General features: G+C 68.9%; 101 protein-coding genes, 2 tRNA genes, 1 pseudogene and 1 riboswitch (1 of these 105 running past the window's edge). Of the genes and pseudogenes, 43 read left to right on the top strand and 61 right to left on the bottom strand.

Annotated elements, in window-relative coordinates; all coding sequences use genetic code 11:
- Positions 1-406 precede the first annotated feature (406 nt).
- Positions 407-479: transfer RNA gene (locus KCH48_RS13120), tRNA-Ala, on the bottom strand.
- A 182-nt stretch (positions 480-661) separates the two neighbouring features.
- Between KCH48_RS13120 and KCH48_RS13125 the strand changes: the two genes are divergently transcribed.
- Positions 662-1,210, top strand: coding sequence for a DNA-binding protein (locus tag KCH48_RS13125; protein WP_210573411.1), 549 nt, complete (start codon positions 662-664; stop codon positions 1,208-1,210).
- Between the two features lie 193 nt (positions 1,211-1,403).
- On the top strand, positions 1,404-2,990 hold the full coding sequence (locus KCH48_RS13130; RefSeq protein WP_210573413.1) for a serine/threonine-protein kinase: 1,587 nt from the start codon (positions 1,404-1,406) through the stop codon (positions 2,988-2,990).
- Positions 2,991-3,015: 25 nt separating this feature from the next.
- On the opposite strand, the gene KCH48_RS13135 is transcribed toward KCH48_RS13130, so the two are convergent.
- Together KCH48_RS13135 and KCH48_RS13140 are read right to left on the bottom strand one after the other, a co-directional pair.
- Positions 3,016-4,311 carry a hypothetical protein gene (locus KCH48_RS13135; protein WP_307840876.1) on the bottom strand — a complete coding sequence of 432 codons (1,296 nt, stop codon included), beginning with the start codon at positions 4,309-4,311 and terminating at the stop codon, positions 3,016-3,018.
- Between the two features lie 292 nt (positions 4,312-4,603).
- Positions 4,604-4,732: a DLW-39 family protein gene (locus KCH48_RS13140; protein ID WP_003999697.1), complete on the bottom strand. Its 129-nt coding sequence runs from the start codon at positions 4,730-4,732 to the stop codon at positions 4,604-4,606.
- 327 nt (positions 4,733-5,059) lie between these two features.
- Here KCH48_RS13140 and KCH48_RS13145 point away from each other — a divergent pair, with 327 nt between their 5' ends.
- A complete protein-coding gene (locus tag KCH48_RS13145; protein ID WP_210573417.1) occupies positions 5,060-5,395 on the top strand; it encodes a DUF6344 domain-containing protein in 336 nt (111 codons plus the stop codon).
- A gap of 208 nt (positions 5,396-5,603) precedes the next feature.
- On the opposite strand, the gene KCH48_RS13150 is transcribed toward KCH48_RS13145, so the two are convergent.
- From KCH48_RS13150 to dnaA, 9 genes are all read right to left on the bottom strand, one after another.
- A tRNA-Ile gene (locus tag KCH48_RS13150) sits at positions 5,604-5,677 on the bottom strand.
- A 124-nt stretch (positions 5,678-5,801) separates the two neighbouring features.
- Positions 5,802-6,590, bottom strand: a complete 789-nt coding sequence (locus KCH48_RS13155) for a DUF3566 domain-containing protein (RefSeq protein WP_210573419.1) — start codon at positions 6,588-6,590, stop codon at positions 5,802-5,804.
- Positions 6,591-6,607: 17 nt separating this feature from the next.
- Entirely contained in the window at positions 6,608-9,202 is a 2,595-nt protein-coding gene (gene gyrA / locus KCH48_RS13160) for a DNA gyrase subunit A (RefSeq protein WP_210573421.1), read from the bottom strand.
- A 42-nt stretch (positions 9,203-9,244) separates the two neighbouring features.
- Positions 9,245-11,305: a DNA topoisomerase (ATP-hydrolyzing) subunit B gene (gene gyrB / locus KCH48_RS13165; RefSeq protein WP_210573423.1), complete on the bottom strand. Its 2,061-nt coding sequence runs from the start codon at positions 11,303-11,305 to the stop codon at positions 9,245-9,247.
- Between the two features lie 387 nt (positions 11,306-11,692).
- Positions 11,693-12,235, bottom strand: a complete 543-nt coding sequence (locus tag KCH48_RS13170) for a DUF721 domain-containing protein (protein ID WP_210573425.1) — start codon at positions 12,233-12,235, stop codon at positions 11,693-11,695.
- Positions 12,232-13,353 carry a DNA replication/repair protein RecF gene (gene recF, locus KCH48_RS13175; protein ID WP_210573427.1) on the bottom strand — a complete coding sequence of 374 codons (1,122 nt, stop codon included), beginning with the start codon at positions 13,351-13,353 and terminating at the stop codon, positions 12,232-12,234. The genes KCH48_RS13170 and recF overlap by 4 nt, the downstream gene beginning before the upstream one ends.
- Before the next feature lie 52 nt (positions 13,354-13,405).
- Complete coding sequence (gene gnd, locus KCH48_RS13180) at positions 13,406-14,281, bottom strand: phosphogluconate dehydrogenase (NAD(+)-dependent, decarboxylating) (protein WP_210573429.1); 876 nt, start codon at positions 14,279-14,281, stop codon at positions 13,406-13,408.
- Positions 14,282-14,421: 140 nt separating this feature from the next.
- Positions 14,422-15,552 carry a DNA polymerase III subunit beta gene (dnaN, locus tag KCH48_RS13185; protein WP_210573431.1) on the bottom strand — a complete coding sequence of 377 codons (1,131 nt, stop codon included), beginning with the start codon at positions 15,550-15,552 and terminating at the stop codon, positions 14,422-14,424.
- Between the two features lie 859 nt (positions 15,553-16,411).
- Positions 16,412-18,322: a chromosomal replication initiator protein DnaA gene (gene dnaA, locus KCH48_RS13190; protein WP_210573432.1), complete on the bottom strand. Its 1,911-nt coding sequence runs from the start codon at positions 18,320-18,322 to the stop codon at positions 16,412-16,414.
- 363 nt (positions 18,323-18,685) lie between these two features.
- Here dnaA and rpmH point away from each other — a divergent pair, with 363 nt between their 5' ends.
- The 9 genes from rpmH to KCH48_RS13235 all read left to right on the top strand — a co-directional run bounded on the left by rpmH (position 18,686) and on the right by KCH48_RS13235 (position 25,664).
- Positions 18,686-18,823, top strand: a complete 138-nt coding sequence (gene rpmH, locus KCH48_RS13195) for a 50S ribosomal protein L34 (protein WP_003949374.1) — start codon at positions 18,686-18,688, stop codon at positions 18,821-18,823.
- Between the two features lie 21 nt (positions 18,824-18,844).
- The gene (gene rnpA / locus KCH48_RS13200; RefSeq protein ID WP_210573434.1) at positions 18,845-19,216 is read left to right on the top strand and encodes a ribonuclease P protein component; all 372 of its coding nucleotides are present in this window, start codon (positions 18,845-18,847) and stop codon (positions 19,214-19,216) included.
- Positions 19,213-19,566, top strand: a complete 354-nt coding sequence (gene yidD, locus KCH48_RS13205; RefSeq protein WP_210573436.1) for a membrane protein insertion efficiency factor YidD — start codon at positions 19,213-19,215, stop codon at positions 19,564-19,566. The genes rnpA and yidD overlap by 4 nt, the downstream gene beginning before the upstream one ends.
- Before the next feature lie 3 nt (positions 19,567-19,569).
- Positions 19,570-20,841, top strand: coding sequence for a membrane protein insertase YidC (yidC, locus tag KCH48_RS13210; protein WP_210573438.1), 1,272 nt, complete (start codon positions 19,570-19,572; stop codon positions 20,839-20,841).
- Between the two features lie 15 nt (positions 20,842-20,856).
- Positions 20,857-21,369, top strand: coding sequence for a R3H domain-containing nucleic acid-binding protein (locus KCH48_RS13215; protein ID WP_210573454.1), 513 nt, complete (start codon positions 20,857-20,859; stop codon positions 21,367-21,369).
- A 126-nt stretch (positions 21,370-21,495) separates the two neighbouring features.
- A complete protein-coding gene (gene rsmG / locus KCH48_RS13220) occupies positions 21,496-22,212 on the top strand; it encodes a 16S rRNA (guanine(527)-N(7))-methyltransferase RsmG (protein WP_210573457.1) in 717 nt (238 codons plus the stop codon).
- A 337-nt stretch (positions 22,213-22,549) separates the two neighbouring features.
- Positions 22,550-23,623, top strand: coding sequence for a ParA family protein (locus KCH48_RS13225; RefSeq protein WP_210573829.1), 1,074 nt, complete (start codon positions 22,550-22,552; stop codon positions 23,621-23,623).
- Positions 23,620-24,720, top strand: coding sequence for a ParB/RepB/Spo0J family partition protein (locus KCH48_RS13230; protein ID WP_210573459.1), 1,101 nt, complete (start codon positions 23,620-23,622; stop codon positions 24,718-24,720). Before KCH48_RS13225 ends, KCH48_RS13230 begins: the two co-directional genes overlap by 4 nt.
- Positions 24,721-25,046: 326 nt before the next feature.
- The gene (locus KCH48_RS13235; protein WP_210573461.1) at positions 25,047-25,664 is read left to right on the top strand and encodes a GNAT family N-acetyltransferase; all 618 of its coding nucleotides are present in this window, start codon (positions 25,047-25,049) and stop codon (positions 25,662-25,664) included.
- Positions 25,665-25,736: 72 nt separating this feature from the next.
- Here the strand turns inward: KCH48_RS13235 and trxA are convergent, their stop codons facing one another.
- From trxA to KCH48_RS13270, 7 genes are all read right to left on the bottom strand, one after another.
- Positions 25,737-26,069, bottom strand: coding sequence for a thioredoxin (gene trxA / locus KCH48_RS13240; protein WP_123998972.1), 333 nt, complete (start codon positions 26,067-26,069; stop codon positions 25,737-25,739).
- A 41-nt stretch (positions 26,070-26,110) separates the two neighbouring features.
- Positions 26,111-27,079, bottom strand: coding sequence for a thioredoxin-disulfide reductase (gene trxB / locus KCH48_RS13245; protein WP_210573463.1), 969 nt, complete (start codon positions 27,077-27,079; stop codon positions 26,111-26,113).
- 168 nt (positions 27,080-27,247) lie between these two features.
- On the bottom strand, positions 27,248-28,147 hold the full coding sequence (locus KCH48_RS13250) for an anti-sigma factor (RefSeq protein WP_210573465.1): 900 nt from the start codon (positions 28,145-28,147) through the stop codon (positions 27,248-27,250).
- Complete coding sequence (gene sigM, locus KCH48_RS13255; protein WP_210573467.1) at positions 28,144-28,869, bottom strand: RNA polymerase sigma factor SigM; 726 nt, start codon at positions 28,867-28,869, stop codon at positions 28,144-28,146. Before sigM ends, KCH48_RS13250 begins: the two co-directional genes overlap by 4 nt.
- 31 nt (positions 28,870-28,900) lie before the next feature.
- A complete protein-coding gene (locus KCH48_RS13260; protein ID WP_210573469.1) occupies positions 28,901-30,619 on the bottom strand; it encodes a protein kinase family protein in 1,719 nt (572 codons plus the stop codon).
- Positions 30,620-30,757: 138 nt separating this feature from the next.
- On the bottom strand, positions 30,758-32,998 hold the full coding sequence (murJ, locus tag KCH48_RS13265; RefSeq protein ID WP_210573477.1) for a murein biosynthesis integral membrane protein MurJ: 2,241 nt from the start codon (positions 32,996-32,998) through the stop codon (positions 30,758-30,760).
- 44 nt (positions 32,999-33,042) lie between these two features.
- Positions 33,043-35,433 (bottom strand): DUF6049 family protein, encoded by a 2,391-nt coding sequence (locus tag KCH48_RS13270; RefSeq protein WP_210573479.1) that lies wholly within the window; start codon positions 35,431-35,433, stop codon positions 33,043-33,045.
- A 285-nt stretch (positions 35,434-35,718) separates the two neighbouring features.
- Between KCH48_RS13270 and KCH48_RS13275 the strand changes: the two genes are divergently transcribed.
- Entirely contained in the window at positions 35,719-37,185 is a 1,467-nt protein-coding gene (locus KCH48_RS13275; protein WP_210573485.1) for a CCA tRNA nucleotidyltransferase, read from the top strand.
- A gap of 102 nt (positions 37,186-37,287) precedes the next feature.
- Here the strand turns inward: KCH48_RS13275 and KCH48_RS13280 are convergent, their stop codons facing one another.
- The 4 genes from KCH48_RS13280 to KCH48_RS13295 all read right to left on the bottom strand — a co-directional run bounded on the left by KCH48_RS13280 (position 37,288) and on the right by KCH48_RS13295 (position 41,100).
- The gene (locus tag KCH48_RS13280) at positions 37,288-37,830 is read right to left on the bottom strand and encodes a hypothetical protein (protein WP_210573487.1); all 543 of its coding nucleotides are present in this window, start codon (positions 37,828-37,830) and stop codon (positions 37,288-37,290) included.
- Positions 37,831-37,951: 121 nt separating this feature from the next.
- The gene (locus KCH48_RS13285; protein WP_210573489.1) at positions 37,952-39,214 is read right to left on the bottom strand and encodes an MFS transporter; all 1,263 of its coding nucleotides are present in this window, start codon (positions 39,212-39,214) and stop codon (positions 37,952-37,954) included.
- Between the two features lie 78 nt (positions 39,215-39,292).
- Positions 39,293-40,375: an inositol-3-phosphate synthase gene (locus tag KCH48_RS13290; protein WP_210573491.1), complete on the bottom strand. Its 1,083-nt coding sequence runs from the start codon at positions 40,373-40,375 to the stop codon at positions 39,293-39,295.
- A gap of 44 nt (positions 40,376-40,419) precedes the next feature.
- Positions 40,420-41,100: a PadR family transcriptional regulator gene (locus tag KCH48_RS13295; RefSeq protein ID WP_210573500.1), complete on the bottom strand. Its 681-nt coding sequence runs from the start codon at positions 41,098-41,100 to the stop codon at positions 40,420-40,422.
- Between the two features lie 384 nt (positions 41,101-41,484).
- On the opposite strand from KCH48_RS13295, the gene KCH48_RS13300 reads away from it, so the two are divergent.
- Together KCH48_RS13300 and KCH48_RS13305 are read left to right on the top strand one after the other, a co-directional pair.
- Positions 41,485-44,172: a transglycosylase domain-containing protein gene (locus KCH48_RS13300; protein ID WP_210573502.1), complete on the top strand. Its 2,688-nt coding sequence runs from the start codon at positions 41,485-41,487 to the stop codon at positions 44,170-44,172.
- A 121-nt stretch (positions 44,173-44,293) separates the two neighbouring features.
- Positions 44,294-45,796, top strand: a complete 1,503-nt coding sequence (locus tag KCH48_RS13305) for a glycosyltransferase family 87 protein (RefSeq protein ID WP_210573510.1) — start codon at positions 44,294-44,296, stop codon at positions 45,794-45,796.
- 108 nt (positions 45,797-45,904) lie between these two features.
- On the opposite strand, the gene KCH48_RS13310 is transcribed toward KCH48_RS13305, so the two are convergent.
- The 3 genes from KCH48_RS13310 to KCH48_RS13320 all read right to left on the bottom strand — a co-directional run bounded on the left by KCH48_RS13310 (position 45,905) and on the right by KCH48_RS13320 (position 48,602).
- Positions 45,905-46,936 carry an alanine racemase gene (locus KCH48_RS13310; RefSeq protein WP_210573512.1) on the bottom strand — a complete coding sequence of 344 codons (1,032 nt, stop codon included), beginning with the start codon at positions 46,934-46,936 and terminating at the stop codon, positions 45,905-45,907.
- Between the two features lie 65 nt (positions 46,937-47,001).
- Complete coding sequence (gene femX, locus KCH48_RS13315; protein ID WP_210573515.1) at positions 47,002-48,123, bottom strand: peptidoglycan bridge formation glycyltransferase FemX; 1,122 nt, start codon at positions 48,121-48,123, stop codon at positions 47,002-47,004.
- A gap of 167 nt (positions 48,124-48,290) precedes the next feature.
- Positions 48,291-48,602 (bottom strand): hypothetical protein, encoded by a 312-nt coding sequence (locus KCH48_RS13320; protein WP_210573517.1) that lies wholly within the window; start codon positions 48,600-48,602, stop codon positions 48,291-48,293.
- Between the two features lie 263 nt (positions 48,603-48,865).
- Between KCH48_RS13320 and rpsF the strand changes: the two genes are divergently transcribed.
- The 4 genes from rpsF to rplI all read left to right on the top strand — a co-directional run bounded on the left by rpsF (position 48,866) and on the right by rplI (position 50,609).
- A complete protein-coding gene (gene rpsF / locus KCH48_RS13325; RefSeq protein ID WP_016644628.1) occupies positions 48,866-49,156 on the top strand; it encodes a 30S ribosomal protein S6 in 291 nt (96 codons plus the stop codon).
- 78 nt (positions 49,157-49,234) lie between these two features.
- On the top strand, positions 49,235-49,834 hold the full coding sequence (locus KCH48_RS13330; protein WP_210573519.1) for a single-stranded DNA-binding protein: 600 nt from the start codon (positions 49,235-49,237) through the stop codon (positions 49,832-49,834).
- A gap of 73 nt (positions 49,835-49,907) precedes the next feature.
- Complete coding sequence (gene rpsR / locus KCH48_RS13335) at positions 49,908-50,144, top strand: 30S ribosomal protein S18 (RefSeq protein WP_003949403.1); 237 nt, start codon at positions 49,908-49,910, stop codon at positions 50,142-50,144.
- 18 nt (positions 50,145-50,162) lie between these two features.
- A complete protein-coding gene (rplI, locus tag KCH48_RS13340; RefSeq protein WP_210573521.1) occupies positions 50,163-50,609 on the top strand; it encodes a 50S ribosomal protein L9 in 447 nt (148 codons plus the stop codon).
- A gap of 149 nt (positions 50,610-50,758) precedes the next feature.
- Here rplI and KCH48_RS13345 read toward each other — a convergent pair whose 3' ends face one another.
- Complete coding sequence (locus KCH48_RS13345; RefSeq protein WP_374104676.1) at positions 50,759-52,105, bottom strand: MATE family efflux transporter; 1,347 nt, start codon at positions 52,103-52,105, stop codon at positions 50,759-50,761.
- A gap of 451 nt (positions 52,106-52,556) precedes the next feature.
- Between KCH48_RS13345 and dnaB the strand changes: the two genes are divergently transcribed.
- Both dnaB and KCH48_RS13355 read left to right on the top strand, forming a co-directional pair.
- Complete coding sequence (gene dnaB / locus KCH48_RS13350; protein WP_210573525.1) at positions 52,557-54,032, top strand: replicative DNA helicase; 1,476 nt, start codon at positions 52,557-52,559, stop codon at positions 54,030-54,032.
- A gap of 70 nt (positions 54,033-54,102) precedes the next feature.
- Positions 54,103-55,488, top strand: coding sequence for a serine hydrolase (locus KCH48_RS13355; protein WP_210573527.1), 1,386 nt, complete (start codon positions 54,103-54,105; stop codon positions 55,486-55,488).
- Between the two features lie 60 nt (positions 55,489-55,548).
- Here the strand turns inward: KCH48_RS13355 and KCH48_RS13360 are convergent, their stop codons facing one another.
- Both KCH48_RS13360 and KCH48_RS13365 read right to left on the bottom strand, forming a co-directional pair.
- Positions 55,549-56,022, bottom strand: coding sequence for a GNAT family N-acetyltransferase (locus tag KCH48_RS13360; protein WP_210573529.1), 474 nt, complete (start codon positions 56,020-56,022; stop codon positions 55,549-55,551).
- A gap of 9 nt (positions 56,023-56,031) precedes the next feature.
- Entirely contained in the window at positions 56,032-56,490 is a 459-nt protein-coding gene (locus tag KCH48_RS13365; RefSeq protein ID WP_210573531.1) for a MarR family winged helix-turn-helix transcriptional regulator, read from the bottom strand.
- Between the two features lie 143 nt (positions 56,491-56,633).
- Between KCH48_RS13365 and KCH48_RS13370 the strand changes: the two genes are divergently transcribed.
- On the top strand, positions 56,634-57,842 hold the full coding sequence (locus KCH48_RS13370; protein ID WP_210573537.1) for an MFS transporter: 1,209 nt from the start codon (positions 56,634-56,636) through the stop codon (positions 57,840-57,842).
- A gap of 64 nt (positions 57,843-57,906) precedes the next feature.
- On the opposite strand, the gene KCH48_RS13375 is transcribed toward KCH48_RS13370, so the two are convergent.
- Positions 57,907-58,773, bottom strand: coding sequence for a GNAT family N-acetyltransferase (locus KCH48_RS13375; RefSeq protein ID WP_210573539.1), 867 nt, complete (start codon positions 58,771-58,773; stop codon positions 57,907-57,909).
- A gap of 220 nt (positions 58,774-58,993) precedes the next feature.
- On the opposite strand from KCH48_RS13375, the gene KCH48_RS13380 reads away from it, so the two are divergent.
- Complete coding sequence (locus KCH48_RS13380; RefSeq protein ID WP_210573541.1) at positions 58,994-59,626, top strand: HAD family phosphatase; 633 nt, start codon at positions 58,994-58,996, stop codon at positions 59,624-59,626.
- Positions 59,627-60,044: 418 nt separating this feature from the next.
- Positions 60,045-61,538 (top strand): globin domain-containing protein, encoded by a 1,494-nt coding sequence (locus tag KCH48_RS13385; protein WP_246885212.1) that lies wholly within the window; start codon positions 60,045-60,047, stop codon positions 61,536-61,538.
- A gap of 15 nt (positions 61,539-61,553) precedes the next feature.
- Here KCH48_RS13385 and KCH48_RS13390 read toward each other — a convergent pair whose 3' ends face one another.
- From KCH48_RS13390 to KCH48_RS13410, 5 genes are all read right to left on the bottom strand, one after another.
- Positions 61,554-62,036, bottom strand: coding sequence for an NUDIX domain-containing protein (locus tag KCH48_RS13390; RefSeq protein ID WP_210573545.1), 483 nt, complete (start codon positions 62,034-62,036; stop codon positions 61,554-61,556).
- Between the two features lie 88 nt (positions 62,037-62,124).
- The gene (locus KCH48_RS13395) at positions 62,125-63,030 is read right to left on the bottom strand and encodes a LysR family transcriptional regulator (RefSeq protein ID WP_210573547.1); all 906 of its coding nucleotides are present in this window, start codon (positions 63,028-63,030) and stop codon (positions 62,125-62,127) included.
- A gap of 230 nt (positions 63,031-63,260) precedes the next feature.
- The gene (locus KCH48_RS13400) at positions 63,261-64,415 is read right to left on the bottom strand and encodes a cystathionine gamma-lyase (protein ID WP_210573549.1); all 1,155 of its coding nucleotides are present in this window, start codon (positions 64,413-64,415) and stop codon (positions 63,261-63,263) included.
- Positions 64,412-64,903: a low molecular weight protein-tyrosine-phosphatase gene (locus KCH48_RS13405; RefSeq protein WP_210573551.1), complete on the bottom strand. Its 492-nt coding sequence runs from the start codon at positions 64,901-64,903 to the stop codon at positions 64,412-64,414. The genes KCH48_RS13400 and KCH48_RS13405 overlap by 4 nt, the downstream gene beginning before the upstream one ends.
- A gap of 7 nt (positions 64,904-64,910) precedes the next feature.
- Positions 64,911-65,291: a phage holin family protein gene (locus KCH48_RS13410; protein ID WP_210573553.1), complete on the bottom strand. Its 381-nt coding sequence runs from the start codon at positions 65,289-65,291 to the stop codon at positions 64,911-64,913.
- A gap of 60 nt (positions 65,292-65,351) precedes the next feature.
- Between KCH48_RS13410 and KCH48_RS13415 the strand changes: the two genes are divergently transcribed.
- The 4 genes from KCH48_RS13415 (at position 65,352) to KCH48_RS13430 (ending at position 67,693) form a co-directional block, all read left to right on the top strand.
- Complete coding sequence (locus KCH48_RS13415; protein ID WP_095756014.1) at positions 65,352-65,669, top strand: cupin domain-containing protein; 318 nt, start codon at positions 65,352-65,354, stop codon at positions 65,667-65,669.
- A 179-nt stretch (positions 65,670-65,848) separates the two neighbouring features.
- Entirely contained in the window at positions 65,849-66,061 is a 213-nt protein-coding gene (locus tag KCH48_RS13420; RefSeq protein WP_030189024.1) for a DUF5326 family protein, read from the top strand.
- 199 nt (positions 66,062-66,260) lie between these two features.
- Entirely contained in the window at positions 66,261-67,157 is an 897-nt protein-coding gene (locus tag KCH48_RS13425) for an IclR family transcriptional regulator (RefSeq protein WP_246885213.1), read from the top strand.
- Between the two features lie 98 nt (positions 67,158-67,255).
- A complete protein-coding gene (locus tag KCH48_RS13430) occupies positions 67,256-67,693 on the top strand; it encodes an SsgA family sporulation/cell division regulator (RefSeq protein ID WP_210573555.1) in 438 nt (145 codons plus the stop codon).
- A gap of 139 nt (positions 67,694-67,832) precedes the next feature.
- Here the strand turns inward: KCH48_RS13430 and KCH48_RS13435 are convergent, their stop codons facing one another.
- A complete protein-coding gene (locus tag KCH48_RS13435; protein ID WP_210573558.1) occupies positions 67,833-69,401 on the bottom strand; it encodes a YibE/F family protein in 1,569 nt (522 codons plus the stop codon).
- Positions 69,402-69,472: 71 nt separating this feature from the next.
- A riboswitch (TPP riboswitch) is annotated at positions 69,473-69,662 on the top strand.
- Between KCH48_RS13435 and thiC the strand changes: the two genes are divergently transcribed.
- Positions 69,655-71,463, top strand: a complete 1,809-nt coding sequence (gene thiC / locus KCH48_RS13440) for a phosphomethylpyrimidine synthase ThiC (RefSeq protein WP_246885214.1) — start codon at positions 69,655-69,657, stop codon at positions 71,461-71,463. Its footprint overlaps the riboswitch before it by 8 nt.
- Positions 71,464-71,560: 97 nt before the next feature.
- Here the strand turns inward: thiC and KCH48_RS13445 are convergent, their stop codons facing one another.
- From KCH48_RS13445 to KCH48_RS13455, 3 genes are all read right to left on the bottom strand, one after another.
- A complete protein-coding gene (locus KCH48_RS13445; RefSeq protein WP_210573559.1) occupies positions 71,561-72,430 on the bottom strand; it encodes a hypothetical protein in 870 nt (289 codons plus the stop codon).
- A gap of 193 nt (positions 72,431-72,623) precedes the next feature.
- A complete protein-coding gene (locus KCH48_RS13450; protein ID WP_246885268.1) occupies positions 72,624-73,721 on the bottom strand; it encodes a metallophosphoesterase in 1,098 nt (365 codons plus the stop codon).
- Between the two features lie 185 nt (positions 73,722-73,906).
- Positions 73,907-75,019, bottom strand: a complete 1,113-nt coding sequence (locus KCH48_RS13455; RefSeq protein ID WP_210573569.1) for a LacI family DNA-binding transcriptional regulator — start codon at positions 75,017-75,019, stop codon at positions 73,907-73,909.
- A 442-nt stretch (positions 75,020-75,461) separates the two neighbouring features.
- On the opposite strand from KCH48_RS13455, the gene hisC reads away from it, so the two are divergent.
- The gene (gene hisC / locus KCH48_RS13460; protein WP_210573571.1) at positions 75,462-76,541 is read left to right on the top strand and encodes a histidinol-phosphate transaminase; all 1,080 of its coding nucleotides are present in this window, start codon (positions 75,462-75,464) and stop codon (positions 76,539-76,541) included.
- 45 nt (positions 76,542-76,586) lie between these two features.
- Here the strand turns inward: hisC and KCH48_RS13465 are convergent, their stop codons facing one another.
- A complete protein-coding gene (locus tag KCH48_RS13465; protein ID WP_246885216.1) occupies positions 76,587-77,819 on the bottom strand; it encodes an MFS transporter in 1,233 nt (410 codons plus the stop codon).
- 325 nt (positions 77,820-78,144) lie between these two features.
- On the opposite strand from KCH48_RS13465, the gene KCH48_RS13470 reads away from it, so the two are divergent.
- The 4 genes from KCH48_RS13470 (at position 78,145) to KCH48_RS13485 (ending at position 85,474) form a co-directional block, all read left to right on the top strand.
- Positions 78,145-79,653, top strand: a complete 1,509-nt coding sequence (locus KCH48_RS13470) for a cytochrome ubiquinol oxidase subunit I (RefSeq protein ID WP_210573575.1) — start codon at positions 78,145-78,147, stop codon at positions 79,651-79,653.
- 20 nt (positions 79,654-79,673) lie between these two features.
- A complete protein-coding gene (gene cydB, locus KCH48_RS13475) occupies positions 79,674-80,693 on the top strand; it encodes a cytochrome d ubiquinol oxidase subunit II (RefSeq protein ID WP_210573577.1) in 1,020 nt (339 codons plus the stop codon).
- Between the two features lie 69 nt (positions 80,694-80,762).
- Positions 80,763-84,260: a thiol reductant ABC exporter subunit CydD gene (gene cydD, locus KCH48_RS13480; RefSeq protein ID WP_210573588.1), complete on the top strand. Its 3,498-nt coding sequence runs from the start codon at positions 80,763-80,765 to the stop codon at positions 84,258-84,260.
- 161 nt (positions 84,261-84,421) lie between these two features.
- Positions 84,422-85,474, top strand: coding sequence for a M23 family metallopeptidase (locus KCH48_RS13485; RefSeq protein ID WP_210573591.1), 1,053 nt, complete (start codon positions 84,422-84,424; stop codon positions 85,472-85,474).
- Between the two features lie 68 nt (positions 85,475-85,542).
- Here KCH48_RS13485 and KCH48_RS13490 read toward each other — a convergent pair whose 3' ends face one another.
- The 8 genes and pseudogenes from KCH48_RS13490 to KCH48_RS13525 form a co-directional block, all read right to left on the bottom strand.
- Positions 85,543-86,430, bottom strand: a complete 888-nt coding sequence (locus KCH48_RS13490) for an HAD-IIB family hydrolase (protein ID WP_210573599.1) — start codon at positions 86,428-86,430, stop codon at positions 85,543-85,545.
- 112 nt (positions 86,431-86,542) lie between these two features.
- Positions 86,543-87,445 carry an LLM class flavin-dependent oxidoreductase gene (locus KCH48_RS13495; protein WP_210573606.1) on the bottom strand — a complete coding sequence of 301 codons (903 nt, stop codon included), beginning with the start codon at positions 87,443-87,445 and terminating at the stop codon, positions 86,543-86,545.
- Positions 87,446-87,486: 41 nt separating this feature from the next.
- Positions 87,487-87,944: pseudogene (locus KCH48_RS13500) on the bottom strand (hypothetical protein).
- 13 nt (positions 87,945-87,957) lie between these two features.
- Positions 87,958-88,506 (bottom strand): RNA 2'-phosphotransferase, encoded by a 549-nt coding sequence (locus KCH48_RS13505; RefSeq protein WP_210573613.1) that lies wholly within the window; start codon positions 88,504-88,506, stop codon positions 87,958-87,960.
- Between the two features lie 122 nt (positions 88,507-88,628).
- Positions 88,629-89,615, bottom strand: a complete 987-nt coding sequence (locus tag KCH48_RS13510) for a MerR family transcriptional regulator (protein WP_210573614.1) — start codon at positions 89,613-89,615, stop codon at positions 88,629-88,631.
- The gene (locus KCH48_RS13515) at positions 89,612-90,490 is read right to left on the bottom strand and encodes a metal-dependent hydrolase (RefSeq protein WP_210573616.1); all 879 of its coding nucleotides are present in this window, start codon (positions 90,488-90,490) and stop codon (positions 89,612-89,614) included. Before KCH48_RS13515 ends, KCH48_RS13510 begins: the two co-directional genes overlap by 4 nt.
- Positions 90,487-92,244 (bottom strand): SDR family oxidoreductase, encoded by a 1,758-nt coding sequence (locus tag KCH48_RS13520; protein WP_210573618.1) that lies wholly within the window; start codon positions 92,242-92,244, stop codon positions 90,487-90,489. Before KCH48_RS13520 ends, KCH48_RS13515 begins: the two co-directional genes overlap by 4 nt.
- The gene (locus KCH48_RS13525; protein ID WP_210573620.1) at positions 92,241-93,083 is read right to left on the bottom strand and encodes a M24 family metallopeptidase; all 843 of its coding nucleotides are present in this window, start codon (positions 93,081-93,083) and stop codon (positions 92,241-92,243) included. Before KCH48_RS13525 ends, KCH48_RS13520 begins: the two co-directional genes overlap by 4 nt.
- A 210-nt stretch (positions 93,084-93,293) precedes the next feature.
- On the opposite strand from KCH48_RS13525, the gene KCH48_RS13530 reads away from it, so the two are divergent.
- The 5 genes from KCH48_RS13530 (at position 93,294) to KCH48_RS13550 (ending at position 97,197) form a co-directional block, all read left to right on the top strand.
- Positions 93,294-94,283 carry an ABC transporter ATP-binding protein gene (locus KCH48_RS13530; RefSeq protein ID WP_210573835.1) on the top strand — a complete coding sequence of 330 codons (990 nt, stop codon included), beginning with the start codon at positions 93,294-93,296 and terminating at the stop codon, positions 94,281-94,283.
- Positions 94,273-95,181 carry an ABC transporter permease gene (locus KCH48_RS13535; RefSeq protein ID WP_210573622.1) on the top strand — a complete coding sequence of 303 codons (909 nt, stop codon included), beginning with the start codon at positions 94,273-94,275 and terminating at the stop codon, positions 95,179-95,181. Before KCH48_RS13530 ends, KCH48_RS13535 begins: the two co-directional genes overlap by 11 nt.
- Positions 95,178-96,089 (top strand): ABC transporter ATP-binding protein, encoded by a 912-nt coding sequence (locus KCH48_RS13540; protein WP_210573624.1) that lies wholly within the window; start codon positions 95,178-95,180, stop codon positions 96,087-96,089. Before KCH48_RS13535 ends, KCH48_RS13540 begins: the two co-directional genes overlap by 4 nt.
- An 11-nt stretch (positions 96,090-96,100) precedes the next feature.
- The gene (locus KCH48_RS13545; RefSeq protein WP_210573626.1) at positions 96,101-96,820 is read left to right on the top strand and encodes an ABC transporter permease subunit; all 720 of its coding nucleotides are present in this window, start codon (positions 96,101-96,103) and stop codon (positions 96,818-96,820) included.
- 137 nt (positions 96,821-96,957) lie between these two features.
- Positions 96,958-97,197 carry a hypothetical protein gene (locus tag KCH48_RS13550; RefSeq protein WP_210573628.1) on the top strand — a complete coding sequence of 80 codons (240 nt, stop codon included), beginning with the start codon at positions 96,958-96,960 and terminating at the stop codon, positions 97,195-97,197.
- Positions 97,198-97,681: 484 nt separating this feature from the next.
- On the opposite strand, the gene KCH48_RS13555 is transcribed toward KCH48_RS13550, so the two are convergent.
- From KCH48_RS13555 to KCH48_RS13595, 9 genes are all read right to left on the bottom strand, one after another.
- Positions 97,682-98,485 carry an HAD family hydrolase gene (locus tag KCH48_RS13555; RefSeq protein ID WP_210573630.1) on the bottom strand — a complete coding sequence of 268 codons (804 nt, stop codon included), beginning with the start codon at positions 98,483-98,485 and terminating at the stop codon, positions 97,682-97,684.
- The gene (gene serS, locus KCH48_RS13560; RefSeq protein WP_210573632.1) at positions 98,482-99,759 is read right to left on the bottom strand and encodes a serine--tRNA ligase; all 1,278 of its coding nucleotides are present in this window, start codon (positions 99,757-99,759) and stop codon (positions 98,482-98,484) included. The genes KCH48_RS13555 and serS overlap by 4 nt, the downstream gene beginning before the upstream one ends.
- A 619-nt stretch (positions 99,760-100,378) precedes the next feature.
- A complete protein-coding gene (gene pheA, locus KCH48_RS13565; protein WP_210573634.1) occupies positions 100,379-101,311 on the bottom strand; it encodes a prephenate dehydratase in 933 nt (310 codons plus the stop codon).
- Positions 101,312-101,381: 70 nt separating this feature from the next.
- The gene (gene efeB / locus KCH48_RS13570; RefSeq protein ID WP_210573636.1) at positions 101,382-102,668 is read right to left on the bottom strand and encodes an iron uptake transporter deferrochelatase/peroxidase subunit; all 1,287 of its coding nucleotides are present in this window, start codon (positions 102,666-102,668) and stop codon (positions 101,382-101,384) included.
- A gap of 9 nt (positions 102,669-102,677) precedes the next feature.
- Complete coding sequence (locus tag KCH48_RS13575; protein WP_210573638.1) at positions 102,678-104,573, bottom strand: copper resistance protein CopC; 1,896 nt, start codon at positions 104,571-104,573, stop codon at positions 102,678-102,680.
- Positions 104,574-104,587: 14 nt separating this feature from the next.
- Entirely contained in the window at positions 104,588-105,043 is a 456-nt protein-coding gene (locus tag KCH48_RS13580; protein ID WP_210573647.1) for a copper chaperone PCu(A)C, read from the bottom strand.
- Entirely contained in the window at positions 105,040-105,690 is a 651-nt protein-coding gene (locus KCH48_RS13585; protein WP_210573649.1) for an SCO family protein, read from the bottom strand. Before KCH48_RS13585 ends, KCH48_RS13580 begins: the two co-directional genes overlap by 4 nt.
- 102 nt (positions 105,691-105,792) lie before the next feature.
- The gene (locus KCH48_RS13590) at positions 105,793-106,530 is read right to left on the bottom strand and encodes a YcnI family protein (protein ID WP_210573651.1); all 738 of its coding nucleotides are present in this window, start codon (positions 106,528-106,530) and stop codon (positions 105,793-105,795) included.
- A 195-nt stretch (positions 106,531-106,725) separates the two neighbouring features.
- On the bottom strand, positions 106,726-107,538 hold the full coding sequence (locus KCH48_RS13595) for a hypothetical protein (RefSeq protein ID WP_210573653.1): 813 nt from the start codon (positions 107,536-107,538) through the stop codon (positions 106,726-106,728).
- Between the two features lie 237 nt (positions 107,539-107,775).
- On the opposite strand from KCH48_RS13595, the gene KCH48_RS13600 reads away from it, so the two are divergent.
- Positions 107,776-108,222: an ATP-binding protein gene (locus tag KCH48_RS13600; RefSeq protein WP_210573655.1), complete on the top strand. Its 447-nt coding sequence runs from the start codon at positions 107,776-107,778 to the stop codon at positions 108,220-108,222.
- A gap of 13 nt (positions 108,223-108,235) precedes the next feature.
- On the opposite strand, the gene KCH48_RS13605 is transcribed toward KCH48_RS13600, so the two are convergent.
- Positions 108,236-109,228, bottom strand: coding sequence for a triacylglycerol lipase (locus KCH48_RS13605; RefSeq protein WP_210573657.1), 993 nt, complete (start codon positions 109,226-109,228; stop codon positions 108,236-108,238).
- A 172-nt stretch (positions 109,229-109,400) separates the two neighbouring features.
- Between KCH48_RS13605 and KCH48_RS13610 the strand changes: the two genes are divergently transcribed.
- The 3 genes from KCH48_RS13610 (at position 109,401) to KCH48_RS13620 (ending at position 111,818) form a co-directional block, all read left to right on the top strand.
- Entirely contained in the window at positions 109,401-109,961 is a 561-nt protein-coding gene (locus KCH48_RS13610) for a GNAT family N-acetyltransferase (RefSeq protein ID WP_210573660.1), read from the top strand.
- A gap of 82 nt (positions 109,962-110,043) precedes the next feature.
- A complete protein-coding gene (locus tag KCH48_RS13615) occupies positions 110,044-110,973 on the top strand; it encodes an intradiol ring-cleavage dioxygenase (protein WP_210573662.1) in 930 nt (309 codons plus the stop codon).
- 8 nt (positions 110,974-110,981) lie between these two features.
- Entirely contained in the window at positions 110,982-111,818 is an 837-nt protein-coding gene (locus KCH48_RS13620; RefSeq protein WP_210573671.1) for a triphosphoribosyl-dephospho-CoA synthase, read from the top strand.
- On the opposite strand, the gene KCH48_RS13625 is transcribed toward KCH48_RS13620, so the two are convergent.
- From KCH48_RS13625 to KCH48_RS13635, 3 genes are all read right to left on the bottom strand, one after another.
- On the bottom strand, positions 111,790-113,019 hold the full coding sequence (locus KCH48_RS13625; protein ID WP_210573673.1) for an MFS transporter: 1,230 nt from the start codon (positions 113,017-113,019) through the stop codon (positions 111,790-111,792). The genes KCH48_RS13620 and KCH48_RS13625 overlap by 29 nt on opposite strands.
- 69 nt (positions 113,020-113,088) lie before the next feature.
- Positions 113,089-114,459: a PLP-dependent aminotransferase family protein gene (locus KCH48_RS13630; RefSeq protein WP_210573680.1), complete on the bottom strand. Its 1,371-nt coding sequence runs from the start codon at positions 114,457-114,459 to the stop codon at positions 113,089-113,091.
- Positions 114,460-114,512: 53 nt separating this feature from the next.
- On the bottom strand, positions 114,513-115,343 hold the 3' portion of the coding sequence (locus tag KCH48_RS13635) for an aminopeptidase P family protein (protein WP_210573682.1). Its footprint extends 633 nt past the window's final position; 831 of the gene's 1,464 nt are visible here — the last part of the coding sequence; its start codon lies off the right edge, out of view; the stop codon is at positions 114,513-114,515.

Here is a 115,343-nt window from a genome sequence, read left to right on the forward strand (position 1 = left end):
CGCCAACTGTGCGGTGGGGCGGGAGACTTGAGGGTCTCCCGCCCCACTGTGATGTTTCACGTGGAACATGCGTCGAGCCCGGGCACGTGTTTACACACGCCGCTCCCGATGACGTTTGCAACGGCCCGGTTGTGCAGGTTCGGCACAGACTTCCTTAACGGAACGTATTCCTCTGGCTACCTGGAACCGTTCCCACCAGCTCACACGGCCTGCACGCCGGAGCGCGCTCCCTCATACGCCGTCGGTCACGGTCGGCGACCACTGTGCCGCCCTCGCCGGCCCCATCTGTTTGCGCAAAGAACTGCAACGCCATCGGACCGCCCCACGTGACGCACGTCACCCCTGGAAACGGGCCCAACAAAAGAACCGGCCAGGCGCCGCTGAGGCACCTGGCCGGTCCGAGGTGTGGAGCCTAGGGGAGTCGAACCCCTGACATCTGCCATGCAAAGACAGCGCTCTACCAACTGAGCTAAGGCCCCGGAAGATGAGCGTCCGACCGGAAGAACCACATACCGGCGGGCGCCGCAGACCAGAGTACCGGGTCGCCCCCCGTATCTCGCAAAAAGATTGGGGGTCCCGATGGACCGCCACTCTCCGTAAGATGCTCGGCGTGGTTCGCGACAGCGAACCGCCGTTTTGGGGAAAGCGATGGGGAGACGCAATGGACGCCGCACAGCAGGAAGCCACCGCAAGAGCGCGGGAACTGCAGCGGAACTGGTACGGGGAGCCGTTGGGGGCGCTCTTCCGTAAGCTGATAGACGATCTTGGTCTCAACCAGGCTCGTCTCGCGGGGGTACTGGGCCTGTCCGCACCGATGCTGTCGCAGCTGATGAGCGGCCAGCGGGCGAAGATCGGCAATCCCGCCGTGGTCCAGCGGGTGCAGCTGTTGCAGGATCTGGCGGGGCAGGTCGCGGACGGCAGCGTGAGTGCGGCCGAGGCGACCGAGCGCATGGAAGAGATCAAGAAGTCGCAGGGGGGCTCGGTGCTCAGCAACACCACGACCACGACCAGCAGTTCGGGGGCGCCCACGGTCAAGCGGGTGGTCCGCGAGATCCAGTCGCTGCTGCGCTCGGTGGCAGCGGCGGGAGACATCATCGAGGCGGCGGACACCCTCGCCCCGACCCACCCGGAACTGGCAGAGTTCCTCCGGGTGTACGGCGCGGGCCGCACCTCTGACGCGGTCGCGCACTACCAGTCCCACCAGAGCTGAACCGGCGCCCCGGTCACCGAAGGGGGTTCGGTAGCCGGGTCGACGGCCGAGGAGTCAGCGCAAGGGTTCGTGGAACACGGGGGGCCGCGATCCACGGGGGTATCGCTCATCGCACAGGGGGCGGCAGGAGTCGTGTCGCTCATCGAGGGGGAAGCAAGGGGGACAGGCTGAGGGGGAGGAGCGACGCACAGCCATGGGTGAGGTCTTCGCCGGCCGGTATGAACTGGCCGACCCGATCGGACGCGGCGGCGTGGGCGCTGTGTGGCGTGCCTGGGATCACCGCAGGCGCCGCTATGTCGCCGCCAAGGTGCTGCAACAGAGCGACGCGCACTCGCTGTTGCGCTTCGTGCGGGAGCAGGCGTTGCGGATCGATCACCCTCATGTGCTCGCGCCGGCCAGCTGGGCCGCTGACGACGACAAGGTCCTGTTCACCATGGATCTGGTCGCCGGCGGTTCGCTGGTCCATCTGATCGGGGACTACGGTCCCCTGCCGGCGCCCTTCGTCTGCACCCTGCTCGACCAGCTCCTGTCGGGGCTGGCCGCGGTGCACGCGGAGAACGTCGTGCACCGCGACATCAAGCCCGCCAACGTCCTGTTGGAGGCCACCGGCACGGGCAGGCCGCGGCTGCGGCTGTCCGACTTCGGTATCGCCATGCGCCTGGGCGAGCCGCGGTTGACGGAGACCAATCTCGTGGTGGGCACGCCCGGTTATCTGGCGCCCGAGCAGATGATGGGCGCGGAGCCGGACTTCGCCGCGGACCTGTTCGCCGTAGGGCTGGTGGCGCTGTATCTGCTGGAGGGTGCCAAGCCGGATGCCAAGGCCCTCATCCAGTACTTCGCGGAGCACGGGACTCCGGGGGCGCCGAAGGGCATTCCCGAGCCGCTGTGGCAGGTCGTGGCCACGCTGCTGCAGCCGGATCCACAGGCGCGCTTCCGCACGGCCACGGGGGCGCGCAAGGCCCTCGCCTCGGCCGCGGAGCTCCTTCCGGAGGGCGGCCCGGACGACGAACTGATCGAGATCTTCGACCAAATCGGCCCGCTTCCCCCGGGGTTCGGCCCCGAAGGCCCACTCAAGCCGGCAAGGGGAGTGGAGCCGGCCAGGGGCGGGCCGGGCTCGGCTGCCGAGCGGGGCGAAACGGGCTACGTGCCGGACGGCTCTGATACGGACTCCGGGCCGCACAGCTCCGGCACGGGTTCTGGTCCGACCGACGCGGACGCAGCCGTCGTACGGGGTGATCTGCGGCAGGAGACCGATGCGCGGCAGCCGACGGGGTCGCAGCCGCCCAGCATGTCGGACACCGGCAGCTTCCATCTGCCGCCCCCTCAGCCCACCGGCGCCTCCCCTCGGCCGCAGCAGGTGGATGCCCAAGCCCAGCGGCGCCCCCAGCACCAGCCACAAGCGCAAGCTCAGCCGCAGCCACAACTGCACCAGCACCCGCATTCGCAGCCCTCGCCACCCCAGGGCAGCCACCACAGCCCCGCCCCCTTCTCCCCCTACGACTCCACGCATGTCCTGTCCTCCCCCCAGCCGCCCACGCCGCCGCGCCACTCCCCTCAGGCCCTGACACCGGCATCGCATCACCGCGCCGATGCCTCTACTGCTTCGTACACCGCTCAGGACCCGCAGGTTCCACCTTCCGCGCAGGCAATTTCGCAGCCGCGCCACCGGGCAGCGCGCCGACCCCGCCGTCCCGGCCCGCCGGCGAAGGTGGCCGTCCCGCTGCTGCTGCTCGCGCTGGCCTGTTACGCGGTGGGGTTCTGGGCGCTGACCCGCATCTGAGCCCCGGCCCGCAGGCACAGCCGCTCTACCAGGCCCCGGCCCGCCTCCGCGCCACGAGCGTCCACACCCCGAGCACCGCCACCAGCACCGTGCCCGCGCCGATCCCGCCCACGGCGATCACCGTCATCGCGGCGTCGCCGCTCCCGGATACCCCGGAGCCGCCCCCGATGACGGCCTCCTGGCCCTGGGCCGTGACGTCGAAAAGGCTTGGTGGCTCGGCTTTCCCCGCATAACCGGGCTCGGCCTCGGCCGCACCGCTGACACGGATCCGCAGGGTCAGTCCGAAGGGCCCGTCGCCGAACTGTTCGGCCACCTGCTCCGCGAGATGGACGACGAGGTAGTACGAGCCCGCGAACCGCATGCCGCTGACCGGGTCGGAGCGACCGGCATAGCGGTTGACGTAGGCGACCGGCGGCAGCGGATCGATCGACTCCGCCTTCTGGCTGCCGTTGTAGTGCAGGCTGACGTCGTCGACATGGGCGCGGACGGGGTTGTAGAGGGACATGTCCAGGGCGGCGGCCACGAGGCTGCCGTCGCCGCTCGTACTGCCCAACTCGGCGGTGGCGTAGAGCTGCTGTCCCCAGTCGACCGGCACCTTGTAGAAGAGGGTCTGCCCGGGCCGCAGGTCGTCGCGCCAGACGCCTTGACCGATGGATGCGGCCCGGGTGAATCCACCGCCGCCGTCGCGGTCCTCGGCCTCGCTCAGCAGCGGTGAGGGCGAGGCGGAGTTCCAGTCCTTGGGTGCTTCGGTCTCGGTCGCATCGGTCTGCCTCAGCCGTGGTTCCGAGACGGGAGCCAGCTCCAGGTCCCAGGCGTCGGGTGAGGAACCGCTCCGGTCGACGCGCTCGATGACCACGTAGTAGGTGCCCACGCCTTCGCAGGAGGAGGCGCTCGTGGCGGCCTCACGCTCTGCCCAGGCGGCGATCGGGTGCGGGCTGCGACTTCCGAAGGTGGCGGTGTCGTACGAACAGGAGCGGCCGTTGGCGTCCTGCACCGACACCTTGAGACTGTCGGTGGGGGTCACTGTGGTGCCCGCGCGCGGGACGGCGGTCACGGAGACGTACACGTCCGACGTGGCGTCGAGTTCGAGGCGGTAGAAGAGCTTGCCGCCCTGGGGGAGGGAACTGCGGTACGTCGTGGCCACGTCCAGCCGGTCGGCCTCCGTGGTGACTGCCGCCCCCTCGACGGACCGGGCGTCCTCGTCGAAGGCGTACGAGCCGGGCGCCCCGAAGGCATTGGAGCCGGGCGTCGCCCCTGCGGCGAGCGCCGCGCCCCCCGGCAGAACCGTCACCGCGCACAGGACGGCTGCCACGACAGCCACGCGCGCGTACCGCGGCGGACAGGGTCGACGACCGGGCCATCCCCTCGCACGCCCCCACGTCGTACGCCGCCGCCCCATGACACGCCACCCCTCGTCGTCGCCGGACCCGGGACCGTGGCCCATCCTGCCCCGCTCGGGGGTATGTCATCCGCGCAATCCGTACGAGCGGCCGAAACGCCCGCCTCGAAGGCACCTGGTGGCACATCGCATCCCCTCACACATCCGGGGATGTCCCGCAACACAAAACCCCGACCGCTCGGCGGCCGGGGTTTTCAGAATCCGATGTCGATACTCACGAACCCGTGGGCACGGAGTCAGTCGCCTCCGTCCACAGATCCTGCTCGGCGCGATCCGCCTGGATCTGGCGGTACACGAGGAGCCCGCCGATGGCGGCCAGTGCGACCAGGAGAAGCTTCTTCACCGCGCGACCTCGTCTTTCCTTGACGTAGGGGACCTCTGCCGCCCGACTATACACACCGACCGATATCGATCGGTGACCTGCGTCCGCAGCCAACTCCCGTCCGGAACACCGCAGTAGAAGCGGATGACATCGCTCCGATCGGAGGGTGATCACACCGACACGGACGGCGACTTTATGACCCTCCTTGCGCTTTTCATCCCCTCTGCACCCATTCGTGTGGTGTTGATCGGAACATCGATGCGCAAGGGGCGTCGGTCCACCACTTCGCGGCCCACATAAACATCATGAGGAAAGTACGCAAATCGCCCAACCCGAAAGTGAGGGGCCATGGCCAGGAACAAGGTCATGAAGCTGTGGACCGCCATCGTCACCGCCTTCCTCGCGCTGTGCACGGCGCTCGGATTCGCCACCACGACCGCGAACGCGGCCGTACCGCAGTCCGAGGCCACGAGCAACAGCGTCACGCACGTGACGGCGCCGCCGATCCCCTGGGCCTGGTCCCGCTCGCTGCCCCCCACCATGAAGCAACGCATCCGCGCCGAGGCCCACGGAAAGTCCCCCAGCTGCCGGCACCGACCGCAGACGGACACGGTCGCGGACGCGGCACTCGAAGCCGCCGCCCTCTGCGACCCGGCCGAGCCCCTCACGCCCCTCCAGCGCTGACCCGCGGCGCGCTTCTTCCTCCCCCATCCCGCAACGGCGAACTTGCGTACAGCACCGCCCGGACCAAGGCCCGGCCGCTCGACTCGAGCGGCCGGGCCTTTCTTACGAACACGTCACGGGGCAGTAGCGGGATACCAAGATCTACACATGCAGAAGCCCGGTAGATCCTGGAGATCTACCGGGCTTCTCACCTGGCGCTGTGCCGCTGTGGGGCTAACAGGATTTGAACCTGTGGCCTCATCCTTATCAGGGATGCGCTCTAACCAACTGAGCTATAGCCCCGCCGCGCTCTGCGGTGTACGTCCCGCGCGCTGACCCCTGAAGATTAGCGCACGACGTGGGCAGTCCCAAAATCGATAGTCAGAGGACCGTCGACCGAGGTTTGAAGCGGCGTTGCCGGTTAATGTCACTCGTCCTCGGCGAGCGTCAGCTCGACGCCGCCCACGAAGCCCGCCGACAGGTTGTAGATGAACGCGCCGAGGGTCGCCAGGGCCGTCGCGAGGACGACGTCGATGACCGCGATGATCGACGTGAACATCAGGACGTTCGGGAGGGACAGGAAGGACTGGAGGTCGAAGCCGTTCGACTCGTTCGAGCCGGTGGCCTCGGAGATCGTGCCGCCGACGGTCGAGAAGACGCCCATCGCGTCCATGACCATCCACAGCACCGCCGACGCGACGATCGTGCAGATACCCAGGGCGATGGAGAGCAGGAAGCTCACCTTCATGACCGACCAGGGGTCGGCCTTCGCCACGCGCAGCCGGGCCTTGCGGGTGCGGGGCGTCGTACGCGCGCCCGTTCGGGGTCGGCGTACGGCACCGGCGGGCGCCGCCGCCGGCGGGTAGGCCTGCGGCGGGTGGTACGGGCCGGCGGGCTGCTGTGGCTGGCGCTCTCCCGGCAGCGGAGAGGCCGACGGCTGCTGCGCCGCCTGGGCGGCTTGCCGGTCCGACGGCCGGGGCTGGGAGCCCGGAGCGGCCGAGCCCGCCCCAGCCGCGTGCTGCTGGGTCTGCGAGCCACGGGTGTCCGTCACAGTTCCCCCCTGGGATCCATGAGTGTCAGGCGAGTGCGAGTCGGTCGGGGACGACTTGATCGCTTGCAGATTGGTCGTGTGCGAGTCCGTCACACGCGCGGCGGAGCCACTGCCGCCGCCGTCCGTGTCCGTACCGGTCGGTCCGGCGCCCGTGGCTCCGCTCACGATGACTCACTCCTCGCTTACTCGTCCGAGGGCGCCTCGCCCTCGTCCGTGCCGGTGGTCGCGACACCCTCAGCGGTCTCGTCCACGGCCACGTCGCCGTCGACTTCCTCTGCCTCGCGCCCCGCCTCGGCGTTGCGTGCGATACCGACGACGGCATCGCGCTTGCCCAGGTTGATCAGTTGGACGCCCATGGTGTCACGGCCTGTCTCCCTGATCTCGTTGACTCGCGTACGAATCACACCGCCGGACAGCGTGATGGCGAGGATCTCGTCGGTCTCCTCGACCACCAGCGCACCGACGAGCGATCCGCGGTCCTCCACGATCTTGGCGGCCTTGATGCCCAGGCCGCCGCGTCCCTGGACGCGGTACTCGTCGACAGCGGTCCGCTTCGCGTACCCGCCGTCGGTGGCAGTGAACACGAACGTACCGGGTCGAACAACATTCATCGAGAGCAGCTCGTCGCCCTCGCGGAAACTCATGCCCTTGACACCCGAGGTGGCACGGCCCATGGGACGCAGGGCGTCGTCCGTGGCAGTGAACCTGATCGATTGCGCCTTCTTGCTGATCAGAAGCAGATCGTCATCGGGCGATACGAGTTCGGCTCCGATCAGTTCGTCATCGGAACCGTCCGCTGTCTCACGGAGGTTGATCGCGATGACGCCACCGGAACGCGGCGAATCGTAATCCTTCAGAGGCGTCTTCTTGACCAGACCGCCCTTGGTGGCGAGCACCAGGTGGGGCGCCGCCTCGTAGTCGCGGATCGCGAGAATCTCTGCGATCGCCTCGTCCGGCTGGAAGGCGAGCAGGTTGGCCACGTGCTGGCCGCGCGCGTCACGGCCGGCGTCCGGCAGCTCGTACGCCTTCGCCCGGTAGACGCGGCCCTTGTTGGTGAAGAACAGCAGCCAGTGGTGGGTGGTGGACACGAAGAAGTGGTCGACGATGTCGTCTTCCTTGAGCTTCGCGCCGCGCACGCCCTTGCCGCCGCGCTTCTGGGCGCGGTAGTCGACGGTCTTGGTGCGCTTGACGTAACCGCCACGTGTGACGGTCACCACGATGTCCTCTTCGGCGATGAGGTCCTCGATGGACATGTCGCCGTCGTAGGGCACCAGCATGGTCTTGCGGTCGTCGCCGTACTTCTCGACGATCGCGGTCAGCTCCGCGCTGACGATGCCGCGCTGGCGGACCGGCGAGGCGAGGATCTCGTTGTACTCATTGATCTTCGCCTGGAGTTCGTCGTGCTCCTGGACGATCTTCTGGCGCTCCAGCGCGGCGAGGCGGCGCAGCTGCATCTCGAGGATGGCGTTGGCCTGGATCTCGTCGATCTCCAGGAGCTGCATCAGGCCGCCGCGCGCGATCTCGACGGTGTCGCTGCGCCGGATCAGCGCGATGACCTCGTCGATGGCGTCCAGGGCCTTGAGGAGGCCGCGGAGGATGTGGGCGCGCTCCTCGGCCTTGCGCAGGCGGAAGCGCGTCCGGCGGACGATGACCTCGATCTGGTGTGTCACCCAGTGGCGGATGAACGCGTCCAGGGAGAGGGTGCGGGGCACGCCGTCGACCAGGGCCAGCATGTTGGCGCCGAAGTTGGTCTGCAGGTCGGTGTGCTTGTAGAGGTTGTTCAGGACGACCTTGGCGACCGCGTCCCGCTTCAGCACGATGACCAGTCGCTGGCCCGTGCGTGACGAGGTCTCGTCACGGACGTCCGCGATACCGCCGACCTTGCCGTCCTTCACCAGGTCGGCGATCTTCTGCGCCAGGTTGTCGGGATTGACCTGGTACGGCAGCTCCGTCACCACCAGGCACTGGCGGCCCTGGATCTCCTCCACCTCGACGACCGCGCGCATCGTGATCGAGCCACGGCCCGTGCGGTACGCCTCCTCGATGCCCTTGCGGCCGACGACGAGCGCGCCGGTCGGGAAGTCCGGGCCCTTGATGCGCTCGATGAGGGCGTCCAGGAGCTCCTCGTGCGAGGCCTCGGGGTTCTCCAGGTACCACTGGGCGCCGGACGCGACCTCGCGCAGGTTGTGCGGCGGGATGTTGGTCGCCATGCCGACCGCGATACCGGCCGAGCCGTTGATCAGCAGGTTCGGGAACCGGGCGGGCAGGACGGTCGGCTCCTGGGAGCGGCCGTCGTAGTTGTCCGTGAAGTCGACGGTCTCCTCGTCGATGTCGCGGACCATCTCCATCGACAGCGGCGCCATCTTGCACTCGGTGTACCGCATGGCGGCCGCGGGGTCGTTGCCCGGAGAGCCGAAGTTGCCGTTGGAGTCGACGAGCGGCATGCGCATCGACCACGGCTGGGCGAGGCGGACCAGGGCGTCGTAGATCGAGGAGTCGCCGTGGGGGTGGTAGTTGCCCATGACGTCGCCGACGACGCGGGCGCACTTGTAGAAGCCGCGCTCGGGGCGGTAGCCGCCGTCGTACATGGCGTACAGGACGCGGCGGTGAACGGGCTTGAGCCCGTCCCGGACGTCCGGCAGCGCACGGGAGACGATGACGGACATCGCGTAGTCGAGGTACGAGCGCTGCATCTCCGTCTCGAGCCCGACGGGCTCGACACGCTGGGCGATGTCGCCGCCTTCTTCAGGCGTGAAGGGAGTGTTCTCGTCGGCCATTGCTGGTGAAGATCCTTCCTGGTGCGGTCAGCTGAGACCGACTCAGATGTCGAGGAAGCGGACGTCCTTGGCGTTGCGCTGGATGAACGCGCGGCGTGCCTCGACGTCCTCGCCCATGAGGACCGAGAACAGGTCGTCGGCCTGCGCGGCGTCGTCGAGGGTGACCTGGCCGAGGACGCGGTGCTCCTGGTCCATCGTGGTGATGCGCAGCTCCTCGGCGTTCATCTCGCCGAGACCCTTGAAGCGCTGGATCGAGTCCTCGCGGATGCGCTTGCCGCGCTGGCGGCCCATCTCGATCAGCGCGTCGCGCTCGCGGTCCGAGTATGCGTACTCGAGGTCGTCCCGGCCCCACTTGATCTTGTACAGCGGGGGACGGGAGAGGTACACGTGCCCGGCCTCGACCAGCGGCCGCATGAAGCGGAACAGGAAGGTGAGCAGCAGGGTGCTGATGTGCTGGCCGTCGACGTCGGCGTCCGCCATCAGGATGATCTTGTGATAGCGCAGCCTCTCGATGTCGAAGTCCTCGTGGACTCCGGTGCCGAAGGCCGAGATCAGCGCCTGGATCTCCTGGTTCTGCAGGATCTTGTCGATCCTGGCCTTCTCCACGTTCAGGATCTTGCCGCGGATCGGGAGGATCGCCTGGTACTCCGGGTTGCGGCCGGACTTGGCCGAGCCGCCGGCGGAGTCACCCTCGACGATGAAGATCTCGCACTTGGTGGGGTCGTTCGACTGGCAGTCGGAGAGCTTGCCCGGCAGGGACGCCGACTCCAGCAGGCCCTTGCGGCGGGTCAGGTCGCGCGCCTTGCGGGCGGCCACGCGCGCGGTGGCGGCCTGGATGCCCTTGCGGACGATGTCCGCGGCCTCGTTCGGGTTGCGGTCCAGCCAGTCGTTGAGGTGCTCGTAGACCGCCTTCTGGACGAAGGTCTTCGCCTCCGTGTTCCCCAGCTTGGTCTTGGTCTGGCCCTCGAACTGCGGCTCGCTCAGCTTCACCGAGATGATCGCGGTCAGACCCTCGCGGATGTCGTCGCCCGTGAGGTTGTCGTCCTTCTCACGGAGCAGCTTCTTGTCGCGCGCGTACTTGTTGATCAGGTTCGTCAGCGCCGAGCGGAATCCCTCTTCGTGGGTGCCGCCCTCGTGGGTGTGGATGATGTTGGCGAAGGAGTACACGCCCTCGCTGTAGCCGCTGTTCCACTGCATGGCGACTTCGAGGGAGAGGGCCTTGTCCTTGTCCTCGGCCTCGAGGTCGATCACCGTCGGGTGCACCGCCTCTCCCTTGCGGGAGTTGAGGTACTTCACGAAGTCGACGATGCCGCCCTCGTAGTGGTACGTGACCTTCTTGACCTCGGCGGTCTCGTCCGCGCCGGCCTCGTCGGCCCCGGAGGTCGCCTTCGCCGACTCGCGCTCATCAGTGAGTTTGATGGTCAAACCCTTGTTGAGGAACGCCATCTCCTGGAAGCGCCGCGAGAGCGTCTCGAAGGAGTACTCCGTGGTCTCGAAGATGTCGGCGTCGGCCCAGAAGGTGACCGACGTGCCGGTCTCGTCCGTGGCCTCGTGCTTGACCAAGGGCGCCGTGGGGACGCCCATCTTGTAGTCCTGCGTGTGGCGGTACCCGTCGGTCTTGACCTCTACGGCGACCTTCGAGGACAGCGCGTTCACGACGGAGACACCCACGCCGTGCAGACCACCGGAGACCGCGTAGCCGCCGCCGCCGAACTTGCCGCCCGCGTGCAGCACGGTCAGCACGACCTCGAGGGCAGGCTTGCCCTCCGAGGCCACGATGCCCACCGGGATGCCACGGCCGTTGTCGACCACGCGGACGCCGCCGTCGGCCAGGATCGTGACGTCGATGGTGTCCGCGTGGCCGGCCAGCGCCTCGTCGACGGAGTTGTCGACCACCTCGTACACGAGGTGGTGCAGTCCGCGCTCACCGGTCGAGCCGATGTACATACCGGGTCGCTTGCGGACCGCGTCCAGACCCTCGAGGACGGTGATGGCGCTGGCGTCGTACGAGGCGGTGACCTCGCCGTTCGACGAAATCACCGCGCCGTTGGCGCCGGCGTCGGTGGACGGGATGTTCTCGTTGGGGTTGCCGGAATCGGCCACGAAGCGCCCTTTCTGGCACAGCACGAGCCAGGCTCGCCGGCAGGTTGCCGGAGCGGCTGCGGCATGTTGCGTTGGTAAGCCTTGATCAGCGTTGCTCAGCTTTTCCCGGACGGTCCCCACGGATGGGGCGGGATTAGCTTCCAGTCTACCGGTAGCGCCGACAGTGATGGGGGTTTGCCGGTACCTGAGTCCTCATGTGGCGCCCTGAATCGGTCTCCGCCGGGTCCCCATATACGGAGCGGGGCTCCAAGAGGCTCACAGCGGCACTCAGCGCTTTCGGCTGTCAACCCATGGCTACTTCGGAGTCAGGTCGCGATTCGCAACCGCGTCCACCGGTACTTCGCGGACGTCGACGCGCGTTGATCGCTTGCCTGGACGTGATGTCCGTCACCCATAGGTGTCGCCGGGGCCCGTGCTGCCCGGAGCACGCAGCGGACCGTAACGGCGGGGCGGACCACCAGGGCCGTTCACCTTGATCAACCGCACCGTGCCATGGCCCAGATCCTCGTTCAGCCGGGCGACCAGCGTGGGGGCGAGCAGACGCAGGTTCGTCGCCCAGGCCGTGGAGTCGCAGCGCACGATCAGCACATGCTCGTCCTCGTCGTACCGCTCCGGCACACAGTGCTTGGCGACGTCCTCGCCGACGATCTGCGGCCAGCGGCCCATCACCCCGCCCACCGCGGCCGGGGCCTCCCAACCCCGCTCGGTGATCAGGCGGTTGATCGCGGCGCCGAGCGCCATGGGGTCGCGTCCATCGGCACCCGCGCCGGAGCGCAGGCCACCGCGACGCGCCTGCTTCTTCTGCTGCACGGCATCGCCACGCGCGCGTGCCTGTTCCTTCGCCGCGCGCAACGCCACGCGCGCGAGGTCCACCCCGGACGGCTCGGGTGCCCCCTGCTCGGCTGCCTTCTTGGGATCGTCGGTCGTCATGCGCGCTCCACCGTCCCGTCCGACACCGTGTACCGCGTCCCCGTCAGCACGTGCGGTACGTCGTCGTCCACCGCGGCCGTCACCAGCACCTGCTCACCGGGTGCCACCAGTTCGGCCAGCCGCTCGCGCCGCCGGGTGTCCAACTCGGCGAACACATCGTCGAGGATCAGCACCGGCTCATTGCCCTCGGCCCTGAGCAGGTCGTACGACGCCAGCCGCAACGCCAGCGCAAACGACCAGGACTCACCGTGGGACGCGTATCCCTTGGCCGGCATCTGACCCAGTTTGAGATTCAAATCGTCTCGATGAGGCCCTACGAGGGTGACGCCCCGCTCGATCTCCTGCTTGCGCGCATCGGCGAGCGCCATCATCACCTGCGCGTAGAGGTCCTCGCGCGTGTGCGCCTCACCCGGCGCCGACGGCTTGTACTCCAGGGCCACCGGCCCGCCACCGGGCGCCAGTTGCTCGTACGCCTTGTCGGCCAGCGGCTGGATCGCGGCTATCAGATCCAGGCGCTGAGCAAGCAACTCGGCGCCCGCGCCCGCAAGGTGCTGATCCCAGACGTCGAGGGTCGACAGATCCATCGAACGACCGCCGTGCCGACGAGCCAACGCAGCACTTTTCAACAGGGTGTTCCGCTGCTTGAGGACCCGCTCGTAGTCCGAGCGCACACCGGCCATACGCGGAGACCGGGCGGTGATCAGCTCGTCGAGAAAGCGGCGCCGCTCCCCGGGATCGCCCTTGACCAGAGCGAGGTCCTCGGGCGCGAACAGCACAGTCCGTACGATGCCCAGCACATCACGGGGTCTGACCTGCGAGGACCTGTTGATGCGAGCGCGGTTCGCCCTGCCCGGGTTCAGCTCCAGCTCGACCAGCTGCTGCCGCTCGCCCTGCTTGACCTGCGCGCGGATGACCGCACGGTCGGCGCCCATCCGGACGAGAGGGGCGTCGGAGGCGACACGGTGACTGCCCAGAGTGGCGAGGTAGCCGATCGCCTCGACGAGGTTCGTCTTGCCCTGCCCATTGGGGCCGACGAAGGCGGTGACGCCCGGGTCGAGCGGAACTTCGACCCGGGCGTACGAGCGGAAGTCGGCCAGCGACAGATGCGTGACGTGCATGGTCGTTCGCCGACCTCCCCCAGTGTCGTGGACCGCTCAGCGGCCCTGTGGATTACTTCGTCTCGACCGCGTGGCCACCGAACTGGTTCCGCAGCGCCGCGATCATCTTCATCTGCGGAGAGTCCTCCTGCCGCGAGGCGAACCGCGCGAACAGGGACGCCGTGATCGCCGGCAGCGGCACGGCGTGGTCGATGGCGGCTTCCACAGTCCAGCGGCCTTCCCCGGAGTCCTGTGCATAACCGCGCAGCTTCTGAAGGTGCTCGTCCTCGTCGAGGGCGTTCACCGCGAGGTCGAGCAGCCAGGAGCGGATGACCGTGCCCTCCTGCCAGGAACGGAACACCTCCCGGACGTCGGTCACGGAGTCGACCTTCTCCAGGAGCTCCCAGCCCTCGGCGTAGGCCTGCATCATGGCGTACTCGATGCCGTTGTGGACCATCTTCGCGAAGTGGCCGGCACCGACCTTGCCGGCGTGCACCGCACCGGAGTCGCCCTCGGGCTTGAGGGCGTCGAAGACCGGCTGCACCTTGGCGACATTCTCCGCGTCGCCGCCGTACATCAGCGCATAGCCGTTCTCCAGGCCCCAGACGCCGCCGGAGACACCGCAGTCGACGAAGCCGACGCCCTTGGCGGCCAGCTCCTCCGCGTGCCTCTCGTCGTCCGTCCAGCGCGAGTTGCCGCCGTCCACGACGACATCACCGGGCTCCAGCAGTTCGGCCAGCTCGTCGATGGTCGACTGGGTGGGCGCACCGGCCGGGACCATCACCCATACGACGCGCGGGCCCGCGAGCTTGCCCACAAGCTCTTCCAGGCTGTGGACATCGGCCAGATCCGGGTTGCGGTCGTATCCGATGACGGTGTGGCCTGCGCGGCGGATCCGCTCGCGCATGTTGCCGCCCATCTTGCCGAGGCCGACGAGACCGAGCTCCATCAGTTGTTCCTTAGGTTGCTGTGTGGCGTGTGAGGCACCTTCGTACCCATGTCCGAGCCTAAACCCGGACTCTCACGCACACCTGTGGGCATACGCGCTCAAACGTATGCCCCGACCTGCGGTGTTCTCGTCGGCCGCGGTCAGCCGCTGAGGCGGACCGGCATGATCAGGTACTTGTAGGCCTCGTCCGCCTCGGCGTCCAGCGCCGGCTTGCCGCTGAGCAGCGCGGGCTTGGTGGACGTCGTGAAGGACAGCTGCGCGACCGGGGAGTCGATGGCGCTCAGGCCGTCCAGCAGGAAGGTCGGGTTGAAGGCGATCGACACGTCATCGCCCTCCAGCTGCGCGTCCACCCGCTCCACAGCCTGTGCGTCGTCGCTGGAACCGGCCTCCAGGATCAGCACGCCCTGCTCGAAGCTCAGCCGCACAGGAGTGTTGCGCTCGGCGACCAGGGCCACGCGCTTGACGGCCTCCACGAAGGGGGCGGTCTCGATCACGGCGACCGAGTTGAACTCTGTCGGGAACAGCGAGCGGTACTTCGGGAGGTCGCCCTCCAGCAACCGCGTCGTCGTACGTCGGCCGGCGCCCTCGAAACCGATCAGGCCCTCGCCCGCGCCCGAGCCGGACAGCGCCAGGATCACGCTGTCGCCGCTGGTCAGCGCCTTGGCGGTGTCCAGGAGCGTCTTGGCGGGGACCAGGGCGACCGCGGACGCCTCCGGGTTCTCCGGCTTCCACAGGAACTCACGGACCGCGAAGCGGTAGCGGTCGGTGGAGGCCAGGGTGACCCGGTCGCCCTCGATCTCGATGCGCACACCGGTGAGGACGGGAAGCGTGTCGTCACGGCCTGCGGCGATGGCCACCTGGGAGGCGGCGGAGGCGAAGACCTCGCCGGGGACGGTGCCGGTCGCCGACGGCATCTGCGGCAGCGCCGGGTACTCCTCCACAGGCAGTGTGTGGAGTGTGAACCGGGAGGAGCCGCAGACCACCGTCGCCCGTACACCGTCTGTGGAAATCTCCACCGGGCGGTTGGGCAGGGCGCGGGAGATGTCGGCGAGCAGCCTGCCGGAGACGAGGACCGTGCCCTCCTCCTCGACCTCGGCCTCCACCGACACGCGTGCGGAGACCTCGTAGTCGAAGCTGGACAGGCTCAGCTGGCCGTCCTCGGCCTTCAGCAGCAGGCCGGCGAGGACAGGCGCCGGCGGACGGGCCGGGAGGCTGCGCGCCGCCCAGGCCACTGCCTCCGCGAGTACGTCGCGTTCCACCCGGATCTTCACTGTTGCCGCCTCCTGCTGTTGCCGGCGCTTCTCGGCCTGCCTGGCTTCGTCGTCTGTCTCGGTGTGCTCGGTCCCTGTGAGGGGAACGACACCGGGGAACAGTCTGACGCACGGCACTGACAGTAGGTGCCTCTCGGGGTCAAGTCGTGACGAGGGGCAGTCGGGCGCCGAAGAGCGAGTTGTGCACAGGACCCACTTCGAAGCGAATTCCGCTCTCTCTCTAGTTGGGAGTAGTAGTAGGGCCTGTGGATACCGTGGATAACCCTGTTTTCCCAGGTCAGCGGCAAGATTTTGTCCACGGACCCTGTGGGTGACACCGGTGGACAACTAGGCGAATCTGTGGAGAACGGAAAGTTCTGCACACCCCATGCACAGCCTGGGGTGACTTCTCCCCAGGGCTGTCCCCAGCTTTACCCAGCTTTCCCACAGACCAACCCGGCAGCTTGATGTGACGCCTTTCACTCGTCCCGGTGAGGAGGCGCGTCGCGTTGCCGAACAGTGGACAGCGGTGTGGAGAAGCGGGCCATCCTTGGGGACAACTGGCCCCAGCCTGTGGGTTGCCGGTGGACAACTTCGTGCACACCCTGTGGATCTTTTCGCTGTCCACAGTCTGTGGAGATCGTTCGTCCACCGATCCACAACCACGTGAGCTGGCTTGATGGTCTGTCAGCGGAGTCTGCTGTGGACAGGATCTGGACAACTCCCCAGTCCCCAGGGTGTGGACGGCAGAAACTCACCGAATCTGTGGAGAGTGGCCGTAACCCGGCACGTAATCGAACACCAGGTGGCTGCGGCATAACGAAGGGCGCCCTCCGGATCTCCTCCGAAGGGCGCCCTCGGTGCCGTGACCTTGTGGTCGTCAGCCGTTTTTGATGCGGTTCGTCAGCTCGGTCACCTGGTTGTAGATGGAGCGCCGCTCGGCCATCAGATTGCGGATCTTGCGGTCGGCGTGCATCACCGTCGTGTGGTCGCGGCCGCCGAACAGCGCGCCGATCTTCGGCAGCGACAGGTCCGTGAGCTCGCGGCACAGGTACATGGCGATCTGGCGGGCTGTGACGAGCTGGCGGCCGCGCGAGCTGCCGCACAGATCCTCGACCGTGAGCCCGAAGTAGTCGGCGGTCGCGCTCATGATGGCCGTCGAGGTGATCTCCGGCGTCGAGTCCTCACCGCCGGGGATGAGGTCCTTGAGGACGATCTCGGTCAGGCCCAGGTCCACCGGCTGCCGGTTGAGCGACGCGAACGCCGTCACCCGGATCAGCGCGCCCTCTAGCTCGCGGATGTTGCGCGAGATCCGGGAGGCGATGAACTCGAGCACCTCCGGCGGGGCGTTGAGCTGCTCCTGCACCGCCTTCTTGCGGAGGATGGCGATACGGGTCTCCAGCTCGGGCGGCTGGACGTCGGTGATCAGGCCCCACTCGAAACGGTTCCGCAGCCGGTCCTCCAGGGTCACCAGCTGCTTCGGCGGCCGGTCGCTGGAGAGCACGATCTGCTTGTTGGCGTTGTGGAGGGTGTTGAAGGTGTGGAAGAACTCCTCCTGCGTCGACTCCTTGTCCGCGAGGAACTGGATGTCGTCGACGAGCAGGATGTCCATCTCGCGGTACCGCTTGCGGAAGCTGTCGCCCTTGCCGTCGCGGATGGAGTTGATGAACTCGTTGGTGAACTCCTCCGAGCTCACGTACCGCACGCGCGTGCCCGGGTAGAGGCTGCGCGCGTAGTGCCCGATCGCGTGCAGCAGGTGCGTCTTGCCGAGCCCCGACTCCCCATAGATGAAGAGGGGGTTGTACGCCTTCGCCGGCGCCTCGGCGACGGCCACTGCGGCCGCGTGCGCGAAGCGGTTGGAGGCGCCGATGACGAACGTGTCGAAGAGGTACTTCGGGTTCAGGCGTGCGGTCGGCTCGCCGGGGCCGGTCGCCGGCGCGGGCTGCGCGGCCAGTGGGCCGGGGGCGCCGGTCGTGGGGAGCGTGGGTCCGACCGGTCCGCCGCGATGCACATGCCCGGACCCGGACGGCGGCTCGGGCCGCTCCCGGCGGGCGTCACGCTGGTCGTAGTCGGAGCGGGACTGCTCGTAGTCGGAGCGCTGCGTGTCGTAGGAGGGGCGCTCCATGGACTGCGGACGGTAGTCCTGGGAGGGCTGGTGGTACGAGTCCTGGGACGGCGGGGAGTACGAGTCCTGTGAGCCGTAGGAGTCCTGGGACCGGTACGAGTCCTGTGACGGTGACGCGTACGGGTCGCGCTCCGGGAAACCGAGCCGCTGCTGCTGCCAGCCGTAGTCGTCCTGGGATCCGCGGGGCCAGGCGCCGGGTTCGGGGCGCTGGTATTCCGAGGGGTACGCGGGGCGGGCCGTCGGGAGCTGGTCCGTGCGGGGCGGGGGCAGCTGGTCGCTCGGGGTGCCGGAGCGGTCGTCGGCGCGGTGGCGGCCGTAGCCCTCGTACTGGGAGGAGGGGAGTTCCGGTTCTTCGTAACGGGGGCGCGCGGGCGGGGCCGGGGGTTCGCCGACGGAGTCGTCGACGGTGATCGCGATGCGGATCGGGCGGCCGCATTCGCGGCTCAGCGTCTCGCTGACGATCGGTGCGAGACGGCCCTCCAGTACGCCCTTCGCGAATTCGTTCGGTACGGCGAGCAGGGCGGTGTCCGCGACCAGTGCCAGGGGCTGGCAGCGGCGGATCCAGCGCTCGTCCTTCGCTTCGACGCCCTGCCCGCGGCCCTCCCCGAGGAGTTGCTCCAGTACTCGTGGCCACACTGCGGCAAGATCGGCAGGTACGTCAGCCACAGGGCACGCTCTCTCGTGGGTCCCACGAACGTGTGGTTGTGGGACGGATTGGGATTCACATCGGATGGGACGGGCGAATCGGAGTCCAGCCAAGGTAGTCAGGGCGACGGGTGCGGTTCAAGTTGTTGTCCCCAGGCTGTGGATAGTGTCTCCTGTGAGCCCTTGGTTTGACCGGATGGCGTAGCCCCGCGTACCGTGACCAGGTCGAGTTGTCGATGGCTGCTGCCGCCTGCCTCCGATGGGCACAGATCGCTGAAGGTGATCGGGAAGCGGTGCACTCGGGCGTGATGCGAGCTACTCGTGGGCGCACGGTGACAGCCAGGACGGCACCCGCCACCACCGATTGATTTCTGGAGCCCCCGAGTGAGCAAGCGCACCTTCCAGCCGAACAACCGTCGTCGCGCGAAGACCCACGGCTTCCGGCTGCGTATGCGCACCCGTGCCGGCCGCGCGATTCTCGCGTCCCGCCGTGGCAAGGGTCGCGCCCGTCTGTCCGCCTGATCCCGGTCAGGTCATGACGTCGTGCTGCCCACCGAGAACCGGCTGAGGCGGCGCGAGGACTTCGCGACCGCGGTACGACGAGGACGCAGGGCCGGACGCCCGACTCTCGTCGTCCACCTTCGAAGCGGTGCCACGGACCCGCACGCGCCTGGGGAGAGCGCTCCCCCGACGCGTGCGGGTTTCGTCGTGAGCAAGGCGGTGGGCGGCGCGGTCGTCCGGAACAAGGTGAAGCGCAGACTCCGTCATCTGATGCGGGAGCGAGTCGCCCTGTTGCCCCCCGGTAGCCTGGTAGTCGTACGAGCGTTGCCCGGCGCGGGCGACGCCGACCATGGACAACTGGCCCAAGACCTGGATGCCGCTCTGCGGCGGCTGCTGGGAGGGGGCGCACGATGAAGTACCCGCTACTGGCTCTGATCAAGCTCTACCAGTGGACGATCAGTCCGCTGCTCGGGCCGGTCTGCAAGTACTACCCGTCGTGCTCCCACTACGGCTATACGGCCATCGACCGGCACGGTGCGATCAAGGGAACGGCACTTACCGCCTGGCGCATCCTGCGGTGCAATCCGTGGTCGCTGGGCGGTGTGGACCATGTCCCGCCGCGCAAGCGCCCGCGGTGGCACGAAATGCTGCGTGACGCCTGGCGCACACGCAGGGGCGGGAACTCCGCCGCCGTAACGGCCACCGAGGGGCAGACTCCTTCGAGCCCGGCCGCAGAGACCCCGTCCCATGCCCAAGGAGCATGATTAGTGGACACGATTGCCAGCTTCTTCAGCTTCATCACGACACCTGTCTCCTGGGTCATCGTCCAGTTCCACACGGTGTACGGCGCCATCTTCGGCGATGACACCGGGTGGGCCTGGGGCCTGTCCATCGTGTCCTTGGTGATTCTGATCCGTATCTGCCTGATCCCGCTCTTCGTGAAGCAGATCAAGGCGACCCGGGCGATGCAGACGCTGCAGCCCGAGATGAAGAAGATCCAGGAGCGCTACAAGAACGACAAACAGCGTCAGTCCGAAGAGATGATGAAGCTGTACAAGGAGACGGGTACCAACCCGCTCTCCTCGTGCCTTCCCATCCTGGCGCAGTCGCCGTTCTTCTTCGCTCTGTACCACGTGCTCAACAGCATCGCGAACAACGACACCATCGGTTCCATCAACCAGAACCTGCTGGACAGCGCGCAGAAGGCGCACATCTTCGGCGCTCCGTTGGCCGCGAAGTTCACCGACAGCGCCTCGGACGTCGCCGCCCTCGACGCCTCGCTGACCACTGTCCGCATCATCACCGCGGTCATGATCGTCATGATGTCGGCGTCGCAGTTCTACACGCAGCGCCAGCTGATGACGAAGAACGTCGACACCACGGTGAAGACGCCGTTCATGCAGCAGCAGAAGATGCTGATGTACATCTTCCCGGTCATGTTCGCCGTCTTCGGCATCAACTTCCCGGTCGGTGTCCTCCTCTACTGGCTGACCACCAACGTGTGGACCATGGGCCAGCAGATGTACGTGATCCGCAACAACCCGACTCCGGGTTCCAAGGCGCAGGCCGCGTACCTGGAGCGCCTGTACAAGCACGTCACGCACCACGGCAAGACGCGTGGCCGCGGTGAGAAGGCCATCGTCAAGGCCATCGTGGCCAAGGGCCGTGACCGCAACGAGTACGAGCGGAAGTTCATCAACGGCCTGAGCAAGGCGGGCCTCGCGGCTCAGGCGGACGGCACCGTGGTGAAGGGCGAGACCGCGACCGTCGTGCAGACGGAGGACGGTACGCCGACGACCGCCACCCCCAGGCGCCAGCAGCCGAAGCGGCAGTCCAAGTCCCAGCGGCAGGCCGGCGCAGCAAAGCCGGCCGGTGAGTCCTCCGAGCCGAAGACGTCACTGAGCAAGTCCGATGAGCCCGAGGACGCCAAGCCCGCCGCGAAGAAGGCCGCGCAGAAGCCCGGTGGCGGTGGCCGCAGCAAGGCCCAGTCCGGGCAGCGCAAGGGTCCGCAGCGGCCCAAGTCCCCGACCAAGAAGTAAGAAGGAGTCCATCCCGTGACGGAAGGCACCACCTCCGCCGCTGCCGAGGGCGCAGACACCCTGACCCGCCTGGAGCAGGAGGGCGAGATCGCGGCGGACTACCTTGAGGGTCTGCTGGACATCGCCGATCTCGACGGCGACATCGACATGGATGTCGAGGCGGACCGCGCGGCTGTGTCGATCATCAGCGACTCCGGGACCCGTGACCTGCAGAAGCTGGTCGGCCGTGACGGTGAGGTGCTGGAGGCGCTCCAGGAGCTCACGCGGCTGGCCGTGCACCGGGAGACCGGGGACCGCAGCCGCCTGATGCTGGACATCGCGGGCTACCGGGCCAGGAAGCGTGCGGAGCTCTCCGAGCTGGGCGCGAAAGCGGCTGCTGAGGTCAGGAGCAGCGGTGAGCCCATGAAGCTGAAGCCGATGAGTCCTTTCGAGCGCAAGGTCGTGCACGACGCGGTCAAGGCCGCGGGTCTGCGCAGCGAGTCCGAGGGCGAGGAGCCGCAGCGGTTCGTCGTTGTACTGCCCGCCTGATCGGTCCCTGCGGTTCTCCGGCCCCGTCTGCCCGGCAGGCGGGGCCGAACTTTGTCAGCCTGATAGTTCTGGTGGTTCTCGTGGTCGGCGTTCGGTGCGCCGAGGCGGTACGGAAGGACGGTCCCCGTGACGGAGGCAGTGGAGCTTCCCCCTGCGCCGGAGCAGGCGCGCGAGGTGTTCGGCGATCGCTTCGCTGATGCCGTGCGCTATGCCGAGTTGCTCGCCCAGGCGGGCGTGCAGCGCGGTCTGATCGGCCCGCGCGAGGTGCCCCGGCTGTGGGAGCGGCACCTGCTGAACTGCGCTGTGCTCTCCGAGGTCGTGCCCGAGGGGGTGACCGTGTGCGATGTCGGCTCGGGCGCAGGCCTGCCCGGCATTCCTCTGGCCCTCGTCCGGGAGGACCTGAAGATCACGCTGCTGGAGCCGCTGCTGCGCCGCACCACCTTCCTGACCGAGGTCGTGGAGTTGCTGGGGCTCGATCACGTGACGGTGGTGCGCGGCCGAGCCGAGGAAGTCATGGGGAAGCTGACGCCGGTGCATGTCGTGACAGCGCGGGCCGTGGCGCCACTGGACCGATTGGCCACGTGGGGCATCCCGCTGCTGCGCCCGTACGGCGAGATGCTCGCGCTCAAGGGTGATGCGGCCGAGGAGGAGCTGAAGAGCGCGTCCACGGCGCTGAGCAAGCTCGGAGCCGTGGAGACGTCCATCCTCCATGTGGGCGAGGGAGTGGTGGATCCGATGTCCACCGTCGTCCGGGTCGAGGTCGGGGAGAGCCCTGGAGGTGTGCGCTTTGCGGCGAAGCGTGCGAAGGCGGCCCGGACGGGGCGGGCACGTCGACGCCGTTGAGATGAGTGGGCGCGTGAGGTGCGCCGCTGATCCGTCCTGACGACGACACGTACGCCACACAAGCTGCCAAACCTACGCATGCCGGAGTGTCGCGACACTCCGGCCAGGGCTGCTGTGCATCGTGTTTCACGTGAAACGTCGCTCATTGCTGCACGGCATCATCAGTCGCGGCCGCGCCGCGGCCGAACCTCGCGACCGAAAGCCTCTCGGATCACTCGGTGAGGCGCCAGCTTCCGATTCCGGCGGCTCTCGGTCCCCCTCAGGGGGCACGGAGTTGTCCACAGAGGTGGAATTCTCCACAGAACAACAGGCCTCACTGGTTCACGACCCCGAAGACATGGGAGGCTCTGTTCATTGCGAGCCTGAAGTCGAGGAGAGTGAATCCTTGCGGTCCGACGCCAACATCGCGGGACCGATGACCGATCCGGTCCCCGGTCCCCGTACCGAGTCGATGGGGGACGATGTTTCACGTGAAACACCGCCCCCGATGGACGACACTCCCATCGGTCGTGCTGCCCAACTGGCGGTGGAGGCTCTGGGCCGCGCCGGCGAGGGCCTGCCACGGCCTGAGCAGACCCGGGTCATGGTGGTCGCCAACCAGAAGGGGGGCGTGGGCAAGACAACGACGACCGTCAATCTTGCCGCTTCGCTGGCCTTGCATGGCGGCCGTGTCCTGGTGATCGACCTCGACCCCCAGGGCAATGCGTCCACCGCCCTGGGAATCGACCATCACGCCGAAGTTCCTTCCATCTACGACGTGTTGGTCGAGAGCAAGCCGCTCTCGGAAGTCGTCCAGCCGGTCCCTGATGTCGAGGGCCTCTTCTGTGCACCCGCCACGATCGATCTCGCCGGTGCGGAGATCGAGTTGGTCTCCCTGGTGGCACGAGAGAGCCGGCTGCAGCGGGCCATCCAGGCCTACGAGCAGCCGCTGGACTACATCCTCATCGACTGCCCGCCCTCGCTCGGCCTCTTGACCGTCAATGCGCTGGTGGCCGGCGCGGAGGTCCTCATCCCCATCCAGTGCGAGTACTACGCACTGGAAGGCCTGGGCCAGCTGCTGCGCAACGTCGACCTGGTGCGGGGGCACCTCAACCCCAATCTGCATGTATCGACGATCCTGCTCACCATGTACGACGGCCGGACGCGCCTTGCGTCCCAGGTCGCGGACGAGGTGCGCAGCCACTTCGGGGACGAGGTGCTGCGGACGAGCATTCCCCGCTCGGTCCGTATCTCCGAGGCGCCGAGCTACGGGCAGACGGTGCTGACCTACGATCCTGGATCGAGCGGTGCCCTGTCCTATCTTGAAGCGGCACGAGAAATCGCACTGAAGGGCGTGGGCGTCACCTACGAAGCGACGCACGCCCATATCGGTGCCCAGAGCGACCCGAACATGGTGGAGGGGATCCAGTGAGCGAGCGACGGAGGGGGTTGGGCCGTGGTCTCGGCGCACTGATCCCGGCAGCCCCGACGGAGAAGACGGTGCCCCCCGCGGTGGGAGGCGCTGCTTCCCCGTCCCCCACGGCAGTGCCGGTGCTGACGACCGACCGTGGCGTGGCCGCGGCCAAGGTGGCCACGCTGCCGCCTGTTTCACGTGAAACCGAGGAACCGTCGGTGAACGGCGTGGCGGAGGCGCCCGCGTCTCCCATGGGCGCCCACTTCGCCGAGATCCCTCTCGACGCCATCACGCCGAACCCGCGTCAGCCGCGTGAGGTCTTCGACGAGGATGCGTTGCAGGAACTCGTCACCTCCATCAAGGAGGTCGGTCTCCTTCAGCCGGTCGTCGTACGGCAGATGGGCCCCGCCCGTTACGAGCTCATCATGGGCGAGCGGCGCTGGCGGGCCTGCCGTGAGGCGGGGCTCGAGGCGATCCCGGCGATCGTGCGGGCCACGGACGACGAGAAGCTCCTCCTGGACGCGCTCCTGGAGAACCTGCACCGTGCTCAGCTGAACCCGATCGAAGAGGCGGCTGCCTACGATCAGCTGCTGAAGGACTTCAACTGCACGCACGATCAGCTGGCGGACCGCATCGGCCGGTCCCGCCCTCAGGTCTCCAACACCCTGCGCCTCTTGAAGCTCACGCCGAAGGTCCAGAACCGGGTGGCCGCCGGTGTGCTCTCCGCCGGGCATGCGCGGGCGCTCCTGTCCGTCGACGACCCGGAGGAGCAGGAGCGGCTGGCTTACCGGGTGGTGGCCGAGGGGCTCTCGGTTCGATCGGTCGAAGAGATCGTGACCCTGATGGGCTCCCGCCCGCAGAAGGCCCAGCGTTCCAAGGGGCCCCGGGCCGGAGCCCGGGTCTCCCCGGCGCTGACCGATCTGGCGTCCCGTCTCTCGGACCGCTTCGAGACGCGGGTGAAGGTGGACCTGGGACAGAAGAAGGGCAAGATCACGGTCGAGTTCGCCTCGATAGAGGATCTTGAGCGCATCCTCGGCTCGCTTGCTCCCGGCGAGGGTCCTGTCCTGCAGAAGAGTCTTCTGGACGATGACGACGCTGAGGACTCCGAGGACTGATCCTCCGGCTGCCTGGTGGTTGTGCCTTGGGCGGTCTGCAGAGCGGGCCGTGTCCGGTGTGTACCGGAACACGGTCCGCTCTTTGCTTTTTGGCAGTATCGATCGAATCGCAATCGTGGATACGATGCGTTCGGGTATGGCGCATCCACCCGGCAGCACCTCTCAGGGGAGGCAGAGGCCATGCGAACGGTGAGCCGCACCGGACTGGTGAGCGCGGGCCTCGGGCTGGGCGCGGTCGGCGGATTCGTCGGCAGCCTGCTCCGGGAGCGAAGCGCCCTGACGGCCGCCCGCGACGCGGCAGGCGAAGGAAGCGAGGAACAGCCTTCATGGGGCGCCAGCTCGTACCGCTCACGCTGGACAACCTTCAGGACCTTCCCAAGCGCTGTCGCACGTGTGTCTTCTGGGAACTGGACCCAGTCAGTGGCGAAGCCGCGGTAAAGGCGGGCACCCCGGCGCTGGAGAAGGAAGCCTGGATCTCCGCCGTCCTGCTGGACTGGGGATCCTGCGGCCGAGTGGTGTACGTCGATGAAGTGCCCGTGGGTTTCGTGCTGTACGCCCCTCCCGCCTACGTCCCCCGGTCGACGGCGTTTCCCACGAGTCCTGTCTCACCTGATGCCGTGCAGTTGATGACCGCTTTCATCATGCCGGGCTACCAGGGCCAGGGGCTGGGCCGGGTGATGGTGCAGACGGTCGCGAAGGATCTGCTGCGCCGGGGCTTCAAAGCGATCGAAGCCTTCGGGGACGCTCGTTGGTCGGAGCCGGCCTGTGTGCTGCCTGCCGACCATTTGACGGCCGTTGGCTTCAAGACGGTCCGGCCTCACCCCACATATCCGCGACTGCGTCTGGAGCTGCGAACGACGCTCTCCTGGAAGGAAGACGTGGAGATGGCGTTGGACCGGTTGCTGGGGGCGGTTCAGAAGGAGCCGGTGCTGCGGCCGCTGTAGAGATCTCCCGGACAAGCGAATGGGCCAGCCCCCTCAGAGGCTGGCCCATTCGTGTTTCACGTGAAACATCGACTACTCGGCGATGAAGTCCTCGAGGTCGCGGACGATCGCGGCCTTCGGCTTCGCACCGACGATGGTCTTGGCGACCTCGCCGTTCTGGTAGACGTTCAGCGTCGGGATGGACATGACGCCGTACTTGGCGGCCGTACCCGGGTTCTCATCGATGTTCAGCTTGACGATCTCGATCTTGTCGCCGTACTCGGCAGCGATCGCCTCGAGGGACGGCGCGATCTGGCGGCACGGACCGCACCAAGCGGCCCAGAAGTCCACCAGAACGGGCTTGTCGCTCTTGAGGACGTCCTGCTCGAAAGAGTCGTCGGTTACATGCTTCAGGGTGCCGGCCACGGCGGGCTCCTTAACTGGTTGGTGCGTGGGGCGGAAGGGGGTCAGACAGCGGTCTTCTCGGGCTCGGCCTGCTCCTCGTCCGCCAGGGCGGAGAGGAAACGCTCGGCGTCGAGAGCGGCGGAGCAGCCGGTGCCGGCCGCGGTGATCGCCTGGCGGTAGGTGTGGTCCACGACGTCGCCGGCGCCGAAGACACCGGTCAGGTTGGTGCGCGTCGAGGGGGCGTCGACCTTCAGGTAGCCCTCCTCGTCCAGGTCGAGCTGGCCCTTGAAGAGCTCGGTGCGCGGGTCGTGGCCGATCGCGATGAACAGGCCGGTGACCGGCAGGTCCGAGAGTTCGCCGGTCTTGACGTTGCGCAGCTTCAGACCGGACAGCTTCTGGTCGCCCTGGACCTCGGCCACCTCGCTGTCCCAGACGAACTTGATCTTCGGGTCGGCGAAGGCGCGCTCCTGCATCGCCTTGGAGGCGCGCAGGGTGTCACGGCGGTGCACGATCGTCACGGACTTGGCGAAGCGGGAGAGGAAGGTCGCCTCCTCCATCGCGGTGTCGCCGCCACCGATCACGGCGATGTCCTGCTCCTTGAAGAAGAAGCCGTCGCACGTGGCACACCAGGAGACGCCACGCCCGGAGAGAGCGTCCTCGTTCGGCAGGCCCAGCTTGCGGTGCTGCGAGCCGGTGGCGATGATCACGGCCTTCGCCCGGTGGACCGTGCCCGCGGTGTCCGTGACGGTCTTGATCTCACCGGACAGGTCGACGGCCACCACATCGTCCGGAATGAGCTCGGCACCGAAGCGCTCGGCCTGGCCGCGCATGTTGTCCATGAGCTCGGGGCCCATGATGCCGTCCTGGAAGCCCGGGAAGTTCTCCACCTCGGTGGTGTTCATCAGGGCACCACCCGCGGTGACGGCGCCCTCGAACACCAGCGGCTTCAGCGACGCGCGTGCGGTGTACAGCGCCGCCGTGTAGCCGGCGGGCCCTGAGCCGATGATGATCACGTTACGGACGTCGCTCACGGCTTGATTCCTCGTCTCTGGACTGCGTCAGTACGGCCAGTGGAGCCCTCTCGGAACTCTCACCCCACCCAACGGATCCTAAGGGGCGTGCATTCCCGGTGTGCCCGGGCACACGGAGAGTGGACACCGTACGGGATACCACGGAGGACAGAAACGAAGCGTTCGCGCTCAGGAGCGCGTGTAGGAGTCCTTCAGCAGGACCTTGGCTGTGCCGGATGACGGGTGGGCGACACAGGTGGCATCCATGACGTAGGCAACGACCCGAGTGGTGTCGGCCGGGTCGAGCAGCACGACGAGCATGGCGTCCGTTCCCTGGAAGGTGCCCTTCTGAGTCGCGATCGCCGTGTCGCTCGTGCCGATGCCCTGCTGGATACACGGCGGGACCGTGGGCTCCCTGAAGACCCGGGGGCTCGCGCTGTCGGGGGTCTTCTCCATGCCGAGGCTGTACGGGGCCTGGGAGCCCTTGCCGGCGCTCTGATTCCCGGCAAGGAGATCGGCGACCTGGTTCTCCAGCTTCCCCTCGGAGAACGTGTCGGACGCGGCGGTCGTGTCGTCGGACGGCTTGCCGTCATTCAGATACGCCACCAGCACGGAACCGAGCCCCAGAGCGGCCACTGCGAAAACGGCGCCGAGGACGGTGGCCCTGCGGCGCACGCCCCGCTTGCGTTCCTTGCGGCCCGGGCCCGTGGACGCGGTGCGGGCGTTCCCTGCGGGACGGGCTGCGGAGACCGATGTTTCACGTGAAACATGAGCACGGTGGTCGGGCGTAGAAGTGCCGACAGGTGTCGGGTCGTCCCCGGTATCGGGTGCGGTGGCCTGGAGAAGAGCCTCAGCGGCAAGGGCGGCATCGATACGGCTCGCAACATCGTCAGGCATGCGCTGTGAACCGGGCAGTGTGCCGAGGAGATCCCGGATCTCTTCGAGCGATGCGTGCACATCCGCGCAGAGCTCGCACTCGTCCAGGTGCCGCTGTACGTCCGCGGTCCGGTCCGGAGGCAGCAGGCCCTCGGTGAGGTCGGAGATCTCGGCGACGTCCGGGTGCCCGGCCGTGTCTGTCGTGGATGTCACGCTCGCCCACCTCCGCCCTTCACAGCAGCTGAATCACTGGGTCCTGTATCGCGGGAACCGGCATTCTGCGGATCCGCTGACGGTGGGACGGATGTCCCGTGCGCACGGTTCCGTCCGCGGCCGGTTTCTCTGTCGTCGTCGGCGTTCCCGGGCCGCAGATGAGAGAGAAGGGGCAGAAGCCGGGCTCTGCCACGGGCACAGCGGCTCTTCACCGTGCCGGTCGGCACGTCGAGGACGCGGGCGGCTTCGGCGACGGGGTAGCCCTGCATGTCCACCAGGACGAGCGCCGCGCGCTGGTCGGGCGGAAGCGTACCGAGCGCTTCGAGAAGCTGACGGTTCAGATCGTTGCGCTCCGCGGGAGCCGAGGCCGACTCATGCGGCTCCAGCAGCTGCTCCAGGCGCTCGGCGTCATCGACGGGAGAGGTCTTGCGCGAGGCCGCCTTGCGGGCGCGGTCGAGGCAGGCGTTCACCGTGATGCGGTGGAGCCATGTCGTGACGGCAGACTGGCCGCGGAAGGTGTGGGCGGCCCGGTAGGCGGAGACGAGGGCGTCCTGCACCGCGTCAGCGGCCTCCTCGCGGTCCCCGAGCGTCCGCAGGGCCACGGCCCAGAGCCGGTCACGGTGACGCCGTACGAGCTCGCCGAAGGCGTCGGGGTCGCCTTCCACATGGCGAGCGAGGAGGTCTTGATCGCTTGCGTCGCCGTATGCGGTGCCATCTGCCATCGGACCCCCTCCCCTGAGATGCGGTGAGCTGTCAGCCGGTGAACTTCACGTCGGTGATGGCCTGCTTGTAACCGGCGCCGCTGTAGTTGGCGGAATCCTCTCCCGAATACGGCATCGCTGTCAGCCAGACCAGCACGTAGCGGCTCTTCACCGGCTTGTCGACCGTCACCTTTGCGGAGGTGCCGCTCGTGGACGCCTCGCCCAGCTCCTTCATCGAGCTCAGCGGTGTGGACGAACCCGGCGAGTCGGTCGCGTACAGCTTGACGGTGGTGTGAGGGCCGCCGTAGCGGAGGGAGAGGGTCGCGGTCGACACCTCCTGGGCGGAGCCGAGGTCGTAGAGGATGCCGACACCGGGCTTGATCACTATTTTCGGGCCGTCGTTGTAGCTGTTGGTACGCCATCCCGTCGTGGTGCTGCTGTCGTACGTCAGGCCCACGTCGCCGGGATGCTGGGCGTCGCCCTCGGCCACGTACTCCTCGGCACCCTCGATGGCGAACGTCTTGACCGGCTTGGTCTTGTCGCCGTTCTTTTCGTTGTCTTCCGTCTGCGTCTGGTTGGTGTCCTCGGACTTGCCGCCCTGGTCCATGAGCGCATCGGCGAGCTGCCAGCTGCCCAGGCCCAGGGCCGCGATCAGGAGGGCCGAGACAGCCCACTTCAACGCCTTGCCAGTGCGGCTCTGCAGCGGGGGCGGCGGTGCCTGTACCGGCATGGCGGCACCGGGGTGCGGCGCCTGACGGCCGTACGTGCCCTGCTGGTAGGTCGTGCGCTGATACTCGGGCGGGGCCGTGAACGCAGGCTCCGGCGGCCGGATGCGGGGCATCTCGCCGATCGCCTTCACCAGCTCCTCCGGCGTGGTGCACGGGGACTCGTGCCGGGAGGCGGTCGCGCCGTCGTTGGCGAGTGCGCGCATGGCGAGTTCGGACAGGCCGCGGTGGACGCCGGCGCGCACCTGGTCGGGGGCGATCAGACCGACGTCCTTGGGCAGCCCGGACAGGCCGTAGGCGTCGCTCTCGTACGGCCAGCGCTGGGTGAGCGCCGCGTACAGCAGGGCGCCGATGGACTCCGTGTCGGTGCGCTGTGGGGTTTCGGAACTGATGCCGCGCAGCGCTGCGTTCACGGCGAGGCCGCGGATACGCCACTGACCGGACGAGGTGCGCAGGACGGCGTTGGGGTTCAGACGCAGATGGGCAAGGCCCTCGCGGTGGGCGGCGGCCATCGCGGCGGCCACCTGGCTGACCATCTGGTAGGCGTCGTGCGGCTCCAACGGCCCGGGGGCCAGGAGCGCGGTCAGCTCGACGGCGTCGGGCAGCCACTCGTGGACGACGTAGACGAGGTCGTTCTCCTCGACGGCGTCGAGAACCTGGACGAACCGGGGATCGCCGAGCAGGGCGGAGGAGCGGGCCGCTGCCAGGACGGAACGCGCCCGGGTGTGGTCCGCGGGCAGGATGTGGACGCCGACCGCGCGACGGAGCTTCTCGTCCACCGCGCGCCAGCTGCTGAATCCGTCCAGACGGGTGACGCATTCCTCGAGTCGGTAGCGTCTGGCGAGTTTGTGGCCGCTGTGCAGTTCGGGCGGTGAGGCTTCTCCGGGACGCTCGGTCCCGCCGCTCCCCTGTGCCTCGTCGATGTCCGTGTCCAGCTCCCGATTCTTGGCCACCCCGTCGGCCGTGGACTGGTCCGCCTGAGCGGTCAGCGGCTCGTCACCGCTGTTGTCTGCCACGTCGACGGCAGCTGTGCTCCGTTCCGCCACCGTCGTTCCTGCCTCCCCATCCATTGCGCGCCGTTCGACTGGCGTGCGCGCCGTCCGACGCCGAAACCAATTGTGCCCACAGTCCGCCGCTATGCACGACACACGGTGGGGTCCGATGGTTGTGCGCGTACCCCAGCCCTAGCGCCCCAGACGCCCGCGGACCATGCCGACGAGCGAGTTGAGCTCCTCGATGCGCATGCGACGGGCCGCCACGTAGAAGATGCCCAGCAGTACGGCTCCGCCGGCGAGGAGCGCGGCGAAGGAACCGACGACGCCCTGGCCGAGCGAGCGGCTGATGCCGTAGCAGGCTGCGCCGCTGAGCAGCGCCGCGGGCACCGAGGCGATGCACAGTCGGGCGTACGTCCGCATCACGCGAGTCCCGTCGAGGTCCCCGCCCAGCTTCTTGCGCAGCCGGTTCCAGGCGACGCCGACGCCGATCGCGTAGGCCAGGCCGTACGAGGCCGCCATGCCGACCACGGCCCAGCGGGCCGGGATGACGAAGTAGCAGGCGGCCGAGGCGACGGCGTTGACGGCGGCCACGATGACCGTGTTGTAGAAGGGGGTGCGGGTGTCCTCGTAGGCGTAGAAGGCACGCAGGACGACGTACTGCACGGAGTACGGGATCAGGCCGATGCCGAAGGCCATCAGCATGAAGCCCATGTTCGTGGCCTCGCTCGTGCCCGAGGAGCCGAACATCAGCGTGCACATCGGGATACCCAGAGCCAGGAACCCGAAGGAGATGGGGACGATGGCCACGGCCGTCGTCCGCAGGCCCTGGGAGATGTCGTCCCGGACAGCCCCGCTGTCGTCTTCCGCGGCCGAACGCGAGAGCCGCGGCAACAGGGCAGCCATCAGAGAGACCGTGATGATCGCCTGCGGCAGGCCCCAGATCAGCTGGGCGTTGGCGTAGGCGGCGAAGCCGGTGCCGTCGAGGGGTGATTCCTTGCCCGCCGCGGTGGACAACTGGGTGACGACGAGGGCGCCGGCCTGGTTGGCGAGGACGAACAGGAACGTCCACTTGGCGAGCGTGACGGCTTTGCCGAGGCCGTGGCCCTTCCAGTCGAAGCGCAGCCGCAGCCGGAAGCCGGTCTCCCGCAGATACGGGATCATCGCCAGCGCCTGTACGACGAGACCGAGGAGGACACCGATGCCGAGGAGGCGCTGCCCCTCCGGCGGAATGTTGGTGACTGTCATGCCGGAGTGCTCGGCTGTGCCGTAGACCCAGATGAACATCCCGAGCGTCATGATGATGACGATGTTGTTCAGGACCGGCGTCCACATCATCGCGCCGAACTTCCCGCGCGCGTTGAGGATCTGACCCATCACCACGTGGATGCCCATGAAGAAGATCGAGGGCAGGAAGTACTGGACGAAGGTGACGCCGACCTGGTTGGCGGCAGGGTCGCCGGCGACGGAGTCGGACAGCAGCCGGATCAGCAGTGGTGCGCCGAAGATCGAGAGCGCGGTGAGCGCGCCCAGCGCCACCATCACCAAGGTCAGCAGGCGGTTGGCGTACGCTTCGCCACCGTCTTCGTCCTCCTTCATCGCCCGCACGAGTTGCGGCACGAAGACGGAGTTCAGGCCGCCGCCGACGGTGAGGATGTAGATCATCGTCGGCAACTGGTAGGCGACCTGGAAGGTGTCACCGAGGAGGCCGACGCCCAGCGCCGAGACGATCAGCGCGGAGCGGATGAAGCCGGTGAGGCGGGAGACCATCGTGCCCGCCGCCATCACGGCGCTCGACTTCAGCAGACCGCCCGCCCGGCCGCCCTTCTTCGTCGCCGCCGGGGCGGGCGCGGGAGCGGGGGCCTCAGGCGCGGGCTGCGGCGGGGTTGCCGCGGGGTACTGGCCGTACTGTCCCTGCGCCGGGTACTGGCCGGGTACCGACGCGGGCTCGTACTGCGGATGGCCGCTGCCCTGCTGCTGGTCCCGGAAGAGATGCGCGAAGGCGTCCGGCTCGTGGCGCTCCTCGGAGGAGTGGGTGACGAGGTCGTCGACGCCGACGTACTGGGTGGTGCGGGGATCGTCGCCGTACGGCAGGTACTGGGTCGGGCCGTCCGGCTCGGGGGGCGGGGTCTGGGCCCAGACGCGCGGGTCGGGAGCGTACGGGGACTGCGGCGGCTGGGCGTAGAGCTGTTGCGGCGGCGGATAGGTGCCGGGGGGCGGCGGAGGGTGCGCGGCGCGGTCGTAGAGCGCTTCGGCGACCGGGTCCTGGGCCGAGAGGTCCTGCGCCCGGTAGGGATCCTGGTCGTAGGCGTCCTGGAGGTACATGTCCGCGGGGGGCTGCGGCGGCACCTGGCCGTGCTCGGGCGGCGGGCCCTCGGGGTGCCCCGAGTTGCCCGCGGCCTGGCCGCGGTCACCGTCGTGCGGCGCGTTCATGGTTACCCCACCTCATCGTCCCGGGCCCACCGGCCACGACATCCTCAACGGTCCACTCTCTCACCCGTGCCGGACGGGTCTGCGCTTTCCGCTGGGGTGTCCGGTGCCGGGTCACTCGGCTGCTCCGGGTCGCCTGCCCGGGTCCGGGTGCCGGACTCCTCCTGGAGACGGTCTTCGGGGCCCTCGGGGTTCTGCGGGGTGTCGTCGCCTTCGCTCGCCTCGTCGGGGCCGTCTCCGTCGGCCTCGCGGGCGGCGGCGCGCTTGCGCTGGGTGTACATCCGGAAGCCGGCCAGGACGAGTAGCAGGACACCACCGCCGATGACCAGCATGACCGTGGCCGTGAACTCGGTGACCTTCACGTCGAAGGTGACCGGCCAGCCGTACGGCTGGCCGTCCTCCGTGTACAGCTGGGCGATCACCGTCGCGCGGCCGTTGGCCTTGGCCGAGGTCGTGAACTTCACCGTCTGGCTGTGGCCGCCGGAGACCGTGACGGGCTGTTCCTCGTAGGAATCGCCGCCGATCTCGAGCCGGTTCGGGCTTGTCGACGTGAGCCGCAGCACCAGGTGGTCGACGCCCTGCACCAGGTTGTTCTGCACGGTGACGGGGATGGTGGCGCTGCGTCCGGAGAGCTTGGTCTCGGACTTGTCGATCAGCGTGACCTGGCCGGCGAGGCTGTCGAGATACTTCTCCACGTCTTCGCGGAAGCTTTCCGCCTCCTTCGCCCGGCCGCGCCAGGAGGTGGACATCTCGCGGTTCATGGCCCGCCCGAAGGGGGTCACGACACGGGACTGGTCGTTGAGGATCACCTTGAACTTGTCGAGCTTGTCCTGCGTCGTCGCGATCTGCTGGAAGGCCGACCGGGGCAGCTCCTGCTTGCGCAGGGACGCGGGGTAGGCGGAAGTCGACGGCACCTTCGTGGTGGCGCCCTCGTCCGGCTCGGCTGCTGCGGCGGCCGTGAGCACCTGGGACTCGGACCAGGCGCCGCCCTGGAGCGCCGTCACCGCCTCGGCCATCGCCCGGGCCTGCCGTGCCGTCGGCGTGCGCTGCGGGGCGACGACGACGCTGCGCTGCTTGTCCGTCTGGAGGTTCATCGTGAGGCTCTGGGCGAGGAACCTCTGCACGGCGAGCGTGGAGGCCGACGCCTTCGTCAGATCGCCCTGGAAGACCGTCGACAGCCGTGTGTCCGCGACCACCGCGGTGATGCCCCCGCCGATGGGCCGTGCCGCCGAGGGTGTGTACGGCAGTCCACCCGTCTCCTCCAGGCTGTCGCTGCGCGCGATCACCTTGTCCGCTCCGGCCGAGGTGGCGACCTTGACGATCGACGGGTCGACGGCGCCGTCCACGGGCCAGGCGAAGTCCGTGATCGGTTCCACGTGGAGGATCGTCTCGACGGTGCCGGCGACGACGTCGGTGGCTTCCTTGAGGTGGCTCAGCGAGCCGGTGACGCTGGTGCCGTTGTGGGCGATGGAGGCCAGGTCCGGGTCGGCGAAGGGAAGAGCGACGACTTCCTTGTCGACGACCGCCTCCTGCAGCGAGGCGAGCCACTTCTTCGCGACTGCCTGATGGGCTCCGGCCGTGGTGGTGCCGTCCTCGTTCTTCACCCGGTAGCCGCGCGTCATGGCGTCGACCGATGCCAGCAGGTCCGGGTCGATCACCCAGGTGACGTCGAGGTTCTTGCCCAGGGACAGGAGCTGGTTCAGTCGGCCGCCCGGGGAGATCTCCTTGGCGAGGTCGTCATTGAGGAAGACCGGAGTCTGCTGTTCGTTCGATCCCGTCTCCGCCGTCATATGGACCGTGGAGATGAGTGGCCACAGGACGGTTGTCTTCGTCCTGGTGTCGGCCTCGCCGGACTGCCAGGGCAGGAAGGTCCGCTGGATGCCGAGCACCTGGTCCCACGGTTGCGCGGTCGTCTCGCCGGAGAGTGAGACGGCGAACTGGTAGACCCCGTCCGCGCCGAGATCCAGCTCGTCGACCGGCACGGAGATGCTGAAGTGCTCGGAGACTCCGGGCGTGAGCTTCGAGAACTCCTCGACGTACTCCCCGCCGACCGGTGAGCCGTCGGCGCCCTCCTGGTAGCCGGTGCGCTGGGCGGCGCTGTCGATGGAGGAGCGGGTGGTCAGCCGGGGGCCCAGACGCAGATCGACCTCGGCGCCGGTGACAGCCTGCTTGCCGTTGTTGGTCACCGTGCCGGAGACGGTCAGGGTGTCGCCCTCCACGGGGGTGACAGGGGTGAGCGAGTCGATGGCGATGGCCACCGTGCTCGAGCCGGAGGCGGCCTTGAGCGAGGTCTGTGCGGCGGCGTCCGCGGGCGTGGCGGCGGGCAGCTGGAGCAGCCCGGTCAGCAGGGGCGCGCCGGCGAGCAGTGCTGCCGTGCGCCGCAGCCACCGGCGGGCAGGTGAGGGACTGGTCCCCTGGAGTTCTGCCGCCTCGGCCACGCGCTCGTCCGTCCCTCGTCGTCGTCAGTGGTCGTCGGAATGTCCGCCCACGCATGGTAACGATGCGCGCTGAGGGGAAGTGCCGCGGACCGCTCCACAAGATCGGTGGACGGCACCGGGCTGTCCCGTATGTGCCCGTATAAAGGAGGAGCGTCTCCGCTCGCCGCACGGACGGATCTTGTGCGCATATCAGGGAGGCGAGGTGCCCGTCGGCTTTGGGCTGTGATGTCTTCCCCTTTTAATGGGGGCGCTCGGGGTCGCCCGGGCCACGTACCCTCTTCTGTTGTGCCGAACGCCAACGAAGACAACCTCAGTGCCCTGAGCCAGGTGCAGCACCGCGCGGTGAGTGAACTGCTGCAGATCGCTCCTGTCGCCGACGACCTCGCCCGCCGCTTCCAGGAGGCCGGGTTCTCACTCGCTCTGGTCGGCGGATCGGTCAGGGACGCGTTGCTCGGCCGGCTCGGCAACGACCTCGACTTCACGACCGATGCCCGCCCCGAGGACGTACTGAAGATCGTGCGTCCGTGGGCGGACGCCGTGTGGGAGGTCGGGATCGCCTTCGGGACCGTCGGGGTGCAGAAGGACGCCCGCGTCGGAGACACTGATCGACGCTTTCAGATCGAGGTGACCACCTACCGGTCCGAGGCGTACGACCGGACCTCACGCAAGCCCGAGGTGTCGTACGGCGACTCCATCGAGGAGGACCTCGTCCGGCGCGACTTCACGGTGAACGCGATGGCGGTCGCGCTTCCGGAGAAGGAGTTCATCGACCCGCACGGTGGGCTCGAGGACCTGGCGGAGCGTGTGCTGCGTACTCCGGGCACACCGGAGGAGTCCTTCTCGGACGATCCGCTGCGGATGATGCGGGCCGCGCGCTTCGCCGCGCAGCTCGACTTCGAGGTGGCTCCCGAGGTCGTCACGGCGATGAACGAGATGGCCGGCCGCATTGAGATCGTCTCGGCCGAGCGGGTCCGGGACGAGCTGAACAAGCTGATCCTTTCCGCGCACCCGCGCAAGGGGCTGACGCTGCTGGTCGACACCGGGCTCGCCGACCATGTACTGCCCGAGCTCCCGGCACTCCGTCTGGAGCGCGATGAACACCACCGGCACAAGGATGTCTACGACCACTCGTTGATCGTTCTGGAACAGGCGATCGCGCTCGAGGACGACGGCCCCGACCTCACCCTCCGCCTCGCCGCGCTGCTGCATGACATCGGCAAGCCCCGCACTCGTCGCTTCGAGAGTGATGGCCGGGTCTCCTTCCACCACCACGAAGTGGTCGGCGCGAAGATGACCAAGAAGCGGATGACGGCGCTGAAGTACTCCAACGAGCTTGTGAAGGATGTCTCCCGTCTGGTCGAACTCCACCTCCGCTTCCACGGCTACGGCACCGGAGAGTGGACGGACTCCGCTGTCCGGCGCTACGTCCGTGATGCCGGCCCTCTCCTCGACCGCCTGCACAAGCTGACCCGCTCGGACTGCACGACCCGCAACAAGCGCAGGGCGGCTGCCCTGGCGCGGGCGTACGACGGACTGGAGGACCGCATCGCTCAACTCCAGGAGCAGGAGGAGCTGGACGCGATCCGCCCCGACCTCGACGGCAACCAGATCATGGAGATCCTGGGAGTCGGACCGGGGCCGGTCGTCGGGCGTGCGTACCAGCACATGCTGGAGCTTCGTCTGGAGAACGGGCCGATGGAACACGACGCGGCGGTGGCGGCACTCAAGGAGTGGTGGGCCGAGCAGGGCTGAGGATGTGGAAGGAGGCCATGTTTCACGTGAAACATGACCTCCTTCAGCACGCACGAGAGGGGCGATGTTTCACGTGAAACATCGCCCCTCTCGATGTCTGCCCTACTTGGCGTAGTCCTTCAGGCAGAGCAGGAAGTCGCTGCCGTCGCCGCTCTCGGTGTACACGTACTGGAAGTCCTTGGCCTTGGCCTCGCACTTGGAGCTGGCCACGGCGTCAGTGGTGTACGAGCCTTCGATCTTGGCCAGCACCACGTACTGGGCGTCCGCAGAGCCGCACTCGACGACCTCGAGGTCCGGATTGCTGTTGCTGGTGCTGCCGCGGTGCATGCAGTCGCCCACCGCGGCGCTGTTGGCGTCATCGCGGCTGGCGAGGAAGCCGCCGATGATCACGCCAATGACCACCACGCCGATGACGATGTTCTTGATCGTCTTAAAGCTGAGCTTGCGGCCGGACGGCTGCGGCGGGACCGGCGCGTAGGGCGAGCCGCCCTGCTGCGGGAAGCCGGGCTGCTGGGGGGAGCCGGGCTGGCCCGGCTGCTGCGGATAGCCGCCCTGGGGCGGGTACGGAGCCTGGCCCTGCGGTTGGCCGTAAGGGTTCTGGCCCTGCGCGAACGGGTTCTGGCCCTGGGGCGGCGGAGTTGTCACTGGGGTCCCCCTGAAAAGGATGTGTGACGCGGACATGGCGTCGAAATAAGACGCACGTAAGTTACCGGCCTCCACTGACAACTCCGTGTCCGGGAGTGACTCTGTGGCACTGATGTGACACTTACTGGCGTCCAAAGCGGGCCATAGTGGCGGCAACTGCCCCGTAGATAACGGCCACCGTGACCACCAGCGCCGCCGACCGACCGTCCGGCGGCAGCATCACGGCGGCCACCGCGGCGGCTCCGACGAAGGCGGCGTTGAACAGGACGTCGTAGACGGAGAAGACGCGGCCGCGGAAGCCGTCGTCGACCGAGGACTGCACGATCGTGTCCGTGGCGATCTTCGCCCCCTGCGTGCTGAGGCCCAGGACGAATGCCGCGGCCAGCATGGGAGCCGCGGCGAAGGGCAGGCCCAGGGCGAGTTCCAGGACCGCGGCCGCCGCGGCACACACGACGATCCAGCGGCCGGGGCCGAGTCGTCCCGCCGCCCAGGGCGTGAGCACCGCCGCCGCGAAGAAGCCGGCGCCGGAAATGCCCAACGCCAGTCCCAGCAGGGCGAGTCCGTCCTCCGAGGTGGACGTGAAGGCGTACCGGCAGAGCATCAGCAGCATGACCGTCAGGGCGCCGTAGCAGAACCGCATCATCGTCATCGCGCCCAGTGCCCACGTCGCCTGCCGGCGCTGCGGCGCGGCGAGATGACGTACACCTGCCGCCAGGTCGCGTGCGGTGCCGGCGAGTGCGGTGGTGAGGCGGGGCTGGACCAGCTCCCGGTCGGGACCCAGCAGGTCCCGGGCCATGCTCAGCGCAGCCAGCCCGGCGCACAGATACAGCACGGCGCCCAGCAGCACCACGGCCGCGTCGGAGTCGGCGCCCAGCAGCCGTACGAGAAAGGCGAGGCCGCCGCCGGCGGTCGCGGCGAGCGTTCCGGCGGTCGGGGACAGGGAGTTGGCGATCACCAGCCGGTCGGCGTCGACCAGGCGGGGCAGCGCGGCGGACAGGCCCGCCAGGACGAAGCGGTTGACGGCGGTGACGCACAGGGCGGAGACGTAGAAGAGCCAGTCCGGGACGTCGCTGACGATCAGGGCGGCCGTCGCCGACGCCAGCAGGGCGCGCAGGAGGCTGCAGTACAGGAGGACCTGCCGGCGGCGCCAGCGGTCCAGCAGGACGCCGGCGAAGGGGCCGACCAGGGAGTACGGCAGGAGCAGGACCGCCATCGCGGAGGCGATCGCGGCCGCCGACGTCTGTTTCTCCGGCGAGAAGACGACGTAGGAAGCGAGTGCGACCTGGTAGACGCCGTCGGCCCCCTGGGACAGCAGGCGTACGGCGAGCAGGCGCCGGAAGCCCTGGAAGCGCAGGAGGACGCGCAGGTCACGGACGACGGCCATGGGGCACAGCCTCACATACGGGGAGGGTCCCCGGGCGGCATGCCTCGGGGACCCTCACCATCGAGCTGGACCTGGTCTTTAGCGCTCGACCTCACCCTGGATGAACTTCTCCACGTTCTCCCGGGCCTCGTCGTCGAAGTACTGGACCGGCGGGGACTTCATGAAGTAGCTCGACGCCGACAGGATCGGGCCACCGATGCCGCGGTCCTTGGCGATCTTCGCGGCGCGCAGGGCGTCGATGATGACGCCGGCGGAGTTCGGGGAGTCCCAGACCTCGAGCTTGTACTCCAGGTTCAGCGGGACGTCACCGAAGGCGCGGCCCTCCAGGCGGACGTACGCCCACTTGCGGTCGTCCAGCCAGGCCACGTAGTCGGACGGGCCGATGTGGACGTTGTCCGCGCCCATGTCGCGGTCGCGGATCTGGGAGGTGACGGCCTGCGTCTTGGAGATCTTCTTGGACTCCAGGCGCTCGCGCTCGAGCATGTTCTTGAAGTCCATGTTGCCGCCGACGTTCAGCTGCATCGTGCGGTCGAGGACGACGCCGCGGTCCTCGAACAGCTTCGCCATGACGCGGTGCGTGATGGTGGCGCCGACCTGCGACTTGATGTCGTCGCCGACGATCGGCACGCCCGCCTCGGTGAACTTGTCCGCCCATTCCTTGGTGCCGGCGATGAAGACCGGGAGGGCGTTGACGAAGGCGACCTTGGCGTCGATGGCGCACTGGGCGTAGAACTTCGCCGCGTCCTCGGAACCGACGGGCAGGTAGCAGACGAGGACGTCGACCTGCTTGTCCTTGAGGATCTGGACGACGTCGACCGGCGTCTCGGCGGACTCCTCGATGGTCTCGCGGTAGTACTTGCCGAGGCCGTCGAGGGTGTGGCCGCGCTGGACGGTCACACCGGTGTTCGGCACGTCGCAGATCTTGATGGTGTTGTTCTCGGAGGCGCCGATCGCGTCCGCGAGGTCGAGGCCGACCTTCTTGGCATCGACATCGAACGCGGCGACGAACTCCACGTCACGGACGTGGTACTCGCCGAACTGCACATGCATGAGGCCGGGCACCTTCGACGCCGGATCGGCGTCCTTGTAGTACTCGACTCCCTGCACCAGCGACGCGGCGCAGTTGCCCACGCCGACGACGGCTACGCGAACCGAACCCATTCCGGTTGCTCCCTGTGTGTACGAGTGAGGCCCTGGCAGGGGTCTCACGTGGTGGTGTCGCCGGGCGTATCCGGACCGGGGGTGTCCCCGGGCCGGGGCAGGACGCCCGGCGCTCCCTCTGTGGTGTCGCGAGCGGCTTCTCCGTGGGCGGGACCCTTCAGGTCCCGGCCCGCCCGCTCACTTTCGATGAGCTCGTTCAGCCAGCGCACTTCGCGCTCCACGGACTCCATCCCGTGGCGCTGGAGCTCGAGTGTGTAGTCGTCGAGGCGCTCCCGGGTGCGCGCCAGAGAGGCGCGCATCTTCTCCAGGCGCTCCTCCAGCCGGCTGCGTCGCCCCTCGAGTACGCGCATGCGTACGTCGCGCGACGTCTGCCCGAAGAAGGCGAAGCGAGCGGCGAAGTGCTCGTCCTCGTACACATCGGGCCCGGTCTGCGTGAGCAGTTCCTCGAAGTGCTCCTTACCTTCCGCCGTCAGCCGGTAGACGATCTTGGCGCGGCGGCCGGTGAGGGGCGCGGCGAGGGCGTCCTCGGTGGTGTTCCCCGGCTCTTCGATCAACCAGCCGTTGGCGACCAGCGTCTTGAGGCAGGGATAGAGCGTCCCGTAGCTGAACGCACGGAACACACCCAGTGACGTGTTGAGTCGTTTGCGCAGCTCGTATCCGTGCATCGGGGATTCGCGGAGCAGGCCGAGTACGGCGAACTCGAGGATCCCGGAACGCCGGCTCATCGTCGCCTCCTCTCTGCCGCGGCCCGTACGACGGGCGCCTTGACGGCCCTTATGCCGAGCTGATGTATCGACTCGATACATCCCGACGATAGAACGGCCTTCCGGATGCGACAAGAGGGAGGACGGTGAACGGGATCACATCACCGATTCGTAGGAAGTAAGTTGCCTGTTTTGGGGTGAACTTAGGTGCTAGGTGGGTTTTGACGGTGCGTAGTCTGTGCGGCATGCAGACCACCGGGAACCGAGTGACGTCTGGGGGCGTCCTCGTCCCTGGTGCAGTACGGATGAATGCAGGACCGACCGCATCCGTACTTCGGGGGGACCGGAAACCTGCCGCCGTTTCCAGGCGCGCCACGGTGCGCCTGCCCTAGGAGTAGTCGTTCGATGAGCGAGCACCGTCGCAAACCGCCGCAGCCGCAGGGAGGCGGACGTGCCGCGGCCCGACGCGGCCAGTCCAGCTTGCCCACCGGCCGCCGCGCGGCACCGCGGGGCGTAACCGGGTCTCCTTCCGACTCGTACGGGTCGGGTTCCGGGCCGGGAGCAGAGGAGCGGCCGTACGGCGGCCGCGCCGAGGCCCGGCGTGCGGCCCAGAGAAGCACAGGCGGCCGCCGCAGAGCGGCCGACCCCGGCCGGGGCGGCCGAGGCGCCGTCCCCGGCGGTCCGAACGGTCCCGGACGAGGAAGAGGGCGACCGGCTCCTCCTGGCCGGAAGAGGCTCGTCGACTACCCCCGGGCCGGTAAGTACGGGTGGCGCCGCTGGGTGCCCTCCTGGAAGCTCGTCTCCGGCCTGTGCATCGGCTTCTTCGGCAGCCTGGTGGCCGTAGCGGGCATCGGCTACGCGATGGTGGGCGTCCCCGACATCCAGAAGACCGCCGAGGCGCAGAACAACGTCTTCTACTGGGCCGACGGCAGCGAGATGGTCTCCACGGGTGGCGAGACGAACCGCCAGATCGTCAATCTCTCGCAGATCCCCAAGGCGATGCAGTACGCGGTCATCTCCCAGGAGAACAAGACCTTCTACTCCGACAACGGCATCGACCTGAAGGGCATCGGCCGGGCCGTGTTCAACATGGCCAGGGGCGGCGAGACGCAGGGTGGATCCACGATCACCCAGCAGTACGTCAAGAACGCGATGCTCAACGACCAGTCGCAGACCGTATCCCGGAAGTTCCAGGAGATCTTCGTCTCGGTCAAGGTGGGAGCGAAGCTCTCCAAGGACGAGATCATGGCCGGCTACCTGAACTCCGCCTACTACGGCCGCGGGGCCTACGGCATCCAGGCGGCCGCGCGCGCGTACTTCAACAAGGACGCCGTCGACCTGAACGAGGGCGAGTGTGCCTTCCTGGCAGCGACGCTCAAAGGCGCCACGTACTACGACCCGGCGGGTTCGCCCTCCATCGACCCGGTCGGGGCCAGTGCCGAGGCGAACAAGCGGCGCGCAAAGATCCAGATGCAGGACACCTTGGACAAGATGGTCGAGTACGACCATCTGGATGCCGCGACGCGGGCCAAGTACACCGAGCTTCCCAAGACCCAGAGTCCGCGTTCGAACGCCGCGCTGAGCGGCCAGGTCGGCTATCTCGTCGACCTGGCCAAGGCCTATCTGGTCAACAACACGAAGATCACTGAGGACGACCTGCAGAAGGGCGGCTACTCGATCTACACGACCTTCGACAAGAGGAAGGTCAAGGAGCTCGAGGACTCCGTCAAGAAGGTCCAGAAGGCCAACATCGACCCCAAGAAGCGCCCGAAGACGGACACCCATGTCCAGTTCGGCGGCGCCTCCATCAGCCCGAAGACCGGCGCGATCAAGGCCATCTACGGCGGTGAGGACGCGACCAAGCACTTCACCAACAACGCCGACGTCACCGGTGCCCAGGTCGGTTCGACCTTCAAGCCGTTCGTGCTCGCGGCAGCGATGACGTGGGGTGTACGGGACCCGGATCTGGGTCCGACCCAGGCGCAGGACGAGCGGACCCAGGTGAACCCGAAGAGCCTGTTCAGCGGCAAGAACAAGCTGAAGATCGAGGATTACACCGGAGAGGTCTGGAAGAACGAGAAGGGCAAGGAGTGGCTGCAGGTCAATGACGGCGACGAGTCGTACGGCACTCCGCCCGACTACCAGATCGATCTCCGTGAGGCGATGCGGGAGTCGGTGAACTCCGCCTTTGTGCAGCTCGGCATGGACGTCGGCCTGGACAAGGTGAAGGAGGCCTCGATGAACGCCGGCCTCAAGGAGGACAGCCTGGCCGGCACCAACTACCCGACGTTCTCCATCGGCACCTCCGACCCCAGTGCGATCCGTATGGCGGGTTCGTACGCCACGTTCGCGGCCAGCGGCAAGCAGCGTGAACCGTTCTCCGTGGAGAAGGTGACGAGCAAGGACGGCACGATCTTCACGCACGAGACGAAGACCAAGGAGGCCTTCACCGAGGACGTCGCCGACAACGTCACCGACGTCCTGAAGACGGTCGTCGATGACGGAACGGGTACCAAGGCTCAGCTGACCGGGCGCGATGTGGCCGGCAAGACCGGTACCACCGACGGCAACAAGTCCGCCTGGTTCGTCGGCTACACCCCGCAGCTGTCCACGTCGATCACCATGTTCCGGTACGACGACGATGAGTCCAAGAAGAACCGTACGTTCCTGGAGATGTACGGCACGGGTGACCAAGAGTCGATCCATGGTGCCTCGTTCCCTGCCGAGATCTGGCACGACTACATGGACGCGGCGCTGAAGGGGGAGCCTGCGATCGACTTTCCGACGCCCAAGCCCATCGGCGAGATCGTCAACGAGCCGACGCCGACCCCCACTCCCACCATCACGGAGACGCAGGAGGAGAGCCCGACGCCGACTCCGACGCCCAGTCAGCCCTCTCCGTCGCCTACGCCCACGGAGAGCGAGAACTGTGGCTTCTTCGGCTGCGAGGACGGCGGCGCCGATGCGGGCGGTGCGGACGCCGGAGGCACGGACGGCGGCGTGACGGCCTCACCGACGCCTACAGATACGGGCGACGAGGGCGGAAATAACGGCAATGGCAACGGAGGCCTTTTCGTAGGCGGGACCGGTTAGCCGCCGGATCGTCCGGTGTGACTGTTTCACGTGAAACACCCGGATGTTTCACGTGAAACGAGGGCCGCCGCACCCACGAGGTGCGGCGGTCCTCGGCGTATTCCTAGGTCCGTACGGCAGGATGTGCCCTATGCCCAGCGCAGAATCGACGCAAGCGAGCGTGCACGAGCCGGACCTGGTACCGCCGACCAAGACCGATGAGGTCGCGGCCACCGGCAGTGAGCTGATCGGCGGCCCCATCGGCCGACGCGCCCTGCCCGGGACCTCCTGGTGGACCCCCGTGCGGATCGTCGCGCTGGTGGCGATCGGCGTGTTCGCCCTCGGCCTGGTCCAGAAGGCGCCCTGCTACAACGGCGCCTGGTTCTTCGGCGCCAGCTCGCAGTACACGCACGCGTGCTACTCGGACATCCCGCACCTCTACCAGGGGCGGGGCTTCGCCGACGGGCTCGTGCCTTACTTCGACGAGCTCTCCGGCGATATGCAGTACCTCGAGTATCCGGTGCTGACCGGAGTGTTCATGGAGGTGGCCGCCTGGCTCACGCCCGGCAGCGGCAGCATCCAGGACCAGGCGCAGTGGTACTGGATGGTCAACTCCGGGCTGCTGATGGTGTGCGCCGTCGTCATCGCCGTCTGTGTGACCCGTACGCACGCCCGGCGGCCCTGGGACGGTCTGCTGGTCGCTCTGGCGCCCGCCTTCGCGCTGACCGCCACCATCAACTGGGACCTGCTGGCGGTCGCTCTGACGGCCGCGGCGATGCTGATGTGGTCGCGGGGCCGCTCGCTCGCCTTCGGCGTCCTCCTGGGGCTTGCCACGGCCGCCAAGCTCTATCCCTTCCTGCTGCTCGGGCCGCTGCTTGTGCTCTGCTGGCGCGCGGGCAAATGGCGGGAGTTCGGCACGGCACTGGGAGGGGCGGTCGTCGCCTGGCTGGTCGTGAACCTGCCGGTGATGCTGTTCGCCTTCGAAGGCTGGTCGAAGTTCTACGAGTTCAGCCAGGAGCGGGGCGTCGACTTCGGCTCCTTCTGGCTGATCATGGCCCAGAACTCGTCCAACCCGCTCAGCACCGACACCGTCAACACGCTCGCCACACTGCTGATGCTGGTGTGCTGCGCGGGCATCGCGGCGCTCACGCTGACCGCACCGCGCCGTCCGCGCTTCGCCCAACTCGCCTTCCTGATCGTCGCGGCCTTCATCCTCACCAACAAGGTCTACTCGCCGCAGTACGTCCTGTGGCTGATCCCGCTGGCCGCGCTGGCCCGGCCGAAGTGGCGGGACTTCCTGATCTGGCAGGCCTGCGAAGTGGCGTACTTCCTGGGCATCTGGCTGTACCTCGCTTACACGACCAGCGGAGACGCCCACAAGGGCCTTCCGGCCGACGGCTACCACTGGGCCATCGGCGTGCACTTGCTGGGGACGCTGTACCTGTGCGTGCTGATCGTGCGCGACATCCTCATGCCGGAGAGGGACGTGGTGCGCAGGGCCGGCGACGACGACCCCTCGGGAGGCGTTCTCGACGGTGCTGAGGACGCCTTCGTGCTCGGCGCTGCAGCCCATCCACCGCGGCACGCGGCTCAGTTCGAAGGAGCTCAGGTGGAGTGGGGCAGCGCACGTCCCGGGCAGCCCTAGGGTGTTCGCTCTGAGCGAACGGAGCGGACGCGGGCTACGCAAAAGGCCGTACACGGGTTTCCGTGTACGGCCTTTCCTGCTGCTGCGGTTTCCTGCGGCCGCCGTTGCTCAGCGATCGACGAGCCGGTCGAACTGTGTGGTGGTGTGCCGCAGATGCGCCACCAGCTCGTCGCCGACTGTCGGCTCCGGGGCGTCCGCGGGCACGAACAGAATGGAGACCTGCATGTGCGGCGGCTCGGCGAACCAGCGCTGCTTGCCGCCCCAGACGAAGGGCGAGAGGTTCCGGTTGACGGTGGCGAGGCCGGCGCGGGCGACGCCCTTGGCGCGGGGCATGACGCCGTGCAGCGCCTTCGGGGCTTCCAGACCCACCCCGTGCGACGTACCGCCCGCCACGACCACCAGGTAGCCGTCCGAGGCCGCTTTCTGCTGCCGGTAGCCGAAGCGGTCGCCCTTGGCGACGCGGGTGACGTCCAGGACCGCGCCGCGGTACTCGGTGGCCTCGTGGTCGCCCAGCCACAGCCGGGTGCCGATGCGGGCGCGGAAGCGGGTCTGCGGGAACTGCTGCTGGAGGCGGGCGAGTTCCTCGGCCTTGAGATGGCTGACGAACATCGTGTGCAGCGGCAGACGGGCCGCGCGCAGCCGGTCCATCCAGCCGATGACTTCCTCGACGGCGTCCGAGCCGTCGGTGCGGTCCAGCGGCAGATGGATGGCGAAGCCCTCCAGGCGGACGTTCTCGATGGCGGCGTGCAGCTGCGGCAGGTCCTGCTCGCTCACGCCGTGCCGCTTCATCGAGGACATCACCTCGATGACCACCCGGGCGCCCACGAGGCCGTACACGCCGTCCACCGACGACACTGAGCGGATGACCCGGTCCGGCAGCGGCACGGGCTCCTCGCCGCGCCGGTACGGCGTGAGCACCAGCAGGTCGCCGCCGAACCAGTCCTTGATGCGCGCGGCCTCGTACGTCGTGCCCACGGCGAGGACCTCCGAGCCCAGCCGGGTGGCCTCCTCGGCGAGCCGTTCGTGTCCGAAGCCGTAGCCGTTGCCCTTGCAGACCGGGACGAGGCCCGGGAACTGCTCCTGCACGTGCTTGTGGTGCGCCCGCCAGCGCGCGGTGTCGACGTAGAGCGTGAGCGCCATGGCCGGACCTGGAACCTTTCTCGTGGCTGCGGTGTATCAGAGATGTGAAAGCGAATTGTGGTGTGTCAGCGGCGGGACATGTAGATGTCGAGCGCCTTGTGGAGCAGCTTGTTGAGCGGGAAGTCCCATTCACCGAGGTATTCGGCGGCCTGGCCGCCCGTGCCCACCTTGAACTGGATCAGGCCGAAGAGGTGGTCGGTCTCGTCCAGCGAGTCGGAGATACCGCGCAGGTCGTAGACGGTGGCGCCGAGCGCATAGGCGTCGCGCAGCATCGTCCACTGCATCGCGTTCGAGGGCCGGACCTCGCGCCCGATGTTGTCGGACGCGCCGTAGGAGTACCAGACGTGCCCGCCGACGATCAGCATGGTCGCGGCCGACAGGTTCACACCGTTGTGGCGCGCGAAGTACAGCCGCATGCGGTTGGGGTCCTCAGTGTTGAGGGCCGTCCACATGCGCTGGAAGTACGACAGCGGGCGGGGCCGGAAGTGGTCGCGCACAGCGGTGATCTCGTACAGCCGCTGCCATTCCTCGAGGTCGTGATAGCCGCCCTGGACGACCTCGACGCCGGCCTTCTCGGCCTTCTTGATGTTGCGGCGCCAGAGCTGGTTGAAGTTCTTGTGGACGTCTTCCAGGGAGCGGTTGGCCAGCGGCACCTGAAAGACGTATCGGGGCTGTACGTCACCGAAGCCGGCGCCCCCGTCCTCCCCCTGCTGCCAGCCCATACGGCGGAGCTTGTCGGCGACCTCGAAGGCGCGCGGTTCGATGAAGTCGGCCTCGATGTCGCGCAGGCGCTTCACGTCCGGGTTCTGGATGCCCTGCTTGATGGAGCCGGCCTCCCAGCGCCGGATGATCACCGGCGGGCCCATCTTCACGGAGAAGGCACCCTGCTGCTTGAGGTGCGCGAGCATCGGTTCCAGCCACTCGGTGAGATTCGGCGAGAACCAGTTGATGACCGGGCCCTCGGGCAGATAGGCCAAGTAGCGCTTGATCTTGGGCAGTTGCCGATAGAGGACGAGCCCCGCGCCGACCAATTCACCGGTGCGGTCGTCGAACCATCCGAGGCTCTCGGAGCGCCACTCCGCCTTGACCTCGGCCCAGGCCGGGACCTGCATGTGGCTCGCCGCCGGCAGACTCTGGATGTATGCCAGATGCTGCTCGCGACTGATCGTCCTCAGGGTCAGGCTCATTCGGGGCGCTCCTCGGGCTGGTGTGTCCCCATGGGTACAGGGGCTCCGGCTCTAGCGCCGAAGCCTACTGCGCCTTGCGGGCGCCCCGACTGGGCCTACGGAAGCTTCGCACCGGCCTGTTGGCCGCCGGTGCGTGGTGCGGTGTTGAGGAAACAGCGGCGGTGCCGTCAGAAGACCCCGCCGAAGAGACCGCCGTGCGCCATGCCGAGGAAGAAGCCGACCCCTGAGGCGCCGAGGCCCAGGATCAGACCGAAGCGTTCGCGGGTCGTCTCCGAGATCCACTGCCCGTAGGCGCCGGTGATGATCCCCACCAAGCCTGTCCAGGAGCTCAGCAGGTGCAGGCTGTGGAACATCGCTGTGACGAAGGAGATGATGCCCAGCACCAGGGTGACCGCGAGAAGCGTGTCCTGGAGCGGGTGGGGTTTGCCGTCGGTGGCGAACAGGCCTCCGACGGTGTTGGGTCGCAATGCTTGTGCCATAGGGCACCTCCTGCGGAAGACGGCGCATCGTAGCGCCATACACACCCGATGTGTACAGATTGTCGGTGTCGGCGGCCGGATTTCAACCGGAAGCCGGTGTGCGGGTACTCTGTACCCTCTGCACTGGTGTCTGCCCATGCCACGGCTCGGAATCCCGAGGGGAACCCCGATTGTCAGTGGTGGCCGATACCGTTGCGTACGCATCACAACCCTCCTGCCACGGAACGACCGTGGCCGTTGAGTCCAAAGGAGGTGGGTTCCACATGCGTCACTACGAGGTGATGGTCATCCTCGACCCCGATCTGGAGGAGCGCGCTGTCTCCCCCCTGATCGAGAACTTCCTCTCCGTCGTCCGTGAGGGCAACGGCAAGGTCGAGAAGGTCGACACCTGGGGCCGTCGTCGTCTCTCGTACGAGATCAAGAAGAAGCCCGAGGGCATCTACTCGGTCATCGACCTGCAGGCCGAGCCTGCGGTCGTCAAGGAGCTCGACCGCCAGATGAACCTGAACGAGTCGGTCCTCCGGACCAAGGTCCTCCGCCCCGAGATGCACTGAGCACTCCCGCTCAGCTGATTTCGGGATTCGAGTAGCAGCACCAAGCAGCCAGCAGCAAACCCGCCGAGAGGTTCCCCCATGGCAGGCGAGACCGTCATCACGGTCGTCGGCAATCTTGTCGACGACCCCGAGCTGCGCTTCACCCCTTCCGGTGCGGCGGTCGCGAAGTTCCGTGTCGCGTCCACTCCCCGCACCTTCGACCGCCAGACGAACGAGTGGAAGGACGGCGAGAGCCTCTTCCTCACCTGCTCGGTCTGGCGTCAGGCGGCGGAGAATGTCGCCGAGTCGCTTCAGCGAGGCATGCGCGTCATCGTGCAGGGCCGGCTGAAGCAGCGGTCCTACGAGGACCGTGAGGGCGTCAAGCGCACGGTCTACGAGCTGGACGTCGAGGAAGTCGGCGCCAGCCTGCGCAACGCCACGGCCAAGGTCACCAAGACCGCCGGCCGCGGTGGCCAGGGTGGTTACAGCGGCGGCGGCGGTGGCGCCCAGGGTGGCGGCGGCTGGGGCGGTGGCTCCGGCGGCGGTCAGCCGCAGGGCGGTGGCGGTGCTCCCGCCGACGACCCGTGGGCGACCGGCGCTCCCGCCGGTGGCCAGCAGGCCGGCGGTGGCGGCGGCTGGGGTGGAAACTCCGGCGGCAGCAGCGGTGGCGGCGGCTACTCGGACGAGCCCCCCTTCTAGAACTTCGGGCCCATGTGCCCGTGGTCGAGGGTGGGTCGTACCCCACACTTCTTGATCACACAGGAGAAACACCATGGCGAAGCCGCCTGTGCGCAAGCCTAAGAAAAAGGTCTGCGCTTTCTGCAAGGACAAGGTCACGTACGTGGACTACAAGGACACGAACATGCTGCGGAAGTTCATTTCCGACCGCGGCAAGATCCGTGCCCGCCGCGTGACCGGCAACTGCACGCAGCACCAGCGTGACGTCGCCACGGCCGTGAAGAACAGCCGTGAGATGGCACTGCTGCCCTACACCTCCACCGCGCGATAAGGGAAGGGTGACCGACACATGAAGATCATCCTCACCCACGAGGTCTCCGGCCTCGGTGCCGCGGGCGACGTCGTCGACGTCAAGGACGGTTACGCTCGCAACTACCTGATCCCGCGGAACTTCGCGATCCGTTGGACGAAGGGTGGCGAGAAGGACGTCGAGCAGATCCGTCGTGCTCGCAAGATCCACGAGATCCAGACCATCGAGCAGGCCAACGCTGTGAAGGCCCAGCTCGAGGGCGTCAAGGTCCGTCTGGCCGTCCGCTCCGGCGACGCCGGTCGTCTCTTCGGTTCCGTCACCCCGGCCGACATCGCTTCCGCGATCAAGGCTTCCGGTGGCCCCGAGGTCGACAAGCGCCGTATCGAGCTCGGTTCGCCGATCAAGACCCTCGGCGCGCACGAGACGTCTGTACGTCTGCACCCCGAGGTGGCCGCCAAGGTCAGCATCGAGGTTGTCCCGGCGTAAGCACTGCGCTCGCGAGAGCGGTGTGTGGGGCCGCACCCTTCGGGGTGCGGCCCCACACTGCTTGCCGGTGTTTCACGTGAAACACCGCGAACCGCATGAGACGCCGACCCCGCATGTTTCACGTGAAACGCTCAGCCCGTCCGAAACGCTCAGCGCGTCGCGCCGGTGACGATCCAGCGGCCCGAGCGGGTGCGCAGCCACAAAGTCAGCATCCGGACGGTCATCATCAGTGTCATGGCGGCCCAGACCGCGGTGAGTCCTCCGCCGAGCGTGGGGATGAGTAGCGCGACGGGGACGAAGACCGCGAGGGTGACCACCATCGCCCACGCCAGATAGGGTCCGTCTCCCGCGCCCATCAGGACGCCGTCCAAGACGAATACGATGCCGCAGATCGGCTGCGAGAGGGCCACCACCAGCAGAGCGGGCAGCGCGGCGTCCTTGACCACGGAGTCGCTGGTGAACAGTGGCAGGAACAGCGGGCGGGTGAGCATCACCAGCAGTCCCAGTACGAGTCCGGTGGCGATACCCCACTCCACCATGCGTCGGCATGCGGCTCGGGCACCGTCGGCGTCTCCGGCGCCCAGATAGCGTCCGATGATGGCCTGCCCGGCGATCGCTATGGCATCCAACGCGAAGGCGAGCAGGCTCCACAGGGACAGGATGATCTGGTGCGCTGCGACATCGGCATCGCCGAGGCGGGCTGCTACAGCAGTGGTGATCATCAGGATCGCCCGCAGGGAGAGCGTGCGGATCAGCAGGGGCAGGCCTGCTTGCGCCGAAGCCCGGATCCCGGCGATGTCGGGGCGCAGCGAAGCACCGTGACTGCGAGCGCCCCGGACGACCACCACAAGGTAGGCGGTCGCCATACCGCACTGGGCGATGACGGTGCCCCAGGCGGATCCGGCGATGCCGAGGTCGGCGCCGTAGACGAGTCCCACGTTCAGGGCGCCGTTGGCGATGAAGCCCGCGAGCGCGACGTACAGAGGCGTCTTGGTGTCCTGGAGTCCGCGCAGGACTCCTGTCGCGGCGAGTACGACGAGCATGGCCGGTATGCCGAGGGCCGAGATCCGCAGATAGGTGGTCGCATACGGTGCCGCGGTGTCTGAGGCGCCGAAGAGATCCACGAGGGCTGGTGCCGTCGGCAGGACGACGGCCACGACCGCTGCGCCGAGGAGTAGGGCGAGCCAGATACCGTCCACACCCTGGCGGATGGCGGACTGGAGGTCGTCGGCGCCGACCCGTCGGGCAACAGCCGCCGTGGTGGCGTAGGCCAGGAAGACGAAGACGCTGACGGCTGTCATGAGGAGGGCGGAGGCGACCCCGAGTCCGGCGAGTTGCGCGGTGCCGAGATGGCCGACGATCGCGCTGTCGGCCATGACGAAGAGGGGCTCGGCGACGAGTGCGCCAAAAGCCGGGACGGCCAGTGCGACGATCTCTCGATCGTGCTGTCGCCGGGCGGCCTTGGGGGTCGCGGGAGCCTGTGTCATGAGCATCAATCTAATCGTCCACAGGTAAGAGATGCAATGCCGGTAGGACCCTTACTTGCTCTCTCGACCCCCGCGCACTCGTACACAGTTTGAAGTGATCTTGGCCCGGCGGGAAAAGTTTTTCTTCTGCACAGCCGGTGGATGGGAAAGCTGCAGGTCAAAGCGTGTTCGGGGCCGGAGGTGGGGGCTTGTTCACAGGCCTGTCCACCGTGTCGTGCACAGGTTTTGGGGAGTTCTCCACAGCATCGGGCCCGTCGTCCACATGGCCTGTGGATAACCAGATTGGCTGACGGTGCCGAGGGGCCTACGGTGGTCCGACGCCTGCCCCGCCCGTCGGCTTGAGAACCATCACAAATCCGACGCGTCAGAACCGGAGTTGGGCCTCTTATTTGTCAGTGCCGTGCCGTAGAAAAGATGGGGCGCGGCGAGGTCCGCTGGGCGGACGGGAGGAGGTGGCTCGGTGACTATTTCCGAGCCCTTGGACGACCCGTGGGCCGACAGCGGTCCAGGTGATCGTCTCCCCGCGTCTCGCCGACGCGGTGACGGCGGCCGTGGCCGCGACGAACAGCACGACCGCGGCCGGGAGAGCGCCTGGGACGGCGGGGGCACGTCCTTCGAGCGTGTGCCGCCGCAGGATCTCGACGCCGAGCAGTCCGTCCTCGGCGGCATGCTCCTGTCCAAGGACGCCATCGCAGACGTCGTCGAAATCCTCAAGGGCCACGACTTCTACAAGCCCGCGCACGAAACGATCTTCCAGGCGATCCTCGACGTCTATGCGAAGGGGGAGCCGGCCGACCCGATCACGATCGCCGCCGAGCTCACCAAGCGCGGCGAGATCAACAAGGTCGGCGGCGCGTCGTATCTCCACGGCCTCGTCCAGACCGTGCCGACGGCGGCGAACGCCGAGTACTACGCCGAGATCGTGCACGAGCGGGCTGTCCTGCGCCGCCTGGTGGAGGCGGGCACCCGTATCACCCAGATGGGATATGCGGCCGACGACGACGTCGACGAGATCGTCAACCGCGCCCAGGCCGAGATCTACGCGGTCACCGAGCAGCGCACCAGCGAGGACTACCTGCCGCTCGGCGACATCATGGAGGGCGCGCTCGACGAGATCGAGGCGATCGGTTCGCGCAGCGGCGAGATGACCGGTGTGCCCACGGGATTCACCGACTTCGACTCGCTGACCAACGGCCTGCACCCGGGGCAGATGGTCGTCATCGCCGCGCGTCCCGCCATGGGTAAGTCCACGCTCGCGCTGGACTTCGCGCGCGCCGCGTCGATCAAGAACAATCTGCCGAGCGTCATCTTCTCCCTGGAAATGGGCCGCAACGAGATCGCGATGAGGCTGCTGTCCGCCGAGGCCCGTGTCGCCCTGCACCACATGCGGTCCGGCACGATGACCGACGAGGACTGGACGCGGCTGGCCCGCAGGATGCCGGACGTCTCGGCCGCCCCGCTCTACATCGACGACTCTCCGAACCTGTCGATGATGGAGATCCGCGCCAAGTGCCGTCGACTGAAGCAGCGCAACGACCTCAAGCTGGTGGTCATCGACTACCTCCAGCTGATGCAGTCCGGCGGCTCCAAACGAGCCGAGAGCCGTCAGCAGGAGGTCTCGGACATGTCCCGTAACCTCAAGCTGCTGGCCAAGGAGCTGGAGCTCCCGGTCATCGCGCTCTCCCAGCTGAACCGTGGTCCCGAGCAGCGGACCGACAAGAAGCCGATGGTCTCCGACCTGCGTGAGTCCGGCTCCATCGAGCAGGACGCCGACATGGTGATCCTGCTGCACCGCGAGGATGCCTACGAGAAGGAGTCGCCCCGCGCGGGAGAGGCCGATCTGATCGTGGCCAAGCACCGTAACGGCCCGACAGCGACGATCACGGTCGCCTTCCAGGGGCACTACTCGCGTTTCGTGGACATGGCGCAGACCTGATCCGACGCCGACGGGCGGGCACGCGGAAATGCGCTCGACGTGTGCCGTCCCGCCGGATGGACTGGGGAGCATGACGACAACTCAGGATGAGCTTCTTCCCGGCACGCGCCGGGCGCTGCTGCACCGGATCGCGGTGGCCCAGTCCGAAGGGCGTACGCCGTCGCTGGTCGCCGCAGTGGTGCGGGACGGCCGGACGGTGTGGCACGGTGCCCGGTCCTCGGTGGACGGGCACGCACCCGACGAGAACGTGCAGTACAGAATCGGCTCGATCACCAAGACCTTCACGGCCGTTCTCGTGCTGAGGCTGCGCGACGAGGGAGTGCTCGACCTCGGTGACCAACTGGAGAAGCATCTGCCGGGTACGGGCGCGGGGGAGGCCACCATCGCCGAACTCCTCGCGCACACCGGCGGGTTGGCCGCCGAGTCGCCCGCGCCGTGGTGGGAGCGGACGCCGGGGACCCAGCGCCCCGAACTCGCCGACGTGCTCGGCAAGCAGCCCTTGGTGCATCCCGTAGGCCGCCGCTTCCACTACTCGAACCCCGGCTACACGATGCTGGGCGCGCTCGTCGAGAAACTGCGGGGGGCTGCCTGGGAGGACGTACTTCGGCGTGAAGTGCTCGAACCTCTGGGCCTGAATCGTACGAGTGCTCAACCCCAGGCACCGCACGCCGGCGGCTGGGCCGTGCATCCCTGGGCCGATGTGATGCTGCCCGAACCGACCGAGGACCTGGGGCGGATGGCTCCGGCAGGGCAACTCTGGTCCACCACTGACGACTTGGCGCGATTCGCGGTCTTCCTGAACAAAGGGGACAGCCGGGTGCTGAGTGCGGAGACGGTACGGGAGATGCGGACTCCGGCGGCGCCCGCTGAGGCCGCGGATGTCGTGGACGGTGCGACCTATGGTCTCGGCGTGCAGCTCCAGAGCCGGGACGGTCGGCTGCTCGTGGGGCATTCGGGCTCGCTGCCGGGCTTCCTGGCGAATCTCACCATGAGTGTGGAGGACGACGTCGCGGCGGTGGTGCTGGCCAACTGCACGTCCGGGCCCTTGCTGGGCTCGGTCGGCGCCGACCTCGTACGCATCGTCGCCGACGCTGAGCCGCGCATTCCCGAACCGTGGCGTCCCTTGCCCGAAGTAGACCGGTCCGCACTGCAGTTGACGGGCCAGTGGTACTGGGGGACGCACGCTTTCGCTCTGCGGCTCGCAGCCGCCGAGGGCGTCTCACTGGAGCCGCTGTCCGGTACGGGCCGTCGCTCGCGCTTCCGGTCGAACGGCGACGGCACCTGGACCGGCCTGGAGGGCTACTACGCCGGAGAGCTTCTACGGGCCGTACGGCGCGCGGACGGGACGGTGGACCATCTGGACCTCGGGTCGTTCGTGTTCACGCGTCAGCCGTACGACGAGGCGGCTTCTGTGCCAGGTGGCGTCGATCGGGAAGGCTGGCGGGGCATTCGGTAACGACCGGCTCGGTGCGTACGACAGGTGAGGGTCCTGTTTCACGTGAAACGGGACCCTCCGTCACAGCGTGAGCTTGAAGCCCACATGCGAGGCCTCGAAGCCCAGCCGCTCATAGAAGCGGTGAGCGTCGGTCCGGGAGGCATCGGAGGTCAACTGCACCAACTGGCAGTCCTGGCGCCGGGATTCGTCGACTGCCCACTCGATGAGCTGGGTGCCCAGACCGCTGCCGCGCTCGTCCGCGTGGATGCGTACGGCCTCGATGATCGAGCGGGTCGCTCCCTTGCGGGACAGCCCGGGGATGATCGTGAGCTGCAGGGTCCCGACGATCCGGCTCTCCCTTACGGCCACGACCACGTGCTGGTTCGGATCGGCGCTGAGGCGCTCGAGAGCCGTCAGATAAGGGGTCAGGTCGTCCGGGGACTCGCGCTGGGCGCCCAAGGGGTCGTCGGCGAGCATGGCCACGATCGCCGGGACGTCGTCCGTGGTGGCGGGACGTATGTCAAGGTCGCCCGTGCCCGTTTCAAGATCTCCCATGCCCGCACCCTACGCGGGCACGTTCAGCGACTCCACGACGCGTACCAGCGGAGCCAGCTCGGGGTTTCTGGCTGCCTCGTCGAGGGCCTCGCGCAGGGCGGCGTCGTTGGTCGGCCGCGCCTCCGCGAGGAGTTTGAGCCCCGCCTCGGTGACGTTGGTGTAGATGCCGCGGCGGTCAGTGGGGCAGAGGTAGCGGGTGAGCAGACCGCGGTCCTCGAGCCGTGTGACCAGCCGGGTGGTGGCGCTCTGGCTGAGAACGACGGCGTCGGCGACCTGCTTCATCTGTAGATGGCCTCCGTCTCCGTCGTGCTGACGGCTGAGGACGTCGAGCAGGGAGTACTCGCGCACGCTCAGGTCGTGCTTGGCCTGCAGGGCCCGCTCGATGTGGGCCTCGATCCTCCCGTGCAGCAGGGAGAGCGCGCACCAGCCCTGGGCGAGGGCGGTGAGCGCGGGGTCCGTCGCTGTCATTGGCGTGTTCCTCCGTCGCGGAGCGGCTGACACCAGGATAGACCAGGCTCGCAATAGCCTGCGCTTGCAAGTATAAGGCGTATGCAATTATTGTGAGTGTGCGCAAAGCGCCTCTGCAATCGTCTGGAAAGGTGTACCACCCCATGCCTCTCGCGCTTCTGGCCCTCGCGATCGGGGCCTTCGGGATCGGAACGACCGAGTTCGTGATCATGGGCTTGCTGCCCGAGGTCGCCGCAGACTTCGGCGTCTCGATCCCCACGGCCGGCTTCCTGGTGACGGGCTACGCGCTCGGCGTCATGTTCGGCGCACCGCTGATGACCGTGCTCGGCACCAAGATCTCCCGCAAGCGGACGCTGATGCTGCTGATGGGCCTGTTCATCGCCGGCAACCTGCTCTCCGCCCTCGCCCCGGCCTTCGGCGTCATGCTGGCCGGACGGGTGATCGCCTCGCTCGCCCACGGCGCCTTCTTCGGCATCGGCTCGGTCGTCGCGGCCGACCTGGTCGCCCCGGACAGGAAGGCCGGAGCCATCGCGATGATGTTCACCGGGCTCACGGTCGCCAATGTCGTCGGCGTTCCGCTGGGCACGCTGGTCGGACAGTCCGTCGGCTGGCGCGTCACCTTCGGCATCGTCGCCGCCCTCGGCGTCGTCGGCCTGGCCGGCATCGCCAAGCTCGTCCCCGACCTGCCCAAGCCCGAAGGCGTACACCTGCGCCATGAACTGGCCGCCTTCAAGAACGCCCAGGTCCTGCTCGCCATGGCGATGACCGTCCTCGGCTTCGGCGGCGTCTTCGCGGCCATCACCTACATCGCGCCGATGATGACCCACGTCGCCGGCTTCGCCGACGGCTCTGTCACCTGGCTGCTGGTCCTCTTCGGCCTCGGCATGGTGGGCGGCAACCTCATCGGCGGCAAGTACGCGGACCGAGCCCTGATGCCCATGCTGTACGTCTCACTGGGCGCCCTGGCGGTTGTCCTCGCGCTGTTCACGCTCACCGCGCACAACAAGGTCCTCGCGGCTGTCACGATCGCCCTCATCGGTGCCCTGGGCTTCGCCACCGTCCCGCCGCTGCAGAAGCGGGTCCTCGACCAGGCGCACGGCGCCCCGACCCTGGCCTCGGCCGTGAACATCGGCGCCTTCAACCTCGGCAACGCGCTGTCCGCCTGGCTCGGCGGCCTCGTGATCGCGGGCGGTCTCGGCTACACCGCGCCCAACTGGGTGGGCGCCGTCCTGGCTGCGGCGGCGCTGGCCCTGGCAGTCCTTTCAGCCGCTCTGGAGCGCCGCGAGAGCGCCCCCAGTGCCGTTGTGGCCGGTGCGGTGCCCGCCGAGCGGCAGAGCGCCGTACACCACTGATGTGCCCCAAGGCCGCGCCGGTTCCTGCCATCCGCGGGGGCCGGCCTCGGCATGTCGGAGGGTCTCAGCCGGCGGCCACCGTGAGCGGGGCGAACCGCCGGGTCCAGTCGCCGGGCAGTTCCGAGATGCCGTACGTCATGACCGCGTTGAAGGCGACGGAGGCCAGACCCCGCTCCTTCGCCCACGCCAGCAACTCCTCATGGCGCACATCGATGTCCGTGCGCAGCGGGCGGTTCGTATGGGCGGCCAGGGAGGCGATGAGTGCCTTGGCGGTCTCCGTGTCCTGGGCGATCAGCGGGCCCACGACATGTGTGTCCATGTTGGGCCAGGCGGCCGCGTATCCGATGATCCGGCCGTGTTCCTCGGCCACACACAGCCGATCGGCGAAGGCCGGGAGCCGGGTGATGATGTGTGTGCGATCGGCGCCGAACACCTCCTCGTCGAGCCGGACGATCGCCGTGAGGTCCTCGGCGGTGGCGGCGCGGGTGGCGACCCCGGGCGTGCGACCGCCGGGCGAGAAGTGCCCACGCACCATCTCGGCCCGGCCGGTGACCTTGAAACCGATTTCCTCGTACAGCGGGCGGCCGTTCGGCGTGGCGTGCAGTGTCAGCGGCGTGGTGCCCAGTTCGGACACGACATGCCGCATCAACCGGCGGCCGATGCCCTGGCGGGCGTACCGCTCGGCGACCAGGACCATGCCGATGGCGCCGAGGTCGGGACGTTCCCGGGGACCGTACTCGGTGACGACACAGGCGCAGACGAGTCCTCCGTCGGGGTCGTCGATGCCGTAGCCCTTTCCTGCTGTGAGGAGGAAGCTCCACTTGTGCTCCTCGCGTGGCCACCCCCGGTCCTCGGACAAGTCGGCGCATGCGGTGAGATCACGGTGCGTCAGACGGCGGATGGGCAGAGCGGTGAGGAAAGGAGTCGGCACGCAGGTCAGGCTGTCCGACGGATACCCTCTGCGTCCACCTGTTTCCGGGGAGTTGTACGACCTTTTGGCCATGTCATAGCGACGCGCACAGCGCGTCCATGCGTGCCGGATGTTTCACGTGAAACATGGGCGAACGGCGGGCATCGGACGCTCGGACTCGGCTCGTCCGGACTGTACTCGCGCAGAGTTCCGCATACGCGTCCCGTTAGCCTCAAGGCCCATGGCGAGACTTCATCTCTTCGACCTCGACGGCACATTGCTGCACGGCACTTCCGCTCCCATGGAGATCTCACGGCAACTCGGACTCGAGGCCGAGACGGTGCTGCTGGAGCAGGCGATCTCGGCGGGCCGCATCGGGCCGCCGGAGTATGCGACGAGGGTGCACGGGCTGTGGGCGGATCTCACCGAGGCGCATGTGTCCGCCGCCTTCGAGGGTGCGCCGTGGCTGACGCGTATCCGTGACGTCTGGGCGGAGATCACGGCGCGGGGCGACTACTGCGCCGTCGTCTCGCTCTCGCCGTCTTTCTTCGTCGAACGCCTCACCGCCTGGGGCGCGCACGCGGCATATGGATCCCGCTTTCCCGCCCTCCCGTTCACCGAGCCCGTGGACCCTGCCGGAGTGCTCAGTGCCGCAGCCAAGGTCGAGATCGCGGACATGCTGTGCGAGAAGTTCGGAGTGATCCGCGGCGACTGCGTCGCCTATGGCGACTCATCGTCGGACACGGCCCTGTTCGGCGTGGTGCCGGTCTCCGTCGCGGTCAACGCGGACCGTGCCCTCTCCGGTCTCGCGACGCATTCCTACAAGGGCAGGGATCTGTGGGAAGCCTATGAATTGGTGCGTCACGCCCGGTAATTGAGGGAATTGCTGGTTCGCCCTCTCGCCCTATTCGTGGGGGAGCGAGGGGGGACTTGTGATCGGGGCGGCGGCCGGTATGGTCGACTCCGGTTCGCTTCCGGGGCCGGGGCGCACAGCTCTTGGTCCGGGCCGAGAGCAGGGCAATGCAGCCTAACGGGACGGAGAGATCGAAGACCCGCATTCCGGGTTATACGGCTGAGGCTTCCACGCGGGGTGGGATGCTGCGGTCACAGCACTGCGGCCAATGTCACACTCTCGCCTTACTTGTCCGTACGCAGCACGAATGCGGGTTGAATGTGGCCGCATTGGCCGCGGCGCCGAACGGGACAGCACAACCGTCTGCGGGGGAAAGCAGGCACCTTCCGAACAGGGAAGTGCGCAGACCGACCGAAAGATGTTCGAGGCGAGGCACACGATGGACGCTCCGACCACCACGTCGGCCGACAATGGCACTTCCGGCGGCGGTGGCGGCTGGTTCACGCCGCGCAAGCCGCCGCCGGCGACTCCGGGCGGTGAGCAGGACGCGGCGGAGGGCAGCCGCCTGGCCGGAATGCGGCCGATGGGCAGGTCTGCCTCCGTCGCAGCCCCGGAGAATGCGCCGGAGACGGCCACCGAGGAGCCGTCCGCACGCGCTGCCACGCCGCCCCCTGACGTCGAGGCAGGTCCCGCGGCACCGCCGTCCTCCCCGGCAGGCAGCCTGGCTGCTCCCCCGCCGCCGCAAGCCATCCCGGCCGATCCTCCGCCCTCCGAGCAGCGCGTACCCGCCCAGCGCTCGGAGCCGCCCGAGAGCGCCGCCTCGCCGGACGCCGTTCTCGTCCGCCGGACCATGGCCGAGGTCGGCCCGGTTGCCGACAAGGTCACCTCGTACTTCTACGCGCTGCTCTTCGTCCGCCATCCCGACCTGCGGTCGCTGTTCCCGGCCGCCATGGACACCCAGCGGGACCGGCTGCTCAAGGCGCTGCTCACCGCGGCCGAGCACATCGACAACACCCCGGTCCTCGTCGAGTATCTGCAGAACCTCGGACGCGGCCACCGCAAGTACGGCACCCGTCCCGAGCACTACCCGGCCGTCGGTGAGTGCCTCATCGGCGCCTTGAGCCGATACGCCGAGTCCATCTGGGACGCGGAGACGGAGGCGGCCTGGGTCCGGACGTACACGACGATCTCGCAGGTGATGATTGACGCGGCGGCCGCGGACGAACTGCGCGCCCCGGCCTGGTGGTACGCGGAGGTCGTGGCGCACGATCTCAGGACGCCGGACGTCGCGGTGGTCACCGTCCGCCCGGACCAGCCCTATCCCTTCCTCGCCGGTCAGTACGCGAGCCTGGAGACGCCGTGGTGGCCGCGAATATGGCGGCACTACTCCTTCGCGTCGGCGCCCCGCTCCGACGGCCTGCTGTCGTTCCATGTGAAGGCCGTCCCCGCCGGCTGGGTCTCCAACGCCCTGGTGCACCGTGCCCGGCCCGGCGACATCATCCGGCTCGGCCCGCCCGCCGGTTCGATGACGGTGGACCACACGACGGACAGCGGGCTGCTCTGTCTGGGCGGCGGCACCGGAATAGCGCCCATCAAGGCCCTCGTCGAGGATGTCGCCGAGCACGGCGAGCGGCGACCGGTCGAGGTGTTCTACGGCGCCCGCACCGATCACGACCTGTACGACATCGACACGATGCTCAGACTCCAGCAGTCCCACCCCTGGCTCTCGGTCCGGGCGATCGTCGACCAGAAGGCGCATCTCCAGCTCCCTGACGCCGTACGCGAGTACGGGCCTTGGACCGAGTACGACGCCTATCTCTCGGGCCCGCCCGGAATGATCCGCAGCGGCGTGGACGCCCTGAGGGACGTCGGCATCCCGTCGGAGCGCATACGGCATGACTCGGTGGAGGAGCTCGTCGCCGTCGGGGACTGATGCCCCAGCGCGCTATCAGCCCAGGTCCGGGGCGTGCATCGCGCGTACGCCCTCGATGTTCCCGTCCAGGTAGTGCCGCAGTGACAGCGGGACGAGGTGCACGGAGGCGATGCCGACGCGGGTGAACGGCACGCGGACGATCTCGTACTCGCCAGCTGGCTCGTCCACCTCGGGTCCGTGCCGCAGGGCCGGGTCCATGGATCCCAGATGGCAGACGAAGAAGTGCTGCACCTTCACTCCGGTCGCGCCGCCGTCCTCGCCGATGTGCTCCACGGTGTCCACGAAGCAGGGCACCACATCGATGATCTTGGCGCCGAGTTCCTCGTAGACCTCGCGGTGCAGGGCTTCGACGACCGTCGTGTCCTCCGGTTCCACCCCACCACCGGGCGTGATCCAGTAGGGATCGACGCCGGGCTTGGTGCGCTTGATGAGGATCAGGTCGTCACCGTCCAGGAGAACGGCGCGGGCGGTGCGCTTGACCACGGGTCGGACGGTCATGGGAGAAATGTGGCCCGCCATGTTCCACGTGAAACATCGCGGCATGTCACCGCATGGGCTCGGGGCGTGATGCCCGGTGGTCGGAGCCTCAACACCAGTCCGTGGCGGCCTGGTGCAGCCACTCATGGGCCCGGGCGATGTGCGGCATCGCCAGCGTGCCGGTCCGCACCACCAGGAAGTACGTCCGCAGCGGCGGGACCGCGGGCTCGTGCAGGGCCACGACCTCCCCACGCTCCAGAGCGGGCGCACAGAGATAGCGAGGCAGCACCGCGAGCCCGGCGCCCGCGGACGCGCAGGCGAGCACCGCGCGCAGATCGGGAACGATGACGGCGCCGGAGGCCGCCGGGCGGGAGTCGAAGACGGAGGCCCAGTAGCGGGAGACGAAGGGCAGTGACTCGTGCACCTCGACGACGGGAAGGTTCTCCAGGACGGGCGCCCCCATGTGGTGCAGCTTCCCGGAGTCGATCTGCTCGGCCCAGCGCGGGGCGGCGACCAGGACGTGCTCTTCGTCGCAGAGCGCAGTCGCCGTGAGCAGAGCACCGCGTGGACGTGCCGTACTGATGGCCAGATCGTGATGCCCGGCGGCGAGCCCCTCCAAAGCTTCCTCGGCGTTCCCGAAGGAGGCGCGCAGCGCGAAGCCCTGGCCGTCCTCGCCGGTCAGCTCGGTGAGCACCGGCAGCGCTCGCTCGGCGGTGAACTCGGGGGGGCCGGCGAGATGCAGGGTGCGCAAGGAGGACTCGTCGTCGATCCCCGTCTCGGCGATCTCGACCAGCGCGTCGAGATGCGGCGCGGCCTTGTGCGCAAGCTCGTCGCCGATGGTCGTCGGTGTCACACCTCGCGCCTGCCGCAGGAACAGAGGGCGGCCCAGCTGCCGCTCCAGGGTGCGGATCTGGGAGGTGACGGCCGGCTGGGACAGTCCGAGCAGCGCGGCGGCGCGGGTGAAGGAGCCGGCCCTGTGCACGGTCACAAAGGTGCGCAGCAAGGCCAGATCCATGGCGCACCCTCCCCTTCTCTGCTTCCCTCTGCTGACCCCCCGGTCGCGCCCAACTATAAATAAGTCGATAGGTCGCTGTCGCTACTGTGATTGGACACTGACACAGAGTCAACTAGCCTTGTTCGCGCGGTTCTTCGCGCGCGGAACCGAGGACGGTCCGAGCCACGAGGGGGGAGGCTCGGACCGTCCGTTGTACGTATCCGGACCCCGTCGGGGCCGGTGAGAAGCCGTCAGCCCGCCGACTCGTCGAGCGCGTGCAGCACATCGGCCACCAGGTCCTCGGGATCCTCCGCGCCGACGGAGAGGCGGATGAAGCCCTCCGGCACCGCATCCCCGCCCCAGCGGCCCCGGCGCTCGGCCGTGGAGCGCACCCCGCCGAAACTCGTCGCGTCGTCGACGAGCCGCAGGGCGTCGAGAAAACGGTCGGCACGCGCGCGCGTGGGCAGCGTGAAGGAGACAACGCACCCGTAGCGATGCATCTGCTGCGAGGCGATCTTGTACGAGGGGTCGCTCACCAATCCCGGGTAGCGCACCCTGAGCTCCTCGGGCCAGTCGCGCAGCGCTTCGGCGACCGCGAGGGCGGTGGCGTTCTGCCGGTCCACCCGTAGCTGCAGCGTCGCGACGGAACGGTGCGCGAGCCAGGCCTCCATGGGCCCCGGGATCGCCCCGACGACCTTGCGCCAGCGGCGTACGGCCGCCATGGCCTCGGCGTCGCGGCCGACGACGTAGCCCAGGAGGACGTCTCCGTGCCCGGTGAGCTGCTTGGTGCCGCTGGCCACCGAGAAGTCGGCGCCCAGCTCCAGCGGACGCTGCCCGAGCGGTGTCGCGAGCGTGTTGTCGACGGCGACGAGGGCGCCACGCGCGTGTGCCGCCTCGGCGAGCCGCCGGATGTCGCACACGTCCAGCCCGGGGTTCGACGGGGTCTCGATCCACAGCAGCCTGGCGCCATCGAGGACGTCCAGTTGGGCGTCGCCTCCGGTCGGAGCGGTGCGCACCTCGATGCCGTACGACTCCAGCTGCGTGCGCAGCAGCGGCAGCGCCTGGTAGCCGTCGCCGGGCAGGACGACCGTGTCGCCGGAGCGCAGCTGGGAGAAGACGACGGAGGAGACGGCGGCCATGCCGGAGGCGAAGACCAGCGTCTCGATGCCGTCCTGCCCGGGAGCCTCCAGCTCGCCGATCGCGCGCTCCAGATGCGTCCAGGTCGGGTTCTCGTCGCGGCCGTAGGTGTACGGGCCCGTCGGGTCGCCCGGCAGATGGTAGTGCGCGGCGAACACCGGACCGGGCAGCGTCGGCTCGCCCTTGACCGGCTCAGGGAGGCCGGCCCGCACCGCGCGCGTGCCCTCGCCGGTGCCGGGACCGCCCCTGCCCCTTGCGGAATCGTTCACGCTGCCTCCCCCTCCACCTGCTCGCGGACCGCGGCGAGCAGTCCTGTGCTCGCTGCCTCCACCATCTCAAGACACTCCTCGAAGCCGTCCATCCCCCCGTAGTACGGATCTGGGACGTCGACGTCGTGGCCCGCGGTGGGGTCGTACGAGCGCAGCAGCCGCACCTTCGCCGCGTCCTGTTCGGTGGGTGCGAGGCGGCGCAGGGCCTTGAGGTGGCCGGTGTCGAGGGCGATGACGAGGTCGAGGCGGGAGAACCAGGAGGCCTGGAACTGGCGGGCCGTGTGCTCGCTGTCGTAGCCGTGCTCCGCGAGTACGGCTACGGTGCGCGGGTCGGCTCCGTCGCCCTCGTGCCAGCCGCCCGTGCCGGCGCTGTCGACCTCGACGAACTCGTCCAGCCCGGCCTCCGCCACGCGCGCGTGGAAGACGGACTCGGCCATCGGGGAGCGGCAGATGTTGCCGGTGCAGACGAAGCAGACGCGGTAGGGCATGCCGTACTCAGTCCTTGCCGTCGGGCAGGGCCACGTGGAGTGCCCAGGACACGATCGAGATGATCAGGCCGCCCAGGACCGCGGTCCAGAAGCCTTCGACGTGGAAGCTCAGGTCGAGCTTGTCGGCGATCCATGAGGTGAGCAGCAGCATCAGCGCGTTGACGACCAGGGTGAACAGGCCGAGCGTCAGGATGAGCAGCGGCAGGCTGAACAGCTTCACAATGGGCTTGACCAGGAAGTTCACCAGGCCGAAGACCAGGGCGACGAGGACGAGCGTCCAGATCTTCTTGCCCGTACTGTCCCCGGTGAGGGTGATCTTGTCGAGCAGCCATACGGCGACCGCCAGGGCGCCCGCGTTGGCGATCGTCTTGACTACGAAATTCTTCATGTGTCTGATCGTGGCAGACGAGATCGGTTACCAGCAGTGGGACAAAGGCGGACGAGGGCGATGAAGGCATTCCGGCTGGATGAACTGGAGGCGGAGCGCGCCGCCAATGAGGGCGCCTACCTGCAGTTTCTGCGTGAGCGGAACATGTCGGTCGGCCTGTACGCGCTCGACGCGGGCGAGCATGATCCACAGAAGCCGCACAACCAGGACGAGGTCTACTTCATTGTGAGCGGCCGCGCCGCGATCACCGTCGGCCTGGAGACCACGCAGGTGGCACGTGGCAGCGTGGTGTACGTGCCGGCCGGTGTCGCCCACAAGTTCCACCACATCAGCGAGGACCTGCGGGTGCTGGTGGTGTTCTCTCCGCCCGAGAGCTGACCTGGCACCCCGGGATTCCCTAGGGGATCGATCAGGGGAGGACAAGGGCTGCGAGGCCCCCGCTGCGCCCCCTCGCGGCCCTAGCATCGAGTGCAGGACATCAGAAGGATCCGGTACCGACAGGACCGGACATCGACGGACCCGGCACAGCGGCGGGCGGAGCAGTAAGGACAAGGGCGATGCGAGAGATCTTCACGGGACTGCCGTGGTGGGTGAAGTGGATCGCGGTGCCTGTCATCGCCCTGGTCGTGTTCGGCGGGCTGATAGCCAGCGTCGTCGGCTTCGTCATCGGGCTGCTGTTCAAGCTGCTGGTCTTCGTGGCACTGGTCGGTGGACTCATCTACGTCGTACGCAAGTTCACGTCGAGCTCGTCCTCACGCAGCGACTGGTGAGGACCGCGGGGAGCCGGTGAGCGGTAACAGGAATCACCGGTTCCCTCGGGCGAGGGAAGTTTTCCGGACGGGCCGACTGCGAGCGGTGGCAGACGGTTAAAGTCCGGAATTCGACGCGGGGCGTACGAACCCCGCGAGCGGCGCACACCCCTCCCGTGTTCCCCCCGCACGGGCTGCCCCCTCGCATCGGGAGTAACCCTTGGCCACGGCTGACACCGCACCGGCAGACCCCCACGCACCCCCCACAGCCGTCCTGACCCCGGGCACCCGCCTCAGGCCCCCGGAACAGCCCGGCCCCCGGGAGCGACAGCCCCGGCAGCAGACAGCGGCTCCTGAGGAGCAGCCGCACTCCGCGACGCTCATCGGATCCGTTCAGCGCGCCATGCGCCTCCTCGAAGCGGTCGCCGAGCATCCGCATGGCGCCCCCGCCAAGCAGCTGGCCCGCGAGACCGGCTTGGCGCTGCCCACGGCCTACCACCTGCTGCGCACCCTCGTGCACGAGGGCTATCTGCGCCGTGACAAAGGGCTGTTCTTCCTCGGGGCGGCCGCTGAGCGGCTGAGCAGCAGCGGGGCCCGGCAGAAACGTCGCACCACGGTCGTCGAGACACTCGCGACCTGGCGCGACGCCATCGGCGTACCCGTGTACTACGCGATGTACCAGGACGGCGAGATCGAAGTCATGTGTGTCTCCGACACCCCGGGCAATCCGGCGGTCGAGGAGTGGGCCGACTTCCGCGAGACCGGGCATGCGCACGCCATCGGGCAGTGCCTGCTGTCGCAACTCGACGAGGACGCGCGCCGCGACCATCTCGATCGCTATCCCGTGCAGTCCATCACCCCGTACACCGTGCGGGACGACCACACGCTGCTGCGGCGGCTGGAACGGACGCGGCGGACGCAGCCGGTGACCGAGCGGCAGGAGTACGCGCTGGGGACCGTGTGCGCGGCGATTCCGATCACCGTGGGCACCACGGCCGCGACGATGGCCATCTCGCTGCCCTCCCATCAAGCCGATCGGCTGCTGCCCGCGGTGCGGCAGTTGCAGGGTGAGATCGGGCGGCTCCTGGGCTCGCTGGCGATCTCTATCAGCATCTGAAAACTCACTCCTTGTGATCTGTCGTGTACGTTCAGCAAGATGCCTTCAGTGCCGGGGGTCCATTCCCGGCCGGACGATGGCAAATGACGGGACAGGCGATGCGCGAGTCCGTACAGGCAGAGGTCATGATGAGCTTTCTCGTGTCCGAGGAGCTCTCCTTCCGTATCCCGGTGGAGTTGCGCTACGAGACCGATGATCCCTATGCCGTGCGGCTGACGTTCCATCTGCCCGGTGACGCCCCCGTGACCTGGGCGTTCGGGCGGGAGCTGCTGATCGACGGGGTGGGCCGCCCGTGCGGAGAGGGGGACGTCCGTGTCTCACCCGCCGAACACGACACGCTCGGCGACGTCCTGATCCGGCTTCAGGTCGGGGGCGATCAGGCCGTGTTCCGTTCCTCGGCGGCACCGCTCGTGGCCTTTCTCGACCGCACCGACAAGCTGGTGCCGCTGGGCCAGGAGGGCGCCCTCGCCGACTTCGACGCCCACCTCGACGAGGCGCTGGACCGCATCCTGGCGGAGGAGCAGAGCGCGGGGTGAAGGGTTGGGGGGCGGCGGTGATGCAACGGTTCGCCGGGGCTGTGCAGCCGTGCAGGAACGCTTTTGCGAGGCAGGCCGAGGTGAGCGATTGCGGGTTCGGATGGCGCCCGTGGTGAGCGGCTTCCGGTGGCCGCTCACCTCAGCGCTTGCGGCGTCGCCCCTTCCCGCCTCGTGTCGGAGCCGCGACAGTCGCGCCGGACGGAGCGGCCTGCTCTCCTCCAGGGCGGTCGGCCGAGACCATCAGCGCCGCGAGCGCCGTGGTGACCGGCACCGACGCGACCAGACCGATCGAGCCCACCAGCGTGCGCACGATCTCCTCCGCGACCAACTCGCTGTTGGCGACGGTGCCGACGCTGCTCTGCGCGATCGAGAAGAGCAGCAGCAGCGGCAGGGCGGCGCCCGCATAGGCGAGGACGAGCGTGTTGACCACCGATGCGATGTGGTCGCGACCGATGCGGATGCCCGCGCGGTACAGCCCGCGCCAGCCCATCGTCGGGTTGGCCTCGTGCAGCTCCCAGACCGCCGACGTCTGCGTGACCGTCACGTCGTCGAGCACACCGAGCGAACCGATGATGATGCCGGCGAGCAGCAGACCACTCATGTCGATCGACGGATAGAGGCCGTGGATCAGACCGGTGTTGTCATCCGTGTTGCCGGTGAGCGCGGCCCAGTCGATGAACAGTGAGCCCAGGATGCCGATCAGCAACAGCGAGATGAGGGTGCCGAGCACCGCCACCGAGGTTCTCGCGGACAGGCCGTGGCACAGATACAGGGCGACCAGCATGATGGCGCTCGACCCGATCACCGCCACGACCAGTGGGTTCGAGCCCTGCAGGATGGCGGGCAGGATGAAGAAGTTCAGCACCAGGAAGCTGATGGCCAGCGCGACCAGTGCCATGACACCCCGCAACCGTCCGACGACCACGACGGCGAGGGCGAAGATCCCGGCAAGGACCATCATCGGAAGACGACGGTTCACATCGGTGACCGAGTACTGCAAGTCCTTGGGTGCGGAAGGCTCGTAGGCGACGACGACCTTCTGGCCCTCCTCCAGCTGCCGCGACTGGTCCGGCTGCACGATCTCGGTGAACGTACGGCCCTCGTCCTTGCCCGTGTCGACCCGGATCGTCGCCTTCTTGCAGGTGCCGTTCGCCTGCTGCTGCGCCGAGGAACCCTCCGCGGTGGAGGTGTCACCGGTGGGGGTCTCACCCGAGGCGTTGACGTCCTTGCAGCTGACCTCGACCACCTTGGTGACCGTGGCCTGTTGGGTCTGCCGGTCGAAGCCGACCCCGGTGCGCTCGTGCGGCGGCGCTCCGCCGGGCCACAGCACTGCGAGGCCTACGACCACGGCTGCGGCGAACGGGATGAGGATCGCCGCGATGATCTTACGCAGATGCTGGGAGACGGGCGCCGCGGGACCGTGACTGTGCGAGTGGCCATGCCCGTCACCGCCGCCGCCCCCGGGTCCGTGTCCGCCCCCGCCGCCATGACCGTGGCCGCCACCGGCACCCGAACTCTGGTCGGGTCCGGCATCGGAGGCGGGCCCGTGCTCATGCCAGTCGCCGGATCTGGTTCCGGCTCCAGTCTCGCGACCGCCGCCGGAAACAGGCCCGCTTCCACGGCTGTTGCCGTTCGCGGGGCCGCTTCCGGAGCCGGGGCCGCGGGGCGGCTCGGGCGGTGGGTACGGGGACTGATGTGTCGTGGTCACCGCCCGATCATCGCAAGAACGGCCGGGGCCCACTGTTCAGCACGCCCGAATTGACGCTAGCGTGTAGGCACCTTTGTACACGCGGGAGCTCGGAGCACCGGGCTGAGAGGGCGCTGACCTCCGTCTTCGCAATGTTTCACGTGGAACGTCATCGGAATCGAGTGATGTTCCCCATGAAACGCCGGCAGACGGAAACCGCTGCGTCGACCGCTGAACCTGTTACCGGGTAATGCCGGCGTAGGGAGTAGGTCTCATGACCATCAATGACACACGCACGCCTGCCTCCACGCAGAACGCGACGGACGTTCCGTCGCCGACTCCGACCAGCGAGGAGGCCGGGAAGTCCATCGGCTGGCACAAGGCGTACATCGAGGGCTCACGCCCTGATCTGCGCGTGCCGGTCCGCCAGGTGCATCTCACCAACGGGCAGTCGGTCACGCTGTACGACACCTCCGGCCCGTACACCGATCCGCTGGTCGACACCGACGTCCGCCGGGGACTGGCCCCGCTGCGAGAGAACTGGATCATCGCCCGCGGCGACACCGAGGAGTACGCGGGCCGTCCCGTCCGTCCCGAGGACGACGGCATCAAGCACACCTCACCGCGCGGCGGCCTGCGCAACCTCGACGCGGTCTTCCCCGGACGGCCACGTCAGCCGCGCCGCAGCCGCGACGACAAGGCCGTCACCCAACTCGCCTACGCACGCAGGGGCGAGATCACGCCCGAGATGGAGTTCGTGGCTGTCCGGGAGGGTGTTGCGCCCGAGGTGGTCCGTGAGGAGATCGCGGCGGGCCGGGCCGTGCTGCCCGCGAACGTCAACCACCCGGAGATCGAACCGATGATCATCGGCAAGCGATTCCTGGTGAAGGTCAACGCCAACATCGGCAACTCCGCGGTGACGTCCTCCATCGAGGAGGAGGTCGAGAAGATGACCTGGGCGACCCGCTGGGGCGCCGACACGGTCATGGACCTGTCCACCGGCCGCAATATCCACACGACCCGTGAGTGGGTACTGCGCAACTCCCCCGTTCCCATCGGCACGGTCCCCCTCTACCAGGCCCTGGAGAAGGTCGACGGCCGCGCCGAGGAGCTGACCTGGGAGATCTACAAGGACACGGTCATCGAACAGGCCGAACAGGGCGTGGACTACATGACCGTCCACGCGGGCGTCCGCCTGCCGTTCGTTCCGCTCACCGCCAACCGCAAGACCGGCATCGTCTCGCGCGGCGGCTCGATCATGGCGGCGTGGTGCCTGGCGCACCACAAGGAATCGTTCCTCTACGAGAACTTCGAGGAACTCTGCGAGATCCTCGCCGCCTACGACGTCACGTACTCGCTGGGCGACGGACTGCGGCCCGGCTCCATCGCGGACGCCAACGACGAGGCGCAGTTCGCGGAACTCCGAACTCTCGGGGAACTCAACCAGATCGCGAAGCGTTTCAACGTACAGACCATGATCGAGGGCCCGGGACATGTCCCGATGCACAAGATCAAGGAGAACATCGACCTTCAGCAGGAGATCTGCGATGAAGCTCCATTCTATACGCTCGGCCCGCTGACGACGGACGTCGCGCCGGCGTACGACCACATCACTTCCGGCATCGGTGCCGCGATGATCGCCTGGTGGGGCACGGCCATGCTCTGCTATGTCACGCCCAAGGAGCACTTGGGCCTGCCCAACCGTGACGACGTCAAGACCGGCGTCATCACCTACAAGATCGCCGCCCACGCAGCCGACCTCGCCAAGGGGCACCCCGGTGCACAGGAGTGGGACGACGCGCTGTCCGACGCGCGCTTCGAGTTCCGGTGGGAGGACCAGTTCAACCTCGCCCTCGATCCGGACACGGCCCGGGAGTTCCACGACGAGACCTTGCCGGCCGAGCCGGCGAAGACGGCTCACTTCTGCTCGATGTGCGGGCCGAAGTTCTGCTCGATGAAGATCTCACAAGACATCCGCCGTGAGCACGGCAGCACCAAGTCGGAGATCGAGGAGGGTATGGCGCAGAAGTCGAAGGAGTTCGCTGACGCGGGCAACCGTGTGTATCTGCCGATCGCGAACTGACGTCGACGTCCGGAACAGGCCGTCCGCAGCCCCGTGTTCGGCTTGCGCTCCCCTCCGGGGGGGGGCGCAAGCCGAGGGGCGTCATGCCGGAGCGGGCTTACTCCGGCTGGTGCTCCGGGCCTCCGAAATCCGGGCTGCTGTAGTCCGGGCTGCTGAAGCTCGGACGATGGCCCGGGGCGGAGCCTTCGTCGGGGCTGCTGAAGCCCGGGCGGTTGTAGCCGAGATGCGGCATGCGGCTGGGGGTCGCCTGGGGTGCCGTGCGGTGCAGTGCCGCGGCGGCGCCGGGCTCGGCCAGTGCTTCTCGCAGGAACGGCAGGATGCCGCGTTCCAGCAGGGCCTCGCGCCAGGCTTCCCTGGCCCTGTCCACCTCCCCGCCCAGCTTGCCGTAAGGGCCGGTGTCGAGCGAGGGCCTGTTGCGCAGGGCGGTGATCAGCAGTCCGACGGCGGCGACAAGGATCGCGATCGCCGTCACGGCGCCGAACACCCATCCGGTGTTCAGCATGGTCTGGGCGAACTTCGGCACGGGGTCCAGCATCTTCAGGATGTAGCCCACGAGCAGGAAGATCGCCGCTGCGGTTCCGGCGAGGACGGGTGCCAGGACCGCGACGACGGCGACGGCGCCCGCGCCGGCGGTCTCGGCGACCTCTCCCATGGTGGCGGCGAGCCCCACCGTGTTCGCGGCCGGCTCCGTGGAACCGGATTCGCGGACGGACGACGGGGTGGACGGCGCCGGTTGGCGCAGTTCCTCGCGGACCTTCACGTAGTGCTGGTACTCGGTGGCCGCCGCCGCGGTGATGAGTGCGGAGGCGTTGAGAGCCATGGTGCGCAGCTGTTCGGGGTTGAGCCGCTGTCCGACAGCGGTCAGTTCAGGGCGGTGTGGGGCGGAGCGCAGCGCCTCATCGAGGATCCGCTCGTATTCCGGGCGGTCCTCGCTCAGCAGGTGCTGCGGAACGCTGTTCATGTGCATCCCCCGATGCTCCGTAGGGCTTGGGGCTCGCACGCTGACGAGCCGTATGGCAGAAACGGAGGGGAGCCTGCTACGGATAAGCCGATGGTAGAGCGGTGACGGCACACGGTGACAGGGGGTTTCCAAAAATTGCCCCTTGGCCTGGGCCGTCTCCGGCAGTACCTCCGTGACGGGACGCCTGCCCTGTGAACGTTCAGATATCCAGCGGAAGTTGCTGGACCAGCAGCTTTCCGGCCATGGTCACTCCGCCGTCCATCGCGATGGCGAGCCCGTCGGCGTAGACATGCGGTCCCTCGACATGGGGACCGGTCTCGTCCTCGCCGTCCTCGGAGCCGACTTCGCCGAGGAGGTACGGAATGGGGCTGTGGCCGTGAACGATGCGGGTGCCGCCGTACGTATCGAGCAGTGAACGCACATGGTCGGCGCCGCCCTCGTCGCGGAAGGAGAAGCGCTTGGTGAACTTGCGGAAGAGATCCCAGACTTCGTCGGCGTCATTGCGTGTGAGCGTCTCGCGGACGGTGTCGTTGACCGCCTCGATCGAGTCGCCGTAGTCGAGATAGGCGGTGGTGTCCGAGTGGACGAGCAGATGGCCGTCGACCTTTTCCATGGCGTCCAGCCGGGCCATCCACTGCAGGTGGTGGTCCTGGAGGCGGTCCATGTCGGTCTTCTGGCCGCCGTTGAGCAGCCAGGCGGCCTGGAAGGTGGCCGTGCCCGCGCCGGAGTTGACGGGAGTGTCGCCGAACCGCTTGGCGCCGATGAGGAGCAGCTCGTGGTTGCCCATGAGGGCCTTGCAGTAGCCGCCCGCCGCGGCGGCCTCGGCGGACAGCCGCATCACGAGGTCGATGACGCCGATGCCGTCCGGGCCGCGGTCGGTGAAGTCGCCGAGGAACCACAGCCTGGTGGTGCCCGCGCACCAGTTGCCCCCGATGTCGATGAGGCCCTTCTCCTGGAGGGCGGCCACCAGCTCGTCGAGATAACCGTGGACGTCTCCGACGACGTACAGCGCACCGGGCCCGGCAGTCGAGTCCGGGGCCGGCTCGGACACGGGGTCGACGGTCACCTGCAGCGTGTCACCCCGGTTGATCACGGGCAGGTCGCGCTGCGTGGGTGTGTAGCCGTCCGGGTGGTCCACAGGCTCCTCGACGGGGCTGACGGCCTCGCCGGGGTGCATGTCGTGGACGTACAGACCGGTCTCGTGGACATACGCGGGTACCCGGAAGTCGCGCAACGTCGCCGTCCGCTCCACCTCGGGTCCCTGACCGGCCCCCTGAGTCATCGACCCCTCCACCATCGCGCCGCAGCTGCACCGCATCGGACTGCCTGGTCGCAGCGGCCCGCGGTGTCGTGGGCCCATCATAGGAATGCGGATCGCGCCATGTGATGACCCAGGGGTGGTGAATCAGCGCAAGACTCCAGTTCATCGCGGCTTTCGCCCCGATTGGGCCGGGCTTTGCCCGTTGGGCGACCGCCCTTGGCCTACTCCTTCTTGGGCGACCGCGGCGGGCTGACGGTCGTCCGCGGCGGCCGTCGCTGGGACGAGGTGCGCACGATCAGCTCGGTCGGTATCACCTGCTCGACCGGTTGGTCCGACTCGGCCCCCTCGATGGCGTCGATGAGGAGCTGGACCACCGCCGTGCCGATGCGGCGCGGCTTCAGGGAGAGCGTGGTGACGGGCGGCTCGGTGTTGGCGTACACGGTGGACTCGCTGCAGCAGACCAGAAGCAGGTCGTCCGGTACGCGCAACCCGTAGCGCCGGGCGGCGGCGAGCAGGTCGGTGCCGTTCGGGTCGAACAGGCCGTAGACGGCGTCGGGCCGGTCGGGGCGGGCGAGCAGCCGGTCGGCGGCGACGGCGCCCGAGCATGGGTCGTGCGCCGGGTAGGCCTCGTACACCGGATCCTGTCCGACCCGTTCGCACCAGCGCAGATACGCCGTGGTCGACAGATGGGTGTACGTGTCCGTCGACGTCCCGGTCAGCAGGCCGATGCGGCGGGCGCCGGCGTCGGCCAGGTGGTCGAGGATGCCCATGACCGCGGCCTCGTGGTCGTTGTCGACCCACGCCGTGACCGGCAGCGACCCGGCCGGGCGGCCGTCGGAGACGACCGGTAAACCCTGCCGGACCAGCTCGCTGACGACCGGGTCCTGGTCGGACGGGTCGATCACGACCGTGCCGTCCAGGGCGACGTTCGACCACACGTCGTGGCGTGAGGTCGCGGGGAGGATCACGAGGGCGTAGCCGCGGGCGAGCGCGGCCGAGGTGGCGGCTCTGGCCATCTCGGCGAAGTACGCGAACTCGGTGAAGGTGAAAGGTTCATCCCCGTATGTCGTCACGGTCAGGCCGATCAGTCCGGACTTGCCGGTACGGAGGGTTCGGGCCGCGGCCGATGGGCGATAACCCAGTCGGTCGGCGACCTCGCGGACATGGCGTCGGGTGGCGTCCGGGAGCCGGCCCTTGCCGTTGAGGGCGTCGGAGACGGTCGTGATGGAGACTCCGGCGGCGGCGGCTACGTCTCTGATGCCTGCCCGGCCCGGCCGACTGCCTCGACGTGAGGTTTCCGCGCGGCTCACCTGGTGCTTCCCTGCTGCTGTCATGGCGAGCCGATAGTAGGGCTCATGCGGTGGGGTAGTGCGGACGCATATGCACCCGTTGACAGGCACGTTTCTGCAAGGTCATAGGCTGTCAATTTCCTTGGAAAGCAAGAGAGTTGGGCGCTTCCACGCCAGCACGTAACTTGTCGGGGTGTGCATACCTGCCAAGTAGCCGATGTTTCGAAGAGGTCTCAACTCACCTTCACGGGTGATGCGCGCCACCGCGCGAGCCACCGGCGCATAGATATATGTGTGAGCGCCCTGGAAATTCGCACACCTTCGTACAGTGATGCCCCTGATGTCAGTGGGGCAGATGGGATCAGCTCCTCCCGGCTGTACGAGGTGACCGCCGCCCCATACGCAGCGGCGCCGAATCCTCATAAGGTGAGAAGCATTGGAAGCCGGCGGCGGTCAAGGGCCGCCGGTGGTCGCGAGGAGGACTGCGGTGAGCGAGACCAGCCCCAAGCTGCGCGCCGAGCTGGAGGGTATCCCCACCTACAAGCCGGGGCGGCCCGCTGCCGCCGGCGGTCCGGTGGCGTACAAGCTGTCCTCCAACGAGAACCCCTATCCGCCGCTGCCCGGTGTGATGGAGAGCGTGACGGCCGCTGCCTCGTCGTTCAACCGCTACCCGGACATGGCCTGCACGGGCCTGATGAACGAGCTGTCCGATCGGTTCGCGGTCCCCGTCAGCCATCTGGCCACCGGCACCGGCTCGGTCGGCGTCGCCCAGCAGCTGATCCAGTCCACCGCCGGCCCCGGCGACGAGGTGATCTACGCCTGGCGGTCCTTCGAGGCGTACCCGATCATCACGCAGGTCAGCGGCGCCACCTCGGTGCAGGTGCCGCTCACGCCGGGTGATGTGCACGATCTGGACGCGATGGCGGACGCCATCACCGACCGGACGCGGCTGGTCTTCGTCTGCAATCCCAACAACCCGACGGGCACGGTCGTACGGCGGGCCGAGCTGGAGCGCTTCCTGGACCGGGTGCCGAGCGATGTGCTCGTGGTGCTGGACGAGGCGTACCGGGAGTTCATCCGTGATGCCGAGGTGCCGGACGGTGTGGAGCTGTACCGTCACCGGCCGAATGTCTGTGTGCTGCGGACGTTCTCGAAGGCGTACGGTCTGGCCGGGCTGCGCGTCGGGTTCGCGATCGCGCATGAGCCGGTGGCGGCGGCGCTGCGCAAGACGGCCGTGCCGTTCGGTGTGAGCCAGATCGCGCAGGACGCGGCGATCGCCTCGCTGCGTGCCGAGGACGAACTGCTCGGCCGGGTCGGCTCGCTGGTGTGCGAGCGCACGCGTGTGGTCGACGGGCTGCGCGCCCAGGGCTGGACCGTGCCCGAGACTCAGGCCAACTTCGTGTGGCTGCGGCTGGGGGAGCGCACGGTCGCGTTCGCGGCGGCGTGTGAGCAGGCGGGTGTCGTCGTCCGGCCGTTCCCGGGCGAGGGCGTGCGGGTGACGGTCGGCGAGACCGAGGGGAACGACATCTTCCTGAAGGTGGCCGAAGGGTTCCGTAAGGAGCTGTAACGGGACACAGGGAGCGCTGGCCGCGTCGCAGCCCGCTGTGTCGCGTCAGATACGGGTGTTGGCCGCCTCGTCCGGCTCGAGCTGCTGCGCGTCGTCGCGTCGTGGCAGCAGGAGCGGGGTGGTCAGCAGCAGGAGACCGGCGATGGCGATCGCGGTGCGGGTGCCGGTGACGGCGGCCAGCAGGCCCCATACGGCGGTCATGGTCGCGGTGGCGGCCTTGCCGGTGATCGACCATGCCATCAGGGTGCGGGCGACACGCTCCTTGGGGGTTCGGTCGAGCCGGTAGGTGGCGACCACCGGGCTGAACACCCCGATGCAGATGATCAGCCCGAACTCGACGACCATGACGAGGACGAGCCCGGCTGTGCCAGGGCCGACGAAGGCCAGTCCGAGCGGCCAGCAGGCGCGCAGCGCCCCGGCGGTGAGCATGATCCGGTGCCGGCCGAACCGGGCGACCAACGGACGGGCCAGCCACGAGCCGATCAGGCCGCCGGTGCAGGGCACCGCGAAAGCGAGGGCGTACTGCCACGGTGCGAAGCCGAGCGGGCCGAGCATGAGGACGGCGAGAAGCGGCGCCGGCGCCATGATCAGGCTGTTGACCAGGACCGAGTTGAAGAACAGTGGGCGCAGCGTCGAGTGGCCGAGGATGTAGCGCCAGCCGTCGAGCAGGTCGCCTGCGCGCAGCCGTGGTCCCTCCTCACGTACGGGGCGGGGCTCCTTGCCGCCCACCGCGCGGATCCCCAGTGCGGAGAGCAGGTAGCTCACCGCATCGGCCGTCACGGTCGTCACCGGCCCGAACAGGCCCACCGCGGCCCCGCCGAGCGGTGGGCCCAGCATGGTGGCGGTCCAGGTCGTGGACTCGAAGCGGCCGTTCGCGACCAGCAGGTCCTGTGGCTGTACGAGGCTCTTGAGGAAGGCGCCGCTCGCCGAGATGAAGGCGATGTCGGCCACTGCGACGACGACCGACACCATCACGAGCTGGGCGAAGGTGAGCAGGCCGAGCGCGTACGCGGCGGGGACGCTCAGCAGCGCGGTGAATCGCACCAGGTCCATCGCGATCATCACCGGCCGTTTGCGGCGGAACTCCACCCAGGGACCGAGCGGGACCGCGACGACCGCTCCCACGGCCAGCCCCGCGGCGGCCAGCAGCGACACCTCCGTCGGACCGGCGTCCAGGACGAGGATGGCGATCAGACGGAAGGCGTCGAAGGCGAAGAAGGTGCCGAAGGTGCTGACTGCGTAGGACGCCCAGAGCCACTCGAACCGCCGATCGAGCATGCCCCCGGACCTCCTCGCTTGAGGCTCGAACAGCCTCGCCTTGACCGGCGCCATCCAAGCGTGAGGCCGGCGGATGGAGCAAACGAGAGAGCCGACGGTCGCTGTCCGTCGGCCAGTTCTACGTCGTCCGTGAGATCGGTGTCGATGTTTCACGTGGAACAGAGACGACGAGGGGGGACCCCCTTGCGGAGATCGAAAGTGGGTGCGTCATAATTGCTTGTGAATGTGAACGCGTTCACAAGCGTGTCCCAGTTCAACCCGAGATGTACGGAACAAGCGGGGCAAGCTGCCGCTGTGACCACGGCGACGTAAGGAGACTGACGACGTGGACCTGGCTCTGGCGCCGGAGACTTTGGCGCGATGGCAGTTCGGCATCACCACCGTCTACCACTTCCTGTTCGTCCCCCTGACAATCTCGCTGGCCGCCCTCACGGCCGGACTGCAGACCGCCTGGGTGCGCACGGAGAAGGAGAAGTACCTCAGGGCGACCAAGTTCTGGGGAAAGCTCTTCCTGATCAACATCGCGATGGGGGTGGTCACCGGCATCGTGCAGGAGTTCCAGTTCGGCATGAACTGGTCCGACTACTCCCGCTTCGTCGGTGACGTCTTCGGCGCCCCGCTCGCCTTTGAGGCCCTGATCGCGTTCTTCTTCGAGTCGACCTTCATCGGCCTGTGGATCTTCGGCTGGGACAAGCTGCCGAAGAAGATCCACCTGGCCTGCATGTGGATGGTCTCGATCGGCACGATCCTGTCCGCGTACTTCATCCTGGCGGCCAACTCCTGGATGCAGCACCCGGTCGGCTACAGGATCAACGAGGCGAAGGGGCGGGCCGAGCTCACCGACTTCTGGCTGGTGCTGACCCAGAACACCGCGCTCGCCCAGGCCTTCCACACACTCTCCGCCGCCTTCCTCACCGGCGGTGCCTTCATGGTCGGCATCTCCGCCTTCCATCTGCTCCGCAAGAAGCACATCCGTGAGATGAAGACCTCGCTGCGGCTCGGCCTGGTCACCGTCGCGATCGGCGGCCTGCTCACCGCTGTCAGCGGCGACACGCTCGGCAAGATCATGTACGAGCAGCAGCCGATGAAGATGGCCGCGGCCGAGGCGCTGTGGGACGGCGAGGCGCCGGCCCCCTTCTCGGTCTTCGCCTACGGCGATGTGGAGAAGGGCCACAACAAGGTCGCCATCGAGATCCCGGGCCTGCTGTCCTTCCTGGCCAAGGACGACTTCACCTCGTACGTCCCCGGCATCAACGACGTCCAGAAGGCCGAGCAGGAGCAGTTCGGGCCCGGCGACTACCGGCCCAACATCCCGGTCGCCTACTGGGGCTTCCGCTGGATGATCGGGTTCGGCATGACGTCCTTCACCATCGGCCTGATCGGACTGTGGCTGACCCGCAAGAAGTTCCTGCTGCCACGGCACCTGCGGGTGGGCGATGACGAGGTACCGCATCTCGTGCTGTTCCGGAAGAAGCCGCTCGGCCCGACGCTCACCAAGTGGTACTGGCGCATCGCCATCTGGACGCTGGCCTTCCCGCTGATCGCCAACTCCTGGGGCTGGATCTTCACCGAGATGGGACGCCAGCCATGGGTCGTCTACGGCGTCCTGCAGACCCGTGACGCGGTCTCCCCCGGCGTCTCCCAGGGCGAGGTCATCACCTCGATGATCGTCTTCACCAGTCTGTACGCGATTCTCGCCGTCATCGAGGTCAAGCTGCTCGCGAAGTACATCAAGGCCGGCCCGCCCGAGCTCACCGAGGCCGACCTGAACCCGCCCACGAAGATCGGCGGCGACCCCCGTGACGCCGACAAGCCGATGGCCTTCTCGTACTAGGCCGAGGGAGCTGCACAGTCATGGAACTTCACGACGTCTGGTTCGTCCTCATCGCCGTCCTGTGGACCGGCTACTTCTTCCTGGAGGGGTTCGACTTCGGGGTCGGCATCCTCACCAAGCTGCTGGCGCGGGACAGGCCCGAGCGGCGGGTGCTGATCAACACCATCGGACCCGTCTGGGACGGCAACGAGGTGTGGCTGCTCACGGCGGGCGGCGCGACCTTCGCCGCCTTCCCCGAGTGGTACGCCACGCTCTTCTCGGGCTTCTATCTGCCGCTGCTGCTCATCCTGGTCTGCCTTATCGTGCGAGGCGTCGCCTTCGAGTACAGGGCGAAGCGGCCCGAGGAGAACTGGCAGCGCAACTGGGAGACGGCGATCTTCTGGACCTCCCTGATCCCCGCGTTCCTGTGGGGAGTGGCCTTCGGCAACATCGTGGGGGGCGTGAAGATCGACCAGGACTTCAACTACGCCGGCACCGTCTTGGACCTGCTCAACCCGTACGCCCTGCTCGGCGGTCTGGTGACCCTGACCCTGTTCACCTTCCACGGTGCGGTGTTCACGGCACTCAAGACGGTCGGGGACATCCGGGTGCGGGCACGGAAACTGGCGCTGCGAGTCGGCCTCGTCACCGCTGTGTTGGCGTCCATCTTCCTGCTCTGGACGCAGGTCGACAGTGGTGACGGCCAGAGCCTGGTGGCCCTGATCGTGGCGGTCGCCTCGCTGGTCGCGGCGCTGATGGCGAATCAGGCGGGGCGTGAAGGCTGGTCGTTCGCCCTGTCCGGGATCACGATCGTGGCCACCGTGGCGATGCTCTTCCTGTCGCTCTTCCCGGACGTCATGCCGTCCTCCCTCAATGAGGACTGGAGCCTCACGGTCACGAACGCGTCGTCGAGCCCGTACACGCTGAAGATCATGACCTGGTGTGCGGCGATCGCGACGCCGATCGTGGTCCTCTACCAGTCGTGGACGTACTGGGTGTTCCGCAAGCGGATCGGTACGCAGCACATCGCCGGCGACGCTTCTGCCGGGGCAGCGCACTGAGTCCGAATTGGGGCATGTTTCACGTGAAACATGCCCCATGAGACCTCGTGAGAAGAGGGTGTGTTTCACGTGAAACCGATCGATCCGCGACTGCTCCGCTACGCCCGCGCCACCCGGCTCTTTCTCCTGGCCGTCGTCGGCCTGGGTGCTGTCGGAGCGGTGCTGGTCATCGCGCAGGCCATGCTCATCGCCGAGGTAGTGGTCGGCGCGTTCCAGCACAGGCTGTCGGTCGGTGAACTCAGCACTCCCCTGCTGCTGTTGGTGGCCGTCGCCCTCGTTCGCGCCACTGTCGCCTGGCTCACCGAGCTGGCCGCCCATCGGGCGAGCGCGGCGGTGAAATCGGAGCTGCGGGGGCGGCTGCTGGAACGGGCCGGGGCGTTGGGTCCTGGCTGGCTGAGCGGACAGCGGACCGGCTCGCTGGTCGCCCTTGCCACCCGTGGAGTCGACGCCCTCGACGACTACTTCTCGCGCTACCTACCGCAGTTGGGGTTGGCCGTCGTCGTCCCTGTAGCGGTGCTGGCCCGGATCGTCACCGAAGACTGGGTCTCTGCCGCGATCATCGTCGGCACCCTGCCCCTCATCCCGATCTTCATGATGCTGATCGGCTGGGCCACGCAGTCCCGGATGGACCGTCAGTGGCAGCTGCTGTCCCGGCTGTCCGGGCACTTCCTGGACGTCATCGCGGGGCTGCCCACCCTGAAGGTGTTCGGGCGGGCCAAGGCGCAGGCCGACTCGATCCGCCGCATCACAGGCGAGTACCGGCAGGCCACCATGCGCACCCTGCGGATCGCCTTCCTCTCCTCCTTCGCTCTGGAGTTGCTCGCCACGATCTCCGTGGCCCTGGTCGCGGTGACGATCGGTATGCGGCTCGTCCACGGCGAGATGGACCTCTACATCGGTCTGGTCATTCTGGTGCTCGCACCCGAGGCCTATCTGCCGCTGCGACAGGTGGGGGCGCAGTACCACGCGGCGGCGGAGGGGCTCGCGGCCGCCGAGGAGATCTTTGCGGTGCTGGAGACGCCGGTGCCGGCGTCGGGAACCGCGGCCGTGCCGACCGGGCCGGTGCGGTTCGAGGGCGTCACCGTCCGGTACCCCGGCCGGTCCATGGACGCCGTGTCCGAGGCGTCCTTCGCCGTCGAGTCCGGAGAGACGGTCGCACTCGTCGGGCCGAGCGGCGCGGGCAAGTCGACGCTGCTGCACGTCCTGCTGGGGTTCGTACGACCCACTGAGGGACGTGTGTTGCTCGGGGGAGTCGATCTCACCGAGGTCGACCTCGAGGAGTGGCGGTCGCGGATCGCTTGGGTGCCGCAACGGCCCCATCTGTACGCCGGGACGATCACCGAGAACGTACGGCTGGCGCGTCCCGACGCGGACGACGCAGACGTACGGCAGGCGCTTCGGGATGCGGGAGCCCTGCAGTTCGTGGACGCGCTGCCCCAGGGTCCGGACACCTTGCTCGGCGAGGACGGGGCCGGGCTGTCCGCCGGTCAGCGACAGCGGCTCGCGCTCGCCCGTGCCTTCCTCGCGGACCGGCCTGTGCTGATGCTCGACGAGCCGACGGCCGCGCTGGACGGGCAGACCGAGGGCGAGGTCGTGGAGGCGGTGCGGCGCCTGGCCGTGGGACGGACAGTGCTGCTCGTGGTGCATCGGCCGGCGTTGCTGAGCGTCGCGGATCGGGTCGTGCGGCTGGAAGAAGTCATGGCCTGCGCTTCTGTGGACGCGGAGGTCGTGTCCAAGGGAGCGGTGGCTCACCGCATCGAGGAAGCAGCGGCGGACGACCTCGTCGCTGAGCCGGAGCCGGAGGTCCCGACGACCGCCGGCGGCGTACTCGCCCGCGTCCGCGCCATGGCCCGCGCCCACCGCGGACGTCTCGCCCTCGCCCTGCTGCTCGGAAGCCTCGCTCTCGGGAGCGCCGTCGGGCTGATGGCCACCTCCGGATGGCTCATCTCTCGGGCCTCGCAGCAGCCGCCGGTGCTGTATCTAATGGTCGCGGTGACGGCGACACGGGCCTTCGGCATCGGGCGCGCCGTTTTCCGGTATGCCGAGCGGCTGGTGTCGCACGACGCCGTGCTGCGGATGCTGGCCGATACACGGGTCGCCGTGTACCGGCGGCTGGAGCGGCTGGCGCCCGCGGGACTGCGCCGGACCCGGCGGGGCGACCTGCTGTCGCGGCTCGTCTCCGACGTGGACGCACTGCAGGACTACTGGCTGCGCTGGCTGCTGCCCGCCGGTGCCGCCGTCGCCGTGTCCGCCGCCTCGGTCGGATTCACGGCCTGGCTGCTGCCCGAGGCCGGTGTCGCGCTCGCCGTCGGGCTGCTGGCGGCCGGAGCCGGTGTCCCGCTGCTCACCGGCGCCGTCGCCCGGCGAGCGGAGCGCAGACTGGCCCCCGCTCGTGGAGTGCTGGCGACCCGGGTGGCCGATCTGCTCACCGGTACCGCCGAGTTGACCGTCGCCGGCGCGCTGCCCGCACGTACCGCCGAGGTACGCCGGGCCGACGGCACGCTCACCCGGATCGCCTCGCGCGCCGCCACCGCCACCGCGCTCGGTGACGGGCTCACCGCGCTCGTCTCCGGCCTGACCGTCGCCGCCACCGCCCTCGTGGGCGCCCAGGCGGTCGCCGGCGGCCGTTTGGGTGGCATCGCGATGGCCGTCGTCGTCCTCACCCCGCTGGCCGCCTTCGAGGCCGTGCTCGGCATGCCGCTGGCCGTGCGGTTCCGGCAGCGGGTGCGCAGGAGCGCGGAGCGCGTGTACGACGTACTGGACGCGCCCGAGCCCGTACAAGAGCCGGAGCGGCCCCGGCAGGCGCCCGCGTCGCCGTTCCCGGTCGTCGTCAAGGCCCTGGCCGCCCGGCACACGGGGCAGGAGCGGGACGCCCTCGCCGGCCTCGACCTGACGCTGGCGGAGGGCCGCCGGATCGCCGTTGTCGGCCCGTCCGGGTCCGGCAAGACGACGCTCGCGCAGGTGCTGCTGCGCTTCCTGGACGCGGACGCGGGCTCTTACACGCTGGGCGGCGTGGATGCGGGCGCGCTGGACGGCGACGACGTACGGCGGCTCGTCGGACTGTGTGCCCAGGACGCGCACCTCTTCGACAGCTCGGTGCGCGAGAACCTGCTGCTCGCCAGGAAGGACGCCACCGAGGGCGAACTGCGCGACGCCCTGCAGCGGGCCCGGCTGCTGGACTGGGCCGACAGCCTGCCCGACGGACTCGACACCCTGGTCGGCGAGCACGGGGCGCGGCTGTCCGGCGGGCAGCGGCAGCGGCTCGCGCTGGCCCGTGCACTGCTCGCCGACTTCCCGGTCCTGGTGCTCGACGAGCCCGCCGAGCATCTCGACCTGCCGACGGCGGACGCGCTCACCGCCGATCTGCTGGCCGCCACCGAGGGTCGTACGACACTGCTCATCACGCATCGGCTGGTCGGTCTGGAGACGGTGGACGAGGTGATCGTGCTGGAGGAGGGGCACGTGGCGCAGCGGGGCACGTATGCGGAGCTGGCCGTGGTGGAAGGGCCGCTGCGGAGGATGGCGGAGCGGGAGGCGGAGTCGGAGCTGCTGGTCGGCGTGCACTAGCGGAGAGCTGCTCCGCCGGCGGCGGTACGACGGTGGCCCCGCGCTGAGAGGCCGCTGCCCCGGTTGTGCGCAGGCCGGTGTGCTCCGTACGCAGCAACGCGTCCCCCATGCGTACGACGTGAACAGGCCCACAGCCGCGGCAGGGCGTCACGATCGCTGACATGCGCTCATCTCGCCGCCATCCGCTGGTCGTTCTGGTGCTGCTGTGCGCACTCGCCGTCCTCGTGGCCCGCCCCACCGGCGCCGCGGACCACGCGACGGGCGACGGTCCCTCCGGGGTCAGCGCTCAGGTGGCGCGGCTGTACGAGGAAGCGGCGGTGGCGACGCGGCAGTACGAGGCGGTGCGGCAGAAGGCCGAGGCGCAACGGGCCAAAGCCGAACGGTACGAGGCGCTCCTCGACCGCGAGCGGCGGGAGATCGCCGTGCTCCACAAGGGCCTGGGCCGTATCGCACGCGCCCAGTACCGCACGGGCGGCGGGGTGCCGCTGACCGCGCAGATCATCCTCGCCGACAGCCCGGACGAGCTGATGCGCGGTCAGCGCGTCTTCTCGCAAGCGCAACTTGCCGTCGGCAACGCCCTCGACAAGAGCCGCCGGGCCGAGACGCGGCTGGCCGCGGACGAGGCCACGGCAGAGGCGGCATGGCAGGACCTGGAGCGACGCAACGCCCAACTCGCGCAGTTGAAGAAGGACATCGAGCGGAAGCTGGACGAGGCGCGGCGACAGTTGCAGGGCCAGGCGGACGCGTCGGTCGCCGCGGGCAGCTGCGGTGGTGCCGCCCGGATCGACCAGCCACAGGTGAGCGGCACGCGCGCGTGGGTCGCGCCCGTGGAGACGTACGAGATGTCCGCGAGCTTCGGCAGCGGCGGAGAGCGGTGGGCGCACCGGCACACCGGGCAGGACTTCGCGGTGCCGATCGGCACGCCGGTCCGGTCGGTCGGCACGGGACGCGTCGTCAGGGTGTCGTGCGGCGGCGCCTTCGGCATGCAGGTCGTGATCGGGCATCCCGGCGGCTACTACTCGCAGTACGGGCACCTCGCGTCCGTCACCGTCGACCAGGGCGAGCGAGTCTCCCCCGGGCAGTGGATCGGGCAGTCCGGCAGCACCGGCAACTCCACCGGCCCGCATCTGCACTTCGAGGTACGGATCACACCGGAACTCGGGTCGTCGGTTGATCCGGTGCCGTGGCTGGAAGCGCGCGGGGTCCGGCTGTGATCGCCGCTCGCGCGGAGCGCACGTAAGGGGCGTGCGCCTGGACGACGCCTGTTACAGCCGACGCCTGTTTACAGCCGCTCCGCCAGCATCTGCTCGATCACGACCGCCACCCCGTCCTCGTTGTTGGCGACCGTCCGCCCCGACGCGGCCGCGATCACATCCGGGTGTGCGTTGCCCATCGCATACGACTGCCCCGCCCAGGTGAGCATCTCGACGTCGTTCGGCATGTCACCGAACGCGACGACCTCCTCGTGCGAGATACCGCGCTCGGCACAGCACAGAGCGAGCGTGCTGGCCTTGGAGACGCCCGGGCCGCTGAGTTCCAGCAGGGCGCTGGGGCTGGACCGGGTGACGTTGGCACGGTCGCCGACAGCGAGGCGGGCGAGGCTCAGGAAAGCATCCGGATCGATCTCGGGGTGGTACGCGAGGATCTTGAGGACCGGCTCATCGGCACCGGGACCGCCCGCGGCCAGCAGTTGCTCGGCCGGCGCCAGGTTGTCCGGGACCTCCATGTGCAGCTTCGGATAGTCCGGCTCCTGGTGGAAGCCATACGTCTGCTCGACCGCGTACACCGTGCCGGGCGCCGCCTCACGCAGCAGTCGTACGGCGTCCAGCGCGTCGGGCCGCGTCAGCTCCCGCACCTTCACGAACCGGTGGGCGCCCGGGCCGCCGTGCAGGTCGACCACCGCGGCGCCGTTTCCGCAGATCGCCAGCCCGTGGCCATGGACGTGGTCACTGACGACGTCCATCCAGCGGGCCGGGCGGCCGGTGACGAAGAAGACCTCGATGCCCGCCTCCTCGGCGGCGGCCAGAGCGGCGACCGTACGCGGCGAGACCGACTTGTCGTCGCGCAGCAGGGTGCCGTCGAGATCGGTCGCGATCAGGCGCGGCGGGACGGTGGTGGCCGGGGTCTCGGGCTGTCTGGTCGCTGAGGTCACCCGGCCATTCTCCCGCATATGCCTGCACGGCCGTGCGGGACTCCGCACATGTGAGTGGTGATGGCTCTCACCTGCACCCTTGCGCCCCTGCGCCCCTGCGCCCACGAGCCCTCGCTGTCGCGGCGACGGCTCAGCTGAGCTGTGCGGGCGCCTCCATGGCGATCTGCTCGAAGACCTTCTCGTCGGCGGCGAAATCCGAGTCGGGGATCGGCCAGTGGACCACGATCTCCGTGAAGCCCAGTTCCAGGTGCCGGCCCGCGAAGTCCACGAACGCGTCGAGCGACTGCAGCGGGCGGCCACGGTCCGGTGTGAAACCGGTGAGCAGGATCTTGTCCAGCCCGGACGCGTCACGGCCGAGGACGGCGCATGCGTCGGCGAGCTTCTCCACCTGTCCACGAATGGCTTGAATCGACTGTTCAGGAGTGCCGTTCTCGTACAACTTGGGGTCGCCGGTGGTCACCCAGGCCTGCCCGTGCCGGGCGGCGAGCCGCAGCCCACGCGGCCCGGTGGCGGCCACCGCGAACGGCAGCCGGGGCCGCTGCACACAGCCCGGGATGTTGCGCGCCTCGTGCGCCGCGTAGAAGTCGCCCTCGTACGACACCGTGTCCTCGGTCAGCAGCCGGTCGAGCAGCGGTACGAACTCGGCGAACCGGTCGGCACGCTCGCGCGGCGTCCACGGCTCCTGGCCGAGCGCGGTGGCGTCGAAGCCGGTACCGCCGGCACCGATGCCGAGCGTGACGCGCCCACCCGAGATGTCGTCGAGGGAGATCAGCTCCTTGGCGAGAGTCACCGGGTGCCGGAAGTTCGGCGAGGTGACCAGGGTGCCCAGCCGCAGTCGATCGGTCACGGCCGCGGCGGCGGTCAGCGTGGGCACGGCACCGAACCAGGGGCCGTCCCGGAAGCTGCGCCAGGACAGATGGTCGTAGGTGTACCCGGTGTGGAAGCCGAGCTGCTCAGCGCGCTGCCATGCCGAACGGCCGCCTTCGTGCCAGCGGCGGTAGGGGAGGATCACAGTGCTCAGACGCAGACTCATGCGTCGAGCCTAAGCGGCCGACGGGGTTTCACGTGAAACGGTCATCGCACACGGCTGCTCAGCCACGGCGGGAGGGAGATCATCTCCGTCCACTCCTTGTGCACACGGTCTCCGGGCAGCGGCACGACCAGGCGGTAGCCGGGCGGGAAGCGGCGCGCGGTGACGTACGCGAGCCCACCGAAGACGGAGCGGAGAAAGGCCGGGACGTCGTCGCGCGGGATGTCGGGGCACTCGACGCCCTCGACCGTGATCAGCGCGTCGTCCTCGGGGTAGAGGCGGACACTCACCTGGGGCGAGCCGCCGAACTCGACGTAGGCTCGTGGGGCAGGGAGCCGTCCGGGTCGGTGGTGACGCCTATGCCCGCCGCCGTGCGGCGCGAGGTCTGGTCGGCGCCGATGTCATGGCTCACCTCGATCTCGCGCGCGTACTCGGCGGCGATCTCTCGGAGCACGGTGACGGCGGCCTCGGTGCTGGGGAGGTGGTCCATACCACTGATCATGCCGGAAGAGAGTTCAGTGGCGCTCGGGAAACCTCACGTACTCCGGTGGCACGGCCTTCGTCAGCCACACCCCGTTCGCGCTCACCTGGAAGACATGGCCGTCCCGGTGCATGGCACCGGCGTCCACGGCCAGGACGACGGGGCGGCCGCGCCGGGCGCCGACGCGGGTCGCGGTCTCACGGTCGGCCGAGAGATGCACGTCGTGCCGGTTCATCGGGTGGAGCCCCTCGGCGCGGATCGCGTCCAGGTTCCGGGCCACGGTCCCGTGGTACAGGTACGGCGGCGGGGTGGCCGGGGGGAGTCCGAGGTCGACCTCGACGCTGTGGCCCTGGCTGGCGCGGATCCGCGAGCCTTCGATCTCGAAGCGTTTCTTGTCGTTGGCGGCGACCACGTGGTCCAGCTCGTCCCGCGTGAAACGGAAGCCGTGCGCGGCTGCCGCGGCCATCAGCGTCTCGATCTCGACCCAGCCGCCCTCGTCGAGTACGAGCCCGATCCGCTCGGGCTGATGACGCAGATGCTTGGAGAGGTACTTCGACACCTTCACGGTGCGTCTTTCATCCATGCCTTCAGGGTGCCGCGAGAGACGTGGATCACGCGAATGAATTGACTCCGGATGTTTGATCCACAGCCAAGTCAGGTTATCCACAGGGGAATTGGCGACTCTGTGGACAACGAGCCATCGATTCAAGGGGTTTGGTCAACATCAGCTGCCGGGGCACCACTTGCAGCGAGATCGTCCAAGACGCGGGCCCGCACCTCGCGTTCGGCGGCCAGCGCGATGAACTCGGCTGCCTTCCCCGGACCAACGAGCTTCTCCACGGCCCGCATTGTCTCTGCCGGAATCGTCACGGACCGTGTCTCATCGCTCTTGTGCGGAGCCTCGCCCGTGCCGAGGTGCTCCCGCAGGTGCCGCACTGCGAACAGGCGCATCGCGCGGGCGAGTTCGGCGTCCACGGACTGGCGGGCGAGCGGCCGCAGACGTCGTACGAGCGAGGCCGCCTCGGCGGCGTCCGCGTCGGTCGGACGGTGTGGTCCGTCCAGGTAGCGGGCGAAGATGTGCTCCGTGGTGAACTCCAGGAAACGGGCCGCGATGTGCTCGACCTGGCCCCTCAACTCCCGTAGATGTCCTGAGATCGCGGACAGGGGAACCCCCGCCGCGTGCAACTCGGCGGCCACGGCGAGCTCTTGGGGGCTGGGCACGAGGAACGAGTCGTCGTCGCCCGGCACCGGCTCCAACACACCGAGTGCGACCGCGTCGGCGACCGCCGCGTCGTCCGGAGAGCCGCCGAACCGCTCGTCCAGCTCGGCGCGAGAGATCCGTACCGCCTCCTCGTCGGTCCACGGACCGTCGACCTCGGCGACCAGCCCGAGCACGCCGCCGAGGCCCCGCCCGGCGTCCCAGGCCTCCAGGAGCTCCTTGATGGAGGCCAGGGTGTAGCCGCGGTCCAGGAGATCGGCGATCTGGCGCAGACGGGCGAGATGCGCGTCGCCGTACACGTTCGCCCGGCCACGGCGCTCGGGGCGGGGGAGCAGGCCGCGGTCCTGGTAGGCACGGATGGTGCGGACCGTGGCGCCGCTGAGATGCGCGAGGTCATCGATCCGGTAGGCGGGCGCGGTCCCCGCCCCGGCTGCGGCGCGCAGCCCCGGGATTCCGGCACCCTCCCCGCTCATGCCGCGGCCCTCGCCGCCGGTGACCTCCGCAGATACTCGACCGCCCGGCTCAGCGACCCTTCCTGCGAGGGGTGGTACGACCGCTTGAAGTAGCGGGGTATCGCGGCACCCAGCTCCCGCCACGTCGGCAGCAGGCCCTTGCGGACAGCCGCGTTGTGTCCGGCGAGGGAGTAGCGCAGGCGGCCGGCGAGCTGCGGATCCTGACGTATCAGGTACGCCGTGCCCCATACCCACAGGTAGAGCATCACCGGCGCGGTGACGGCCATAGCGGCGAGGCGGCGGGCGTAGCGGGGCATGCGGGCGCCGCCGCAGTGCTGGTACATGTCGAAGGCGACCGCGCGGTGCTCGACCTCCTCAGCGCCGTGCCAGCGCAGCAGATCGAGCATGACCTCGTCGGCGTCGGCCCGGTCCAGGGCGTCGGCGGCCAGCACCCAGTCGCCGAGCACCGCCGTGAACTGCTCGATCGCCGCGACGACGGCCAGCCGCCAGCGCAGCCACTCCGGCTGCGGTATGGGTGCGCCGAGCGGTGGGCGCTCGCCGAGCAGCCGCTCGAAGAGGAAGTCGACGTACTTGGTGAACTCCGCCGTGTCCAGCTGCTGTGCCTCGAGATGGTCGAGCACATGCGCGTGCTGCACGCTGTGGGTGGCCTCTTGGCCCATGAACCCCTTGACGTCCGCCAGGAGTTCGGGATCCCGCACCAGCGGCAGACCCTCCTTGAAGACCTTCACGAACCACCGCTCCCCCGCCGGCAGCAGCAGATGCAGCACGTTGATGACGTGGGTCGCGGTCGGCTCGCCGGGGATCCAGTGCAGGGGTGTGCGGGTCCAGTCGAAGGACACGCGGCGTGGAGTGATGGCGTACCGGTGATCGCTCATAGCGGTGGCTCCAGCCGGGCGACGGCCCGCAGTGCGCGGGGCGTGAACCGGGACATGAGGTGGGCGCCGCGCGCCTCGGGTGTCACCGGGACGACGGCCTGGTTCTTCACCACCGCCCGCAGGATCGCGTCGGCGACCTTCTCTGGTGGGTAGTTCCGCAGCCCGTACAGACGGGCGGTCTTCTTCTGGCGCCGCTTCTCCTCGGCGGCGTCGACCCCGGCGAAGCGCGCGGTCGAGGTGATGTTGGTGTTGACGAAGCCGGGGCAGATCGCCGTCACGCCGATGCCCTGTCCGGCCAGCTCCGCGCGCAGGCACTGGCTCAGCATCAGCACGGCCGCCTTGGAGGTGCTGTAGGCGGGCAGCGCCTTGGAGGGCTGGTACGCCGCCGCCGACGCGGTGTTGACGATGTGGCCGCCCTGTCCGCGCTCGGCCATCTGCTTCCCGAAGAGGCGGCAGCCGTGGATCACGCCCCACAGGTTGACGTCGAGGACCTTCTTCCAGTCCTCCGGGCTGGTGTTGAGGAAGGAGCCGGACAGGCCGATCCCGGCGTTGTTCACCAGCACGTCCACCACGCCGTACTCGGAGGCGACCTTCTCGGCGAGCTTCTCCATGGCCTGCTCGTCACAGACGTCGACGGTCTCCGCCCACGCCTCGGGGGCGCCGATCAGCCGGGACAGCTCGGCGGTGCGTGCCGCGGCCTCCGCGTCCCGGTCGACGGCCACCACGCGCGCGCCCGCCTCGGCGAACGCGAACGCCGTGGCCCGTCCGATGCCGCTGCCCGCGCCGGTGACCAGGACGAGCTGCCCGCCGAACCGGTCGGCGTGCCTGCCCGTGGCGCTCATCCGCGGTCTGCCGCCCTCGACGGCGGTCACGAACTCGGAGATCCACGCCGTCAGTTGGTCGGGCCGGGAACGCGGGATCCAGTGCTTGGCGGGGAGCGTGCGGCGGGTCAACTGCGGAACCCACTCCTCCAGTCCGTCGTACAGCTTCTCCGACAAGAACGCGTCCCCCAGGGGCGTGATGAGCTGAACGGGCGCGTGCGCGTAGGCGTCCGTGCGGGGCCTGCGCAGCCTCGGTCGTACGTTGTCCCGGTAGAGCCATGCCCCGTGGGCCGCGTCCCTGGGGAGCGAGGAGGTCGGGTAGCCGTCGCCGGGTACGCGCTCGACGCGTTCCAGAATGCTTGGCCAGCTCTTGCCGAGGGGGCCGCGCCAGGCCAGTTCGGGCAGGACCGGCGTGTGCAGCAGATACACGTACCAGGACTTGGCGCCCTGGCCCAGCAATTGGCCCACCCGGCGCGGGGTGGGGCGCTTCACGCGCGCGTGGATCCAGTGCCCGAAATGGTCCAGGGACGGCCCGGACATCGAGGTGAAGGACGCGATGCGTCCCTCGGTGCGCTGGACGGTGACGAACTCCCAGGACTGCACCGAGCCCCAGTCGTGCCCCACCAGATGCACCGGCCGGTCCGGGCTGACCGCGTCCACGACCGCCAGGAAGTCGTCCGTCAGCTTCTCCAGCGTGAACCCGCCGCGCAGCGGCCGCGGTGCCGTGGACCGGCCGTGGCCCCGGACGTCGTACGCCACGACATGGAAGCGGTCGGCGAGGCCGGCGGCGACCTCGGACCACACCTCCTTGCTGTCGGGGTAGCCGTGCACGAGGACGACCGTCGGCCGGTCCGGGTCCCCCAGCTCGGCGACGCAGAGCTCGACCCCGCCGGTCCGCACGCGGCGCTCCCGCGCCCCCTTCAGCACCGTCACCTGTCCTCCGCCCAGCGCCGCACATGCGGCAGATCGTCGTCCAGCCAGAAGGCGCTCTCCTCGAGGTCCTTGGAGTCGGTGACGACCAGGATCTCCTCGAACTTCGCGCCCGTACCCCGGAAGCCGAGATGGGGTTCGACCGCCCACAGGCCCGGCTGCGGCGGGTGGTCGGAGAAGCGGTACGGCGACCACAGCGGCGACCAGCCCTCGCGGTGGCCGTGCAGCGCGTCGCTCGCCAGGCCCTTCAGGGACTGGGTGCCGAACCCGAACACATGCGGCGACCAGCGCCGCTCCTTGACCCGGTCCACCTTGTGGGCGATCACGCCGAACGGGTAGGCGCGGTGCCGGTTGGCGTAGCCCTGGCGGGCCATGAGCCGGTCCACGTCCTCGTAGATCTCCTTGAGCGGGCGGCGCTCGCGCACCTCGCGCAGGATCAGCTCACGGTGCGCTTCCAGGTCGGCCATCAGCTTGTCCTGCACGGGGTTGAGGCCGAGCGAGCCGGAGTAGCCGATGTCCGCCGTGCAGCCCTCGAAGACCGGGGCCATGTCCAGGATGAACGGCATCCCGGGCTCGAGCCGGCGGTTGGTGGGGAAGAACTGCAGCGGAACGCGGAAGTTCACGAACGCCGTGCGGTCGCCGAACCAGGCGAAGGGCAGATGGAACCAGTCCCGCACACCCCGCTCACGCAGCCACTCGCGCTGCATCCGCGCCGCCTCACGCTCGGTCACCCCCGGCTGCAACCGGGCCGCGACCGCCTCCGCGCACTCGTACGCCAGACGCTGCACCTTCCGGAACTTCCGCAGCTCCGCGGCGCGTTCATCTGCAACAGCCGTCGTCATCCGACACCGCCCACCCTGTCCACGCTGACCGCGGTACGTGTCCGTAACTTGACACTGGCGAATGTGACAGTTGTTGGAGGCTGCGTCAATAGGCCTGTGTTCGACCTCAGGGTGACCCTTAGGGCCCCGTAATACTCGAGAGGGACACCAAGACGGCTCTCCGGTCTGACGACCGGAGTGGTTTGCGTCACTACCGTCTTACACGTGACTGTGATCGCGACCGAAAGCCTGAGCAAGCGGTTCCCCCGGGTGACCGCGCTTGACCGGCTCTCCGTGGACGTCGGGCCCGGTGTGACCGGACTCGTCGGAGCCAATGGAGCCGGCAAGTCCACACTGATCAAGATCCTGCTGGGTCTGTCTCCCGCCACCGAAGGCCGTGCCGAAGTGCTCGGACTCGACGTCGCCACCAAGGGCGCCGAGATCCGCGAGCGAGTCGGCTACATGCCGGAACACGACTGTCTGCCGCCGGACGTCTCGGCCACCGAGTTCGTCGTCCACATGGCACGCATGTCCGGCCTCCCGCCCGCCGCCGCGCGTGAGCGCACAGCGGACACCCTGCGCCATGTCGGTCTGTACGAGGAGCGCTACCGCCCCATCGGCGGTTACTCGACCGGCATGAAGCAGCGCGTGAAGCTGGCCCAGGCCCTGGTGCACGACCCGCAACTGGTCTTCCTGGACGAGCCGACCAACGGCCTCGACCCGGTCGGCCGCGACGAGATGCTCGGCCTGATCCGCCGGATCTACACCGACTTCGGCATCTCCGTGCTGGTCACCTCGCACCTGCTGGGCGAACTGGAGCGCACCTGCGACCACGTCGTCGTGGTCGACGGCGGCAAGCTCCTGCGCTCCAGCTCCACCACGGACTTCACCCAGACCACGACGACACTCGCCGTCGAGGTCACCGACACCGACGCACACCCGGACGGCACCCGCGCGCTGCGCGAGGCGCTGCACGCGCGCGGGGTGGAGCTCCTCGACTCGGCGAGCGGCCTGCCGGGCGCCGGTCACATCCTGCTGCTGACCGCGCAGGGCGAGGAGACCTACGACCTCGTCCGCGACGTGGTGGCCGACCTCGGCCTCGGTCTGATCCGCATGGAACAGCGCAGGCACCACATCTCCGAGGTCTTCACGGACGAGGGGTCCCGACAAGACAGCGACACCGACACACAGCGGAAGGAGGCCGTCGGCCATGGCAGTTGAGCACCCCGTAGCGGCACCCCCGGGCGACCAGACCCGCATCCACAACATCGGCTACCGCAACTACGACGGCCCCCGCCTCGGCCGCTCCTACGCCACCCGCTCGCTGTACTCGCAGTCCCTGCGCGGCTCCTACGGCCTCGGCCGCTCGGTGAAGTCCAAGGTGCTGCCGATGCTGCTGTTCGTGGTGATGTGCGTACCCGCGGCCATCATGGTCGCCGTCGCGGTCGCCACCAAGGCGAACGACCTGCCCGTCGACTACACCCGCTACGCGATCATCATGCAGGCCGTCATCAGCCTGTACGTCGCCTCGCAGGCACCCCAGTCCGTCTCCCGCGACCTGCGCTTCAAGACCGTACCGCTGTACTTCTCGCGGCCCATCGAGACCGCCGACTACGTACGCGCCAAGTACGCGGCGCTCGCCTCGGCCCTGTTCATCCTCACCGCCGCCCCGCTGATCGTGCTCTATGTGGGCGCGCTGCTGGCGAAACTCGACTTCGCCGACCAGACCAAGGGATTCGGCCAGGGACTCGTCGCCGTGGCTCTGCTCTCACTGCTCTTCGCCGGCATCGGCCTCGTCATCGCCTCGGTCACCCCGCGCCGCGGCTTCGGCATCGCCGCCGTGATCGCCGTCCTGACCATCTCCTACGGCGCCGTCTCCACGCTCCAGGCCATCGCCGACGCACAGGGCACGACCGACGCCATCGCCTGGATCGGCCTGTTCTCGCCGATCACGCTCATCGACGGAGTGCAGTCGGCGTTCCTCGGAGCCTCATCGGCCTTCCCAGGTGCCGTCGGCCCGTCCAACGGCGAGGGCGTGGTCTACGTCCTCGTCACCTTGGGCCTGATCGCCGCCTGCTACGGCCTCCTGATGCGCCGCTACCGAAAGGTCGGACTGTGACCACGCTCTCCATCGACCACGTCTCCCGCTGGTTCGGCAACGTGGTCGCCGTCAACGACATCACCATGACGATCGGCCCCGGCGTCACCGGCCTCCTCGGCCCCAACGGCGCCGGAAAGTCCACCCTCATCAACATGATGGCCGGCTTCCTGGCCCCCTCGACGGGCACCGTCACCCTCGACGGCCAGCCGACCTGGCGCAACGAGCAGATCTACAAGCAGATCGGCATCGTTCCCGAACGCGAGGCGATGTACGACTTCCTCACCGGCCGCGAATTCGTCGTCGCCAACGCCGAATTGCACGGCCTCGGAGCCAAGGCCGCCCAGAGGGCCCTGGCCACCGTCGAAATGGAGTACGCGCAGGACCGCAAGATCTCCACGTACTCCAAGGGCATGCGGCAGCGCGTGAAGATGGCCAGCGCCCTGGTCCACAACCCCTCGCTCCTGCTCCTCGACGAACCCTTCAACGGCATGGACCCGCGTCAGCGCATGCAGCTGATGGACCTGCTGCGGAAAATGGGCGACGAGGGCCGCACGGTCCTGTTCTCGTCCCACATCCTCGAAGAGGTCGAGCAACTCGCCCGCCACATCGAGGTCGTCGTCGCCGGACGGCACGCGGCCAGCGGCGACTTCCGCAAGATCCGCCGCCTGATGACCGACCGCCCGCACCGCTACCTGGTGCGCTCCAGCGACGACCGCGCGCTCGCGGCCGCGCTGATCTCCGACTCGTCGACGTCCGGCATCGAAGTCGACCTGGCGGAGGGCGCGTTGCGCATCCAGGCCGTCGACTTCGGCCGCTTCACCGCGCTGCTGCCCAAGGTCGCCCGCGACCACGGCATCCGGCTGCTGACGGTCTCGCCGTCCGACGAGTCCCTCGAGTCCGTGTTCTCGTATCTGGTCGCGGCGTAGGAGGCCGAAAGATGTACGACCCCACAGTCGCCCGACTCACCTACCGGGCCCTGCTCGGCCGGCGCCGGGCCCTCATCCTGGGCGCCCTGCCCCTACTGCTCATCGTGATCTCCGTGATCGTGCGTGTCCTGGTCGGCACGGACGACCAGACCGCGGCGGACCTGCTGGGCGGCCTCGCGCTCGCCACCATGGTGCCGATCATCGGCGTCATCGCCGGCACCGGAGCGATCGGCCCGGAGATCGACGACGGCTCCGTCGTCTATCTGCTGTCCAAACCGGTGAAACGCCCCACGATCATCTTCACCAAGCTGATCGTCGCGATAGCCGTGACCATGGTGTTCTCGGCGGTGCCGACCCTGATCGCCGGCTTCATCCTCAACGGCAACGGCCAGCAGATCGCCGTCGCCTACACGGTCGCCGCACTGGTCGCCTCCATCGCGTACGCCGCGCTCTTCCTGCTGCTGGGCACGGTGTCCCGGCACGCGGTGGTGTTCGGACTCGTCTACGCCCTGGTCTGGGAGGCCCTGTTCGGCTCCCTGGTCTCCGGCGCGCGCACGCTCAGTGTCCAGCAGTGGGCGCTGGCCGTCGCCCACAAGGTCGCCGGCGGAGACATGGTGACCTCGGACGTCGGACTGACGACGGCCACGGTGCTGCTGGTCGTGGTGACCGTCCTCGCCACCTGGTACGCCGGACAGAAGCTGCGGTCGCTGACGCTGGCGGGCGAGGAGTAGCCGCGCCGCTCATGGAGAGGGACGTATCGACAGGGACGTACCGACAGGAACGTATCGACAGGAACTTTTGACAGGGACTTCACCCTTGTCGGGACACACTGGGCGCAACGGGGACGCACGGTTGGGAGGCACCGGGGATGGCAGGAGAGTCGACGCAGGGCGGCGGACAGCCGGAGTCGGGGGACACCTGGGACGAGTTGGTCCTGGACGACGACTTCATACGCTCCGCCGAGACCTCCGAGCCGTCTGCCCGAGCCCGGATGCTCGCCGCCCGGTGGCGCAAGGAGAAGCCCGAGCCCCAGCCATGGCGGTCCGACGAGCCGCCCGCGGGGTGGTTCTTCAGCAAGTCCCGTCGGCGCAGGCGGCGGCGCCGGTAGCGGTCCCACGGCCGCCCCAAATTCAGTGGCGCCCAACTCGTCGTACAGGCACAGTGGTTATGTCCACGACGCCGGACGGTGAGTTCGGCGCCACGTTCTGGGAGAGGAGCTGCGCGATGTCCATGCACGACAGTACGCACAGCTCCCGACAGGGCAGCCCGCGGCGAGTTCCGGTGTAGTTACCCCACCGTCGAACCCGCTCCGCACGGGGAGCTGCCCGGGGCGGCCGCTTCGAGCACGCGACGTCGCTCTCGCGTGGGCCGCCCTCCCTTTCGCCCCCTGTCGAAGGGGGCACCTTCCGCTGGGGCGCACGGAGTTGGCTGCGCAGCTCGGCGCCACGAGGTGCCGCTGCGCCCACCCGTGCCGCCCCAGCGGCACGACTGCCCGCACCGGCGGCCGGTGTATGACACCGTTGCGGGAACTCACTCAGGGGCGCGGGGAACTGCGCGACCAGCCAAACTCAACCCGCGGCCATCAGACGGCCTCAACCCAGCAGACGCTCCACGACCACCGCGATCCCGTCCTCCTCGTTGGACGCGGTCACCTCATCCGCCACGGCCTTCAGCTCCTCATGCGCGTTGGCCATCGCCACCCCGTACGACGCCCAGCCGAACATCGGCACGTCGTTCGGCATGTCGCCGAAGGCGATCGTCTCCGCGGCCTTCACGCCCAGCCGGCGCGCGGCGAGCGACAGCCCCGTCGCTTTCGACAATCCCAGCGGCAGCAACTCGACGATGCCCTCGCCGGCCATGGCGACGGTGACGAAACCACCGGCGGCCTGCCGTGAGGCTTCCGCGAGCTCGTCGTCCGACAGCTCAGGGTGCTGGATGTAGATCTTGTTCAGCGGCGCCGCCCACAGATCCGACGCGTCCGTGAACGGGGTCGACGGCAGCGCCCCCGTGACCGCGTAGCCCGGACCGACCAGGACATCGCCGTTCAGCCCGTCCCGGCTCGCCGCCAGATACAGCGGCCCGACCTCCGCCTCGATCTTCGCCAGGGCCACCCCGGCCAGCTGCCGGTCCAACGTCACCGACGTGAGCAGACGGTGCTGCCCGGCGTCGTACACCTGCGCGCCCTGGCCGCAGACCGCGAGGCCCTCGTAGCCGAGGTCGTCGAGGATGTGCCGCGTCCACGGGACCGCGCGGCCGGTCACCACGATGTGCGCGGCACCGGCCTCCGTGGCCGCGGCGAGGGCCTCACGGGTGCGTCGGGAGACAGACTCGTCGGACCGCAGGAGCGTTCCGTCGAGGTCGGTCGCGATGAGCCGATACGGGAAGCCGGCGCTCACTTGGCCACCGGCTCCAGGACCTCTCGGCCGCCCAGGTAAGGACGCAGCACCTCGGGCACGTGGACCGAGCCGTCGGCCTGCTGGTGGTTCTCCAAAATCGCCACGATCGTGCGCGGTACGGCGCACAGCGTGCCGTTCAGCGTCGCCAGCGGCTTGACCTGCTTGCCGTCACGGAAACGGATCGACAGGCGCCGGGACTGGAACTCGGTGCAGTCCGAGGTCGACGTCAGCTCGCGGTACTTGCCCTGGGTCGGGATCCACGCCTCGCAGTCGAACTTGCGGGCGGCCGAGGAGCCCAGATCACCGGTCGCGACGTCGATGACGCGGAACGGCAGCTCCAGCGACGTCAGCCACTGCTTCTCCCACTCCAGCAGGCGCTGGTGCTCGGCCTGCGAGTCCTCCGGGGCGACGTACGAGAACATCTCGACCTTGTCGAACTGGTGGACGCGGAAGATGCCCCGCGTGTCCTTGCCGTGCGAACCGGCCTCGCGGCGGAAGCAGGGCGAGAAGCCCGCGTAGCGCAGCGGGAGGCGGTCGGCGTCGATGATCTCGTCCATGTGGTACGCGGCGAGGGGTACCTCGGAGGTGCCGACCAGGTAGAGGTCGTCGTTGGCGAGGTGGTAGACGTCCTGGGCGGCCTGGCCGAGGAAGCCGGTGCCGGCCATCGACTGCGGGCGGACCAGCGCCGGGGTCAGCATCGGCGTGAAACCGGCGGCCGTGGCCTGCGCGATCGCCGCGTTCACCAGCGCCAGTTCCAGGAGCGCGCCCACACCCGTAAGGAAGTAGAAGCGCGAGCCGGAGACCTTCGCGCCGCGCTCGACATCGATCGCGCCGAGCAGCTGGCCGAGCTCCAGGTGGTCCTTGGGCTCGAAGCCCTCGGCGCCGAAGTCGCGGATCGTGCCGTGCGTCTCGAGCTCGACGAAGTCCTCCTCGCCGCCCACGGGGACGTCGGGGTGGACGAGGTTGCCCAGCCGGAGCAGCAGCTCCTGGGTCTCGGTGTCGGCCGCGCCGCGCTCCGCGTCGGCGGCCTTGACGTCCGCGGCGAGCTGGCCCGCCTTCTTCAGCAGCTCGGCCTTCTCGTCCGCGGAGGCCTTGGGGATGAGCTTGCCGAGCGCCCTCTGTTCGGCGCGCAGTTCGTCGAAGCGGACGCCGGACGACCTGCGCCGCTCGTCGGCAGACAGGAGGGAGTCGACGAGCGCGACGTCCTCTCCACGGGCGCGCTGCGACGCACGCACACGGTCGGGGTCCTCACGGAGCAGGCGAAGGTCAATCACGCGGCCAAGGCTACCGGTGCGGACTGACGGCACACGACTCACTATTCCGAGCGGTGTCCGAACCGATCCTTACGTTGCGTTATGAGTGAATTGCCCCCTGTGTCAATAAAAGGCGTCTCACCCCCTGGAACGGGTCACCGGTCAGGCACCCGGTTGACTCGATTTCCTTGTGGGGAACGGGACTTGGAGGACCTGTTGTCCACAGGGCTCCACCGCCCCGAAAAGTTATCCACAGGCTGTGCGAAAGATCTGTGGATGTCGCAAGTGATCATTCCGAATCGTCTCCGCCGACCGAAGGCCGACCGAAGAATTCCCAAGCCAAACCATCCCCAGGCTCACTTTCGGGTGGAAATGGGTCGCCCCAAAGGATTGCCCCAAGGAAACGGGTGGACGAAGGGTGACCGCAGGGGCTGTGGACGAACTTGCCCGCTGTACGGCGATTTGTCGACTGAGTCGCGCTCCGTTGTCGACTTGTCCCCAGGTCGAGATGGCAGCCTGTGGATAACTCCTGTGGATAACGTAAATCAGCAGGTAGGACCGGCCGAAACCAGCCCGCAACCCACACGTCACGTGCCGTCTGCCTGCCCGGAACCAAGGCGCAGCCGCCCGCAACCCGGGCTCAGAACCGCCCGTCCTGGCAGCGCGCCACCCACTCGGACGCCGATACGAACTCGTCGTCCGAGGTCCCCGTCAGCGGAGCCCGTACATCCCCCGGCTGCACATCGGCGCGCGGATACGAGCCGAGGAAGCGCACCTGGAGGCAGATCCGCTTGAGCCCCATCAGGGCCTCGGCGACCCTGCGGTCCGAGATATGGCCCTCGGCGTCGATGCAGAAGCAGTAGTTGCCGATGCCGGCGCCGGTGGGCCGGGACTGGAGCAGCATCAGGTTGATGCCCCGGGTGCCGAACTCGCCCAGCAGATCGCGCAGCCCGCCGGGGTGGTCGTCGCGCTGCCACAGCACGACGGACGTCTTGTCCGCGCCGGTCGGCGCCGCGGGCCGGGCGGGCCGGCCCACCAGCACGAACCGGGTCTGGGCGTTCTCGGCGTCGTGGATCCCGGTCTCCAGGGCCTCGAGTCCGTACCGGGCGGCGGCGAACTCGCCGGCGAAGGCGGCGTCGTACTGGCCCTCCTGGACCAAGCGTGCGGCGTCCGCGTTCGAGGCGGCCGACTCCCAGTGCGCGTCGGGGAGGTTGTTCTTCAGCCAGTTCCGGACCTGCGGCTGGGCCGCCGGATGCGCGGAGACCGTCTTGATGTCCGACAGCTTCGTGCCCGGCCGGACCAGCAGCGCGAAGGTGATGGACAGCAGCACCTCGCGGTAGATCATCAGCGGGGCGCCCGCGACCAGCTCGTCGAGCGTGGTCGTGATGCCGCCCTCGACGGAGTTCTCGATCGGTACGAACGCGGCCTCGGCCTCACCGCCGCGGACCGCGTCGAGCGCGGACTGCACGGACACGTAGGGGATCAGCTCCCGGGTGGCCGTCTCGGGAAGGGTGCGCAGGGCGACTTCGGTGAAGGTGCCTTCAGGGCCGAGATACGCATAGCTGGCTGGCATGACCTCACCCTAATGGGCCCCCGGTGACACGGCCCACGCATCCCACCGGAGCCCCACGGACAAGCCACTTTCACCCCTCCAGCAACCGCTGCCCCACGTACTCCCCCTCCGCGGCCCCACCCGGCACCGCGAACAGCCCGCTCGCCTCGTGCCGGATGAACTTCGACAGCGCGTCCCCCCGGTCCAGCTTCCGCTGCACCGTCACGAAGCCGCGCAGCGGATCGGCCTGCCAGCAGACGAACAGCAGCCCCGCGTCCGGCACGCCGTCCGTGTCGAAACCGTCGTGGTACGAGAAGGGCCGCCGCAGCATCGCGGCCCCACCGTTCTGGTCGGGCCGGGTGATGCGCGCATGGGCGTTGATCGGGACGACGAGATTCCCTTGCGCGTCTGTCTTCTCCAGCTCCATCTCGGTCGTCTCGCCGCCCCCGGACAGCGGCGCCCCGTCGGACTTGCGGCGCCCGATGACGTCCTCCTGGGCCTTGACCGAGAGCTGCTCCCAGTCGTCGAGGAGCATGCGGATCCGTCGTACGACGGCGTAGGAGCCGTTCGCCATCCACTCCGGGTCCTTCGACGGGGACGCCGGCACGAAGATCCGCCGGTCGAAGTCGGACTCGCTCGGCTTGGGGTTGCGGGTGCCGTCGATCTGGCCCATGAGGTTGCGTGCCGTCATGGGGTGGGCGGTGGCGCCCGGCGAGCGGTTGAAGCCGTTCATCTGCCAGCGGATGCGGGCCGCGCTGCCCGCGTCCTTCTGGATGGCGCGCAGCGCGTGGAAGGCGACCAGGGCGTCGTCGGCGCCGATCTGGACCCACAGGTCGCCGTCGCTGCGGTTCTTGTCGAGGTGGTCGGAGGAGAAGTCGGGCAGCGGGTCGAGGGAGACCGGCCGCTGTTTCTCCAGGCCGGTACGGGCGAAGAAGCTGTGCCCGAAGCCGAAGGTGACCGTCAGCGAGGACGGCCCGGCGTCCCGCGCCACATCCGTGTCGTCCTGCTTCGCCGCCTCCCCCGCCATCAGCCGCCGGGCCGTCTCCGACCAGCGCCGCAGCAGCGCGGCGGCTTCCTTGCGCCCCGCGCCCGCCGTCAGGTCGAAGGCGACCAGGTGCCCGCGGGCCTGCAGCCCTTCGGTGATGCCGGGCTGATGTTTCCCGTGAAACATCGCCTGCCCGGCGCCGAGCGAGGTCAGCGGCGTGGCCTCGGAGGGCGCCGCCGCGTACCCCACGGCACCGCCCGCCGCGCCGAGGACGAGCCCGGTGGCACCGGCGGTGCCGAGGAGTTTCCGCCGCGAAACGCCCTCGTGAGCGACGGAAGCCGCGTCAGGGGCGTCAGGCGTACGGGCCTCAGGGATGGACGTGTGGTCAGCCATGATGGTGGTTCAGCCGATCTGCGCGTTCTTGTCGACGGTCACTTGGTCGATGTCGGAGGTCCGTACGGTCACGGCGATCTTCCAGTCGCCGGCCATGGGGATCTGCACTCCGGTCGCCGTCCAGTGGCCGGTGGTGATGTGGTCGGGGGTGACGGGCAGGGGCCCGAGGTCCTTGGCCTCGAGAGTGAAGGCGACCTTCACCTCGGGGATGTCGAAGGCCCGGCCGTTGGGCCGCTGCACGTAGACATGCATCTCGTTGCCTCCCACGCGCGCGGGGTCCAGGTCGATCCGTACGAGGCCCTTGCCGTCCTCGCCGCCCGTGTCGAACGGCATGTCCAGGGTCAGCGCCCCGGACTCCGAGTCCGAGGCGGAAGCGGCGGACGAGGAGGCGGCCTTGGCGTCCTCCTCGGTGCGTCCCGGCTCGGTCTGCGTCAGCACGGTGGTGACGGCGAGCAGGACGACGGCGACGCCTGCCTCCGCGAGCACGGAGCGCCGTAGCCCGAACCGGTTCGGATCGGCGTCCCGTGACCGCTTCTGCCGCGCCGCGTCCATCGCGGCCTGCTGCCGAGCGAGCTGAGCGGCCCGCTCCGAGTCGCCGTCGGGCTGCTTCGAGCCGGTGCCGGCCCGGGCGCCGGCAGGCTCCTTCGCGACGACCTCGGCCGCCGCGGGCACGGTCTCCGCCAGCCGGGCCGTCCACCGCCGCGAGAGGTATGCGACGCCGACGAGCAGCGCCACGAGCCCGATCTTGACGAGCAGCAGCTGGCCGTACGTCGTGTCGATGAACGCCGACCAGGAGCCGAGCTGGCGCCAGGACTGGTAGATCCCGGTGGCGACCAGCGCGACGACGCTGCTGAAGGCGACGGTCGAGAAGCGGCGTACGGCGGTGGAGTCGAGCGGGTTGTCCGCGGGCGCCCGGTACAGCGCGAGGAGCAGCGCGGTGAGTCCGCCGAGCCAGGCGGCGACGGCGAGCAGGTGGAGGATGTCGACCGGCATCGCGATCCCGGCCTGGATGCCGACGGAGGCGTGCTCGGACATCGCCCAGCTCGCCGCGAGCCCGGCGGCCACGACGACCCCGCCGACCGCGAGCCCGAAGGTCAGGTCCCGCTTCTCCTCCTCTTCTTCGCGCTTGTCGTAGGCGCCGAACAGCACCGCGATGAACAGCGCCGCTGCGGCGAGCAGCAGGAGTCGGGAGACGAGGGCCGCGCCGGTCTTGGTCTGGAGGACCTGTCCGAGCAGGTCCAGGTCGAAGATGTCGCCCACTTGCCCGCTGCTGGTGTAGGCGCCGCGCAGGAGCAGCAGCCCGAGGGTGGCCGCGGTGAGCGTGATCCACCCGGAGACGACGAGCCGTTGCAGGGCCGGCACTCCGGCGCCGCGCTGCCAGCAGGCCAGGACGAAGGCGGCGCCGCCGACCAGCACGATGAAACCGGCGTACGACATGTACCGCCCGAACCCGTACAGCCAGCCGACGACCCCGCCGCCCACGGTCTCGTCGGCCACCGAGACGGAGGTGGCGGAGGGGGCGCCGATGGAGAAGGTGTAGGCGCCGGCGATGGGATGGCTGTCCGCGGAGACGACCTGGTAGGAGACGGTGTACGTACCGTCGGGCAGGCCGCTGTGCAGCTTCACGGTGTACGTCGTGCCGCTCACGTTGGACGGGGCGCCGCTGGTGACCTGCTTGCCCTTGGGGTCGAGCACGCGCAGCGAGTCGTCGGACATCGAGACCTGCTCGGTGAAGGTCAGCGACACCTGGGCCGGGGCCTTGTCGACCACCGCCCCCTGCTGGGGGTCGCTGCCGCTCAGCGCGGCATGCGCGGAGGCCTGTCCGGCCCCGGTGAGGAGCAGCCCGGTCGCGGCCAGGAGCAGCAGCACCAGGGTCCGGACGCGGGGGGCGATGGTCTGTGTCACAGGGGGTCCCTCCCTCAGTGCCCGGTCTTGGGGTTGTACGTCGCCGGCTTCACCGGCATCTCAACCGTGATCGGGCCGGACTCGGCGAAGTGCAGTTCCACGGAGACCGTCTCGCCTTGCTTCGGCTTCCGCTTCAGCTTCTCGAACATCAGGTGGTTTCCGCCGCTCTTGAACACGAGTTGACCGTGTGCGGGGATGTCGAGGGAGGCGACCTCCCGCATCGCCGAACCGACGGTCTCGTGGACGGTGACCGTGCCGGCGTCGCTGGTGGCGGAGGTCAGCTCGTCCTTGGTGCCGCCCTTGTTGTCGATGGTGAGGAAGCCCGCCGCCATGGAGTCCGAGACCGGCTGGGGCATGTAGGCGGCGCCGACGGACAGTTCGGGTTCGCCGTCCGCGGAGGCCGAGCCGCCGCAGCCGGCGAGGACCAGCGTGCCCACCAGGGCCGTGGCGGTCAGGGCGATCCGCTTCACGGGTTCTCACCCTTGATGAGCTTGGGGAGGTCGGCGGTGTAGACGTCGACGGTGGCGTCCTCGCCGTAGAGGACGTAACCCCCATCGGTCTTCGGGGAGAAGGCGATGACCTGGGTGCCGTGCGTGGAGACGATCTTGCCCTTCTCCTTGTGCGGCGGCTCGAGGGAGATGCCCAGGGTGCGGGCGCCGGCCTGGATGGTGGCGAAGTCGCCGGTCAGGCCGACCACTTGCGTGTCGATGCCCTTGAGCCACTTGCCGAGCGCCTTCGCGGTGTCACGGTCGGGGTCGGAGGTGACGAACACGACCCGCAGCTCGTCCTGTTCGGCCTTGGGCAGCTGCTTCTTGGCGACGGCGATGTTGTTCATCGTCAGCGGGCAGACGTCGGGGCAGTTGGTGTAGCCGAAGTAGAGCAGGGTCGGGTGGCCCTTGGTCTCTTTGCGGAAGTCGTACGGCTTGCCGCTGGTGTCGGTGAGGACGAGGTCCGGCTTCTCGAACGGCTGGTCGAGGACGGTTGCGGCCTTGTCGGAGCCGGCTTCCTCGGAGACCACGGCGACGGGCGAGTCATCGCCTTCGCTGCTGCCGCAGGCGGAGAGGGTCAGGGTGGCGGCGGCGAGCAGTGCGGCCGCCGCGAACGTCTTCTTGCGCATAGCGAAATATCCCAGATGTGTGAACTCCGGCGCGCGCCGGGGGCGTACAGACGCCTATGAGATGCGCTGTACACGCTCCGGCGCGCACCGCGGGTGGCGGGCTCAGGCGTTGTCGGTGCGCCGGCGGCCGGCGAGCACGCCGTAGGCCACGCCCACCGCGCCGATGACGATGCCGACGATGCCGAGCACGCGGGCGGTGGTGTCGCTGCTGTCGGCGCTCTCGGCGTCGGCGGTGGTGGTCGCGGCGGCTGCCGAGGCGTCGTCGGCGGGCTCCTCGCTCGCCCCCGAGCCGTGGTGGCCCTCCTCGGCGGCGGACAGGGTGAGCACCGGAGCCGGGTTCTCGGGCTCCTCCTGGCCCTCCTGCTGCTCCTCGATCCAGCGGACGACATCGCCGTTGGAGTAGGTCTGGAGCGCCTTGAAGGTGAGGTCGTCGGTGTCCTCGGGCAGGGCGCCGATAGAGACCGGGAACTTCTGGAAGAAGCCGGGCTTGATGCCGTCGCCGGTGGCGGTCCAGGTGACCTTGGTGATCGCCTGGGTGAGCTTCTCGCCGTGCGACTCGACGGGCTTGTCCAGCGTGGACTTGGTGGTCTTGATGCTCCACCCCTCGACCGGTTCCGGCATCACGGAGGCCAGCGGGTGGTCGATCGGGAAGCTGACCTCGAGTTTGGTCGTCGAGGCGTCGTCCTGCTCGTTGGGGACCTTGAAGTCGACGACGGCGTAACCGCCCTTGGCGGCGGTCCCCTCGGGCTGCACGGTGACGTGCGCGAACGCGGGGGAGGACAGGACGACGACGGCCGAGGCAGCGATGGCGCCGGCGGCGGCGAGACGAGAGGCCTTCATGCGGGGCACTCCACTTCGAGTGAGATATCGCGGATTCCGGTGGTGAAGAGGGGTACACGCGCGCGTGGGTGCCTATTGAGGCAAGGCTGATGAGAATGACCGGCACGCGCGTGTGCCGCGCGACGGCGGCCTCTTACGGATCCGTAACTCAGTACGTCGACTCAGTACGTCATGAAGGGGCGGGCGCGCGTCGCGTCAGGCGGCGAGAACGAGCGTGACGACCGGCGGGCCGCGTCTGATCACCGTGTGCTGGAGTGCGGTGGTGCGGGGCCGCGGCGGCGCGAGCGGCACGGTGCGCGTCGGACGCGGACCGGCTTCCGGCGTGGCGGGCAGGCCTGCGCACAGGGCACGAGCCAGCGCGAGCGCCCCGCGCAGGGACCGTACGAGCGCCCCTTCGGCGACCCCGTGCGCCGACAACTCCACGAGCCGCAGCAGCGCCAGGTCCCCCCGGCGCAGCAGCCACCCGGCGGCGAGCGCCGCGAGGAGATGGCCGAGCAGCATCGGCAGGGACGGCAACAGGGCTGACCCCGAGTCCGCGGACACGGTGGCCGACGCATGGTGGGCGTGCGTCCCCGCCGAGACGGGGTCGATCCGCGCCTCGGTGAGGATCCGGTGGGCCTGCGCGGGGCTGATCGCCGCCGCGGCGGACCCGCACAGCAGCCGGGCGGCCTGCGCGACCAGCGAGGCGTCACTTGCGGCGCCCGTCGTCGAGCCGGCCGAGGCTGTCGCGGCATGCTGCCCGAGCCCGAACACCGAGTGCAGGACCACCTGCCCGACCGCGAGCAGTCCCGCGATCCCCGGCAGCGAGCGCGCCCGCCCGGCGAGCGGCGCCGCCACCCCGAAGACCCCCAGGAATCCCGCGCCCAGCGTCCACAGCGGCACCGTGGCGCAGGAGGTGAGGGCGTGCCCGGCAGCGGCCAGCACGACGCAGACCGCGGCGAACACCGCGGCCCGCAGCACCCGGAGGTCCCGTCCGGAGCGCACCCAGCGCTGGTGGGGGGCAGTCATGGCGGGCCAATCATCGCACTGGCCCGACGGGTCCCATACGGCAGGTCCGCAAGATGGCCTAGGACCGGAAGCTCACCTTCTGGTGTGTCTCGCCCATAGATGCCCACCCCACATACACCGATAGACGCCCCCGGCGCATCGGCCGTATGGGCGGCATCACGTCAACGATGCGCTTACGCCCGGGCGCTTGCGGCAATACGTAACGGTATGTCGAGCCGCGGGCCGGGAGGCTGGAGCATGAGCATCTGGTGGTCACTCCATCTGCGGCGCGAGGCTGCGAGCGTTCCCCTCGCCCGGCGGCTGCTGCTCGGCACGATGGAGAGCGCGGGCGTCGACCCCGACATCTCCTACGACCTCTCCGTCGCCCTCACCGAGGCCTGCGCGAACGCCGTGGAGCACGGCGGCGACACCGGGCACGGCGGCTCGTCGGAGGCCTTCCGCGTCACCGCGTACCTCGACGGCGAGAAGTGCCGTATCGAAGTGGCCGACTCAGGACCGGGTTTCACCGGCCGGCAGAGCCCGCGCCCCTCCCACAGCGAAGCCGAGCACGGCCGCGGCCTGTACCTCATCCGGGAACTCGCCGACCACGTCCAGATCGGCAACAAGCCGGGACGTGGCGGCGCGGTGGTCAGCTTCGACAAGATCCTCAAGTGGCGGACTGACGCCCCCCTGGTGGCGGTGTGACGCCTGCGGCGGGTCAGCCGCCGAGGAGCGGTGCCGAGAAGCGGCAGCTCACGGGCTGGGCATGGGCGGGGTCGAGGGCGTTGCCGACGAGTTGCAGGGCGTTGGAGTCGTAGGCGATCGACACGTGTTCGGAGCGGTCCTGGGGACAGACCTCCTGAAGAAGGATGTTGCGTACGGTCGCGCCCGGCCCCGCCTTGAGGAACTGGTGGTGGTACGGCGTGACGACCTCGTCGTATCGCGTGGTGATCACTGTGTAGTCGACGCCCGGCTGTGTGTCGCCGTCCCGGTCGAGCGTGGTGTGCACCTGGGACCCGACCATCTGGTCCGCGTACGCCTGCCCCGCGACGAGGGACACCGTCTGGTTGAGACCGAGTTCGGTGGTGAGGGTGCCCAGGCCGGACGCGGTGGCGCCGTGGTTGGACGGGGCCAGGCCGATGAGCCGGCGGACCTTGTTGTGCGCCGGGTCCGCCGGGTTCGTACCGCCCTCGAACCGCAGGTACCAGCGGGGCAGCACGCCGCCGCCCTGGGAGTGGCCGACCAGGTCGACCTGCTTGGCGCCGGTGGCTTCGAGTACCCGGTCGACGTAGCGGGCGATCTCGCGGGCGGAGTCGGGGATGTGGCGTGTGGCCTTGAACGGAACTCCCGGTTCCCCGCCGTAGTTCGGCGCGAAGACGCAGTATCCGGCGTTCTTCAGCCAGGTGGACAGCGTGATCCAGTTCAGATTGGCGTTCGACCAGGTGGCGTGCAGCAGGACGACGGGGCGGGGGTGAGCGGCGGTCGGCCGGCACTGCCAGTCGTTCGCCCCCGGTGGTGAGGCATCCGGCTGGAGGGTTCCGCGGATCAGGGCCTCGGGGCCCGAGACGGTCGGTCCCGAGGGCGGTTTCGGGGTGTCGGCGGCGACCGACGTGGCCGGGGAGCCGAGTAGCAGGGCCGTGACCGCGCCGAGGGCTGCCAGCCAGGTGATCAGGCGGGAGCGCGGGGCGGGCCGGACGGTGCTATGTGACATGTACTGCTCCTAGTCAGAGTCCTGGTCACACGCAGACGCCCAAGATCATCAAGGAGCGGCCGTCAGTCCCAGGGCCCCGCACCGCACCCACCCCCGTTGGAGCAGCGCTTTTCATACGTGCGGCTCTGCCCAGCCCCGTCACCTCGGTCTTCGGGGTCCTTAGGGTGGGCGGATGGAGATCGCAACCGAAGAGCTGCCGGGCGGGGTGACACTCCGGCTCGCCGGGCCGTCCGACGCGGCCGCGCTCTGTGCGGCCTACGTCGCCAACCGGGACTTCCTCGCCCCCTGGGAGCCGCGCCGCCCGGAGAGCTTCTTCACCGTCGAGGGACAGGCCGAACGCCTCGACGCACGGATGCGGGAGTTCGCCGAGGGCCGACTCGTGCCCTGGCTGCTGGTATCAGGCGGCCGGGTCGTCGGGACGATCACGCTGACCGGCATCACCCTGGGACCCTTCTGCAGCGCCTATCTCGGCTACTGGGTCGCCGCCGACCACCAGAAACGGGGTCTCGCGACCGCCGCCGTACAGCAGGTGTGCCGCATCGCCCGCGACCGCGTCGGACTGCACCGGATCGAAGCCACCACCCTGCTGGACAACACGGGATCCCAACGCGTGCTGGAGAAGTGCGGGTTCGAGCCGATCGGCACCGCCCCGCGCTATCTCCACGTCGACGGCCAGTGGCGCGACCACCGGATGTTCCAGCGGATCCTGCACGACGAGGACCCGCGACTGTGAGACTTCAGGCTCCTCAGCATTCACAGCCGGAGCACAGCGCCGCCCCATCTCCTTGACGGACGGCGCCCATACGTTCCCGACCATGACGGGAAACCACAGGAACACCACGATCACCCGGCGCCGCGCCCTCGCGGTGACCGGTGGCACGGTCGCGGCGGGCGGCCTCGCAGTCGCCGGCTACCAGACGGCCTTCGCCGACGAGACGACGACCGCCGAAGCGACCGCGACCGCCTCGGCGAGCGCCACCAGCGGCAGCGCCTGCATGACGCTGATGTCGAGCGTCACGGAAGGCCCCTACTACCTCGACGGTGCCCTGGTGCGGAAGGACATCACCGAGGGCAAGAGCGGCGTCCCGCTGACCCTGCGCCTCACCGTCGTCGACGCCACCGACGGCTGCACCCCGGTCCCCGGCGCGGCCGTGGAGATCTGGCACTGCGACGCCTGGGGCTACTACTCCGGCTACACCACCGCCAACCCCGGCGGCTCGGCCCCCGCCGAGAGCGAGGACGGCTCCACGGCCAACGACAAGACCTACCTGCGCGGCTACCAGATCGCCAATGCCAACGGGGTCGTCAAGTTCGAGACGATCTTCCCCGGCTGGTACACCCCGCGCACCTGCCACATCCATGTGAAGGTGCACACCGGCGGCGAGAAGGAGGACGGCACCTACGAGGGCGGCAAGGTCAACTTCACCGGCCAGTTCTTCTTCGACGACGAGATCGCCCAGGAGATCTTCACCCTGGAGCCCTACGCCCAGCACTCCGGCAGCTACACCACCCTCGACAACGACATGGTGTACGACGGCGGCGGCGCGTCCAGCGGCCTGCTCACCCTCAAACCGGTCAAGAAGGCCGACCCCTCCAAGGGCTACAAGGGTTTCCTCACCCTCGGCGTAGACCCGGACGCGGAGAACACCGGCGCGGGCAGCGGCGGTGGCGGCGAGGGCGGTACGCCTCCCACGGGCACCCCGCCGAGCGACGCCCCGTCGGCTTCGGCGTCCGCGGCCTCGTAGGTACGACGATGACGAGCCGCGAGGACGAGAGGCTGGCGCAGGCCGCCGTGACCGCGCTGACCGGACAACTGGCGCTCGCTCCCAAGCCCGGCCTGCCCGACCCGCGTGACCTGGGCGCCCGCGCCACGCGCCAGGACCACCGTGCCCTGCGCTGGTCGGCCAAGGCGCTGGCGCCCGGCCTCGCGGCGATGGCCGCGGCGGCCCGCCGCACCGGCGAGCCCACGCCCGGACTCCGTGCCGAACTGGGCGCGATCGGGCGCGGCACCGAGCACTCGGTGGGCCTCGCGGGCGGCGGCCACCGCGGTGCCCTGTGGGCGCTCGGCCTGCTGGTAGCGGCGGCCGCCCTGGCTCCCGGGGCCGGCGCGCGCGACGTGGCCGCGACCGCCAAGCGCCTCGCCGCCCACCCCGACAAGCGCGCCCCGCGCAGGCCCTCCCGGGGCTCCTCGGTGTCCGCCAAGTACGGCGCCGCGGGCGCCCGTGGCGAGGCCCGCGCCGGGTTCCCGCACGTACGGCGGGCGTTGGACGCGCTCACCACGGCCCGCTCGGCCGGCGCCACGGAGGGCGAGGCCCAGCTCGACGCCCTGCTCACCGTGATGTCCACCCTCCAGGACACCGAGCTGCTGTACACGGCGGGCCCGCTGGGACTGCGCCATGTCCAGGCCGGCGCCCGCGGTGTCCTGGCGGCGGGCGGTACGGCGACGGAGGCGGGCCGCGAAGCCCTGACCGCCCTCGACGCCGACCTGCACGCGCGCGCGTGGAGCCCACGGGGGAGTGCGGGGCTGCTGGCGGGGGCGCTGTTCCTGGACTCGCTGCCGGTCAGCGCACGCGTACCGGCAGCGGCCTGACGTCACGTTGCATCCGGCCGGCGGCCACCCGGGCCGCCGGCCCCATCGCATACGACGCCGCCAGCGTCACCGCGCCCAGCAGCAGCCAGCCCGCCGTCCCCCACCCCACGAGCAGCGTCGTCAGGACGAGCGGACCGGCGGTGCGGGCGACGGTCACGCCGGTGCCGAAGAAGCCCTGGTACTCACCGACCCGGTCGGCCGGCGCGAGCTCGAACGACAGCTGCCAGGACCCCGCCGACTGCCCCATCTCGGCGACGACCTGCAGTACCGCGCCGATCACCAGGACAGTCACGGCCACCCACGACGAAACGCCCGCCGACAGCGCGAACACCGCACACGCGGCCAGCATCACCCAGCCCGACCACCGCACCGCGCGCGTGGCCGTCGCGAGCCCCGTGATCCCGCGCGCCGTCCGCACCTGAAAGGCCATCACCGCCCCGGTGTTGAGCACGAACAGCGCTGCCACCAGCCAGGCCGGAGCATCCGTGCGCTCAGTGATCCACAGCGGTATCCCGAGGCTGAGCAAGGGCATCCGCAGCAGCAGCACGGTGTTGAGCAGCGTGACGACGGCATACGGCCGGTCACGCAGGACCCCGAGCCGCTCGGCACGCTCCACGCGCGCGTGGGCGACGGCCGGCAGCCTCAGCAGCAGCCCCGCACACACCACGAAGCTCGCCGCGTCCAACGCGAACACCCCGAGATACGCCGTCCTGGTCCCGGCCTGCAGCGCGAGCCCGCCAAGACCGGCGCCCACTGCCAGACCGGCGTTGAGCGTCGCCTGCAGATGCGCCAGCAGCCCGGTCCGCTCCCCGGCGGACACCAGCCCGGCCAGCAGCGCCTGCCGGGCCGCCGCGAGCCCGGACTGCGCGGTGGCGTACGCACACGCCGCGACAACGAACGGCACAAAGCCCCGTACGACAAGGAACGACGCCACCGCGAGCCCCGTCGCCAACGCCAGCAGCACGGCCGTACCGCGCGGCCCACGCCGGTCCGCGAGCCGCCCCAGCGGTACGCCCGCCAGCGACCCCACGCCCCACGCGAGGGTGAGCCCGAGTCCCACGCGCGCGGGGTCGAGGCCGACGACATGGGTGAAGTACAGGGCGGACGTCACGTAGAAGGCGCCGTCGCCGACCGAGTTGGTCAGCTGAGCCAGGGCCAGGACACGCTGCGGGCCTGCGGGCGGGACGAGGGAGTTCGGCATGCCGTCGACACTAGAAGTGCACTGGACCCCTCAGAAGGCCCAATCAACCGCTCGTTCAGTGGCCCAATTTCAGCGGTCCAGCACCTTCCCCAACACCTCCAACGCCTCCGGATACACCCGCTCCCGAGGCGTCCCGTACCCCACGACCAGCCCCTGCGGCCGCCCCTCACCGGATGCGTGCCAGTGCTCGCCCAGATGACCGACAGCGAGCCCCGCGGCCTCCGCCCGCTCCAGGGCAGCCGCCTCGTCCTCGACCTCCACCAGAGCGTGCAACCCGGCCGCGATCCCCCGCACGTGCCGCCGCGCCCCCAGCCGTTCCACGAGCCGGTCCCGGCGCCGCCGGTACCGCAACCGGCACGCGCGCACATGACGGTCGTACGCATGGCTGTCGATCAGCTCGGCGAGCGCCAACTGGCCGATGGACTCGGTGTGATGGTCGCTGTGCAGCTTGGTGTCGGCCACCGCGTCGACCAGGTCCGGCGGCAACACCATCCAGCCGAGCCGCAGCGCGGGCCCCAGCGTCTTGGAGGCGGTGCCCAGATAGACCACCTGCGCCGGTGCCATCCCTTGAAGGGCGCCGACCGGCTGCCGGTCGTAACGGAACTCCCCGTCGTAGTCGTCCTCGACGATCAGCGCACCACGCGCGCGTGCCCAGTCGGTGAGCGCCCGCCGCCGCTCGGGACGCAGCGTCACACCGGTCGGATACTGATGCGCCGGCGTGACGACCACGGCGGCCGCATCCCCGAACCCCTCGACGCAGGCTCCCCCTTCATCGACCGGGACGGGCACCACGCTCCCGCCGCCACGCCGCACCACCTCCCGGTGAAAGGGCAGCCCGGGATCCTCCATCCCGAAGGTCCCGCCCTCCAGCACACGCGTCAGCAGCGAGAGTCCCTGCACATACCCGGAGGTGATCACGATCCGCTCCGGCGGCGCGATGACCCCCCGCGCGCGTCCCAGGTATCCCGACAGCGCGGTCCGCAGTTCGACACGCCCTCGCGGATCCCCGTAGTCGTACGCCGCGGAGGGCGCCGTGGCGATGGCCCGCCGCAGCGCGCGCAGCCAGGCGGCAGCGGGGAACGCCCCCACATCCGGACTCCCCGGCCGCAGATCGAACAGGGGCGCACGCGCGCGTGCGGCTGCCTCCGGCGGCTCGGTGGTGGCGGAGGGCAGCGGCGCGACCTGCGTACCGGCACCTTGCCGAGCGGTGAGATACCCCTCGGCGACGAGCTGGTCGTAAGCGGCCTTCACGGTCCCCCGCGAAACCCCCAACTCAGCCGCGAGCCGCCGAGTAGCGGGCAAGGGGGCCCCAGGAGCAAGCCGCCCATCCCGAACGGCGTCACGCAGGGCACGCTCAAGTCCCGCGCGACGCCCCTCAGCAGCGATGACTTCTAGATGCAGGTCCACACCAACCCCGCCAGGGGCGCGGGGCTGTGACATTTGCGGCTCCGCCGCGTGGGCGCGACCAGCCACGAACTACCCGCAGCCGAAACTCAACCCTTGAGCCGAGCCATCCACGCCTCCACCTCATCAGACCGCCGAGGCAACCCACCCGACAGATTCCGGTTCCCACTCTCCGTCACCAGAATGTCGTCCTCGATCCGCACACCGATCCCCCGGTACTCCTCCGGCACCGTCAGGTCATCGGCCTGGAAGTACAGCCCCGGCTCAACGGTCAGACACATCCCCGGCTCCAACGTGCCGTCGACATACGTCTCGGTCCGCGCAACCGCACAGTCATGCACGTCCAGCCCGAGCATGTGCCCCGTGCCATGCAGCGTCCACCGCCGCTGCAGCCCCAGCTCCAGCACCCGCTCCACGGGCCCTTCGACGAGCCCCCACTCGACCAGCTTCTCGGTCAGCACCCGCTGCGCGGCGTCATGGAAGTCCCGGTACTTCGCCCCCGGCTTCACCGCCGCGATCCCGGCCTCCTGAGCCTCGTACACGGCGTCGTAGATCTTCTTCTGGATCTCGCTGAACCGCCCGTTGATCGGCAGCGTTCGCGTGACATCGGCGGTGTACAGGGTGTGCGTCTCGACGCCCGCGTCCAGCAGCAGCAGCTCACCGGAGCGCACGGGCCCGTCATTGCGCACCCAGTGCAGCGTGCAGGCGTGCGGTCCGGCCGCGCAGATGGAGCCGTAGCCGATGTCGTTGCCCTCGACCCGCGCGCGGAGGAAGAACGTGCCCTCGATGAACCGCTCGGAGGTCGCCTCGGCCTTGTCGAGGACCTTCACCACGTCCTCGAAGCCACGCACGGTCGAGTCGACGGCCTTCTGCAGCTCGCCGATCTCGAACGCGTCCTTGACCAGCCGCGCCTCGGACAG

Origin of the sequence: Streptomyces sp. GESEQ-4 (assembly GCF_017948455.1) — a bacterium.
Taxonomy (GTDB): Bacteria; Actinomycetota; Actinomycetes; order Streptomycetales; family Streptomycetaceae; genus Streptomyces.

Coding starts and splice junctions, on each gene's coding strand:
- KCH48_RS13130 (WP_210573413.1), top strand. CDS start 1,404: ATGGGTGAGGTCTTCGCCGGCCGGTATGAACTGGCCGACCCGATCGGA.
- KCH48_RS13365 (WP_210573531.1), bottom strand. CDS start 56,490: ATGACAGCGACGGACCCCGCGCTCACCGCCCTCGCCCAGGGCTGGTGC.
- cydB (WP_210573577.1), top strand. CDS start 79,674: ATGGAACTTCACGACGTCTGGTTCGTCCTCATCGCCGTCCTGTGGACC.
- KCH48_RS13380 (WP_210573541.1), top strand. CDS start 58,994: ATGGCGAGACTTCATCTCTTCGACCTCGACGGCACATTGCTGCACGGC.
- sigM (WP_210573467.1), bottom strand. CDS start 28,869: ATGGCAGATGGCACCGCATACGGCGACGCAAGCGATCAAGACCTCCTC.
- KCH48_RS13545 (WP_210573626.1), top strand. CDS start 96,101: ATGTACGACCCCACAGTCGCCCGACTCACCTACCGGGCCCTGCTCGGC.
- rpsF (WP_016644628.1), top strand. CDS start 48,866: ATGCGTCACTACGAGGTGATGGTCATCCTCGACCCCGATCTGGAGGAG.
- KCH48_RS13590 (WP_210573651.1), bottom strand. CDS start 106,530: ATGAAGGCCTCTCGTCTCGCCGCCGCCGGCGCCATCGCTGCCTCGGCC.
- KCH48_RS13535 (WP_210573622.1), top strand. CDS start 94,273: ATGGCAGTTGAGCACCCCGTAGCGGCACCCCCGGGCGACCAGACCCGC.
- KCH48_RS13415 (WP_095756014.1), top strand. CDS start 65,352: ATGAAGGCATTCCGGCTGGATGAACTGGAGGCGGAGCGCGCCGCCAAT.
- KCH48_RS13395 (WP_210573547.1), bottom strand. CDS start 63,030: ATGGATCTGGCCTTGCTGCGCACCTTTGTGACCGTGCACAGGGCCGGC.
- KCH48_RS13125 (WP_210573411.1), top strand. CDS start 662: ATGGACGCCGCACAGCAGGAAGCCACCGCAAGAGCGCGGGAACTGCAG.
- KCH48_RS13465 (WP_246885216.1), bottom strand. CDS start 77,819: ATGCTCGATCGGCGGTTCGAGTGGCTCTGGGCGTCCTACGCAGTCAGC.
- KCH48_RS13295 (WP_210573500.1), bottom strand. CDS start 41,100: ATGAGCCGGCGTTCCGGGATCCTCGAGTTCGCCGTACTCGGCCTGCTC.
- KCH48_RS13625 (WP_210573673.1), bottom strand. CDS start 113,019: ATGCCGAACTCCCTCGTCCCGCCCGCAGGCCCGCAGCGTGTCCTGGCC.
- KCH48_RS13615 (WP_210573662.1), top strand. CDS start 110,044: ATGACGGGAAACCACAGGAACACCACGATCACCCGGCGCCGCGCCCTC.
- gnd (WP_210573429.1), bottom strand. CDS start 14,281: ATGGAGCTCGGTCTCGTCGGCCTCGGCAAGATGGGCGGCAACATGCGC.
- KCH48_RS13225 (WP_210573829.1), top strand. CDS start 22,550: ATGGGAGGCTCTGTTCATTGCGAGCCTGAAGTCGAGGAGAGTGAATCC.
- KCH48_RS13235 (WP_210573461.1), top strand. CDS start 25,047: ATGGGGCGCCAGCTCGTACCGCTCACGCTGGACAACCTTCAGGACCTT.
- KCH48_RS13485 (WP_210573591.1), top strand. CDS start 84,422: ATGCGCTCATCTCGCCGCCATCCGCTGGTCGTTCTGGTGCTGCTGTGC.
- KCH48_RS13170 (WP_210573425.1), bottom strand. CDS start 12,235: ATGACGACCGACGATCCCAAGAAGGCAGCCGAGCAGGGGGCACCCGAG.
- pheA (WP_210573634.1), bottom strand. CDS start 101,311: ATGCCAGCCAGCTATGCGTATCTCGGCCCTGAAGGCACCTTCACCGAA.
- KCH48_RS13385 (WP_246885212.1), top strand. CDS start 60,045: ATGGACGCTCCGACCACCACGTCGGCCGACAATGGCACTTCCGGCGGC.
- KCH48_RS13420 (WP_030189024.1), top strand. CDS start 65,849: ATGCGAGAGATCTTCACGGGACTGCCGTGGTGGGTGAAGTGGATCGCG.
- rpsR (WP_003949403.1), top strand. CDS start 49,908: ATGGCGAAGCCGCCTGTGCGCAAGCCTAAGAAAAAGGTCTGCGCTTTC.
- KCH48_RS13320 (WP_210573517.1), bottom strand. CDS start 48,602: ATGGCACAAGCATTGCGACCCAACACCGTCGGAGGCCTGTTCGCCACC.
- KCH48_RS13390 (WP_210573545.1), bottom strand. CDS start 62,036: ATGACCGTCCGACCCGTGGTCAAGCGCACCGCCCGCGCCGTTCTCCTG.
- KCH48_RS13610 (WP_210573660.1), top strand. CDS start 109,401: ATGGAGATCGCAACCGAAGAGCTGCCGGGCGGGGTGACACTCCGGCTC.
- KCH48_RS13445 (WP_210573559.1), bottom strand. CDS start 72,430: ATGCACATGAACAGCGTTCCGCAGCACCTGCTGAGCGAGGACCGCCCG.
- KCH48_RS13290 (WP_210573491.1), bottom strand. CDS start 40,375: ATGGGTTCGGTTCGCGTAGCCGTCGTCGGCGTGGGCAACTGCGCCGCG.
- KCH48_RS13305 (WP_210573510.1), top strand. CDS start 44,294: ATGTGCCCTATGCCCAGCGCAGAATCGACGCAAGCGAGCGTGCACGAG.
- murJ (WP_210573477.1), bottom strand. CDS start 32,998: ATGAACGCGCCGCACGACGGTGACCGCGGCCAGGCCGCGGGCAACTCG.
- gyrA (WP_210573421.1), bottom strand. CDS start 9,202: ATGGCCGACGAGAACACTCCCTTCACGCCTGAAGAAGGCGGCGACATC.
- KCH48_RS13495 (WP_210573606.1), bottom strand. CDS start 87,445: ATGAGTCTGCGTCTGAGCACTGTGATCCTCCCCTACCGCCGCTGGCAC.
- KCH48_RS13310 (WP_210573512.1), bottom strand. CDS start 46,936: ATGGCGCTCACGCTCTACGTCGACACCGCGCGCTGGCGGGCGCACCAC.
- rplI (WP_210573521.1), top strand. CDS start 50,163: ATGAAGATCATCCTCACCCACGAGGTCTCCGGCCTCGGTGCCGCGGGC.
- yidD (WP_210573436.1), top strand. CDS start 19,213: ATGAAGTACCCGCTACTGGCTCTGATCAAGCTCTACCAGTGGACGATC.
- thiC (WP_246885214.1), top strand. CDS start 69,655: ATGACCATCAATGACACACGCACGCCTGCCTCCACGCAGAACGCGACG.
- KCH48_RS13510 (WP_210573614.1), bottom strand. CDS start 89,615: ATGAGCGGGGAGGGTGCCGGAATCCCGGGGCTGCGCGCCGCAGCCGGG.
- KCH48_RS13605 (WP_210573657.1), bottom strand. CDS start 109,228: ATGTCACATAGCACCGTCCGGCCCGCCCCGCGCTCCCGCCTGATCACC.
- efeB (WP_210573636.1), bottom strand. CDS start 102,668: ATGGCTGACCACACGTCCATCCCTGAGGCCCGTACGCCTGACGCCCCT.
- KCH48_RS13620 (WP_210573671.1), top strand. CDS start 110,982: ATGACGAGCCGCGAGGACGAGAGGCTGGCGCAGGCCGCCGTGACCGCG.
- KCH48_RS13355 (WP_210573527.1), top strand. CDS start 54,103: ATGACGACAACTCAGGATGAGCTTCTTCCCGGCACGCGCCGGGCGCTG.
- KCH48_RS13505 (WP_210573613.1), bottom strand. CDS start 88,506: ATGGATGAAAGACGCACCGTGAAGGTGTCGAAGTACCTCTCCAAGCAT.
- KCH48_RS13430 (WP_210573555.1), top strand. CDS start 67,256: ATGCGCGAGTCCGTACAGGCAGAGGTCATGATGAGCTTTCTCGTGTCC.
- KCH48_RS13405 (WP_210573551.1), bottom strand. CDS start 64,903: ATGCCCTACCGCGTCTGCTTCGTCTGCACCGGCAACATCTGCCGCTCC.
- recF (WP_210573427.1), bottom strand. CDS start 13,353: ATGCACGTCACGCATCTGTCGCTGGCCGACTTCCGCTCGTACGCCCGG.
- KCH48_RS13600 (WP_210573655.1), top strand. CDS start 107,776: ATGAGCATCTGGTGGTCACTCCATCTGCGGCGCGAGGCTGCGAGCGTT.
- KCH48_RS13630 (WP_210573680.1), bottom strand. CDS start 114,459: ATGTCACAGCCCCGCGCCCCTGGCGGGGTTGGTGTGGACCTGCATCTA.
- KCH48_RS13145 (WP_210573417.1), top strand. CDS start 5,060: ATGGCCAGGAACAAGGTCATGAAGCTGTGGACCGCCATCGTCACCGCC.
- KCH48_RS13360 (WP_210573529.1), bottom strand. CDS start 56,022: ATGGGAGATCTTGAAACGGGCACGGGCGACCTTGACATACGTCCCGCC.
- KCH48_RS13515 (WP_210573616.1), bottom strand. CDS start 90,490: ATGAGCGATCACCGGTACGCCATCACTCCACGCCGCGTGTCCTTCGAC.
- KCH48_RS13585 (WP_210573649.1), bottom strand. CDS start 105,690: ATGCGCAAGAAGACGTTCGCGGCGGCCGCACTGCTCGCCGCCGCCACC.
- KCH48_RS13455 (WP_210573569.1), bottom strand. CDS start 75,019: ATGACAGCAGCAGGGAAGCACCAGGTGAGCCGCGCGGAAACCTCACGT.
- KCH48_RS13550 (WP_210573628.1), top strand. CDS start 96,958: ATGGCAGGAGAGTCGACGCAGGGCGGCGGACAGCCGGAGTCGGGGGAC.
- KCH48_RS13285 (WP_210573489.1), bottom strand. CDS start 39,214: ATGGCCGTCGTCCGTGACCTGCGCGTCCTCCTGCGCTTCCAGGGCTTC.
- KCH48_RS13450 (WP_246885268.1), bottom strand. CDS start 73,721: ATGGTGGAGGGGTCGATGACTCAGGGGGCCGGTCAGGGACCCGAGGTG.
- femX (WP_210573515.1), bottom strand. CDS start 48,123: ATGAGCCTGACCCTGAGGACGATCAGTCGCGAGCAGCATCTGGCATAC.
- KCH48_RS13410 (WP_210573553.1), bottom strand. CDS start 65,291: ATGAAGAATTTCGTAGTCAAGACGATCGCCAACGCGGGCGCCCTGGCG.
- KCH48_RS13300 (WP_210573502.1), top strand. CDS start 41,485: ATGAGCGAGCACCGTCGCAAACCGCCGCAGCCGCAGGGAGGCGGACGT.
- KCH48_RS13330 (WP_210573519.1), top strand. CDS start 49,235: ATGGCAGGCGAGACCGTCATCACGGTCGTCGGCAATCTTGTCGACGAC.
- KCH48_RS13370 (WP_210573537.1), top strand. CDS start 56,634: ATGCCTCTCGCGCTTCTGGCCCTCGCGATCGGGGCCTTCGGGATCGGA.
- KCH48_RS13490 (WP_210573599.1), bottom strand. CDS start 86,430: ATGCGGGAGAATGGCCGGGTGACCTCAGCGACCAGACAGCCCGAGACC.
- KCH48_RS13595 (WP_210573653.1), bottom strand. CDS start 107,538: ATGACTGCCCCCCACCAGCGCTGGGTGCGCTCCGGACGGGACCTCCGG.
- KCH48_RS13525 (WP_210573620.1), bottom strand. CDS start 93,083: ATGACGACGGCTGTTGCAGATGAACGCGCCGCGGAGCTGCGGAAGTTC.